Source organism: Actinomycetospora soli, assembly GCF_021026295.1.
Classification (GTDB): domain Bacteria; phylum Actinomycetota; class Actinomycetes; order Mycobacteriales; family Pseudonocardiaceae; genus Actinomycetospora; species Actinomycetospora soli.
In genome coordinates, this window is sequence record NZ_JAJNDA010000018.1 from 1 (window position 1) to 112,939 (window position 112,939).

A 112,939-nucleotide genomic window follows, 5' to 3' on the forward strand; every position below is an offset into this window, starting at 1 on the left:
CCGGCGCGGGGGCCGACCCCGTCTGCGGCGGAATCTCGGTCGTCCGGTCCGGCGCGGGCGCCGACCCCGTCTGCGGCGGAATCTCGGTCGTCCGGTCCGGCGCGGGCGCCGACCCCGTCTGCGGCGGGATCTCGGTCGTCCGGTCCGGGGTGATCTCGGTCGTCCGGTCGGCCGGCGGCGCGACCTCCGTCGTCCGCTCCGGCGCGGCCGGCGTGACCTCGGTGGTCCGGTCCGGGACGGCGGGCGCGACGTCGGTCGTGCCCTCCGGTGCGGCCGGGGGCGCCTCGGTGACCCGCGAGGACGAGGGCGGCGCCTGCGTGCTCGACGGCTCGGCCGGGGCCGGCTCGGCCGAGGGCGTCTCGATGGTGGGCGGGGTCGGGCCGACCGCGGGCCGGTCCTTCGTCGCCGCGCCACCAGCCGCCCCACCAGCGGCCCCGCCACCGGCCGAGAACGAGAACCCGCCCCCGGCCGAGTAGCTGCCCTTCGTGGGCTTCGGCGGCTCGGCCTGCTCCTCGGCCTCGTCGCGCAGGGAGATGCGGCGGCGGCGGGCGAGCACCAGCCCGACGATCAGCACCAGGAGGAGCACCACCACGACGACCGCGACGATGATCCCGGTCAGCACGCCCGGCGAGAGCCCGGCGGCGGGGGCCTGCGCGAGCAGGTCCCGGGTCGAGGAGTCGAGGGTGGTCAGCGGCGAACTCACGACCCCCATCCTGTCAGCCGTGCGGCACCGCCGACGGCCGCACGGGCCGGAACCCCGACTTCGGGGCGCCTCAGCCGAGCAGCGACAGCAGCGTCGTCACCCCGACGCCGAGGAGCGCGAGCGCCAGCAGGAGACCGGCGAGCAGCACGGCCACCCCCCGCGTCGGCTGCGGCACCGGACCGAGGGTCCCGGCGCCGGGCAGCACCGGCGCGCGGTAGAACACGTCCACGGTGTGGCCGGCCGCCACGGGCACCGCCTCGACGACGCGGCCCCAGCCGTCGCCCCGGTCGACCGCGATCTCCACGCGGTGCCGTCCCGGCGGCAGGGCGATGTCGGTGCGCCCCCACGGGATGCTGAGCGGCAGGTCGTCGACCAGGACGGTCACGGTGTGGGTCGCGAGGAACGGGGCGAGCGAGCTGTGGGAGGCGTCGACGACGAGGTGCCCGACGGCGGGCTGCGGGGCGGAGGACATCCGCCAGGACCGGCGGGCGGCCGGGGCACGCTCGGCCTGCGCGTCGCGTCTGGGCTGGAGCACCGTCATCCCGACCCACCCTCCCCCGGGGGAGCCCCCGCTCCCCTGCCCGACGAGGTCGACGGTAAGCCTGGTCAACGCCGTGCGGCATTCCCCGTGCGCGTCGTTCGTCGGTCACGGATGCGTGACGTGATGATCACGCAGCGCTATCATAGCGCGACACAGCGTCACGGCACGGGCGAGGGGTCCGCTCGGGCGAGTGGTCCCGGCGCGTCGGCGCCGCGCAGCCGCTGCGAGACCACCGCGGTGATGCCGTCGCCGCGCATGCTCACGCCGTAGAGCGCGTCGGCGATCTCCATCGTCGGCTTCTGGTGGGTGATGATCACCAGCTGGGAGGTGCGCCGCAGGTCGTCGAGCAGCGAGATCAGCCGGCGCAGGTTCGCGTCGTCGAGCGCCGCCTCGACCTCGTCCATCACGTAGAACGGCGACGGGCGGGCCCGGAAGATCGCGACGAGCATCGCCACGGCCGTCAGCGACTTCTCGCCGCCCGAGAGCAGCGAGAGCCGCTTGACCTTCTTGCCGGGTGGCCGGGCCTCCACCTCGACGCCGGTGGTCAGCAGGTCGTCGGGGTCGGTGAGCACCAGCCGGCCGTCCCCGCCCGGGAACAGCACGGGGAACACGACCTCGAACTCCCGCGCCACGTCGGCGAAGGCCTCGGCGAACACGTCGAGGATGCGCTGGTCGACGTCGGCCACCACCGAGAGGAGGTCGCGCTTCGAGGCCTTGACGTCCTCGAGCTGGGTCGACAGGAAGCGGTAGCGCTCCTCCAGCGCCGCGTACTCCTCGAGCGCCAGCGGGTTGACCTTGCCGAGCGTGCCCAGCTCCTTCTCCGCCCGGGCGGCACGCCGCTGCTGCTCCGCCCGGTCGTAGGGCATGGGCGGCGGCATCGAGACCTGTTCGCCCCGCTCGCGGGCCGCCGTGACCTCGGCGACCTCGGCCTCGCTCGGCGGGATGCCCGCCTCCGGCCCGTACTCCCGCACGAGGTCCTCGAGGCCGATCCCGAACCGCTCGACGATCGACTCCTCGAGCTGCGCGAGGCGGGTCCGCTGCTCGGCGCGCAGGACCTCGTCACGGTGCACCGCGTCGGTGAGCCGCTCGAGCGTCTGCTGCAGGCCCCGGGTCCGCTCCCGGACCCCGTCGAGCTCGGCCGTCCGCGCCTGCCGCGCCGCGGCCAGCCGGTCGCGCGCCTCGGCCGCCGCCGCGAGCGAACCCGCGATCCGGTCGACCCCGGCCCGCCCGTGCTCGAGGATCTCGTCGAGCAGGGCGGCCTGCCGCTCCCGTTCCCGACGACGGGTCGCGGCGCGTTCCCGCTGCTCGCGCTCGGCGCGGGCCCGGTGGCGCAACGCCTCGGCCCGCCCGGTCACCGCGCGCGCCCGCTCCTCGGCGGTGCGCAGCGCGAGCCGCCCCTCGACCTCGGCGGCGCGCGCGGCGTTCAGGGCCGCGGCCGCGGCGTCGCGGGCACTCACGTCGGTGCCGTCCGCGTCGTCCGAGGCGTCGGTGTCGGCCTGGTCGGTGGCCATCTCCAGCCGCTCGGTGAGGTCGTCGAGCTCGGCGCGCCGATCCTCGCGGGCGGCCTCCACCGTGGCGCGGCGCTCCGTGAGGCGGGTGAGCTCGGCCTCGGCGCCGCGCACGGTCTCGGCCAGCCCGCCCAGCCGGCGGGCCCGCTCGGCGCGCCGGGCCTCGTCCTGCGCGCGCCGGGCGTCGGCCGCGCGCCGCCGCTCGGTGTCGGCGCGCCGGGCGTCGTCCCGGACCTGCCGGGCGACCCCGACCTCCGCCCGCGCCGCCGCCTCCGCCTGCCGCGCCGCCTCCAGCGCGGCCGCCGCCGTCCTCTCGGCGCGCTCCGCGTCGGCGAGCCGGTCCCCCGCCTCGTCGGCGGCCGACTGCATCTCCAGGATCGACCGGTTGCCCGACGGGCCGCCGACCGCCCACGCCCCGCCGAGCACGTCGCCGGACCGGGTGGCCGCGGTCAGCTCCGGGTGCGCGGCCACGAGGGTGCGCGCCGCGGCGAGGTCGTCCACCACGACCACGCCGGCCAGCAGCCGGGCCACCGCGCCGGCGACGGCGTCGGGCGCGCGGACCAGGTCGGCCGCCCAGACGGCCCCGGCCGGCGCCACACCCGGCAGCGCGCCGGCCTCCGGACCGGCCACCAGCAGGCCCGCACGTCCCGCGTCGCTGGCGTGCAGGTGGGCGAGCGCGTCGGCGGCGGCGTCGACGCCCGTGACCACCACCGCGTCGGCCACCGGGCCCAGCGCCGCCGTCACCGCCGTCTCGTCACCCGGCCCGACCCGCAGCAGGGCCGCGACGGACCCGAGCACCCCGTCCCGGCCGCCGGCGAGCAGCTCCCCCGCGCCGTCGCGCCGGGTGAGGGTCAGCTCGAGGGCCTCGACCCGCGCCTTCCAGTGCGCCCGGTCCCGCTCGGCGTCGCGGTGCGCCGCGCCCGCCCGGTCGACCTCCGCCCGCCCCTGTTCGTGCCGCTCGGTGGCGGCGTCGAAGGCCGCCTCGGGATCGGGCGCGTCCTCGGCCACCGCGGACGCCGCCTCGGGCTCCCCCGGCCCGCCGCCGTCGGCCTCGTCCGACGCGGCCTCCGCCTCGGCGAGCTCCGCCCGGGCGGTCGCGGCGCGGGCCGTGGTCTCGCCGATCGACGCGGCCAGCGTCTCGAGCTCCTCGACGGCCGCCGCGACCCGGCCGCGCTGCGTCTCCACCTGCCCCGCGAGCCGGGCGAGGCCCTCCCGGCGGTCGGCCGCCGCCCGGGTGGCGGCCGCGACGCGGCGGTCGGCCGCCTCCAGCGTCTCCTCCGCGTCCTCCCGGCGGGCGGCGGCGTCCTCGAGGGACTCCCGGGCGAGGGCGACCTCCTCGGCGAGCGTGGCCTCGTTCTCGGCGGCCGACGCCGCCTGCCGCTCGAGCTCGTCCGGGTCGGGTCCCGAGGCGGGCTCCTCCGCCCCGGTCAGGTGCCGGTGCCGTTCGGCCGCGAGCGCGACCGTGCCGCGCAGGCGCTCGGCGAGCGAGGAGAGCCGGTGGTGCGCCTCCCGCGCCCGCTCGTAGGCCGGGGCGTCGACCTCGAGGGCGGCCTCCAGCTCCTCCATCGCCGCCGACTCGACCGCGAGCGCCCGCTCGGTCTCGTCGCGGCGCCGCCGGGCCTCGTCCTCGTCCGCCGCGTCGCGGGCGATCGTGCCCCGCAGCGTCACGAGGTCGTCGGCGGCGAGGCGCAGCCGCGCGTCGCGCAGGTCGGCCTGGATGGTCTGCGCCCGCCGCGCGATCTCGGCCTGCCGCCCCAGGGGCTTGAGCTGGCGGCGCAGCTCGGTGGTGAGGTCGCCGAGGCGGGCGAGGTTGGACTCCATCGCCTCGAGCTTGCGGAGCGCCTTCTCCTTGCGCTTGCGGTGCTTGAGGACGCCCGCCGCCTCCTCGATGAAGGCCCGGCGCTCCTCCGGCCGCGACTGCAGGATCGCGTCGAGCTGGCCCTGGCCGACGAGCACGTGCAGCTCGCGCCCGATGCCGGAGTCGCTCAGCAGCTCCTGCACGTCGAGCAGGCGGCAGGAGCTCCCGTTGATCTCGTACTCGCCGGCGCCCGAGCGGAACACGCGCCGGGTGATCGACACCTCGCTGTACTCGATGGGCAGCGCGCCGTCGCTGTTGTCGATCGTCAGCGTCACCTCGGCCCGGCCCAGCGGGGCGCGCCCGGACGTGCCGGCGAAGATGACGTCCTCCATCTTCCCGCCGCGCAGCGCCTTCGCGCCCTGCTCGCCGAGCACCCAGCTGATGGCGTCGACGACGTTGGACTTGCCGGAGCCGTTCGGGCCCACCACACAGGTGATGCCGGGCTCGAAGCGCAGGGTGGTCGAGGACGCGAAGGACTTGAAGCCCTTGAGCGTCAGGCTCTTCAGATGCACCGCCGACCCCCGTTCCCGACCTCACGGGCAAGCTACGCGACCGGTCCGACAGCCTCCCGCAGCACCGCCGCCGCCCCGTCGGCGCCGTCCCCGAGCGCCCCCGAGCGGTCGATCGCCGACACCGCCGCCACCACCCGCCCCTCCGACCACACCGGCACCGCCACCGCGACGGCGCCCGGCACGAGCCGACCGCTGCTCCCGGTCTCGCAGCCCGTCTCCCGGATCCGCTCGAAGTCGGCCAGGAGCGCGAGCGCCGCCGCCAGATCGTCCGGCCGGGCCGCCCGCACCACCGCCTGCCGGGCCGCCGCCGACAGGTGCGCCCCGAGCACGCGGCCCGCCGCCGTGTCGACGAGCGGGCGGCGGATCTGCGAGGACAGCGCGTAGTCGAAGGCCTCGTCGGCGCCCGCCCAGTCGACCCACACCGCGTCGTCTCCCACCCGCACCGCGAGCTGCACGGGCAGGCCGAGCCGCCCGGACACCCCGGCCAGCGTCGCGTGCCGCACCGGCACCGCCGGCCGCCCGGCGCGCACCGAGAGCACCGAGGGCGCCGGACCGAGCGTGTAGCGCCGCCGGTCCTCGTCGAGGTAGCCCACGGCGACGAGCCCGTCGACGAGCTTCTGCACCGACGACACCGGCGCGTCGACCGCCCGCGCGAGCTCGGTCAGCGACGCCCCGGGCCGGGCGACGGCCGCCTCGAGCAGCTCGGCCACCCGGTCGACGGTCCGGTGGTGCCTGTTACCCATATGCGTAACCGTATCTCACATTGCGGAGAATTACTTAGCACGCCTAACGTCGAGGCCATGACGACCACAGCGCTCGACGGAGTCCGGGTCATCGACCTCGCGACCGTGGTGATGGGTCCCTACGCGGCCCAGATCCTCGGTGACCTCGGGGCCGACGTCATCAAGGTCGAGGCGCCGGGCGGCGACAGCGCCCGCCTCGCCCCGCCCGCCCGGCACCCCGGGATGGGCCACCTCGCCCTCAACGTCAACCGGAACAAGCGCTCGGTCACGCTCGACCTCAAGTCCGCGGACGGGAAGGCGGCCTTCCGCGACCTCGTCGCGAGCGCCGACATCCTCATCACCAACATGCGGCCCGGCGCGCTCGACCGCCTCGGCATCTCGCACGCTGAGCTCGCGGAGATCAACCCGCGGCTCATCACCTGCCGCGCCCAGGGCTTCCGCGCCGACTCCGAGCTCGCCGACCGCGCCGCCTACGACGAGATCGTCCAGGCCGCGTCGGGCATGACCGACATCGTCCGCCGCGCCACGGGCACCCCCAGCTACGTGCCGACGGTGCTGGCCGACAAGGTCTGCGCGCTCACCATCGCCTACTCGGTGCTCGCCGCGCTGGTCCACCAGCGCGCCACCGGGCAGGGCCAGGAGGTCGAGGTGCCGATGGCGGACACGATGCTCGCCTTCACCCTCGTCGAGCACCTCTCGGGCCACACCTTCCTTCCCGACGCCGGGTCGACCGGCTTCAACCGGTCCCTCGCGGCCGGGCACGCGGCGGTCGCGACGAAGGACGGGTGGGCGTGCATCCTGCCCTACAGCCCGCGCAACATCGCCGACTTCTTCGCCGCCGCGGGCCGCGACGACCTCGCGACCGACGAGCGCTTCGTCGACCGCACGCAGCTCTCCCGTCACCAGGAGGAGCTCTACGGCGAGATCGCCGCGATCGCCCCGACCCGCACCACCGACGACTGGGCGGCGCTCTGCGCGGAGCACTCGATCCCGTTCGCCCCGGTGCTCGACCTGGAGACCGCCCACGAGGACCCCTACGTCGTCGACGGCGGCCTGCTCACCGAGCAGGAGCACCCCACCGAGGGCCCGTACCGGTCGATCGGCTTCCCGGTCCGGTTCTCGCAGACCCCCGCAGGCATGCGCACCCCGACCCCGCCACAGGGCGCCGACACCGCCGACGTCCTGCGTGAGCTGGGCCGTACCGAGGAGCAGATCGCGGAGATGACGGCGGGAGACGCAGCGCAGCGGAGCTCGACCGGAGGTGCGCGGTGAACACCGAGCAGATCCTCCGCGCCGGCACGACGCCGCTGACCGCGCCCGCCTTCCCGCCCGGGTCGCACCGCTTCACCGACCGCGAGTACCTCAACGTCGTCTACCGGACCGACCCCGACGCGTTCCGTGCCGCGCTCCCCGAACCGCTCGAGGTCGTCGAGCCGCTGGTGCGCTTCGAGGTGATGCGCAGGGCGACGTCGACGGCTTCGGCCCCTACACCGAGTGCGGCCAGGCCCTGACCTGCGCGTTCGACGGCGAGCAGGGCGAGTACCTGCACGCGATGTACCTCGACAACGCGCCCGCGACCTTCGCCGGCCGCGAGCAGAGCGCCTACCCCAAGGCGTTCGGCTCGCCGCGGCTGTGGGTCGAGCAGGGCACGCTGGTCGGGCAGCTGCACGTCGGCTCCCTGCCGGTCGCCACCGCGACGACGGCCTACGAGCACGCGCCCCTGGACCCCGACGAGGCCCGCGCGCAGGTCGGCGTCCCGACCTTCGCCGTGAAGCTCGCCCCCGGCCGCGGCGGCCCGACCTCCGCCGTCCTGCAGCGCACCCGCATCACCGACCTGACGGTGAAGGAGGCGTGGCGCGGCCCGGCCCGCCTCGAGCTGCACGCCCACGTCATGGCCCCGCTGGCCGACCTGCCCGTGCTCGAGGTCCTCGGGGCCTCGCACGTGCTCACCGACCTCACGCTCGCGCCCTTCACCACCGTGCACGACTACCTGGAGGCACGATGAGGATCACCGAGATCGGCGCCGGCACGATCGGCGTCAGCTGGACCGTGCTGCACGCCGCGCACGGGCACGAGGTCACGGTCACCGACCCGCGCCCCGACCTCGACGAGGTCGTCCGCGACGGCGTGCGGCAGTTCGCCCCCGCGCTCGGCGCGGACGCCGACGAGCTGCTCGGCCGCATCCGCACCGAGCCCGGGCTCGCACCCGCCGTCGGGAACGCGGAGGTGGTCCAGGAGCAGGGACCGGAGCGGCTCGGCGTCAAGCAGGAGATCTTCACGACGGCGGGTGCGGCGGCTCCCGTCGACGCGCTCCTGCTCACGTCGACCTCGGGCATCGTCGCGAGCGACATCGCGGCGGACCTCGACGCCGGCGTCGCCGCGCGCCTCGTCGTCGCGCACCCGTTCAACCCGCCGCACCTGCTGCCGCTCGTCGAGGTGGTCGCCGGGGCGAGGACCGCGCCGGAGACCGTCGAGCGGGCCGCGGCGTTCCTGCGCTCGGTCGGCCGCGACCCGGTGGTGGAGCACCGGGAGGTGTCCGGCTTCGTCGCGAACCGCCTGCAGTCGGCCCTCTTCCGCGAGGCGGTGAGCCTCGTGCGCGGCGGCGTCGTGTCGCCGGCGGAGCTCGATCGCGTGGTCACCGGGTCCCTCGGCCCGCGCTGGGCCACCGGCGGCCCGTTCCTGTCCTTCCACCTCGGCGGCGGGGCGGGCGGACTGCGCCACATGCTGACCCACCTCGGGCCCGGTATGAGTCGGCGCTGGGCCGACCTGGGGAACCCCACCCTCGACGACGAGACGGTCGAGGCCCTGGTGACGGGCACCGAGGCCGCCTACGGCGACGACTACCGGGCCCTGACCGACGCGCGCGACCGCGCGCAGGTCGCCGTCCTGCGGACCCGTGAGACCACCGAGAGCACGGAGGAGTCCCGATGAGCACCACCACCGACATCACCACCGGCGCCCCGACCCCGTCGACCGACGAGGCCGTCCTGCCGCCCCTGCCCGGGGACTTCTACGGCTACGCCGACCTCCTGGGCGACGAGGACCGGGCGATCCTGGCGCGGGTCCGACGCTTCGCCGAGGAGCGCATCGCGCCGATCGCCGACCGGCAGTGGGCCACCACGGAGTTCCCGTTCGACCTCCTGCCCGCCTTCGCCGAGCTCGACGTCGTCGGGCTGGGCCGGGCGTGGCCGGACCGCCCCGCGCACTCCAAGCTCCTGACCTCGATGGTCAGCATGGAGCTCTCGCGCGTCGACCCGTCGATGGCCACCTTCTTCGGCGTGCACGGCGGGCTCGCGCTCTCCTCGATCGACCTGTGCGGATCCGAGGAGCAGAAGGAGCGCTGGCTGCCCGCCCTGCGCCGGATGGAGAAGATCGGCGCCTTCGCCCTGTCCGAGCCGCACGGCGGGTCGGACGTCGCGGGCGGGCTCGAGACGACCGCGCGGCGCGAGGGCGACGAGTGGGTCCTCGACGGCGCCAAGCGCTGGATCGGCAACGGCACCTTCGCCGACCTGGTGATCGTCTGGGCCCGGGACACCGACGACGGCGAGGTGAAGGGCTTCGTCGTCGAGAAGGGCACGCCCGGCTTCACCGCGACCAAGATGGAGGGCAAGCTCGCGCTGCGCACGGTGCAGAACGCCGACCTCACCTTCGAGGGCGCGCGCGTCCCCGAGGCGAACCGGCTGCAGCACGCGAACTCGTTCAAGGACACGAACCGGGTCCTGCGCGTGACCCGCGGCGGCGTCGCCTGGAACGCGGTCGGCGTGATGATGGGCGTCTACGAGCTCGCCCGGGCCTACGCCCTCGAGCGGGTCCAGTTCGGGCAGCCCATCGCGGGCTTCCAGCTGATCCAGGACCACCTCGTGACGATCCTCGGGCGCCTGTCGACCTCGCTGGCCCTCGCGGTGCGCGTGGCGCAGCTCCAGGACGCCGACCACTTCCGCGACGACCAGGCGGCGCTGGCGAAGCGCGAGTGCACCGTCGCGCTGCGGGAGGCGGTGGCGCGCGCCCGCGAGGTCCTCGGCGGCAACGGCGTGCTGCTGGAGAACAAGGTCACGCGGTTCTTCAACGACGCCGAGGCGCTCTACTCCTACGAGGGCACGAAGGAGATCAACACCCTCGTCGTCGGCCGGTCGATCACCGGCATCGGCGCGTTCGTGGGCCACGCCCCCCGGCGCTGAATGGGCCGTTTGCGCCGCCCGGGCGAGCGGCCATCACCCCGTATGGCAACCGCAACGCACTACCTCGAGGTCAACGCGCCGGCCGCCGAGTGCTACCGCTGGTGGCGGCCGCTCACCCACCTGCCCCAGATCATGGACGACGTCGAGTCGGTGGAGCCGAAGGGCGGCAGCGCCGACGTGACGCACTGGGTCGTCGACGGCCCGCTCGGCAAGAAGATCGAGTGGGACGCGAAGATCATCGACGAGGAGCAGGACCGCAAGATCGCGTGGAAGTCGCTCGAGGAGAGCAACAACCACGTCGAGACCGGTGGCGCCGTGCGCTTCGACGACCACGGCGGCAAGACCGGCGTCGAGGTCAGCCTCCACGTGGAGACGCCCGCCGGCGCCCTGGGCGACCTCGGTGCGAAGCTCTTCGCCGACCCGCAGAAGAAGGTCGAGAAGGCCCTCCAGGAGTTCAAGCAGCTCATGGAGTCCGGCCCCGCCCGCTGATCCCACCCGACGCCGGCCCGCGCCCCGCGCGGGCCGGCGTCGCGGCAGTTCACGGCCCCCTCGATCGAGAACCCGTGTCGACGGGCCCTCTCCACTCACCACCGGAGATCGCCATGATCGCTCTTCCCTCCCAGGCCGAACCGTCCGGCGGCGGTGGCGGCTTCAACGCTCTGCAGTCCCTGCAGAACGCGTTCACCACGCTGCTCAACTACGTGCCGAACGTCATCGGGGCCCTGCTGGTCCTGCTGATCGGCTACATCATCGCCCGGCTGCTGCGCGCCGGGATCACCAAGCTCCTGCAGCGGGTGCGCCTCGACCAGCGCCTGACCCACGGCTCCGGCGGCGAGTACGTCGCCCGGTTCAGCCCCGACGGCAGCCCGGCCAAGCTGGTCGGCCTCGTCGTGCAGTGGGTCCTGCTCGTCTTCGTCATCGTCTCCGCGGTCGGGACGCTGAACATCCCCGCGGTCACCGGGTTCGTGAACCTGGTGCTGTCCTACCTGCCCAACGTGCTCGCCGCGCTGCTGATCTTCCTGGTCGCCGCCGCGATCGCCGCCGCCGTCGGCGGGCTCGTGCACCGCACGATGGGCGACACCCCGACCGGTCGCGTCGCGCGCTCCGCCGCGCCGACGCTGGTCATGATCATCGCCGTGTTCATGATCCTCAACCAGCTCGGCATCGCCGAGGTGATCGTGAACGCGACGTTCATCGCCCTGATCGGCGCCGTCGCGCTCGGTGCCGCCCTGGCGTTCGGGCTCGGCGGCCGCGACGCCGCCGCCGACCTGATCAACTCGGGCTACCGCAAGGCCCAGGAGAACCGTGAGCAGGTCCGTGCGGACCTGCAGACCGGCTACCAGCGCGGCCAGGCCGACGCCGCCCGCGTGGCGGACCGGGCCGACACCGGCGAGTCCGGCGCGGTGCGCGCGGACGACCCGGCCGCCCCCACCGTGGCCATCACGCCGCAGAACGGCCGCTCCTGAGCCGTCCCGCACGACCCGGGCCCGCCGGGGACCACACGGTCCCCGGCGGGCCTACGTGCGTCGGGGCACCTTCTGGCAGGTCGGGCACCAGAACGAGGACCGGTTCATGAACGCCGACCGGCGGATCGCCGTCCCGCACCGGGGGCACGGCCGGCCCTCGCGGCCGTAGACGGCCAGGGCACGGGCGAAGTACCCCGAGTCGCCGTGCACGTCGACGTAGAGCGCGTCGAACGACGTGCCGCCCTGCTCGAGCGACTCGGACATCACCTCGTGCGCCGCGGTCAGCACCGTCCGGACGTCGGGTCGGTTGAGCCGGGCGGTCGGGCGCAGCGAGTGCAGGCGGGCCCGCCACAGGGCCTCGTCGGCGTAGATGTTGCCGATCCCCGAGACGAGCGTCTGGTCGAGCAGCGCCCGCTTGAGCTCGGTGCGCCGCCGCCGGTAGGCGCCGACGGCGGCCTCGAGGTCGAAGTGCGGGTCGAGGGGGTCGCGGCCGATGTGCCCGACGGGCAGCGGCACCCGCTCGCCGTCCGAGGACACCGTGTCGACGGCCGTGAGGCCCCCGAACGTGCGCTGGTCGACGAACCGCAGCTCGGCCCCGCCGTCGGCGAAGCGCAGGCGGACCCGCAGGTGCTTCTCGTCGGGCCGGTCGGCGGGCTGGACCAGCAGCTGGCCGCTCATGCCGAGGTGGGCGAGCAGCGCGGTGTCGTCGTCGAGGTCGACCCACAGGAACTTGCCCCGCCGCCGTGCGGCGACGAGCGTGCGCCCCTCCAGCCGGTCGGCGAGCTCCATCGCCCCGCCCGCCTGACGGCGCACGGCGCGCGGGTGCAGCACCTCGACCGACGCGACGGTCCGGCCGACCGCGTGGTCGGCGACCCCGCGCCGGACGACCTCGACCTCGGGCAGCTCCGGCACCTAGCGGACCACTACGTGACGGGCCCGTTCAGCGCCTCGTAGGCGGCCTGGGCGGCCTTCTGCTCGGCGTCCTTCTTCGTGCGCCCGATCCCGGTGCCGAGGCCCTCGCCGGCCACCACGGCCGTCGCGGTGAACTCCTTGGCGTGGTCGGGGCCCTCCTCGGTGATCCGGTACTCCGGCACACCGCGGCCGGAGGCGGCCGTCAGCTCCTGCAGGCTGGTCTTCCAGTCGAGCCCGGCGCCGAGGCGCGGCGCCTGGTGCAGCAGGTCGCCGAAGAGCCGTCCGACGAGCTCGCGGGCCACGTCGATGCCGTGCTCGAGGTGGACCGCGCCGAGGACGGCCTCGACGGCGTCGCCGAGGATCGAGTCCTTGTCGCGGCCGCCGGTCATCTCCTCGCCGCGACCGAGGTACATCAGCTCGCCCAGCCCGAGGGTGCGCGCGACGCTCGCGAGGGCGTGCATGTTCACCACGCTCGCCCGCAGCTTCGCGAGCTGGCCCTCGGGCAGTTCCGGGTGCTCCCGGTAGAGCCGCTCGGTGACCGCGATGCCGAGCACGGAGTCCCCGAGGAACTCCAGCCGCTCGTTGGTCGGCAGGCCGCCCTTCTCGTAGGCGTACGACCGGTGCGTCAGGGCGAGCCGGAGCAGCTCGGGATCGACCTCGATCCCGAGCACCCGGCTGAGCCGCTCGGCCGGCGACCCGTCCTGGTCAGTGGCGCCGGCCGCCGTGGCGGCCACGGCGATCAGGCCGGGGTGACGGCCCGGCGGCCGGCGTACTGGCCGCAGGTGGGGCAGGCGACGTGCGGCGGCTTGGGCTGGCCGCAGGCCTTGTTCTGGCACGCCACGAGGGTCGGCACGGACGCCTTCCACTGCGAGCGGCGGGCGTGGGTGTTGGCGCGCGACATCCGGCGCTTGGGGACGGCCACGGTGCTTCGATCTCCTCAGTTCTCTGTGCTGCCGCCGGCGAAACGCTCCTGCAGGGCGGCCCAGCGAGGGTCAATCCTCTCACGAGTGGTCCCCGCGGGTACGAAGGCCCATGCCTCGTCGTCCGGCGAGGCCACGCCGGGGCAGTCGTCGCTGCACAGCGGGGCGTTCGGGAGCTCGAGGAGGACGGCGTCACGCACGGCGGGCTCGAGGTCGATCTTCTCGTCCACGATCCGCGCCACGTCCTCCTCCTCGGTCGTCTCCTCGGTGACCGAGTGCGGGTAGGCGTAGAGCTCGGTGAGGTCGACCTCGACGTGGTCGGTGACCTCGCCGAGGCACCGCGAGCACTCGCCGACGACGTCGGCGCTGACCGTGCCGCTGGCGAGGACGCCCTCCATCACCGACTCGAGGCGGAGGTCGAGGTGGATCGGGTCGCCCGCGGGCACACCGATCACCTCCAGGCCGAAGTCGGCCGGGGCGGGCACGTCGCGCACCCAGGGCTTCATGGTGCCGGGACGGCGCGAGAGCTCGCGCAGGACGTCGACGACCCACGGGCTGGTCGCGTCGGGGCTGGAGGTGTGCTTCTCAGTCATCTCGATGGGGGCCAACGCACAGCGCGTCGGAACCTGTTCCCGACGACGGGTCTGGCCCGGCTCCCCAGGGTACGCGGGCCCCCGCGGCGCCGGAGGAGCCCTACGCGCTCGCCCGCTCCGGCGCGTGCTCCTGCGCGGCGGCACCGACCTGACCGGTGCGCAGCTGGTGGCGGTGGCGCCCGACGGTGTCGAGCACCGACTCGAGCGTGTCGGTGAACTCGGCGAGCGAGGTCTCGACGTAGTGGTCGCAGTCGGTGCGCGCCTGGTGGGCGTCGTCGGCGGCGCGGTCGAGGATGCGGCCGGCCTCGTCGCGGGCGGCGAGCGTGACCTCGTGCTCGGAGACCAGGCGCTGCTGCTCGGCGCGCCCGTCGGCGACCGCGCGCTCGTAGCTCTGCCGCCCCGCCTCGGTCATCCGGTCGGCCTCGGCGGCGGCCCGGTCGGTGAGGTCGGCGTACTCCCGACGACCGCGGGCCACGACCCGCTCCGCCTCGTGCTCGGCCTCGGCGATCATCTGCTGGGCCTGCTCGCGGGCCTCGGCGAGCAGCCGGTCGGCCTCGGTGCGCGCCTCCTCGGTGGTGCGCGCGGCCTCCTCGGTCGCGTCGTCCACGAGCTTGTCGCGGTGGTCGAGCACGTCCTGGGCGTCGTCGAGCTCGCCCGGGATGGCCTCACGGATGTCGTCGAGCAGCTCCAGGACGTCCCCGCGCGGGACGACGCAGCTCGTCGTCATCGGGACGCCGCGCGCCTCCTCGCAGATGGTCACCAGCTCGTCGAGCGCCTCGAACACCCGGTACACGTCGGCCACCTCCCGCGTCGAAGACCGACCGCCAGTGTGCGGCGCGCACTCGCCCGCCCGGCGCATTGCCGCGTGTCGGGCGTGTCGGTCTCAGCGGGAGCCGAGGCGCTCGGTCAGCGCCGCGTGCACACCCGCCGTCAGGAAGGCCGAGACGTCCCCGCCGCCGCGGGCGACCTCCTTGACCAGCGAGCTGGAGACGAACGTGTGCTCCGGGGAGGCGGACAGGAAGACCGTGTCGACCCCGGTCAGGTGCCGGTTCATGTGCGCCATCGGCAGCTCGTAGGCGTAGTCGGTGTCCGAGCGCAGGCCCTTGGCGATGACGCCGACGCCCTGCTCGCGGCACCAGTCGACGAGCAGGCCGGAGAACGCCGCCGTCGAGACGTTCGGCAGGTCGGCGAACGTCTCCCCCAGCAGGTCCCGCCGCTCGTCGACGGAGAACAGGCCCTGCTTGTTCGGGTTGATCGCCACCGCGACCACCACCTCGTCGAACATCGCCGCCGCGCGGCGCACCACGTCGACGTGCCCGAGGGTCACGGGGTCGAACGAACCGGGGCACACGGCTTTCATGGTCGAGCTCCGCTCGGCTTCGTCTCCCGCCTCATGATCGGCCGTTATAGCAGGATCCGGGCGTGGACTACGTCCGGGACGACCTGGCCGCGCTCTACCCCTGGTTCGGCCTCCGGGTCGCGCACGCGGGGCTCGTCCTCGCCCCGCCGACGGACGTCGAGCTGCTGGAGATCGCCGCGTTCGTCGCCGAACCGGCGGGCGTCCTCGCCCCCGGCGAGGAGCACTTCCTCACGCGCCCGATGGGCGACGACGCCGCGGCCCGCGTCTTCCTCGAGCACTCCTGGTCCCTGCGGCGCTTCCCGACGGCGGGCGGGGCGTGGCGGGTGCCCTTCGCCGTCCTCGACGGCGGGCGGGTCGTCGGGCACGCGACGCTCGACGCGGGCGAGCGACCGGACGAGGTGGAGACGACGTCCTTCCTCGCGCGCGCCGAGCACGGCCGCGGCCTCGGCCGGCGGGTCCGGCTGATGCTCCTGGACCTGGCGTTCGGCTCGCTGGGCATGACCCGCGCCGTGACCTCCGCGGCCGACGACAACCGCGCCTCGCTGCGGGTGTCGCAGCGTTGCGGCTACCGCGAGACCGACCGGCGCCGCCACACCGACGGCACGCCCGAGGTCCACCTGGCCGTCACGCCGGGCGCGTGGCGCCGGAAGCGGCTCGACGGCGTGGTCGTCGAGGGCGCGGAGCCGTTCCTCGCGGCGATCAGGCCGTGACGGTCCCGCTGATCGACGGCGGCGCTCCGGACACGCCGGCGGCGACGCCCCCGTCGTCGGTGCGGTCGGCGACGATCCGCGTGCCGGCGAAGGCGGGCCGGGAGAGGCGGTAGTCGAAGGCCCGGACCTCCTGCCCCCGCCGCCGCGGTATCTCGAGGCACAGGAGGGCGAGCAGCGGCCCGTGCACGACGAGCCCCGGGTAGCCCTCGACACCGGTGACGTACGGCTGGTCGTAGTGGATGCGGTGCGTGTTGTAGGTCAGCGCGGAGAACCGGAACAGCAGCCGCTCGTCGGGGGTCAGCGCCACCGCGTCGGCGGACGGCTCCGGTGCGGGGCCGGGTTCGTCGAGGGCGATCCCGCGCGCCTGCCCCGGCGGCTGGGACCGGTAGACGACGTCGGACTCCTCGGTGACCAGGACGTCGTCCCCGTCGAGGAACTCGGAGCGCACCGTCACCAGCAGCATGTCCCCGGAGCGCCCGTGCTTGACCTGCGAGCTCACCAGCGACGAGCGCCGCGTGTAGGTCTCCCCCACCCGCATCGGCGCCCCGATCCGCAGTCGGCCGCCCGCGATCATCCGGCGCCGGTCCGGGATCGGCGGGAGGAAGTGGCCGTGCAGGGGGTGGCCGTCGTCGCCGAGCTCGTCGGTGCGCGGGTGCTCCAGGAACCCGAACCAGTGCCACATCGGCGGGAGCGGGTCGCCCGCGCCCGCCACCGGGTCGAGGTCGAACAGGCCGCTGACCGCCCCGACCGTCCAGGCGGAGGTGCCGCCCGTCGTCGTGACCGGCTCCGGGGCCCAGCCCTGCGTCGCGTCCGCGAGGTCCACGGAGCCGATCATGCCGTGCCCGCCGGCCCCTCGTGGCAGGAAAGCGTCGTTGCTGTCGTCCAGTGGCAGAGAAGCCACGTCGTCGACGTCCCTGGTCGGCGTCAGCGCTTCGGTGCCTTCCCGCGCCAGGCCAACGACTGCGCGTCCAGCGCCCGCACCGTCTCCGCCCCCTCGCGCAGCATGCGCTCCCCCTGCTCGACGGCGTGCGCGAGCTGGTCGGCGTCCAGCCGCCGGAACGCCGCCCCACGACCCCGGCCCAGCACGTCGTACCAGCACCCGCCCACCGCGTCGTCGAGCAGCACGCGCCCGAAGCAGTGGTCGTTCCGGATTACCCAGCCCTCACGACGGGCCGCCGCCGGCAGCTCGTCGCGCACCAGCTCCAGGTAGCGGTCCTCGAGGTCGCTCACGGGCGCCGGGTACCCGTCGAGCGTGTCCCGCTGCTGCCGCTGGACGTCAGCCGTGTGCCACCGCTGACGTCAGGCGGGGGCCGGCCCGCCCAGGTGCAGCGTCGTCTCCCCGTACACCCGCGGCGCCTCGGCCTCGAGCCCCTCCGGCCACACCGGCGTCCGGGTCCGCGAGTCCCGCTCCAGCACCACCAGCGCGTCGGCCGACAGCCACGGCACGAGCAGCCCCAGCACCGTGTCGACCTCGTCCTCGGTCCCGGCGTAGGGCGGGTCGACGAACACGAGGTCGACGGTGTCGGTGGGCCGCTTCAGGAACGTCGGCACCGACGCCCGCCGCACGAGCGCCCCCGTGAGCCCGGTCGTCCGCACGTTGGTCTGGATGAAGCCGCAGGCCCGCGGGTCACGCTCCACCAGCGTCGCGCCCAGCGCGCCCCGCGACAGCGCCTCCAGACCCAGCGCGCCCGACCCGGCGTACAGGTCGAGCACCACCGCGTCCTCCAGCACCCCCCGCGCCGCGAGCAGCGAGAACAACGCCTCCCGCACCCGGTCCGACGTCGGGCGCACCCCGGTCGGCGGCACCTGGATGCGCTGCCCGCCCGCCGTGCCCGCCACGATGCGACTCACCGCTGCACCACCCTCACGTCTCGAAGCACCGCACCTCCACCGCCCCCGGCGCGAGCACCGCGGAGCGGTACACGATCCCGCCCCCGGGTCGCCCCGCGCGGTGCTGCGCCACGACCGGCGTTCCCGACGGCAGGTCGGGGCCGAACTCGACCTCCGCGGCGGTCGGCGAGGGGGTCGGCCCGGGCATGCCGCCGGCCGCGAGCCAGGCGCGCGCCGCGGCGTCGTCGAGCGCGACCCGGAACACCACCAGCCCGTCGATGCCCTGCTCGCGGCGCAGCGGCCCCGCGGCCGCCGACGGTGCGGGCAGCGCGCAGAACGCGGCCGCCGACGCGACCTCGGCGGGCGTGGGCGTCGCCGTCATCCCGCGGTCGAGCTCCCCGTCCCGCGCCACCCACGGGGCGACGCCCAGCCCGACGGCGACGGCGGCCGCGCCGACGAGCACCAGGGCGACCACACCCGCCGTCAGGACGAGGACCCGTCTAGCCAAGCACCACGACCAGGTCGCCGCCCTCCACCTGCTGCACCCGCCCGAGCGCGAGGCGCGTCACCGTGCCCGACGACGGGGCGGTGATCGCCGCCTCCATCTTCATCGCCTCGATGGTGGCCACGGTGTCGCCGGCGGACACCGTGTCGCCCTCGGCGACCTGCAGCGTCACGACCCCCGCGAACGGCGCCGCGACGTGCGAGGGATCGGAGCGGTCGGCCTTCTCGGCGACCTTGACGTCGGTGTCGACCGACCGGTCGCGGACCTGCAGCGGCCGCAGCTGCCCGTTGAGCGACATCAGCACGGTCCGCATGGCGCGCTCGTCGGGCTCGGAGATCGCCTCGAGCTCGATGAGCAGCTGCACGCCCGGCTCGAGGTCGACGGCGTACTCGCGCTCGCTGCGCAGGCCGTAGAAGAACTCCTGGCTGCGCAGCACCGAGGTGTCGCCGTAGGAGGTCCGGTGGTCGCGGAACTCCTTCGTCGGGCCGGGGAAGAGCAGCTCGTTGAGCGTGCCGGCGCGGTCGGCCTCGAGGCCCTTGCGCTGGTCGTCGGTCAGCTCGGCCACACCGGGACGCTCGGTGCGACCCTCCAGCGCGCGGGTGCGCAGCGGCTCGGGCCAGCCACCGGGCGGGTCGCCGAGCTCGCCGCGCAGGAAGCCGATCACCGAGTCGGGGATGTCGAAGCGCGACGGGTCGGCCTCGAAGTCCTTCGGGTCCACGCCCGCGCCGACGAAGTGCAGCGCGAGGTCGCCGACCACCTTCGACGACGGCGTGACCTTCACCAGGTGCCCGAGCATCCGGTCGGCGGCCGCGTAGGCGTCCTCGACCTGCTCGAACCGGTCGCCCAGACCGAGCGCGACCGCCTGGGTGCGCAGGTTCGACAGCTGCCCGCCGGGGATCTCGTGGGTGTAGACGCGGCCCGTCGGCGACGCGAGGCCGGACTCGAACGGCGCGTAGACCTTGCGGACCAGCTCCCAGTACGGCTCGAGCGCGTTGACCGCGTCCAGCGAGAGCCCGGTCTCCCGCTCGCTGTGGTCGGTCGCCGCGACGAGCGCGGAGAGCGAGGGCTGCGAGGTGGTGCCGGCCATCGAGGCGACGGCGGCGTCCACGGCGTCCACGCCCGCGTCGATCGCGGCGAGGAGGGTCGCGAGCTGGCCGCCCGCGGTGTCGTGGGTGTGGAGGTGGACCGGGAGGTCGAAGCGGTCGCGGAGCGCGGTGACGAGCTTCCGCGCCGCGGGCGGGCGCAGCAGCCCGGCCATGTCCTTGATCGCCAGGACGTGGGCGCCCGCGTCGACGATCTGCTCGGCGAGACGCAGGTAGTAGTCGAGGGTGTAGAGCTCCTCGGCCGGGTTCATGAGGTCGCTCGTGTAGCAGAGCGCGACCTCGGCGAGCGCCCCGCCGGAGGCCCGCACCGCGTCGATCGCGGGTCGCATCTGGGACACGTCGTTGAGCGCGTCGAAGATGCGGAAGACGTCGATCCCGACGCGGGCCGCCTCGGCGACGAAGGCGTCGGTCACCTCGGTCGGGTAGGGCGTGTAGCCGACGGTGTTCCGCCCGCGCAGCAGCATCTGGAGGCACAGGTTGGGCACCGCCTCGCGCAACCGCGCGAGCCGCTCCCACGGGTCCTCGGCGAGGAAGCGCAGGGCCACGTCGTAGGTGGCGCCGCCCCAGCACTCCAGCGACAGCAGTTCCGGCGCGGTCCGGGCGACGTGCGGCGCGATCTCCAGCAGGTCCCGCGTGCGGACCCGGGTGGCCAGCAGCGACTGGTGGGCGTCGCGGAACGTGGTGTCGGTGACCGGCACGCCCGTCTGCGCCCGCAGCCACGCCGCGAACCCCTCGGGCCCGAGCTCGCCGAGGCGCTGGCGGGACCCGGCGGGCGGCTCCTGCGCCAGGTCGACCGCCGGCAGCTTGTCCCGCGGGTCGACGAGGTCGGGCGCCGGGCCGTGCGGCTTGTTGACCGTGACGTCGGCGAGGTAGGTCATCAGCCGGGTGCCGCGGTCGGCGGGCGCCCGTGCGGCGAGCAGTTCCGGGTGCTCGGCGATGAAGCTCGTCGTCACCCGGCCCTCGCGGAAGTCCGGCTCGTCGAGCAGGGCCATGAGGAACGGGATGTTCGTCGAGACCCCGCGGACCCGGAACTCGGCGAGCGCGCGGCGCGCCCGCCGGACCGCCGTCGTGAAGTCCCGGCCGCGACAGGTGACCTTGACCAGCAGCGAGTCGAAGTGCGGGCTGATCCGCGCGCCGGCGAAGGCGGTCCCGCCGTCGAGCCGGACGCCCGAGCCCGAGGCCGAGCGGTACGCCGAGATCATCCCGACGTCGGGCCGGAACTCGTTGGCCGGGTCCTCGGTGGTGATGCGGCACTGCAGCGCGAACCCGTGCAGCGCCACCGTGTCCTGCGACAGGCCCAGGTCGGCGAGCGTCTCCCCGGAGGCGATGCGCATCTGGGCGCCGACGAGGTCGACGTCAGCGACCTCCTCGGTGACCGTGTGCTCCACCTGGATGCGCGGGTTCATCTCGATGAAGTGGTGCCGGCCGTCGCGGTCGAGCAGGAACTCGACGGTGCCCGCGTTGACGTAGCCGATCGCCGTCGCGAACTTCACGGCGTCGGCGCAGATCCGCTCGCGCAGCTCGGGCGACAGGTGCGGCGCGGGCGCGATCTCGACGACCTTCTGGTGGCGCCGCTGCACCGAGCAGTCGCGCTCGAACAGGTGCATCACGTGGCCCTCGGCGTCGGCGAGGATCTGCACCTCGATGTGCCGCGGGTCGATCACCGCCTGCTCGAGGATCACCGTCGCGTCGCCGAACGCCGAGGACGCCTCGTTCATCGCAGCCTGGAGCGCGTCGCGGAGCGCCCGCTCCTCCTTGACGAGCCGCATGCCGCGGCCGCCGCCGCCCGCGACCGCCTTCACGAACAGCGGGAACGTCATCTCCGCGGCCGCCGCGAGCAGGACGTCGATGTCGTCGGAGGGGTCGGAGGAGTCGAGGACCGGCACCCCCGCCTCCCGCGCCGCCGCGACCGCCCGGTGCTTGTTGCCCGCCATCGCGAGCACCCGCGCGGGCGGGCCGATGAAGGTGATGCCGGCCTCGGCGCACGCCGTCGCGAGCTTCGGGTTCTCGGAGAGGAAGCCGTAGCCGGGGTAGATCGCGTCGGCGCCGGCCTTCTGCGCCGCGCGGATCATCTCCTTGATCGAGAGGTACGCCCGGACCGGGTGGCCCTCCTCGCCGATCTGGTACGCCTCGTCGGCCTTGAGCCGGTGCTCCGACTGGCGGTCCTCGACCGGGAAGACGGCGACGGTCGCCGCCCCGAGCTCGTAGGCGGCGCGGAACCCCCGGATGGCGATCTCGCCCCGGTTGGCCACGAGAACCTTGCGGAACATCTGGGTCGTCCTCCGGGGTCGGGCTGATCGTCGGCGGCGCACGGTACCGCGATCGTGGTCCGTCGACGGCTCTTCCGGTACCAAAGAAGGGGGACACGAGGAGGGCCGGACATGCCGGGTAGGTCGACCACGCCGATGCGCCGCTCCGCCGTGCCGTGGCTCTACGGCATCGCCGTGCTGCTCACCGTCATCTCCCCGCTGGTGTTCCTCGGCGTGTGGGTCGCCGACGGCACGCTCGAGGGGGTCGGCACGGCCCTGCTCGCGGCGGTGGCCGACCTGGTGGCCGCGGCGCTCGCCGCGATCGTCGCCACGGTGCTCGCCGCGCAGCGCGGGGTCCGCCGGGTGCGCACGGTCGTCCTCGGTCATCCCGACGGCAGGTCGGGTCGGCTCTCCGAGCACCGCGCGGCCCGGTGGGCGCTCGCCCGGGACCGGTTTGCCGCCCTGCAGCGCGACTACGCCGCCTTCGAGTCCGACCCCCGGGCGGTCGCCGCCCGCCCGGCGCTCGTGGACGTGTCGGTGCCCGCCACCGAGGCGTTCGTCGAGGCGCTGGCCGACGCGCAGGTCCTCGCGACCCCGACCGAGCCCGGCGACCCCCGCCGCGAGGAGTTCGTCGCCGCCGTCGACCGGGCCGTCGCGGCGTGGGACGAGGCCCGGCGGCACGCGGACGCGCTGGCGGCCGAGCGCGCCCCGGTGCCGCCCCGCCCGCTGGAGACGCGCGCGCCCGGACCGGCCGCGCCCGCCGACGAGTACGCCGCCGTCGCCGACGCCGTGAAGCAGGCGGCCGCCCGGGGCATGCGCGACCTGAAGAGCCGGCTGCGCGCCTGAGGCGGGCGGCCCCGGATGTCAGCGGTGGCACACGGCTGCCACCCGACGTCAGCAGCGCGCCACGCTCATGGGCGGGCGGCTCCGGGATGTCAGCGGTGGCACACGGCTGCCACCCGACGTCAGCAGCGCGCCACGCTCATGGGCGGGCGGCCCCGGGATGTCAGCGGTGGCACACGGCTGCCACCCGACGTCAGCGGTGGGCCACGGCTGACGCCCGCCCCGCGATCGCCCGGATCGCCGCCGCCGTCCCGTACGGCCGGTCCTCCTGCAGGTAGTGCCCCGCGCCGGGGACCACGACGACGTCCGCGCCCGGCAGGGTCGCCGCGCTGATGCCGGGGGCGCCGCCCTCCAGCGCGGTGGCGGGGACGGGCAGTGGCCCCGGGTCGAGGCGGTTGCGGGCGGCGTCGCGGGGCAGGGCCCGGTACCGGCCCATCGCGGCGTCGTACCGACCGGGCGCCGCGTGGGCGCGGACCGCGTCGTCGAGCGAGCCCGAGGCGGTCACGGCCGGACTGCCGACGAAGGCCTCGAGCACCTCCCGCTCGCGACCGGCCACCTCGGCGGCGAGCCGCCCGGGCGGGGCGGCGGCGAAGGCGGCGACGTGCGGCGGGGCGAGTTCCTCGAGTCCGCGCCCGGGGACCCCGCCGCCGGAGAGCACCAGGTGCCGCACCTGGTCGGGGCGCGACCGCGCCCAGGCGTACGCGGGCATCGCGCCCATGTCGTGACCGACCACGACGGCGGGTCCGAGCCGGAGCGCCGTCGCGAGTGCGGCGAGGTCACCGGCGAGGGTCCGCGCGTCGGGGTCCGCGACGGGGCCGAACCCGGAGCAGCCCGCGCCCCGCAGGTCGGGGACCAGGACCCGGTGGTCGGCGGCGAGGTCGAGCGCCACCGTCCGCCACGTCCGCCACGTCTCCGGGAAGCCGTGCAGGAGGACGACGGCCGGCGCATCCGGCGGGCCCCCGACCACGGCGTGCAGCCGCACCGGCCCGACGTCGACCGCCACCGGCGCGAGCCCCGGCACGGCGGCGCCGCAGCGCGTGCTCCCGGACGCCGTCACCGGCACCACCAGCGCGAGGAGCACCACGACGACGAGGACGCGTCGGAGGGCCACCGAACGGGGGTGACCGCTCACGGACCGACCGATGACGCGGCGGCGCGATCAGATCCGCCGTCGCACCGGAACGACACTCGTCTGTCACCGGAGCGCTGCGGTGGGTGACGGTGTGAGCTACGCGATATCACACGATCAGACCCGAGTGGGATCTCGATGGACCGGACACCCTGTCATCGACGGCAACGACCGTCACGCGAGTCCTTCGGTGCCCGGAGCTGGGGAGCGTCCGTTCACCGAACAAGGCCCGGGGTCCCCATCGGGGTGGGGCCCCGGGCCACTCTCGTCCGGGGGGTCGGTCAGACGACCCGGCGGGCGCCCACCGCGTTCTTCTCGATCTTCGACAGCGGCGTGTACTTCACGTCCTGGCCGCTGGTCGGCGCCTCGATCACCCTGCCGTCGCCGACGTACATCACGACGTGGCTGACCGGGCTGTAGAGGAAGATCAGGTCGCCCGGCTGCAGGTCGTCCATCGAGACCTTCTGGCCGACCTTGGACTGCGCGGCCGAGGTGCGGGGCAGGTCCTTGCCCGCCTTCTCGAACGCGTACTGCATGAGGCCCGAGCAGTCGAAGGAGTTCGGGCCCGTGGCGCCCCAGACGTAGGGCTTGCCGAGGCGGGACTCGGCCGCGTCGATGGCGTCCGCGGCCATCTGCTGGCCGGCCGAGAGCTGCGGCTTCGCGGCGGGCGCGGGCGCCGCGGCGGGCGCCTGCCGCGCGGTCGCCGCGACGGTCTTGTACTGCGGGGTCGCCTGCGCGACCGCGGGGGCGACGACCGGCATGACGGCCGTGATCGCCGCGGGGGCCTGCTGGGCCGCGGCGGGCAGCGTCATGCTGCTGGCGGCGAGGTTCGTCGGGAGGGCGAACTCCCCCGTCGCCGCGGGCTCGTCGACGGTCGGGACGAGGCCGTGCGCCGCAGCGCCACCGGCGCCGGCGAGGGCCCCGAGCGCGGCCAGCGAGAGGCCGGCGGTGCGGGCGGCCCGGTCGAGGGGACGCTCCGGTGCCGCGGGACGACGGGTGCGGTGCTGCTCCTGGACCCGGGGGTCGCCGGCGGGCGCGCCGTGGGCGCCGCGACCGGTCAGGGCGGCCGGGATCGGACCGAGGGAGCCGGTGGTGGCCGCGTCCGGAGCCGCGTGTCGGCCGTTCGGCCGCACGGGCGGCAGCACTGCGGTCATACGTCGTCTCCACGCCCGGCGGCGACCGGTCCGGGACGCGGTGCGACCCGATCCGTGCCGGTCACTGCTGGGGAGTGCAGCGGACCGACGATCTCCGTCCCGTCCTGGACGTCGTGCGCTCCGGGGAGGCCGCCGGACGAGAACCGGGCGAAGCGGCCGAGCGCATCGGCGCGCTGTTGCGAACCGACGGCCAGACCGTAACCGAACCGTGACCCCGCGCGGCCACCCGGGCGCTGCGTGTCGCGCCCGGAGGTCGGTCGCGCGCGCCGATCGGCTACCGCCGGGTATCCGCGCGGTCACCCCGCGTGGGCCGCGACGAGCGGTGCCCGGGCCCGGCTCAGAGCTTGTCGAGGAACGTGGCGCCCTCGTCGCCCACCACGCCGCGGACGAGCCCGGCCAGGCGCGGGTGGTGGGCCAGCGTCGGGTCGTCGGCGAGCAGGGTGCGGGCGACCTCCCGCGCCTCGGTGATCTCCTCGAGGTGGCGGCGCACCGACAGGAACCGCAGCGTCTTCCGGCGGCCGGCCTGCTCGGTGCCCAGCACGTCGCCCTCGCTGCGCAGCTCCAGGTCGAGGTCGGCCATCGCGAACCCGTCGTGGATCTCCGCGATCCGCTGCAGTCGCTCCATCGAGGGTCCCTCGACCTCGGAGACCAGGAAGCACGACGACGCCGTGTCGCCCCGGCCGACGCGGCCGCGCAACTGGTGCAGCTGGGAGACCCCGAACCGCTCGGCGTCGAGGACCACGATGACCGTCGCGTTCGGGACGTCCACGCCGACCTCGATCACCGTGGTCGACACCAGCACGTCGACGTCGCCCGCCGAGAAGCGCCGCATGACGTCGTCCTTCTGCTCCGCCGGCAACCGCCCGTGGAGCACCTCGAGGCGCAGCCCGGCGAGCGGTCCCGTGGCGAGCAGCTCCGCGACCTCCAGCGTCGCGAGCGGCGGGCGCCGCTCGTCGCCGTCGGCACCGCCGCCCTCCTCCTCCTCGCTCGCCGGTCCGTCGTCGCCGATCCGGGGGCACACCACGTAGGCCTGGTGCCCCGCGTCCACCTCCTCGCGGACCCGCTCCCAGACGCGCGCGAGCCACTTCGGCCGCCCGCCGGGGACCGCGTGGGTGTCGATCGGCTTGCGGCCGGCCGGAAGCTCGTCGAGCACCGAGTTCTCGAGATCGCCGTACACCGTGAGCGCGACGGTGCGAGGGATGGGCGTGGCGGTCATGACGAGCAGGTGCGGCGCGGTCTCGCCGGGGCGGGAGCGGAGCTCGTCGCGCTGCCGGACCCCGAAGCGGTGCTGCTCGTCGACGACGAGGAGCCCGAGGTCGGCGAACCCGACCTTCTCCTGGATCACCGCGTGCGTACCGACGACGATGCCGGCCACCCCGGACTGGACGTCCAGCAGCGCCTGCTTGCGCTCCTTCGCCGCGAGCGAGCCGGTGAGCAGGACGACCCGCGTGGCCCGCTCGTCGGGGTCGAGCTCGACCGGCTCGTCGGCGTCCGCCCCGAACAGCCCCGCGGGCTCCCCGCCCCGGCCGAGCGGCCCGAGCATCGCCCGCAGCGAGCGCGCGTGCTGGGCGGCGAGCACCTCGGTGGGGGCGAGCAGCACCGCCTGGCGGCCCGCGTCGACGACCTGCAGCATCGCCCGCAGCGCGACGACGGTCTTGCCGGACCCGACGTCGCCCTGGAGGAGCCGGTTGAGCGGCGTGGTGCCGGCCAGCGCGGTGGCGAGCTCCTCCCCGACCCGGCGCTGGCCGCCGGTGAGCTCGAAGGGCAGCCGGGCGTCGAAGGCCGCGGCCAGTCCGTCGTCGGTGCGGGGGCACGCGGGCGCGGGCCGGGTGGCGGCGTTGAGCCGCTCGCCCTGCAGCGCCAGCTGCAGCCCGAGGGCCTCGTCCCAGGTGAGCCGCCGCATCGCCGGACGGGCCGCCTCGAGCGTGGCCGGCAGGTGGATGTCGCGCAGCGCCCGCCCGAGGTCGATGAGCCCGTGCCGCTCGCGGACCTCCGCGGGCACCGGGTCGATCGGGTCGTCGAACACGTCGAGCGTCTGGCGGACCGCGGCGAGCAGCTCCCAGGTCTGCACGTCCTTGGTGGCCGGGTAGATCGGCGTGACCGGCGGCAGCTTGATGGACTCGTCGTCGGGCTCGGTCGGGTCGTCGCCCGTGCTGATCCGCATCGCGCGCGGGGAACCGAGCTGCCAGCGGTCGCGGAACTTCTCCAGCTTCCCGGCGAAGAAGGCGCGGCTGCCCACCGGCATCGTGCGCACGCGCCACGGCTGGTTGAAAAACGTGACCGAGAGCTCGAGGGCGCCCGCGGCCACCGTCATCGTCGTGATGTGGAGCTGCTTGCCGCCGCCCCGGCGGAACTTGCGCTCGCCCCGGGCGCTGCGGACCTCGGCGATGACGTTGACGTGGTCGCCCACCGCGAGGTCCCGGGGGTCGACCTTGTCGAGGTCGTTCGTGGTCTCGTAGCGGCGCGGCAGGTGCCGCAGCAGATCGCCGACCGTGTGCATGTCGAGGTGCTTGCGCAGCACCGAGGCCGAGCGCCCTCCGATCGCCTCGGCGAGGGGGGAGTCCATGTGCACCACGGACGCCAGCGTGCCACCCGGGTCCGACAGCGCCCGGCGGGCTCGGTTACCCTGGTGACCTGCCACGCGGTGGAGACTCCCGCGTGCTCTGATGTCCGTTGAGGTCGAGAGGTGTTCGAAGTGGCTGCGGTGTGCGACGTGTGCGCGAAGGGCCCCGGTTTCGGGAAGTCGGTCTCGCACTCCCACCGCCGGACCAACCGCCGGTGGAACCCGAACGTGCAGACCGTGCACGCTCGCATCGGCAACGGCAACCGGCAGCGCCTGAACGTGTGCACCTCGTGCCTGAAGGCGGGCAAGGTCAGCCGCGCCTGACGCCCCCGCGCCTGCATCCGGGCCCGGTACGCCTCGGCGTGCCGGGCCCGACTGCTGTCCGGAGCCGGACGGTCAGCCCGGCTGGGTGAGGTCGTCGAACTCCCCGTCGCGCACCCCGAGCACGAAGGCCTCGACCTCCGCACGCGTGTAGTGCAGCACCGGACCCGCGGCGTCGCCGGCGGCCCGGACGAGCAACCCACCGTCGGGATGACGGGCCGTCTCCAGCCCCGACCCGCTCGGGGTCCACGTGGCGGTGGGACAGGTCATGGGGAGCCCCTCGGGGTGGACGTGCGGGCACGCGATCCGCCTCACGCACATGCGTTCCGTTCTTGCGCCTGCACCGTACGTACGTGAGGATCGAGCGGCCGTCGCGCCCGCGACGCAGCGACGAGCGGAGGGCACGGTGAGCCGACCGGAGCAGCCCGGCGACGAACCGCGTCTCCCACGCGACCGACGCACGGTGCACCGGCGGTCGGCCCCGGTCCCGATCCGCGTGGTGTCGCAGCGCCTGCCCGCCGACGCGACGGTCGGGCCGCCCGCGGCCCCGGTCCCCACCGCCGTCGCGGGGGTGCCCGCGACCGGCGCGGTTGCCGCGCTGCAGCAGGCGCCGCTGCCCTCGCCGGAGGTCGTCGGCCTGCCGGTGCGCGCCGATCGGGCCCCCGTCCTCGACGGCCGCCGGCCCCTCTCCCGGTTGCTGGCCCTGGTCCGTTCCCGACGTCGGGTCGGCGCCGGTCGGCACCGCCCGGACACCATCCCGAGCCGGGGCTGGAGCATGTTCGCCCCGCCGCGCCGCAGCCGTCGCCGGTTCGGCGTGCGCCGGTAGGTCAGGGCAGGCGCCAGTCCACCGGCTCGTCGCCCAGTTCCTCCAGGAACTCGTTCACCCGGCTGAACGGCCGTGAGCCGAAGAAGCCGCCCGAGGCGGACATCGGGCTCGGGTGCGCCGACTCCACCGTCGGGACGTCCTCGCCGAGCAGCGGGACCAGCGACCGCGCGTCGCGGCCCCAGAGGATCGCGACGAGCGGCTGGTCGATCCGCTCGACGAGCGCGGTGATGGCCTGCTCGGTGACCTTCTCCCACCCCTTGTCGCGGTGGGACCCGGGCGCGCCCGGCGCGACGGTGAGGACCCGGTTGAGCAGCAGCACGCCCTGGTCGGCCCACGGCGTGAGGTCGCCGCTGGTGGGCGCCGGGTGCCCGAGGTCCTCGGTGTACTCCCGGAAGATGTTCTGCAGGCTCCTCGGCACCGGCCGGACGTCCGGGGCGACCGAGAAGGAGAGGCCGACCGCGTGCCCCGGCGTCGGGTAGGGGTCCTGCCCGACGACGAGCACCCGCACCTGCTCGAAGGGCTGCTGGAAGGCCCGCAGCACGTTCTTCCCGGCGGGCAGGTAGGTGCGGCCGGCGGCCACCTCGGCGCGCAGGAAGTCGCCCATCGTGGCGATGGTGTCGGCCACCGGCTCGAGGGCGTTCGCCCACCCGGCCTCGACGGTCTCGGACAGCGGGCGGGCCATCAGGCGGTCCGGCGCGCGGCGGGGATCGGCACGTCGAGCACGCTATCCGCGCGGGGCGTCCCGGTCCCCGAGGGGGTCGGCGGCCAGGTCCCGGGTGAAGCAGGTGCTGTCGGGCTCGTCGCGGTGCACGCCGAAGTTGGGCAGGGGGCGGTACCCGCGCCGCCGGTAGAGCGCCTCGGCCTCGGGCTGGCGGGTCCCGGTCTCGAGCACCGCCCGGCGGCAGCCCGCCGCGGCCGCCGTGCGCTCGAGCTCGTCGAGCAGGGCGAGCGCGAGGCCACGGCGCCGGTGGGCCGGGTCGACCCACATCCGCTTGATCTCGGCGTCGCGCGGCCGCAGGACCCCGCGGTCGGCGACCGGGATCGCCGTGGCGGTCAACCGCCGCCACCCGCCGCAGCACACCGGCCCGACGTCGGGCAGGACCCCGAGCAGGAACAGCCCGCGCGGCGGGGCGAACTCGGCCGGGTCGACGGGCGTGCGGTCGACGCCGCCGTAGCGCTCCCGGTAGAAGGCCTGCACGGCGTCGATGAAGCGGACGCTGGCCGGGTCGTCGTAGGCGGCCACCGCGAACGAGAGTCCCGCGTTCCCCACCCGGCCGATGATCCCGGTTGCGGGCAGCATGCGGGGCGTGGGACGACCGGTCGGGGTCTGCTGGGACATCGACGGCACGCTGCTGCGCGGCGGCCGGGTCGGCGGGGACGTGCTGCGCGACGCGTTCCTGGCCGTGGCCGGGCGCGAGCCGCCGCACGTACCGATGGGTGGGATGACCGACCACCTGGTCGCCGAGGCGTTCCGCGACGGGCTGCCCCCGGACGAGGCCGAGGCGCTGCTCGCCCGGGGCACCGACTACACGGACGCGATGATCGCGGCGATCGGGGCGCAGTGGCACGGTCGCGACGCCGCGCTGGCCGGGACGCTGACGGTCCTGCCCGGGGTGCGGGAGGCGGTCCGGCTGCTGGCCGCCGAGCCCGGGGTGGACCAGATCGTGCTCACCGGCAACGTGCGGGCCGGGGCCGAGCTCAAGCTCACGGTGGCGGGGCTGCACCCGGGCGCGTTCGACCTCGACGACGGCGTCTACGGGCACGTCCCCGGGCCGCGGGCGGCGCTCGTCCACGAGGCCCGGGCCGCCCTCGAGCGTCGGCACGGCCGCGCCGTCGGGCTGGTCGTCGTCGGGGACACGCCGCGCGACGTCGAGGCCGCGCACGCGGCCGGCGCGGTCGCCGTCGGGGTGGCGACCGGGGCCGCCACGCTCGACGACCTCGTCGCGGCCGGGGCCGACCACGTCACGGCGGACCTGTCCGACCCGGCTGCTCTGGTGGCGGTCGTGCGCGCGGCGGGTGAGGATCCGGGAGCAACCCGAGGGGATGGGTGACGTCCATGAGCACCACCACCACCGCTGCGAGCGGCACCGCCACCGCGCTCGCCCGCGAGTTCGCCGCCGTCCTGCCCGAGACCTGCGTGATCACCGACGAGGTGGGCCTGCGCAGCTACGAGTGCGACGGGTTGACCGGCTTCCGCCAGGTCCCCGCCGTCGTCGTGCTGCCGCGGGACACCGAGGAGGTGGCCGCCTGCGTGCGGATCTGCGCCCGGCACCGGGTGCCGTTCGTCGCGCGCGGCGCGGGCACGGGGCTCTCCGGGGGCGCGCTCCCGGTCGTGGACGGCGTCGTGATCTCGCTGCAGAAGCTGCGACGGATCCTGGAGATCGACGTCGAGAACCGGCGCGCCGTCCTCGAGCCCGGGGTGTTCAACCTCGACATCTCGCGCGCCGCCGGTCCGCACGGGCTGTACTACGCGCCCGACCCGTCGAGCCAGCAGGTCTGCACCATCGGCGGCAACGTCGCCGAGAACTCCGGGGGCGCGCACTGCCTCAAGTACGGGTTCACCACGAACCACGTGCTCGAGATGGAGGTGGTCCTCGCCGACGGCAGCGTGGTCACCCTCGGCGGCCCCACCGCGGAGCAGGCCGGGCCCGACCTGCGCGGGGTCTTCCTCGGCTCCGAGGGCACCCTCGGCATCTGCACCAAGGTGACGGTCCGGCTGCTGCGCAAGCCCGAGGCGGTCCGCACCGTGCTGGCCGACTTCCCGTCGGTCGAGGCCGCGGGCGAGACGGTCGGGGCGATCGTCGACGCCGCGATCGTGCCCGCCGCCGTCGAGATGATGGACTCGCTCGCGATGGAGGCCGCCGAGGCCGCCGTCGGGGCCGGGTACACCGTCGAGTCGCCCTCCGCGCTGATCATCGAGCTGGACGGGCCCGCCGAGGAGTGCGACGAGCAGTTCGCCGAGATCACGCGGATCTGCGAGGAGCACGGGTCGACCCGCATCCACGTCGCGGACAGCGCCGACGAGCGCGCCCGGGTGTGGAAGGGCCGCAAGGCCGCCTTCGCCGCCGTCGGGCGGATCAGCCCCGACTACATCGTCCAGGACGGCGTCGTCCCGCGGACCCGGCTCGCCGAGGTCCTCGCCCAGATCGCGACGATGGGCTCCGAGGTCGGTCTGCGGGTGGCCAACGTGTTCCACGCGGGCGACGGCAACCTGCACCCGTTGGTGCTCTACTCGGAGTCCGCGGGTGAGCACGACAAGGCCGAGGACCTCTCCAGCCGGATCGCCGAGCTCTGCGTCGAGCTCGGCGGCTCGCTCTCCGGCGAGCACGGCATCGGCGCCGACAAGGCCTGCTCGATGGGCCGCATGTTCACCGACGACGACCTCGCGGTGATGCAGCGCGTGCGCACCGGCTTCGACGCGGCCGGCCTCTGCAACCCGGGCAAGATCTTCCCGACGCCGCGGCTGTGCGGCGAGCGTCCGGGCCCGTTCCGTCCCCACCCCCTGGAAGAGGCCGGAGTGATCAGCCGACTGTGAGCACCACATCGCTCTCCCCGGGCTCCCTGGTCGAGCTGCGCGACGCGGTCCGCGACACCCCGGGTCCGGTGGTGGCCACCGGGGCGGGGACCGCCGCGGACTGGGGCGGCGCCGTCGCCGCGGACGCCACCGCCGTGTCCGTCGCCGGGCTGTCCGGCGTGATCGCCCACAACCCGGGGGACATGACCGTGTCCGTCGGCGCGGGCACACCGCTCTCCGACCTGCAGGCGACGCTCGCGGAGTCCGGCCAGCGGGTCGCCTTCGACGCCGCGCGCGTGCGGCGGGGCGCCACCGTCGGGGGTCTCTTCGCGACGGCGGACGCGGGGCCCCTGGCCCTCGGGTTCGGCTCGCTGCGCGACCTCGTCATCGGGGTCACCGTCGTGCTGGCGGACGGCACCGTGGCCCGGTCCGGCGGGCACGTCATCAAGAACGTGGCCGGGTACGACCTCGCCAAGCTGCTCCACGGGGCGTACGGCACCTTCGGGATCGTCGCCGAGGTCGTGCTGCGCCTGCACCCGGTGTCCGCCGCCACGCGCACCGTCGCCCTCCCGGTCGCCGACCTCGCCGCCCTGCCCGCGGCGGGCCGGGCGGTCACCGACACCCCCGTCGAGGCCGGTGCACTGGAGGTCGTCGACGGGCGGCTGCTCGCCCTGCTCGAGGGCACCGAGGCGGGCGTCGACGGCCGCGCCACGCGGCTCGTCGAGCTGCTCGGCGGTGCCGCCGAGGTCCTCTCCCCCGCCGACGCCGACGCCGCGTGGGACGCCCACCGCGCCACGGTCGACCGGCGGCCCGACGACGCCGCGGTGCTCCGGGTCGGCGTGGCGCCGACCCGGCTCGGCGACCTGCTCACCGGGCTCGTCGACCTCGGTGGCTCGCACGTGACCGCCGCGCCCGCCACCGGCGTGGCCACCCTGTCGGTCCCGGCCGACCCGGGCGTCGTGGAGACCGTGCACGCGCGCGTCGCGGCGCTCGGCGGCACGTCGACGCTGCGGGCCCACCCGGCCGGTGCCGACGTGCCGGCGTGGGGCCCGACCCCGACGAGCGCCGTGGTGCTGCGGTCCGTCGCCGCCGCGTTCGACCCCGACCAGCGCCTCGGCCGCGGCCGACTCGCCCCCTGGCTGCCCGTCCCGACAGGAGCGTCCGCGTGACCAGCACGCCCACCACCGGCCCCGCCGGCCCCGGTCCCGACTTCACCTCGCAGCGGGGCGAGAACGCCCCGGCGCCGGAGCGCACCGACGCGCTGGCCGCCGCGTCGCACGGCAGCTTCGACGACCACCACCCGCCCGCGCGGGAACTGCTCGACGACTGCGTGCACTGCGGGTTCTGCCTGCCCACCTGCCCCACCTACGCGCTGTGGGGCGAGGAGATGGACTCGCCGCGCGGGCGCATCTACCTCATGGAGATGGCGGAGAAGGGCGAGATCCCGCTCGAGGGCGCCTTCACCACCCACATCGACCGGTGCCTCGGCTGCATGGCCTGCGTGACGGCCTGCCCCTCGGGCGTGCAGTACGACCGGCTGCTCGAGGCCACCCGCCCGCAGATCGAGCGGCACGTCCCGCGCAGCCGGGCCGACCGGCTCTTCCGCGAGGCGATCTTCACGCTGTTCCCCTACCGGCGCCGGCTCCGGGCGGCCTCGCTCGGCGGCGCGCTCTACCAGAAGCTGCGCCCGAAGCGGATGGACGCGCTGCTCGCGAAGCTGCCGAAGCGGTTCGAGCGGCTCGTCGCGATGGAGTCGCTGCTCCCGCCGGTGAGCGTGCGCGACGCGTTCGCGCGCACCCCCGCCGTCACGCCGGCACGCACCACCTCCGAGCACCCGGCCCGCCGCGGCCGCGTCGGGATGCTGACCGGCTGCGTGCAGGACGTGTTCTTCCACCAGGTCAACCTGGCGACCACGCGGGTGCTCGCGGCCGAGGGCTACGACGTCGTCGCCCCGCGCGAGCAGGCGTGCTGCGGCGCGCTCGGGCTGCACGCGGGCCGCGAGGAGGAGTCGATCCGGCGGGCGAAGGAGCTCATCGCCGTCTTCGAGCAGGCCGACGTCGACGTCATCGCCGTCAACGTGGCGGGCTGCGGGTCCTCGATGAAGGAGTACGGCGAGCTGCTCGCCGACGACCCGGCGTGGAAGGACCGCGCGGAGGAGTTCTCGGCCAAGGTCCGTGACGTCTCCGAGGTGCTCGCGGACGCCCTCGCCGAGTCCCGCGCCCCGCGGCACCGGGTCGACGCGACCGTCGTCTACCACGACGCCTGCCACCTCGGGCACGCCCAGAAGATCCGGCAGCAGCCGCGCGACGTGCTCCGGTCCGTCCCGGGCGTGGAGCTCGTCGAGCTGCCCGAGGCCGAGATCTGCTGCGGGTCGGCCGGCATCTACAACATGCTCCAGCCGGAGGCGGCCGGGGACCTGGGCCGGCGCAAGGCCGACAACATCCGGGGCACCGGCGCGGACCTGCTCGTCACCGCCAACCCGGGGTGCCTGCTGCAGATCCGCAAGTACCTCGAGGGCGACCTGCCGATGCTGCACCCGATCCAGCTGGTCGACGCCTCGATCCGGGGGGTGCGCCCGCCCGGGATGTAGGCACCTACCGCCAGTGCCGCCAGCCCGGGTCGCCCGCGCCGCCCCAGCGGTCGGCGTCGACGGTGACGCCGATGCCGAGGCGGCAGTCGGCGAACACGGTCCAGCCCTCGGGGACCGCGTCCTCGTCGGGGAAGCAGGCCACCAGGGAGTGGTCCTCGCCCCCGGTGAGGGCCCACCGCAGCGCGTCCCCGCCGAGCGCGGACGCCACGTCCCGCAGCTTGTCCGCGACCGGCACGAGCTCCGAACGGATGTCGATCCGCACCCGCGACGCCTCGGCGACGTGCGTGAGGTCGGCGAGCAACCCGTCCGACGTGTCGATCATCGCGCTCGCCCCGGCCCGCGCGGCCACCGGGCCCGCGGCGATCGGGGGGCGGGGCGTGCGGTGCGCGGCCACCATCGCGAGCGGCGACCGGAACCCGCGCCGCAGCACCTCCATGCCGGCGGCCGACCAGCCCAGCACCCCGCAGACGGCGACGACGTGGCCCACCTTCGCGCCCGAGCGACGGACCGGCGCGCGCCCCTCGAGGTCGCCCAGCGCCGTGATCGTCACCACGATCTGGTCCGCGGAGACCGTGTCCCCGCCCACCACCCCGACACCGGCCTCGGCGGCCGCGTCCCAAATCCCGGCGGCCAGGCCCTCGACGACGTCGGTCGGGGTGGACGCCGGGCACGCCAGCGACAGCAGCAGCCCGGTCGGGACCGCGCCCATCGCGGCGACGTCGGCCAGGTTCGCGGCCACCGCCTTGCGCCCCACCTGCTCGGGTCCCGACCAGTCCAGACGGAAGTGCACGCCCTGGACCAGCGTGTCCACCGTCGCGACCACCCGCCCGTCCGGGGCCGCCACGACCGCGGCGTCGTCGCCCGGCCCGAGCAGCGTCCCCTCGGGCTGGGGGCGCCCGGCGGTGATCCGGTCGATCACCCCGAACTCCCCCAGGTCGGACACGTGTCCGCCCGCCGGTGCCCGCGCGGGGCTCCGTTGTGGCGCATCTCCCGACCGGCTCACCCGTCTGCTCCCTGCGGTACGTTCCGACGCGTCGTGACACCCGTGTGCACCCGCCCGCCCTCCGGAGCGGGTGCGCCCGCTCCCCGAGGAGGCCCGTTCGTGGTCCAGGCCTACATCCTGATCCAGACCGAGGTGGGCCGCGCCGCCGCGGTCGCGTCGGACGTGGCCGGGATCGACGGCGTCTCCCGGTCGGAGGACGTGACCGGTCCCTACGACGTGATCGTGCACGTGGACTCCAACGACGACGCGGCCCTCTCGGACACCATCACGGCCGTGCAGAAGGTGCCGGGCATCACCCGCACGTTGACCTGCTCGGTCGTCGGCTCGCCCGCCTGACCCCGCCGGTGGCGCGTACCCGGGCCCCGGAGCTCGACCGCCGTCTCCCCCGCATCCTGCTGGGCGTGGCCCTGGCGCTGCCGGTGCTGCTGGTCGTCGGGGTGCTGATCGCCTCGCAGGTCCTCGGTCGGCAGACCGACCCCGACCCGGACACCGGCCCGCTGGCCCTCGCGGCCGTGCCGGTCCCCGCGGCGGCCTCGGCGGACTGCTCCCGGCTGCTCTCGGGGCTCCCGCAGGAGATCAACACCGGCGACGGGCTGCTGCCGCGCCGGGTCCTGGCCGACCCGGTCCCGGCGGGCACGGTCGCGTGGGGCGGGGAGAAGCAGGCCTCGGGCCGCCCCGAGGACCAGCCGGTCGTCCTGCGCTGCGGGCTGCCCACCCCGCCCGAGCTGGGCCCGACGAGCCCGCTGCTCGACGTCGACGGCGTGGACTGGCTGCGGATCCCCGGCGCCGGGACCACCACCTGGGTCACGGCCGACCGCGCGATCTCCGTCGGGCTCACCCTCCCCGACGGCATCGGGAGCGGCGCCATCCAGGACGTCTCGCGCGGCATCAAGATCACGCTGGTCAGCCGGGACACCGAGCCGCCGGACCCGACGTCGGCGCCGGCGACGCCCACCCGCTGATCAGCGCACCCCGGTGCCGCCGGCGAGGGCGGAGTCGACGAGCGTGGTGAGCAGCGTCGGGTAGTCGACGCCGGTGGTCGCCCACATCCGCGGGTAGAGCGACGTCGCGGTGAAGCCGGGCATGGTGTTCAGCTCGTTGACCAGCACCCGGCCGTCGTCGGTGACGAAGAAGTCGACGCGCGCGAGGCCCGCGCAGTCCATCGTCCGGAAGACCCGGACCGCCTGCTCGCGGACCAGGTCGGCCAGGGCGTCGTCGAGCTTCGCGGGGACGTCGAGCTCGCAGGCGTCGTCGAGGTACTTGGTGTCGAAGTCGTACCAGTCGGCCTCGCCGGTGAGCCGGATCTCGGCGGGGACGCTCGCCTCCACGCGGCCGTCGGGGAACTGGAGCACCCCGCACTCGATCTCGCGGCCCGCGATCCCGGCCTCGATCAGCACCTTCGGGTCGCTCTCGCGGGCGAACGCCACCGCGGCGGGCACGTCCTCCCACGCCGTGACCCGCGAGATTCCCACCGAGGACCCGGCCCGGGACGGCTTGACGAACACCGGCAGCCCGAGGCGGTCGCGGTCGGCGGGCGCGAGGTCGGACGCGGTCCGGTCGAGCGCGACGGCGTCGCCGGTGGCGAGCCCGGCGTCACGCAGGATGCGCTTCGTGACGACCTTGTCCATCGACGCCGCGCTCGCGCAGACCCCGGCCCCGACGTAGGGGATGCCGGCGGTCTCGAGGAGGCCCTGGATCTCGCCGTCCTCCCCGGCGGGTCCGTGCAGCACCGGGAAGACGACGTCGATCGTCGCCACCGTCTCGCCCCGACGACCCTCGGCGAGGCTGATCAGCTCACGGCGGGTGGGGTCGGGCAGCAGCGCCACCGGCTCGCCCGATGCGAGGGTCACGCCCGGCAGCTCGCGTCCGTGCAGGCGCCACGGGGAGGTGTCGTCGCCGACGGCCAGCCAGACGCCCTCCGGGGTGATCCCGACGGGCACGACGTCGAACCGGTCCCGGTCGAGGTTGTCGAGGATGCCGCCCGCGGAGACGCAGGAGACGGCGTGCTCCCCCGACCGCCCGCCGAACAGGACCAGCAACGTCGGGCGTTCCGTCCCCATGGCGCCGCACCCTACGCGGGGCCCGCCGCCGCCCCGGCCAGCACGCCCCGCACCCGCTCCAGGGCCGCCCCGAGCTCGGTCCGCGACGGGGCCGCCCAGCCCACGAGCACCCCGGACCGCCGCTCCCGGGTGTCGTCCAGGTGGTGCGCGGCCAGCCCGTCGAGCAGCACCCCCGCCCCGCCCGCCGCGTCGACGACCCCCCGCTCGAGGGCGGCCGAGGGCAACGGCACCACCAGGTGCGCCCCGGCCCGGTCGCCGAGCACCCCGTGTCCCGCCGCCCGGACCGCGTCGACCACCAGCCCGCGGCGGACCCTGAGCTCGCGCCGCAGCCGCGTGAGGTGCCGGCCCAGCCCGCCGTCGTGCACCCACGCCGCGAGGACCTGCTGCCCCGCCGGGGCGGGCCTCGTCCCCGTCGTGCGGCGCTGCGCGAGCAGCTCCGCGGCGAGCGCCGGCGGCGCGACGAGCCAGCCGACCCCGAGGTCCGGCGTCGCGATCTTGCCCGCGGTCCCGAGGTGCACGACGACGTCCGGACCGAGCGCCGCGAGGACCGGCAGCGGGGCGACGTCGTAGCGCAGCTCGCCGTCGTAGTCGTCCTCGACCAGCACGAACCCCTCCGCCCGGGCCCGTTCGACCAGCGCCGCCCGCCGGGCGACCGGCAGGCGCCCGCCCAGCGGGTACTGGTGCGCCGGGGTCACGTAGACGAGGTCGAGTCCGGCCGGGAGATTCCCGACGACCACGCCCTCGGCGTCGACCGCGAGGGCGATCACCTCCGCCCCGGCGGCGCGCAGCACGCCCGCCGCGCGGCGGTAGCCGGGGTCCTCGAACCCGGCGCGGACCGGCCGCCCGAGCCGCCGGGTGAGCAGCGCGACGAGCTCGGTGAGGCCCGCCGTCGTGCCCGCCGTGGCGAGGACGTCGGCCCCGACGAGCCCCCGGTGGCGCAGCAGGTGCTCGGACACCGCCGCCCGGAAGGCGGGCACGCCCGCGTACTCGGGCCGGGCCGCCGGGTCGAGGTCGCCCGCGCGGCGCCACGCCCGCCGCCAGGACGCGGTGTCGAGCACCTCGAGGCAGGGCGAGCCGGGCCGCAGGTCGGTGGCCGCACCACCTCCCGGTGGCAGGAGAGCGTCGTTGCTGTCACCGGGCGGCAGCGACGACGCGTCGCTGCCACGGGGGGCGGCACCCGAGGGCGCCGCCAGCACGAACGTCCCCGACCCGTGGCGGGCGCCGAGCCACCCCTCGGCGACCAGCTGGTCGTACGCGGCGGCGGTCACGGTCCGGCTCACGCCGAGCTCGCGGGCGAGCACCCGCGTCGCCGGGACGCGCTCGCCGACCCGGAGCCGCCCGTCGAGGGCCGCGCCCCGCAGCCCGTCCGCGACCTGCACCGCCAGGGGCGTCGGCGCGGACCGGTCGAGCGCGACGAGCACGAGTGGCCTCCCGGAAGGGCGGGGAAGTGGCCCTCGCAGGATGCCACCCTCCGGGTCGACGATCACCGCATGCTCTCCCCCACCCCGCGCACGCAGCTCCGCCGCAAGCGCGACCGGCAGCAGGACGACCCCACGACGCTGCACGCGATCCTCGACGAGGCGCTCGTCTGCCACCTGGGTCTGGTCGACCCGGACGGCGCCCCGCTCGTGCTGCCGACCATGCACGCGCGGGTCGGCGACGTGGTCTACGCGCACGGGTCGAGCGGCGCCGCGAGCCTCGCGCGCGACGGACAGGTGTGCCTCACGGTCACGCTGCTCGACGGGCTGGTGCTCGCGCGGTCGGTGTTCGCACACTCCGCGAACTACCGCAGCGCCGTCGTCCGGGGACGCGCCCGTCGGGTCACCGACCCGGACGAGCACCTGCGGGCCCTCGAGGCGATCGTCGAGCACCTCACGCCCGGGCAGTGGTCCCACGCGCGGCGGCCCGACCGGAAGGAGACCGCCGCGACCGCCGTGCTCGCGCTGGACCTGCACGAGGCGAGCGTCAAGGTGCGGCAGGGCCCGCCGGGCGACCCCGAGCTCGTGGCCGCGGGCGACACGCGCTGGGCCGGCGTGGTGCCGGTGCACACCGTGCTCGGCGTCCCCCAGACCTGCCCGGCGCTCCCGGCCGACGCCCCGGTGCCCGCGCACGTGGCGGACCGGGCCTGACCTACGGGTGGACGCGGGCCCGGAGCTGGACGGTGGTGCCGTGGCGACCGGACAGGACGGTGGCGCGGGCCAGCGTGTGCATCAGCGGCAGCCCCCGGCCCCGCCAGCCGCACCCGGTCGACCGGCGCCAGGCGCCGTCGTCGGAGATGGTGACGACCAGGTCCCGCCCGCCGGCGAGCGGCGGGGAGACCGCGGCCCAGAGCCGCATGTCGCCCGGCTGCGGCGCCGCGGAGTAGGCGTGGTCGACGACGTTGGCGAGCGCCTCGTAGACCGCGAGCGCGAGGTCGTCCGCGGTGTCCGGGTCGGCCCACTCACGCAGCCACGTCCGGAAGGTGCGACGCAGGGTCGAGGCGTTCGACCGGTCCGCCGGAGCCGTCCGCTCGAGGGTGACCACCGGGCGGTCGGCGGTCACGCGGGGCGGCGGCCCCATGCGCTGCAGCACGTCCACGAAGTCCGGAGTTCCTCGGACGGCCCCACACGAAACGCACCCGGCCGGGCGGAGCCGGTCACTCCGGTTTGCGTTCACGGTTGATCAGTTCGTCCCCCACGTCACGCGCCGAGACCGTCCCCGCGCAGACCCGGCGGACGGCGTCCACGATCGGGGTGTCGACGCCGTGCGTGCGGGCCAGCTCGCCGATCGCCTCGCAGGACTTGACGCCCTCGGCGACCTGGCCGTGGTTGGCCTCCTCGGCCTCGGCGACCGTCATGCCGCGGCCCAGCGACTCGCCGAACCGGCGGTTGCGCGAGAGCGGGGACGAGCAGGTGGCCACCAGGTCGCCCATGCCCGCCAGGCCGGCCAGCGTCAGCGCCTGGCCCCCGAGCGCCACCGTGAGCCGCGAGATCTCGGCGAGGCCCCGGGTGATCAGCGAGGCCGTCGTGTTGTCGCCGTACCCCTGCCCGGAGGCCATGCCGCACGCGAGGGCGATGACGTTCTTGCACGCGCCGCCCAGCTCGCAGCCGATGACGTCGACGTTCGTGTACGGCTTGAAGTAGCCGGTGGAGCAGTCGTGCTGCACCGCGACCGCCCGGTCGTGGTCCGAGCAGGCGACCACGGTGGCCGTCGGCTGCTCGGCGGCGATCTCCCCGGCGAGGTTCGGCCCGGAGAGCACCGCGATGCGGTCCGGCGTGACCCGGCCCGCGTCCGCGATGACCTCGCTCATCCGCTTGAGCGTGCCCATCTCGACGCCCTTGGCGAGGCTCACCACCGTCGCGCCGCGCGGCAGGTGGTCGGCCCAGTCCTCCAGGTGCCCGCGCAGCCGCTGGGCGGGGATCGCCAGCACCACCGCGGTCACGCCGTCGAGGGCGGCCTCGGCGTCGTGGGTGGCCCGCAGCGCCGACGGCAGCTTGATGTCGGGCAGGTACTCCGGGTTGACGTGGTCGGCGGCGATCGCGTCCGCCACCTCCTGGCGCCGCGCCCACAGCGTGACGTCGGTGCCCGCGTCGGCGAGGACCTTGGCGAACGTCGTCCCCCACGACCCCGCCCCGAGGACCGCGTAGCGGCTCATGCCGCGTCCCCCGCCGGCCGGACCTCGCCGCGGACGTCCTCGAGCAGCGCCCCGACCGCGGTCATCATCCGCTCCGTCGTCTCCTTCATCAGCTTCGCGCCGGGCGGGCGGTCGCCGACCCGGGCCCGCAGGTCGTCCATCGGCAGCGGCTCGCCCGCGTGCACCGTGATCGTGGCGCCGAACGGGGAGGGCCGGAAGCGTCGGCGGTAGTGGTCGTAGACCGAGAGCGTGCCCCAGTGCACCACCGGGATCACCGGCACGTCGTGCAGCAGCGCCAGCCGCGCGGCGCCCGAGCGCGCCTCCATCGGCCAGCCCGCCGGGTCCCGCGTGATGGTGCCCTCGGGGTAGATCACGACGATGCCGTCGTCGGCCAGGGCCGTCTCCGCGGCCGCGAGGCTCGCCCCGGCGTCGCGCGACCCGCGGGCGACCGGGATCTGCCGCGAGCCCGCCATGATCCGGCCGAACACCGGCACCCGCCAGAGCGAGTCCTTGGCCAGGAACCGCGGCACGCGGCGCGCGCGGTGGACGAAGACCGCGGTGTAGACCGGGTCGAGGTAGGAGACGTGGTTGCTCACCAGCAGCGCGGGCCCCTCGGCCGGCACGTGCTCGAGCCCGACCATCCGCCGCCGCGCCAGGAACCAGGTCAGCGGGTAGAAGACCACCGCGGCCAGGAACACCCACGGGCCACCCGGCTCCCGACGACGCCAGGCCACGTCCCGCGGCACCGGCGCCGGGGTCGTGGGAGAACCGTCTGCGATCGCCACCCGGGCCCGCCTCCTCGTCACCGTCGCGTGGATGCCGGGAGCGGCCCCAGCACGCTGCGGCGTGAGTCTCCCGTGACCGGTGATCGCCGTCCAGACGACCTCCGGCGCCGGGCGGCCCGGGCGGGGCGTTCGGTGGCCCCCGACCGGTCGGCGGGTCCAGGATGGGACGCATGGCGGAACGTGGGGTCGCGACGGACCTCGTCGTGCCGGTGAAGGAGCTGCGGCACGCCAAGACCCGGCTGGCCGCCGCGAGCGCGGCCGTGCCGACGGCGGACCCGCGCACCACCCACGCCGACCTCGCGCTCGCCCTCGCCGCGGACACCCTGGCCGCGGTCCTCGCCTCCTCGGTCCGGCGGCTGGCGGTCGTCACCTCCGAGCCGCGCCTGACCGCCGGGGACCCGGCACCCGTCGTCGGGGAGGACCCGCGGGTGGAGCTGGTCGTCGATCCCGGCCGGGGGCTCGACGCCGCCATCCGGGCCGGGATCGAGCACCTCGGGCCGGTCCCGGTGGGGGTGCTGCTGGCCGACCTGCCGGCGCTGCGGCCCGAGGAGCTGGACGCGGCCCTCGCGGCGGCCCGGGCGGCGCTGCGCCACGCCCCGGCGGCGTTCGTGACGGACCACACCGGCGACGGGACCTCGCTGCTGGTCGCCACGCCCGGGTTCGTCCCCCGGTTCGGACCGTTCTCCGCGGCCGCGCACGCAGCGGCCGGCGCGGTCGCGCTCACCGGCGACTGGCCCGGGCTGCGCCACGACGTCGACGTGCCGGCCGACCTCGACGAGGTCCGGGCGCTCGGGGTCGGGCCCGCCACGCGGGCGTGGCCGGGCCTGCCGAGCCTCACCGCGTCCCACCGATGACCCGGTCGCGCGGGTGGCGTGTCCCGCAGTGGTCGCGGTGTGCCGTCGTGCGCCGTCAGAATGGGCCGGGTGAGCGACTCGACGGACACCACGATCGAGGAGGCCGGCCCGATCTCGGAGCCCGGCCCGCCCCCACCCGCCCCGGCGCCGCCGACGCGGTCGCCCGACGGACGCGGCCGGCTGCCCACCGCGCCGGCCGCGGCGACCCCGGCCACGGACGACGTGCCCGCGGACCTCCCCGACGACCGCTACGACAACCGCGAGCTGTCCTGGCTCGAGTTCAACGCCCGCGTCCTCGCACTCGCCGAGGACACCAGCCAGCCGTTGCTCGAGCGCGCCAAGTTCCTGGCGATCTTCGCCTCGAACCTCGACGAGTTCTACATGGTCCGCGTGGCCGGGCTGAAGCGCCGCGAGGAGACCGGGCTCTCGGTGCGCAGCGCCGACGGCCTCACCCCGCGCGAGCAGCTCGCCCGCATCGCGGCCCGCAACCAGGAGCTCGCGGAGAAGCACGCCCGGGTGTGGCGGACCGACGTCGGGCCGGCGCTCGAGGACGCGGGCGTCCACGTCATCGGGTGGGACCAGGTCACCGGCGAGGCCCGCGAACGGCTCTCCGCGTGGTTCGACGCCCAGGTCTTCCCCGTGCTCACCCCGCTCGCGGTGGACCCCGCCCACCCGTTCCCCTACATCTCCAACCAGTCGCTCAACCTCGCCGTCGCCGTCCGCGACCCGCAGACCGGCACCGAGCACTTCGCGCGCGTGAAGGTGCCGAACAACGTGCCGCGCCTGGTGCGGGTCGGCCCGGAGCCCGGCGAGGACGACGACGAGGCCGACTCGACCAACCTCGACCGCCGCTGCTGGTTCCTCCCCATCGAGGACCTCATCGCCGAGCACCTCGACCACCTCTTCGAGGGCATGGAGGTCGCCGAGCACCACGTGTTCCGGGTGACCCGCAACGCCGACCTCGACGTCGAGGAGGACCGCGACGAGGACCTGCTGCAGGCCCTCGAGCGCGAGCTCGCCCGGCGCCGCTTCGGCCCGCCGGTGCGCCTCGAGATCACCGACCGGATGAGCGAGCACATGCTCGAGCTGCTGCTGCGCGAGCTCGACGTGGACCCGCACGACGTGGTCCAGGTGCCCGGGCTGCTCGACCTCTCGTGCCTGATGGAGCTGCTCTCGCTCAACCGCCCCGAGCTGAAGGACCCGGTGTTCGTCCCGGCGACGCACCCGGCGTTCAGCGAGGGCGAGACGCCCAAGAGCGTCTTCGCCACCCTGCGCGAGGGCGACGTGATGGTGCACCACCCCTACGACTCGTTCTCCACGAGCGTGCACCGCTTCATCGAGCAGGCGGCGAACGACCCGAAGGTCCTCGCGATCAAGCAGACGCTCTACCGCACCTCGGGCGACTCCCCGATCGTCGAGGCCCTGATCGACGCGGCGGAGGCGGGCAAGCAGGTCGTCGCCGTCGTCGAGATCAAGGCCCGGTTCGACGAGCGGGCCAACATCAACTGGGCCCGCGCGCTGGAGCGCGCCGGGGTGCACGTGGTGTACGGGCTGGTCGGGCTCAAGACCCACTGCAAGGCCGCGCTGGTGGTGCGCCAGGAGGGCTCGGCCATCAAGCGCTACTGCCACCTCGGCACCGGCAACTACAACCCCAAGACCGCCCGGCTCTACGAGGACATGGGCGTCTTCACCGCCGACGAGACGATCGGCGCCGACCTCACCGACCTGTTCAACGTGCTCACCGGCTACGCCCGGCGGCGCAAGTACCGTCGGCTGCTCGTCGCCCCGTACGGCGTGCGGCGGGGTCTGATCGAGCGGATCGACGCCGAGCGCAAGCGCGCCGCGAAGGGCAAGCGGTCGGGGATCCGGATCAAGGTCAACGGCCTGGTCGACGAGCAGGTGATCGACGCGCTCTACCGCGCGTCGCTCGCGGGCGTGCCGATCGACCTGGTGGTCCGCGGCATCTGCGCGCTGCGCGCCGGCGTCCCCGGCCTGTCCGAGAACATCCGTGTCCGGTCCATCCTCGGCCGGTTCCTCGAGCACTCGCGGATCTTCCACTTCGTGGGGGCCGGCGAGCACTGGATCGGCAGTGCCGACATCATGCACCGCAACCTCGACCGCCGGGTCGAGGTCCTCGCGCCGGTCACCGACCCACGGCTGACCGCGCAGCTCGACGACATCCTCGACTCGGCCACGGCGCCGTCCACCCGGTGCTGGAGCCTCGACCCGGACGGCTCCTGGACGCCGTGGCCGGTCGCGGCCGGGGAGGGGACCGAGGGGATGCAGGTGTGCGACCACCAGACCCAGCTGCTGCTGCGCCGGGACGGGAAGGCGTGAGCCTGCCCGGGGGGACGGAGCGGGACGGGGCCCGTCCGGGGCCGGGTCCCGTTCCCGACGACGGGTCGGTGCCGGTCGCGGTGCACGCCGCCGGGGCCGTGCTCTGGCGACCCGCGGATCGTGGCAGCGGGGCAGGCGGTGCCGGGGCCGTGGAGGTCGCGGTGGTGCACCGCCCGCATCACGGCGACTGGAGCCTGCCCAAGGGCAAGGTCGACCCGGGCGAGTCCCGGGCGCGCACCGCGGTGCGCGAGATCGCCGAGGAGACCGGGTTCGCCGCCGTGCTCGGGCGGCACGTGGCGACGGTGCGCTACATGGTCGGCGCGGACCGGAAGGTCGTCGACTACTGGGACGCCCGGGCGGGCTCCGGGAGCTTCACCCCGAACGGCGAGACCGACGAGCTGCGCTGGCTCGCCCCCGCCGAGGCGACCCCGCTGCTCAGCTACGACTCCGACCGCGACGTGCTCGCCGACTTCGCCGCGGCCCCGTTCCCGCTGCGGACCCTGCTGCTCGTGCGCCACGCGAAGGCGGGCCGGCGCGGCAGCCACGCCGACGACGACGCCCGCCCGTTGGTCGACGAGGGCCGCGAGCAGGCCCGGCGGCTCGCCGACCTGCTCGCCGCCCACGGCGTCGAGCGCCTGCACGCCGTCGGGCGCACCCGCTGCGTGCAGACCCTCGAGCCCGCCTCGCACCGGCTCGGCGTCGGGATCGTCACCGAGGACGCCCTGGCCGACGAGGCCGTCGCGGCCGATCCCGCGCGGGCGCGGGATCGGCTGCTCGAGCTGGCAGGCGAGGACGGCGTGGCCGCGGTGTGCGCCCAGGGGTACGGCATCCCGACCCTCGTGCGGGACCTCGCGGCCGGGCCGGACCCCGACCTCGGACCCCGGCCCGAGGTGCGGAGCAACCGGCGGCTGTCCGACCCGCCGTCGCGCAAGGGCAGCGCCTGGGTGCTCTCGTTCGACGGGCGGACGCTGGTCGGCGCCGACTACGTGCGGGACCCCGCGGTCTGACCGGGGGCGGAGCACCGTCCGCCGACCACGGCGATCCGGTCGCCGACGGTGCCGCCCCGTGGTCATGTCACGAAACGGACTCGGTTAGCGTGGCGCACGGCCGTCCGCCGGGTCGGCCCCCGGCCTGCGCTCCCCCGTCGTCAGGCCCGGCCCGGCATGACCTGGAGGGTGGGCTTGCGCGCGAAGACACGCCGCTACCGGCAGATCGCTCTGGTGGTCGTCGCGGCTGCCGTGCTGCTCGGTGTCAACGTGCCACCGGCGTTCTCCTACGTCCAGGAGTGGCGGCACGAGCGCCTGATCAACAGCCCGGAGTACAAGGCGCAGTACGGGCACTGGGACACGATCGAGGTCCCGCCCGACAACCGCGTCAACGCGATCCACGCCGTGCTGCTGAACACCGGCAAGGTCCTGCTCATCGCCGGGTCCGGCAACAAGGAGGACATGTTCGCGACGCGGGCGCTGAAGAGCCTCGTGTACGACCCGACCACCGGTCAGTCGCGGATGATCCCCGTGCCCGACGACATGTTCTGCGGTGGACAGACCGTGCTCCCCGACGGCCGGGTGCTCTTCGCCGGCGGCACGCAGCGCTACGAGAAGCTCGACGGCGCCGTCACCAACGCCGCGGGCGCGATGCGCGTCAAGAACGAGAACCCGAACGGCCCGCGCTTCCTGCCGGCCGGCACCGAGTTCGTCGCGCCGTCCGGGCAGAAGTACAAGTCCGCGTTCGACGTCACCCTCCCGCCCGCGGCGAAGGCCGGGGTCGGGCGGCGCACCCAGGTGACCGCCTCCGAGGAGAAGGTCTTCGTCGAGTCGGAGGTCCCCGGGCCCCAGGCGGTCAACGGCAACCGGGACAAGTACACCGTCACGGGCCTCTCGGCGGCGGACTCGAAGAACATCTACGGCATCGGTGAGCCGATGACCCTGGACAAGCAGGACTACCAGGGCACCAACAAGGCCTACACGTTCGACCCGAAGACCGAGGCCTGGACCGAGCTGCCGGACATGAACCAGCCCCGCTGGTACCCGACGCTCACCCCGCTCTCCGACGGCAACGTCCTCACCGTCGCCGGCCTCGACGGCGTCGGGCAGGTGCTCAACGGGCTCTCCGAGGAGTTCAACCCGCGCACCAACACGTGGATCGACCGTCGCGAGGTGCTCAAGCAGTACTTCCCGACCTATCCCGCGCTCTTCGAGACCGAGCGGCCGCGCCAGATCGTCTACACCGGCTCGAACGCGGGCTACGGCCCGGCCACCGAGGGCCGCGTGCCGGGCTTCTGGGACCTCGACACCGGCGCGTACACCCCGATCCCCGGGCTGCGCGAGCCGGAGCTGATGGAGACCTCGGGGTCGTCGTGGATCGGCCCGGTGCAGGACCAGCGCCTCGCGGTGGTCGGCGGCGGCGGCGTCGGCGAGAGCCCGATCTCGTCCGCCCGGATCGACTTCCTCGACCTCAAGGACCCGGCCCCGCACTTCACGCCGGGGCCCAACCTGGCGCAGCCGACCCGGTACCCGAACCTGGTCAACCTGCCCGACGACACCACGCTGATCACCAACGGCTCGCTGGACTACCGCGGCAAGGGTGCGACGAACAACCACCTCGCCTACACCCTCGACCCGGCGACCAACCAGCTGAAGCCGATGGCCGACCCGCGGATCGGGCGCGACTACCACACCGAGGCGCTGCTCCTGCCCGACGGCCGGGTGCTCGTCGCGGGTTCCGACCCGCTGTTCGACGACGAGAAGAACACGATCCCCGGCACCTTCGAGCAGCGCATCGAGATCTTCACCCCGCCGTACCTGGAGTCCGGGGCGCCGCGGCCGACGATCTCGTCCGCCCCGCCGGTGCTGACCCGCGGGCAGACGGTGACCATCCCGACGCCGGACGCGTCCCGCATCGCGAAGGCCCGCCTGATCCGCACGTCGTCGGCCACGCACGTGACGACGACGGACATGCGCGACGTCGCCCTCGACATGCAGAAGACGCCGGACGGGGTGTCGATCACGGTGCCGAACGAGGCGACCATCGTGCCGCCCGGGCCGTACATGCTGTTCCTCGTGGACGACAAGGGCGTGCCGAGCGAGGCGAAGATCGTCGACGTGCCCTGACGGGCATGGGAGCACTGTCCGTGGCCAGGGCCACGGACAGTGCTCACAGGCGCGCAGCGCAGCGGACGAGGTCGGCCACCGCCCGCGAGCGGCTGTGCGGCGGCCAGGCGATCACCGTGGTCACGCGGGGAGCGTCGACGACCGGCACGGCGACCACGTCGTCGGCCAGGCCGTGGCGGGCGGAGTCCGGCAGCACCGCCGCGGCGCGCCCCAGCGAGACGAGCTGGCGCAGCTGCGCGGTGTCCCGGACCTGCGGGCCCGCGCCGTTCGGGTACGTGCCGTCGGGACCGGGCCAGCGCGGCAGCGGGACGTCGGCGACGTCGGCCAGCCGCAGCTGCGCGTGCGTCGAGAGCGGGTGCCCGGCGGGCAGGAAGAGCGACTGCCCCTCGGAGGCGAGGTCCTCCGTGTCGAAGCCGGCGGTCGAGTCGAACGGGCGGTGCAGCAGGGCGACGTCGGCGCGGCCGTCGCGCAGCAGCCGCTCCTGCTGCCCCGGCCCGCACAGCTGCACGTCGACCTCGACCGCCCCGGGCTCGGCGGCGTAGGCGTCGAGGACCTTCGCGAGCAGTTCCTCCGAGGCCCCCGCCTTCGCGACGAGCACGAGGTCGGGGCCGCTCCCGGCCGCGCGGCGGGTCCGGCGCTCCGCGGCGTCGACGGCGTCCAGCGCCGCGCGCCCCTCGGCGAGCAGGACCGCGCCCGGCCCGGTCAGCCGGACCTCGCGGCTGGTCCGCTCGAGCAGTCGGGCGCCCACCCGCCGCTCGAGCTGCTGGATCGCCCGGGACAGCGGGGGCTGGGCGATGCCGAGCCGTTCGGCCGCCCGCCCGAAGTGCCGCTCCTCGGCGACCGCGACGAAGTACCGCAGCTCCCGTGTCTCCACCCCTCCAGTGATACCCCTGCGGTATCGATCGGCACCGAGGCGGTCGTGGACGGGTCCGGCGACCCGGGCCGAGCATGGTCGTCATGAGCGAGGAGAGCACCACCGCCCTGGTCACCGGGGCGAACAAGGGCATCGGCTACGCGATCGCGGCGGGCCTGGGCGCGCAGGGCATGCGGGTCGGCGTCGGCGCGCGGGACGACGCCCGGCGCGAGGAGGCCGTCGAGAAGCTCCGGGCCGCGGGCGTGGACGCGTTCGGGGTCCCGCTCGACGTCACCGACGACGCGAGCGTGGCCGCCGCCGCGGCCTCGCTGGACCGGCTCGACGTGCTGGTGAACAACGCCGGCGTCACCGGCGGCGCCGAGCAGCTGCCGACGCAGGTCGCCATCGACACGATGCGCGCGGCGGTGGAGGTCAACGTCTACGGCGTCGTCCGCGTCACCAACGCGATGCTGCCGCTGCTGCGCCGCTCGGCGCACCCGCGGATCGTGAACGTGTCGTCCGGCGTCGGCTCGCTCGCCCGCCAGACCTCGGGGGGCGACACCGGGCCGATCGCCGCGGCCTACTCCCCCTCCAAGACGTTCCTGAACGCCGTCACGGTCCAGTACGTCAAGGAGCTCGCGGACACGAACATCAAGATCAACCTGGCGTGCCCGGGCTTCGTCGCGACCGACCTCAACGGCTTCCGCGGCCACCGCACCACCGAGCAGGGCGCGGCCACGGCCATCCGGCTGGCGACCCTGCCCGACGACGGGCCCACCGGTGGCTACGTCGAGGACGCGGGGACCATCCCCTGGTGAGACCTTTCGCCAGATGGCAGGAAAGCGTCGTTGCTGTCGCTGGATGACAGCAACGACGCTTTCCTGCCAGGTGGGGTGGGGTCGGGCTACACCGTCGTCGGCTTGTGCGACGGCCGCGCCTTCTCGTAGGCGTCGATGTCGGCCTCGTGGCGCAGCGTGAGCCCGATGTCGTCGAGCCCCTCGAGCAGGCGCCAGCGGGTGTAGTCGTCGACGGTGAACGGCACGACGAGGTCCTCGGCCGTGACCGTCCTCGCCGTCAGGTCGACGGTCAGCTCCAGGCCCGGCCGCGACTCGATCTTCTTCCACAGCAGCTCGACGTCGGACTGCTCGACGGTGGCCGCGAGCAGCCCGGCCTTCGACGAGTTGCCCTTGAAGATCTCGCCGAAGCGCGACGAGATCACGACGCGGAAGCCGTAGTCCATCAGTGCCCAGACGGCGTGCTCGCGGGAGGACCCGGTGCCGAAGTCGGAGCCGGCGACGAGCACCGACCCGCGGTCGTAGGGCTCCTGGTTCAGCACGAACGAGGGGTCGTTGCGCCACGAGGCGAACAGCCCGTCGTCGAAGCCCGTCCGCGTGACGCGCTTGAGGTACACCGCCGGGATGATCTGGTCGGTGTCGACGTTCGACACCCGCAGCGGGGTGCCGATGCCGGTGTGGGTCGTGAACTTCTCCACGGTCAGCTCCCTCAGGCCGTCGTGAGCACGGTGGGCGACAGATCCTCGGGGGAACTCAGCGTCCCCCGCACGGCGGTGGCCGCGGCGACCAGCGGCGACACCAGGTGGGTGCGCCCGCCCTTGCCCTGCCGGCCCTCGAAGTTGCGGTTCGACGTCGAGGCGCAGCGCTGCCCCGGCGCGAGCTGGTCGGGGTTCATGCCGAGGCACATCGAGCAGCCCGCGTTGCGCCACTCGGCGCCGGCGTCGCGGAACACCTGGTCGAGGCCCTCCTCCTCGGCCTGCGCCTTGACGGCCATCGAGCCGGGGACCACGAGCATCTGCACCGAGTCGGCGATCCGGTGCCCACGGAGCACGTCGGCCGCCGCGCGGAAGTCCTCGATGCGCGCGTTGGTGCAGGAGCCGAGGAACACCACGTCCACCGCGACGTCGCGCAGCTTCGTGCCCGGCTCCAGGTCCATGTAGGCGAGCGCCTTGCGGGTGGCGGCGGCCTCGTCGTCGTCCATCGTCGCGGGGTCGGGCACCGACTCGCCGAGCGGGAGGCCCTGGCCCGGGTTGGTGCCCCAGGTGACGAACGGGGTCAGCGCGTCGGCGTCGATGTGCACGACGGCGTCGAACTCCGCGTCGTCGTCGGTGCGCAGCTCGCGCCACGCCTCCACCGCCGCGTCCCACTCGGCGCCCTGCGGCGCGTGCGGGCGCCCCTTCAGGTACGCGAAGGTCGTCTCGTCGGGGGCGACCATCCCGGCGCGCCCGCCGGCCTCGATGGACATGTTGCACATCGTCATGCGCGCTTCCATCGACATCGCCCGGACGGCCTCGCCCCGGTACTCCAGGACGTAGCCCGCGCCACCGCCGGTGCCGATCTGCGAGATGACCTTGAGGATGACGTCCTTGCTGGTCACGCCCGGACGCAGTTCGCCGTCGATCTCGATCGCCATGGTCCGGAACGGCTTCAGCGGCAGCGTCTGGGTGGCCATCACGTGCTCCACCTCGGACGTGCCGATGCCGAACGCGAGCGCGCCGAACGCGCCGTGCGTGGAGGTGTGCGAGTCCCCGCACACGACGGTCGTGCCCGGCTGCGTCAGCCCCAGCTCCGGGCCGATCATGTGCACGATGCCCTGGTTGGCGTCGCCCATGGGGAACAGGCGCACGCCGAACTCCTCGACGTTACGCCGCAGCGTCGCGACCTGCGTCGCCGAGACCTCGTCCGCGATCGGCTTCAGGATGTCGAGCGTCGGGACGTTGTGGTCCTCGGTGGCGATCGTGAGGTCCGGGCGGCGGAGCCCGCGGCCGTGCAGCCGGAGTCCGTCGAAGGCCTGCGGGCTCGTCACCTCGTGGATGAGGTGGAGGTCGATGTAGAGCAGGTCGGGCTCGTCACCCTCCCCCTGCCTCACGACGTGCTGGTCCCAGACCTTCTCGGCGAGTGTGCGTCCCATCGATCCCTGCCTGCGTGGTGGTGAATCCCAGATGATGGGATTACTGTGTCGCTCTGTGGGACAGAGTAGCGGAATCGGCGTGCTCGACAAGGCGGTGGGTGTGCTCCGCGCGGCCGCGGGGGCACCGTGTGGGCTCTCCGAGCTCGTCGAGCGCACCGGTCTGCCCCGGGCCACCGCGCACCGGCTCGCCGTCGGGCTGGAGGTGCACCGGCTGCTCGAGCGCGATCCGGACGGCCGGTGGCGGCCGGGCCCCGCCCTCGCGGAGATGGCCCACGGCCACCACGACCCGCTGCTCACCGCCGCCGAGGACGTCCTGCCGACGCTGCGCGACCTCACGGGCGAGTCGGTCCAGCTCTACCGCCGCGAGGGCGACTCCCGGGTGTGCGTCGCGGTGGCGGAGCCGGCGTCCGGGCTGCGCGACACGGTGCCGGTCGGCGTGCGCCTGCCCCTCACGGCCGGCTCGGGCGCCAAGGTGCTGATCGCCTGGTCGCCGGAGGCCCCCGGCGCGTTCGACGCCGACCTGCTCGCCGAGATCCGCCGCCGCGGGTGGGCCCAGAGCGTCGCGGAACGGGAGCAGGGGGTCGCGAGCGTCTCGGCCCCGGTCCGCGGACCGGACGGTGCGGTCGTCGCCGCCGTGTCGGTCTCCGGTCCGGTGGAACGCATCGGTCGCAAGCCCGGTTCCCGGTGGGCGAACGACCTGCTCGCGGCGGCCCGGGCGCTGGAGAAGGCCCTGGCGTGAGCGCTCCCCGCCGTCGGGCGTCGGCCGTGTGCCACCGCCGGCGCTCGGCGTCAGCCGTGTGCCACCGCTGACGCCCGACGTCAGCAGGCCGCCACGCCAGGCCCGGCGTGAGTCACCCGCCGTCGGGGAATGCCGATCATGTCGACCCGACGGCGAGGAGGCCCCATGACGGCACTGCAGGACAAGGTCGCGATCGTGACGGGCGGTGCCTCCGGGATCGGCCGGGCCACGGCGGTGGCGTTCGCGGCCGCGGGCGCGTCCGTGGTGGTGACCGACCTCGACGGCGAGGGCGCGGCCGCCGTCGCGCAGGAGCTCGGGGCGAACGCGCGGTCGGCGCAGGTCGACGTGACCGACGCCGAGGCCTCCGCCGCGGCCGTGGCGCTCGCCGAGCAGGAGTTCGGCCGCCTCGACGTGCTGTCCTGCAACGCCGGGTTCACCGGGTACCCGGTGCCGACGATGGAGCAGGAGGAGGACGAGTTCGACCGCATCTTCCGCATCAACGTCAAGGGCGTCTGGCTCGGCGTCCGGGCCGCCGTCCCCGCCCTGCGGCGCAGCGGCGGCGGGGCGATCACCATCGTCGGCTCGATCATGGGTGAGCGGACCCGGCCCGGCTTCGGCGGGTACGCGTCGAGCAAGGCGGCCGTGAACCACCTGTCCCGCACGCTCGCCCTGGAGCTGGCCCCGGACATCCGCGTGAACTGCCTCGCCCCGGTGGCCACCGACACCGCGATGCTCCCGCAGTTCCTCGGCCCGGAGGACCCCGAGGGCGCCCGCGAGCGGTTCATCGGCAGCATCCCGCTCGGCCGGCTCGGGCAGCCCGAGGACATCGCGAACGCGGCGGTGTACCTGTCGTCGGACGCGGCGGCGTTCCTCACCGGCGTCGTGCTGCCGGTCGACGGCGGGCGCAGCGTCTAGATTCCCGGTGCGGAGCTGCTTACCGTGGGACGGTGAGCGAGCAGATCACGAGTCTCGAGCAGCTCCGCGAGGTCGTCGGCGAGCCGGTGCGCCGCGCCGTGACCAAGCAGCGCGACCGGCTGGACGACGTCGACCGGGCCTTCATCGCCCGCAGCCCGTTCCAGATGATCGCGACGTCGGACGCCCGGGGTCGCGTGGACGTCTCCCCGAAGGGCGACCCGGCCGGCTCGGTCCTGGTCCTCGACGACCACACGCTCGTGCTGCCCGACCGTCCCGGCAACCGGCGCGTCGACGGGTTCGCCAACATCATCGAGAACCCGCACGTCGGGCTCATCTTCCTGGTGCCGCGCCGCCACGACACGCTGCGCGTGAACGGCACCGCCCGGCTGCTGCTCGACCCGCCGTACGCCGAGCGGCTGCGCCACCGCAACCACGTGCCGCGGCTGGTGCTGGAGGTCGCGGTCGAGGAGGTCTTCACGCACTGCGCGAAGGCGTTCCTGCGCTCGGACCTGTGGTCGCCCGAGTCGTGGCCGGCCGACGACCTCCCGTCGATCGCCGAGATGGCGGCGCGCACCACCGACGACATGTCGGTCGCGCAGATGGAGGCGTACTACACCGAGGAGAACACGCGGGCGATCATGTACGGGACGACGCCACCCTGACCCGGCCCCGCTCGACGTCGGGCAGGAAGCGCGCGAGCGCCCGCCCCTCCTCGGTCACCGCCGACCGGTCGGCCCGGGTGAACCGACGCAGCGGCTCGACGGCGAGGACGCCGTCGACGACTCCCCACGTCGCCGCCACCCGCCCGTCGACGAGCACGAAGCGCTTGCCCGCGACCGACAGCAGGCGGTGGGCGTCGTCGATGATCCGGCTGCGGTCGTGGTAGCCGAGGACGACGTTGTCGAAGGCCGGCAGGAAGCGCACCGGCGCAGGGGTGTCCGGGTCCGGGCGGGGCGCGTCGGGCAGGTCGAGCAGCTCGCGCCCCCGCTCGTCGCGGAACGACACCAGCTCCTCCCGCACCGCGGCGACGGCCGCCGGGAGCCCCGCGAGGCCGCACCAGGCGCGGAGGTCGGCCGACGCGGCCGGGCCGAACGCGGCGAGGTAGCGGCGCACCAGGTCCGCGTCGATCGTTCCCGACGGCCGGTCGGGCTCGGTCCCGAGCCACGTCGCCAGCGGGGCGTAACGCGCGCCCGTCGTCGTGCCCCACAGTCCGCGGGGCGGGACCTGGACGACCGGGACCACCGTCATCGCCGCCTCGCCCAGCGCGCGGTGCCCCGGTCCCGGCCGGCGCTCCGCGAGGGCCCGGCCGACCTCGGGCATCGACGGCTCGCCCGCGGCGAACAGCGCGGCGGCCTCGACGGCGAGCTCGTCGAGGTCGACGCCCGCGAGCTCCGTCCGGTACACGCCGAGCAGGCGCTGACGCAGCATCGGGTCGTGACGCCGACGCCAGGCCAGCGCGTCACCGGCCGTCACGAGATGGACCGTGCGCCGCATCAGGTGCAGGCGCACGACCCGCCGGTCGGTCAGGAGCGCGTCGAGGGCGGCCGGGTCGAACGGATCCAACCGCGACCACAGCCCGACGAACGGTTCCTGCGGCTCCTGGGCCTGCAGGCCGCCGAGGTGCGCGATCGCGTCGACGGGGTCCAGCGGCGCCCGCGTGAGCAGGTGCTGCCGCGCGAGCGTCGCCCGGTTCAGCGCGCGGGTGTCGAGGACGGTCACGGCCGAAAGCATGGCGCAGGAGGCGGTCGGGTCCTGTCCGAGACCTGCTCAAGGGCCAGAGGCGGCTTCCTCGGGCACGGGACCCGCGTGTCGGTCGACACGAATTGTGCCCTCCTCCTCACCTCTGGTGAGGACATCACCGACGGCGAGCGGTCGGGTACAGCGTGAATGCGGAAATGGCGGGTACGCGACGCATCCCCCCGATTCGGACGAATCGCAGGAGAATTGGGGGACCTATCGTCCTCGCGTGGCGACGAAAAGGGCTCTGGCGATCGACCAGGAACAGCGCGACCTCGCGGTCGAACTGACCGCTCTCGCTCTTGAACGCGCGGCGCCCGACGAGATCGTCGTCCTCAACGACTCGGCCGCCGAGTACTTCGACGACCCGGAGTCGGCGCTGCACCCGCCCGATCGCGACGAGCCCCTTGGCGCCGGGATCGACGTGGTGATGACGACGCCATACCTGCTATCCGCCGCCGGCGTCGTCCTTCCGGTCCTGGGGGCCTTCGCGGGCGATATCGCCAAGGACATCGCGAAGGACGTCGTGAAGGAGCCTTTGGTCCGCCGCATCCGTGCGCTGTTCCGGCGCGGGCCCGGCGAGCCGGCCGCCAACGTCCCGGCCCTCACTCAGGACCAGGCGCTTCACGTGCGGGGCGTCGTTCTCGAGCACGCTCGGGCGCTCGGGCTGCCGCCCGGCCAGGCAACGGTCATCGCCGACGCGACCGTCGGGTCGTTGCGTGTGCGGTCGTGACCACCCCGCCGCGGCCGGACGTCCTCGCGCTGCCGCCCTCCACCGCCCTGCGGATGGTCGTGCTGTCGGTGGCCCTGGTCATCGCGGCGCTCTTCGTCGGGACCGCGATGCACAACGCCGTGCTCGGGGAGTCGTGGCAGACCGCCGTGCAGGGGTGTCTCCAGCCGGGTCAGATCCTCCCCGACACCGCGGCGCAGACCGCCTGCCAATCCCCGGCAGAACGGCGGCGGGCCGTCGTCGCGCTGCTGACCGCCTCGGGCAGCGTCGTCCTCGCCGTCGTCGTAGTGGTCGCCGCGCCGGTGGTCATCCGGCGCCGCCGACGTCTCGAGCCGGCCGACGGCCGGTTCGCCCGGGCGATCGCGGCCGTCGCCGCGCTCTCCGCCGAGATGGGCGTGCGCCCGCCGGGTCTGCTCGTCGGTCCGGGCAGCGTGCGGTCGCCGTTCTGCGTGGGACGGCCCGGAGACCACCGGATCGCGCTCCCCCGCAAGCTCGCCCTCCGCGGCAACCCGGCTCTGTTCGACGCCCTCGTCGGTCACGAACTGGCCCACCTGGCCCACCGCGACGTCGGTATCTCCTGGCTGGCCCGGTCGCTGGCCTACGTCCTCGGTCCGCTGCTCGCCATCCCCGTCGTGGTGGCCGCGGTGGGGCGTGAGCCGGGACTCGCCCTGGACATCGGTTGGCGGGCAGCCCTCCTGCTGGGGGTGGTCCTCCTGTTGGTGCGGGGACTGATGCGGGCCCGCGAGTTCGACGCGGACCTACGGGCGGCCCGACGCCCCGGCGTCGGCCGGGTGCTCGACGTCGAGCTAGCGCGGCGCCCCGAGGAGTCGGGACGACGCGCCGCCGTGGCCTGGCATCCCGGGCCCGCCCAGCGACGGGCCGTCCTCGCCGAGCCCGTCGGGGCGGCGACCCTCGGGCTGCTGGACGGCCTCCCCCTCGGCTTCCTCGCCCTGTTCGCGGTTCCTGTCGTGGGCAACACAGCCGCGGCCCTGCTCCTCGGTGACCCGTCGATCAACCTCGTGGCACTGATCAGCGCCCTGGTCCTCGGGCCCCTCCTAGGAGTCACGCTTGGTATCGGGCTCTGGCGCGATGCCCTGGCCGCCCGCTCGGGTGGTCGTCGCGCCGGGACGGGTCGGGTCGCACTCGGGGTGCTCGGCGGCGGTCTGGTCGGCCAGGTCTCGGGGCTGGCGCTCGTCGGCCTCGACCAGGCCGCCTCTGCCGTGATCGCTCCGGTGGCCCTGGCCGGTGCCACGGTCCTGCTCGGAGGTCTTGGTGAGCAGTGGGTGACTGGGGTCGGGCGCACGCGGCGCCCCGCCTCGGTGTGGGCGCCGGCGGCACTGGCCGGCGCCCTGCTCGTGACCACGGTGCTGTGGGCTACCGGACAGCTCGAGGTGGCGTTCTCTGGCGGCTGGGGCCTCGTCGCGGCGTGGTTGACCGCCCCGGGAGCGCTCGCGCTGCCCGGGGTCGCAGCGCTCGTCCTCGCCCTCGCCGCAGCCTGGGCGTTGCGACGTGGTCGGGACGGCTCGACCCCGCCCTGGTGGGGCGGGTCCTCGTCGTGGACCGCCCTCCCGGGTCGCGGGACGATTCTCGTCGGTCTGGTCGCCGGCGTGGCCGGTGGCGCCGGTCTCGCCTTACACCGGGCTGTCGCAGGCGCATCGGAGACCGACGCGGACGCCATCGCGCGCTTCGACGCCGCGGTGCTCGCCGCCGCAGCCGTGGGCGCGGTCGTCGTCGCCGTCCTCACGCTCCTGCGGGGTACCGCCGGCGCGGGTGCGGGTCTCCTGGCCGGGCCGGTGGCCACCACAACGACGGCCATTCTCTTCCTGGTGATCGTCGCGATCGTCGGCGGCAACCCCCTGGCGTTCGCCGTCCCGCTCGTCAGCGGGGCCCTCGGCGCGGGCTGGCTCCTGTCCGTGGCGGTCGCGTCGCTCGGGCTGACCCCCGTGCCGGGGCTCCGGTCCACGGCGGTGGCCGCACTGCTCGCCCTCCTGCTCGCAGGTGGCTCGGCGACCGGGCTCATGGCGGCCAGGTCCGTCGTCGCCCCGGGACTGCCGAGCGACCTCTCTCATGACGTCGGTGGCGATACCGTTACGCCGGCCGGGCGCGATGGGTCGCAGCAGGCGGTCGCACCCACCGCCGACGTCCCCCGGAGCCTCTACGCCGACGTGGTCGCCCGGCCCCTCCTCGAGGGCCGCAGGAGCACCGCAGCCTGGTTCCGCGAGCTCCAGACGGAGAGCCCACCGGCGGACGAGTCGGCCCGGCGCATCCGAGCCGAGCAGCTTCCCGTGCTCCGGTCGATGCTCGAGGGCGCCGAGTCGGTGCGTCCTTCGGACCCCATGGTGTCGAGCGTCCACGGACACGCCGTCACTGGAGCGCGCCTGCAGCTCGCCGGCTTCGAGACCCTCGCCGCCGCCCTGGAGACGCAGGACCGGGACCAGCTGGCCACAGCGGACGCCCTGCTCCGGCAGGGCAACGCCGAGTGGCGGCAGTGGGCGGCGGGCGTCGGGGCCCTTTGACCGGGCGCGCCTTGGGGGACTCAGGTCCGGCGTCGGACCGACTCCGCGTAGACGTGGTGGCGGAAGTGCAGGATCGGGTCGTCGGACATCTCGACGCCGTCGGTGACGCGGGTCGGGTCGTTGACCAGCACGTCGCCGTCCCGCTCGCGCTCGGTGTCCGGGCCCGTGCACTCGACGAGGCCGAGGTCGACCCACGGGCGGTCCTCCGGCCAGGCCCGGCTCGGGTCGACGGTCTGGTCGCCGTCCTGCGCGAGCTGGGCGAGCAGGCGGTGGCGGACCGGGACCTGCTCGAGCACGCCGTTCATGAGGTGGTCGGGGTCGGCCGTGTCCCACTGGTCCCGCGGCAGGAACGCGACGCCGTCCACCGGCTCGAAGCGGAAGCGCACGTACTGCTCGTCGCCGTCGGCGTTGACGAGCTTGTAGGCGTTCATCGAGTTGAACGCCGTGCGGCCCCACGCCAGCGGCGGGTCGCCGAGGTCCTCGATCGCCTGCAGGGCCGCCGCGATGTGCGGGTGCGCCTCCAGGAAGGTCGCGGTCGCCGCCTCGCCGGTGTTCTGCGCCGTCATCAACCCGTGGAACTCCTCGGGCGTCGCCGCCGGGAACACGGGCCACGTCTGCAGGGCGAGGTCGGTCTCGCCGCCGTCCGGGAGGGAGAACTTCACCGCCATGCCGCGCGGGTCGTTGACCGCCGCGTCCGAGCAGCGCGGGTTGCCCGCGCCGTTGGAGAACCGGACCGTGATGCGCACCGGGTCGCCCTGCATGTGGGCGGCGCGCGTGAGCGTCCTCGCCTCCGGCGTCGCGGTGAACGTGCCGGTGAGCAGGACGCCCTTGGTGTGCGTGACCCGGTGCCCGGGCACCGAGCCCATCACCCCCGACGTCTCGTCGAGCGTCGCCTTCGCCAGCGCCGTGTCGTCGCGAACGGTGGTCATGGGTCCCCCCGGTGGGCTCCAGTGGTGGTGGCCCGACGCTAGTTCGTGGTGGCCGTCACATCCACCGGACGACCCGCCCGCCCTGGCCGTTCGGAGGGGGTCGGCAGGAACGCGTCGTCGCCGGCGGCCGACGGCAGGGAGGCGCTCCTGTCGTCCCGCCGCGGACGCTGCCAGGATCGGCTCCGTGACCGCCGCGGGACCCGCCGTCGACGCCCTGACCGCCCGGTTCGTGGCCGCCCTCGGACGCACCGGCGCGATGGCGGAGCTCATGGCCGTCGCGAGCCTCGGCGGGCCACCGCAGCTCGCGTCCGACCCGCCGGACCTCCCCGTCCTCGCCCACCTCGACGACGCGATCGCGCGGGTCGCCGACGAGGTCGACGACCAGCTCGCCGAGGCGGTCGGGCTGCTCGCGCACCGCGCCGCCTGGACCCGGACCGCCTCGTACGCCTCCGACGAGGCCCTGTTCGCCGGGTACGCCCACGCCACGCTGCGCGGGGACGAGGACCTGGTGCTGGGGCTCGTCGTCCTGGGCCCCGACGTGCACTACCGCGCCCACCACCACCCCGCCGAGGAGTACTACCTGCCGCTCGGCGCGATCCGCTGGGACCACGGCGACGGCTGGGTCGACGAGCCCGCCGGCGAACTGATCCACCACGCGCCCTGGCAGCCGCACGCGATGCGGACCGGCGAGCGGGCCGTGCTGCTCGCCTACCTCTGGTTCGACGAGATCGCCACGCCGTCGGCGTTCGTCGAGCCGTGAGCGTCGGCACGACGAGCGTGGCGCGGCACTGACGTCAGGCGTCAGCCGTGGGCCACCGCTGACACCCGGGAACGACGAAGCGCCCCGACCCGGGTGGGTCGAGGCGCTCCGTGATGTAGCCCCGAGGGGATTCGAACCCCCGCTACCGCCTTGAGAGGGCGGCGTCCTAGGCCGCTAGACGACGGGGCCCTAGGAGGAACAGCGGCTGGAACTCTACAAGATCGCCCGGTCGCTGCTCGCAGCTGGGGTACCAGGACTCGAACCTAGAACAACTGAACCAGAATCAGCCGTGTTGCCAATTACACCATACCCCATGGGTGTCACCCACCGTGACCGTCAGGCCGCGGCGGCGACGGGGACAACTGTACCGACCCCGTCGACGCGCCTCGAGCACCCCCCACCCGTCACGGTGTCCCCGCAGGTCACGCACCCGTCCGGGCCGACGGGGACGCTGAGTACGCTGGACCGGTGAGTCCGAGCTTCGCCCCCCTGCCCGCCAGCGTCGACCTGCCGGCGATCGAGCAGGAGATTCTCGAGCGCTGGGACAAGCGCGACGTGTTCCGCCGGTCGCTCGAGCAGACCGCCCAGGGCGAGCCCTGGATCTTCTACGAGGGGCCGCCCACGGCGAACGGCACGCCCGGCACCCACCACGTCGAGGCCCGCGCCTTCAAGGACCTCTTCCCCCGCTTCCGCACGATGCGCGGCTACCACGTGCCACGGCGCGCGGGCTGGGACTGCCACGGCCTGCCGGTGGAGCTCGCCGTCGAGAAGGAGCTCGGCTTCACGAGCAAGGGTGACATCGAGCGGTACGGGATCGCGGAGTTCAACGCGGCCTGCCGCGAGTCGGCGCTGAAGAACGTCTCCGCCTTCGCGGCGATGACCGAGCGCATGGGCTACTGGGTCGATCTCGACGAGGCCTACATGACGATGGCCCCGCGCTACGTCGAGAGCGTCTGGTGGTCGCTCAAGACGATCTTCGACAAGGGCCTGCTCGTCGAGGACCACCGCGTCACGCCGTACTGCCCGCGCGACGAGACGCCGCTGTCCGACCACGAGGTCGCGCAGGGCTACGAGGACGACGTCGACCCCAGCGTCTACGTGCGCTTCCCGCTCACCGACGGCCCCTGGGCCGGCGCGGACATGCTCGTCTGGACGACGACGCCGTGGACGCTGCCGTCGAACACGGCGGTCGCGGTGGAGCGCTCGGTCGTCTACGTCCGGGTGCGCCACGGCGACGACGACCTCGTGCTGGCCGAGGACCTCCTCGCGCACGTGCTCGGGTCCGACGACGTCGAGGTGACGGCCCGCCTCACCGGCGCCGACCTCATCGGCTCGCACTACACGCGCCCGTTCGAACTGCTGGCGGGCGACCGCTTCGGCGACGCGTTCCGGATCGTCCACGGCGACCACGTCACCACCGACGCCGGCACCGGCCTCGTGCACATGGCCCCCGCGTTCGGCGCCGAGGACCACCTCGTCGCGAAGAACGAGGGCCTCGAGATGGTCAACCCGATCGGCTCGAACGGCCACTTCCTCGAGGACGTCCCCCTGGTCGGCGGGATGTTCTTCAAGGCGGCCGACCCGACGCTGATCGCCGACCTCGAGGCCCGCGGCGTCATGTTCCGCGCCGAGTCCTACGAGCACTCGTATCCGCACTGCTGGCGCTGCCACACGCCGCTGATCTACTACGCGCTGCCGTCGTGGTTCATCCGGACGACCGCGATCCGCGAGGAGCTGCTCGCGGAGAACGAGGCGACGACCTGGTACCCGCCGCACATCAAGCACGGCCGGTACGGCGCCTGGCTGGAGAACAACGTCGACTGGGCGCTCTCCCGCAAGCGCTACTGGGGCACGCCGCTGCCGATCTGGCGCAACGACGCGGACCCGTCCGAGGTCGTCGTCGTGGGGTCGCTCGCCGAGCTCGGGCAGCACGCCGGCCGGGACCTCACCGCGCTCGACCCGCACCGCCCGTACGTCGACGACGTCACCTTCCCGGCGCCGTCGGGCACCGGGACGATGCGCCGCGTCCCCGACGTCATCGACGTCTGGTACGACTCCGGCGCGATGCCGTTCGCCCAGTGGGGCGCGCCGCACCACCACGAGGCCGACTTCGAGCAGGCCTACCCCGCGCAGTACATCTGCGAGGCGATCGACCAGACGCGCGGGTGGTTCTACTCGCTGATGGCGGTCGGGACGCTGGTGTTCGACCGGTCGTCGTACGAGAACGTCGTCTGCCTGGGCCTCCTGCTCGACGAGCACGGCCGCAAGATGTCGAAGCACCTGGGCAACATCCTCGACCCGTTCGAGCTGTTCTCCACCCACGGCGCCGACGCCGTCCGCTGGCTGATGCTCGCCCAGGGCTCACCCTGGGTGGACCGGCGGGTCGGGCACGAGACGCTGCGCGAGATCGTCCGGAAGGTCCTGCTGACCTACTGGAACACGGCGTCGTTCCTGGTCACGTACGCGAACGCGGCGGGCTGGACGCCGTCCCCCGACGCCCCGGCCGCCACGCACGTGATGGACCGCTGGGCCCTCGGCGAGCTGCGGAGCTGCGTCACCGAGGTGACCGCGGCGCTCGACGACTTCGACTCCTCGCGTGCCGGGCGCGCCATCGTCGCGTTCATCGACGACCTGTCGAACTGGTACGTCCGCCGCTCGCGCCGCCGCTTCTGGGACGGCGACCCGGCCGCCCTCGCGACGCTGCACGAGTGCGTCGAGACGGTCAGCCGCCTCATGGCGCCGTTCACGCCGTTCGCCACCGACTACCTGTGGACGCTGCTGCAGGGCGAGGGCGGCTCCGGGCTGCCCGAGGGCACGCCGGACTCGGTGCACCTCGCGTCCTGGCCGGTCACCGAGGGCCTTCCCGACGACGGGTCGCTGCGCTCGGACATGGGCCTCGTGCGTCGCGTGGTGGAGCTCGGCCGGTCCACCCGCGCCGCCTCGGGGGTGCGGACGCGCCAGCCGCTGTCGCGCGCCGTCGTCTCCGCGCCCGGCTTCGCGTCGCTGGACGCCGAGCTGCTCGCCGAGATCGCCGAGGAGCTCAACGTGGCGGCCGTCGAGCCCGCCGGGTCGGAGCTCGTGCAGCTCGACGTGAAGCCGAACTACCGCGCGCTGGGCAAGCGGTTCGGCAAGCGGACGCCGACCGTGGCCGACGCCGTGAAGGCGTCGACCGACGCCCCGGTGGACGGCGTGCTGACGGTGCAGCTCGACGACGGGCCGGTCGAGCTCTCGGGCGACGAGATCGTGATCTCGGAGACCCCGCGGGAGGGCTGGGCGGTGCGCTCCGAGGGCGGCCTGTCGGTCGGGCTCGACACCGAGCTCACCGACGAGCTGCGCGAGGCGGGCCTGCTGCGCGACGTGCTGCGCTTCGTCCAGGACGCCCGCAAGCGCCTGGGCTTCGAGGTGTCCGACCGGATCGAGCTGTGGTGGTCGGCCTCGCGCGCCGACACGACCGCCGCGATCCGCAACGGCGCCGACACGCTGGCCACCGAGTGCCTCGTGTCGTCGCTGGTCGAGGGCGAGGGTCCGGGCGAGCTGTCGGCCCAGACGTCGGAGGACCTCGGCGTCACGGTGTGGGCTACGCCCAGGTGAGCACTAACGGTGGCTATAGCCACCGTTAGTGCTCACCTGCGGAGCACCTACCGGCCGCTCGGTGGCCGCTACCGCTGCCACGCTCCCGGCATGAGCAGCTTCGAGGGTTCGCGGATCGACCACCTCAACCTCCCGGTGACCGACCTGGACCGGGCCGTCGCCTTCCACACCGCCGCCCTGGCACCGCTCGGGATCGAGCCGTTGATCACGGTGCGGGCGACGGCCACCCAGAAGGCGATGCAGGCGTTCGGCGTCCACCCGAAGCCGTTCTTCTGGGTCGTCGCCGCCGACCGCCCGCTCCCCTACGACGACGACACCCACCTGGCCTTCACCGCCCCCGACCACGGCACGGTCGACGCCTTCCACGCCGCCGCCCTCGCCGCCGGCGCCGAGAGCCTGCGCGGGCCCGGCCTGTGGCCCGAGTACCACGCCGACTACTACGGCGCGTTCGTCCGCACCCCGGACGGCGTCAACCTCGAGGCGGTCTGCCACCGGGCGCCGTGATCCCGGCGACGACGAGCCGGACGTAGGCCGCCGCGTCGGCCGCGTCCGGCGGGTCCGGCAGGTGCAGCAGGTGGTGGTAGAGCGGTCCGAGCGCCGCGACGAGCACCCGCCGGGGCTCGACCGACGCGTCGACCTCCCCCCGCGCCACCGCCCGCTCCACGACCACCGCGCTGCGGCGGTACCGGTCGTCGAGGAAGCGGTGCACGCCCGCCTGCGCGCGGGGGAAGCGCTCCGCCGCCCCCATCAGCGCCCGCACCGTCGACCCCGCCGGCCCGACGTACCGGAGCACCTCCTGCGCCAGGTCCTCGAGGTCGGCCGCGAGCGACCCGTGGTCGGGCGGGGTCCAGGCGTCGTCCGCGGCGGCGTCGAGGACGTCGGCGAGCAACCCGCCGACGTCGCCCCACCGCCGGAACACCGTCGCCCGGTGCACGCCCGAGCGGGCGGCGACGCCGTCGACGCCGAGCCCCTCGAGGCCGTGCTCCTCGAGGTCGGCCACGACGGCGGCGAGGACCGCGGCCCGGACCCGTGCCGTGCGACCCCCGGGTCTTGACGTCGGCCCGTCCATGTCAGCACTCTATCGCGACAGTTGTCGTCTTAGGAGGTCGCGTGGCACGACGCATCACCGTCGGCGTTCCCGACGACGGGCCCTACGCCCTCGGGCTCGACGCGGCCGGGGACGTGTGGGCCTCGCTCGTGTACTCCGGGCGCCTCGCCCGGGTCCGTGGGGCGGAGGTCGCCGTCCACGACCTCGACGCGCCCGGCTCCCGACCCTCCCGCTTCGCGACCACCCCCGACGGCAGCCTGTGGTGCACGCGCACCGGCGACCACCGCGTCGACCGGCTCGTCGACGGCACCTGGCACGGCGTCGACGTCGGCGCGGGGACCGGCCCCTACGACGTCACCGCCGGCCCCGACGGCGCCGCCTGGTTCACCGCGATCGAGGCCGAGGCCGTCGGGCGGATCGACCCGACGACCGAGGAGGTCACCCTGCACCCCCTCCCGGTCGCCGGGATGCCCGCGATGATCACGACGGGGCCGGACGGCGCCCTCTGGTGCACGCTCAACCGCGTCGGCGCGCTCGCGCGCCTCGACCCGGCCTCGGGCGGGATCGCCCTGACCCCCCTTCCCGACGACGGGTGTGGTCCGGTCGGCATCGCCGCCGACGCCGACGGGCTGTGGTTCGTCGAGATCCTCGCCGGGCGGGTGGGACGGCTCGACCTCGACGGCCGGCTCACCGAGCACGACCTGCCCGACCGGGCCGCGAAGCCGCACGACGTCATCGCGACCGCGGGCGGCTGCGTGGTCTCACTGTGGGGCGCGAGCGGGCTGGTGCGCCTCGACGACGACGGCACCGTCACCGCCCTGGCCGGGCTCGGCCCGGACGACCACCCGCACGGCCTGCTGCTGCGCCACGGCGAGCTGTGGGTCGCGTGCGGCAGCGCCGCGGTGGTGGTCCTGAATCCGAACCGACCCATTGCAGAAGCGGAGTCTGATCTGTCACGGTGGTCACCATGAGCCTCCCGCAGATCACCGACCGTGAGACCTGGCTGAAGGCACGCCGCGAACTCCTCGAGGAGGAGAAGGCGCACACGCGGGCGCGCGACGCGCTCAACACCCGTCGTCGGGAACTGCCGATGGTGGAGGTGACCGAGGACTACCGGTTCACCGGGCCCGACGGCGAGGTCTCGCTCGCCGGGCTGTTCGGCGGGTACCGCCAGCTCGTGGTCAACCACGTCATGTTCGACCCGGCCTGGGACGAGATGTGCCCGAGCTGCTCGGCCGGCATCCGCGAGTGGTCGCCGGGGACCCGCGAGCACCTGCGCAGCCGCGACACCGAGCAGGTCTTCGTCTCCCGCGCGCCCTACGCGAAGCTCGCCGACTGGAAGGAGCGCCAGGGCTGGACGATCCCCTGGTACTCCTCGTCCGGGTCCGACTTCAACGCCGACCTCGGCGTCACCGTCGACGTGTCCGGCGCGACGATGCACTACAACTACCGCGACGCCCCGACGTGGGAGGGCGCGGAGGGCACCCAGGAGCTGCCGGGCTTCTCGGCCTTCCTGCGCGTGGACGACCGCGTGTTCCACACCTACTCGTCCTACGCGCGCGCCGCGGAGTGGTTCGGCGGGTCGTTCGCCTACCTCGACCTCACCGCGCTGGGCCGCCAGGAGGACTGGGAGCAGCCGCAGGGCCGCGCCGACGCGGTCCGCGCCGGCATCCCGGTCTTCGACTAGCGACGGCTACGCGCTCCCCCGCACGACGAGCCGCGGCGCCAGCACCCGGTGCTCGGCGGGGTGCCCGTCGAGCCGGTGGGCCAGCACCTCGACCAGCGTGCGGCCGAGTTCGTACTTGTCGGTGTGCACCGTGGTCAGCGGCGGGTCGAGCAGGGCGGCCATGGTGATGTCGTCGTACCCGACCACCCCGATCTGCTCGCCGGCCCGACGCCCGGCCGCCCGCAGCGCCTGGACCGCCCCGATGGCGAGCAGGTCGTTGAAGGCGAAGACCCCGGTGATCCCGGGGTGCCGGGCGAGCAGGCTGCGCAGGGCGGCGGCCCCGCCGGCCACGGTGGGCGGGGCGGCGACCACGTGGTCGTCGGGGTTCGTCTCGAGGAACGCCCGTCGTCGTTCGGGCTTGTTCTCCACGGCCCCGTCGAGCATCCCGAGCCGGGCGTGCCCGCGCGAGGTCAGGTGCTCGCACGCCAGGCGCGTCCCGGTGCGGAAGTCGGCGCGCACGGTGGCCACGGCCCCGTCGGGCGCGGGGCGGTCGGCGACCACCAGCGGCACCCGGCGCCCCAGGGCCGCGAGCGCGGGATCGTCGAGCGCCTCGAAGAAGCCGATGGCCCCGGCGGCGCCGGCGTCGACGATCGCGCGCCCGGCCTCGGCCTCCGCGCCCGCGTCCGCGTCGGTGTTGTGCACGACGACGGCGAGTCCGCGCGCGGCCGCCGCGTCGAACACCCCGCGTGCGACCGCGGGGAAGAACGGGTTCGCGATGTCGGGCAGGACGAGCGCGACCGTCCCGGCCCGCTGCGTGCGCATCCCGCGCGCGAACGCCGAGGGCCGGTAGTCCAGCTCCTCGATCGTCGCGAGCACCCGGCGGCGGGTGGCCTCGCTGATGTCGCCCTTGTCGTTCATCGCCCGGGAGACGGTCTGGCGGGAGACGCCGGCGGCCCGGGCGACGTCGTCGATCGTCACCCGCACCGACCGGCCGGAATCCATGATCGCCGACCTTAGAGGTCGCGCCGCGCGCCCGGGGCCGGCGCGACCTCCCGCACCGTCGGCTCCGGGTCGAGCGCCCGGCAGGCCCCGCCCACGGCCGCGACGCGGTCCGCCGGCACCAGCGCGATGACCGACCCGCCGAACCCGCCGCCCATGATGCGGGCGCCCAGCGCGCCCGCACCGACGGCCGCCGCGACGATCGCGTCGACCTCCGGCACCGACACCTCGTAGTCGTCGCGCAGCGAGGCGTGCGAGGCGGAGAGCACCGGGCCGACCTCGCGCGGACGCCCCGCCCGCACCAGCGCCACGGTCTCGTGGACCCGTGCCTCCTCGGTGACGACGTGCCGCGCGCGCCGCCGCGGGGCACCGTCGGGGAGGTTCTCGACGGCGGGCAGGGTCGCGTCGCGCAGGGCGGGCACCCCGAGCGCCTCGGCGGCCGCGACGCACGCGGCGCGGCGGTCGGCGTACCCGCCGTCGGCGAGGTCGTGGCGCACCCGCGAGTCGATCACCAGCACCGACAGCCCCGCCGCCTCGAAGCCGAGCGCGACGTCCTCGGTGGCCATCGACCGGCAGTCCAGCAGCAGCGCCGAGCCCTCGCGGCACAGCAGCGACGCCGCCTGGTCCATGATCCCGACCGGCGCGCCCACCACCTCGTTCTCGGCCCGCCGCCCGGCCGCGGCGAGCGCGACGCGGTCGAGCCCCGACCCGCTCAGCTCGTTCACCGCGAGCGCCACCGCGCTCTCCAGGGCCGCCGAGCTCGACAGGCCGGCGCCCAGCGGGACCTCGCCGTGCACCACGAGGTCCCAGCCGCCGTCGACCCCGAGCGCCCACAGGGTGCCGAGCGGGTAGGCGCTCCACCCGGTCGCGCTCGCGAGGGTCCCGACGGCGAGCTCGGTCGGCTCGGCGCCCGGGTCGTCCGACTGCACGGTCACCCGGTCGTCGTCACGACGGGCGGCCGCGACGAAGGTGCGGCGGTCGATCGCGAAGGGCAGCACGTGGCCCTCGTTGTGATCGGTGTGCTCGCCGATGAGGTTGACCCGGCCCGGCGCGGAGAAGACCCCCTCGGGGTCGCGGCCGTGCACGTCCCGGAAGGCCCGGGCCACCTGCTCGGCGCTCACGCCGGCACCGTCGCCCGCTCGGCGGCGTCGCGCAGGCGCGGGCCGGCGACCTCGGGTGCCACGTCGGTGAGGAAGGCGCCCCCGAACGTCTCCGAACCCGCGAGGTACTTGAGCTTCCCGCCGCCGCGGTGGGGCGGGCAGATCTCCAGGTGCAGGTGGCCGAGCCCGCGCTCGTCGTCGGGGACGTTCACCGGCGCCGAGTGGACGCCGAGCAGGTAGGACGTCCGGAAGCCGAAGTACTCGTCGTAGCCGGCGAGGACGCGGGCGAGGACGCGGGCGAGGTCGTCGCGCGCCGCGGTGTCGAGCTCGGGCATCGTGCCGACGTGGTCGCGGGCCCAGACGTCGACCTCGTACGGGAACCGCGCCCACGGCGGCACCCCCGCGAGGAAGTGCGTCCCCTCGACCACCACGCGTGGACCGCCCTGCTCCTGCGCCACGACGTCGCAGAACACGCACCGGCCCGTGCGGTCGCGGTGGTGGCGGGCCGCGCGCTGCTCACGCGCCGGACGCGGCGGGACGTCGGGGTAGGCGTAGATCTGGCCGTGCGGGTGGTGCAGCGTCACCCCGACCGCCTCGCCCTTGTTCTCGAACGGCAGCACGTATCCGATCCTCGGGTCCGCGGCGAGCGCGCGGAAGCGGTGGGCCCACGCGTCGACGAGCAGCCGGACGCGTCGCTCCCCCACGGAGGCCAGGGTCGCCTCGTGGTCGTCGGTGAACACGACCACCTCGCAGTGGCCGTACGCGGGTTCGACCGGCACGAGGTCGGTGCCGGCGACGTCGGGCGTCGGCGGGGTCGGCGAGAGCGAGGGGAAGCGGTTGTCGAACACCGCGATCTCGAAGTGCGCGCGCGGGATCTCGGTGGCCGGGCCGCCCGGGTGCGTCGGGCAGAGCGGGCAGTCCGCGGTGGCCGGCTTGTAGGTGCGGTCCTGACGGTGGGTGGCGAAGGTGACCCACTCGTCGTGCGTCGGGTCGTAGCGGCGCTCGCTCACTCCGGGCCCGCCGTGAAGTAGGTGATCGACCGGCCGTCGGGCAGGGTCTCCGGCTCGACGACGAGCCCGGGCATCGCGCCCTCCCCGGTGTCAGCGGTGGCACACGGCTGACGTCCAGCATCAGCGGTGGGCCACGGCTGACCCTCCTCGCCCCTCATCCGCCCGTCCCTTCATGCCCTCTTGACGCCCGGCGACTCCGGACGCACAGTGTGCGCCAGCTAACGATAACGTTCACGGGAACCTTCACGGAACCCCCGGACCGCCGAGAGGTCGCGCATGCTGCGCCTGAACCCGGGATGGTTGGACTACACCCTCCTGGCCCTGTACTTCGTCGTCGTGCTGGGCATCGGCGTGGTCGCACGCCGCGCCGTCGGTACCAGCGCCGACTTCCTGCTCGCCGGCCGCTCGCTGCCCGCCTGGGTCACCGGCCTGGCCTTCGTCGCCGCCAACCTGGGCGCCACCGAGATCATCGGCATGGCCGCCAACGGCGCCGAGTACGGCGTCGCGACCGTGCACTACTACTGGATCGGCGCCGTCCCGGCGATGGTCTTCCTGGGCATCGTGATGATGCCCTTCTACTACCGCTCCAAGGTCCGGTCGGTGCCGGAGTTCCTCAAGCTGCGGTTCGGCAACTACACCCACGTCCTCAACGCGATCGTCTTCGCGGTCGCCTCGGTGCTGATCGCGGGCGTCAACCTCTACGCCCTCGCGATCGTGCTGAACGCGCTGCTCGGGTGGCCGGAGTTCCTCGGCATCGTCGTCTCGGCCGCCGTGGTGCTCGTCTACATCGGCTTCGGCGGTCTCGGCTCGGCGATCTACGGCGAGGTGCTGCAGTTCTTCGTCATCCTCGCCGGCCTGATCCCGCTCGCGATCGTCGCCGTCCGCCACGTCGGCGGCTTCTCCGCGCTGGCCGACAAGGTGACCGCGTCCGCTCTCGGTGAGGGCGGCCTGCACGCCTGGCAGGGCACGGGGATCGGCGACGTCACGAACCCGATCGGCGCGAACTGGATCTCGATCGTCCTCGGCCTGGGCTTCGTCCTGTCGTTCGGCTACTGGACGACGAACTTCGCCGAGATCCAGCGTGCGCTCTCGGCGAAGGACCGGAGCGCCTCCCAGCGCACGCCCCTCATCGCGGCGTTCCCGAAGATCCTGATCCCGGCCGTCACGATCATCCCGGGCCTCGTCGCGCTCGTCGCGATCCCGAACTTCGGCAACGACGCCGCCGGCGGCCTCGAGTACAACGACGCGATCCCGGCGCTCATCGGCCAGCTGCTCCCCGAGGGTGTCCTCGGCATCGCGCTCACCGGCCTGTTCGCCTCGTTCATGGCGGGCGTGGCGGCGAACGTGTCCTCGTTGAACACGGTGGTCACCTACGACCTGCTCCAGCCGTACCTCGCGAAGGGTCGCAGCGACCGGTACTACCTCAACGCCGGCCGGGTGGTCACGGCCGTCGGCGTCGTCATCGCGATCTTCACCGCGCTGCTCGCGGCCGACTTCAACAACATCATGACCTACCTGCAGTCGCTGTTCGGAATCTTCAACGCCCCGATCTTCGCGACCTTCATCCTCGGCATGTTCTGGAAGCGCACCAGCGGCTGGGGTGGGTTCACCGGCCTGCTCACCGGGGTCCTCGCCGGCACGGCCGTCTTCGTCCTCGCCGAGGCGGGCGTGGTCGACTTCGGGTCCGGCATCGCGACGAGCTTCTACCAGGCCGGCGCCGCGTTCGTCGTCGACGTCGTGGTCACCGTGGTGGTCTCGCTGGCCACCGCGAAGCCCGAGCCGGAGCGTCTCGCGGGCATCGTCTACGGCGTGCCCGGCGCCGACGGCGTGGTCCCGACGCTGCGCCAGCCCAAGGAGCGCGTCTGGTACCGCAAGCCGGTGCTGCTGGGCGGCCTCGCGCTCGCCCTGACCGTCGTCCTCAACATCGTCTTCGCCTGAGCCGGGAGTCATCATGAGCGAACCGGTGCAGCCCGGTCGGCCCCAGACCACGGTCGAGACCGGCAGCCGCATGCAGCGACTGTTCGACCTGCGCTATGTCATCGGCGCCCTGATGGGCGCCTACGGGATCGTCCTGGTGATCCGCGGCCTGCTCGACGGGCCCGAGCAGCTCGCCCGGGCCGCGGGCCTCTCGATCAACCTCTGGACCGGGATCGGCCTGCTCGTCGTGGCCGCGATCTTCCTGGTGTGGGGCCTCACCCGGCCCCTGGGCATCGACGTCGAGGAGAACGTCGACTGACCCTTCGCCGACGTCGGGGTCCTCCCGCGGTCGCGGCGCGGCGGCCGCGGCAGGACCCGTCGTCGGGAACGAGCGGTCAGACCTGCGGCCCGACGTCGGGCACCGGGTCCATGCGCGGCTGCCGACCGTCGAGGAACGTGATGGGCGGGAGCAGCGTGCGGATGGGGCCGGTGGGGGTGCCGACCTCGACGAACCGGCCGCGCTCCTCGTGCTGCGGGTGGGTCAGCACCTGGTCGAGCGTGCGGCGCCGGGCGTTGGCGATCCCGGCCTCCTCCAGGCGCGCGACCAGCTGGTCGCCGGTGAGGTCGCGCAGGACCGCGTCGATCGCCTCGTGCAGGGCCGGGCGGTTCTCGATCCGGTCGGAGTTCGTGACGAAGCGCGGGTCGTCCGCGACGGCGGCGTCGCCGAGCACGACCTCGCAGAAGCGCCGCCACTCCCGGTCGTTCTGGATCGACAGCACCACCTCCTGCCCGTCACCGGCGGCGAACGAGCCGTACGGCGCGATCGCGGCGTGGCTCGTCCCCGCCCGGACGGGGGCCTTCCCGCTGCCGTAGGCGTAGTGCAGGGGGAAGCCCATCCACTCGCTCAGCGCGTCGAACAGGCTGACCTCGAAGGTGGTGCCCTCACCCGTGCGCTCGCGGTCGTAGAGCGCGCTGAGGATGCCGGAGAACGCGTACATCCCGGCGCCGATGTCGGCGGCCGGGATGCCCGCCTTGGCCGGGAACTCCTCGGTGCCGGTGACGGAGACGAGCCCCGTCTCGGCCTGGATCAGCGCGTCGTAGGCCTTGGCGTCGCGGTAGGGCCCCGACGAGCCGTAGCCCGAGATGCTGCAGTGGATCAGCTCCGGGTGGTCGCGCCGCAGGTCCTCGGCGCCGAGGCCGAGCCGCTCCGCGGCACCCGGCGCGAAGTTCTGCACGAACACGTCGGCCTGTGCGATCAGCTCCTGCACGCGGGCGAGCTGGTCGGCGTCCTTGAGGTCGGCGGTGACCGACTCCTTGGACCGGTTGAGCCACACGAAGTGACTGGAGAGGCCGTTCACCGTCGTGTCGTAGTCGCGCGCGAAGTCGCCGCGTCCGGGACGTTCGACCTTGATCACGCGGGCCCCGAGGTCCGCGAGGTGGCGCGTCGCCAGGGGGGCCGCCACGGCCTGTTCGCAGGACACGACGAGGATGCCGTCCAACGGGAGGGCCCGGGTCTCGACCATGACCGTGATCGTGCCCGCCCCGACCGTCCGGCGCGCGACGTCGCCCGCGTCACCCGTCCGATCGGCGTCACGCGAACCGATCGAGGTCGTTTCCCCGAATGAGTGACACCTGTTCGGACCAGTGACCTCGGGAGTGACGGATGAAGGCGGCGAGCACGGCGACCGCACTGGCGGTGGTGTCCACCCTCGGCATCGGCGTGGCCGTGTGCTCGCAGGCGCCGCCGCCCACCGTGCTCGCCTCGGGTCCGGTGCTGACCGTCGCCGACGAGGACTCCTCGGGCTCCGGCGACGGCGGGTCGGGCGGCTCCGGTGGGTTGTCCGGGCTCGTGCGGGAGCTGACCGGGAGCTCGTCGTCGTCGGAGTCGTCGTCGGAGTCGTCCGACTCCGACGAGTCCTCGTCCTCGGAGCGGTCGTCGTCGTCGGAGCGGTCGTCGTCGTCGTCGGAGCGGTCCTCCTCGTCGGAGCGGTCGTCGTCGTCGGAGCGGTCGTCGTCGTCGGAGCGGTCGTCGTCGGAGCGGTCCTCGTCGTCGGAGCAGTCCTCCTCGACCGGTCGCGTGCTGCGCCCGCTGACGGTCACGCCTCCGGCCTCGCAGAGCCCGACCCTGCAGCTCCCCGCGGTCACCGTGCCCTCGACCTCGGTCGGCCCCCTCTCCACCCCGTCGCTCGGCGTCGGCGGCACCGAGGCGTCGTCCTCCGGGGTGGCGCTGCCGTCGGTGTCGGCGAGTTCCACGCAGGCCGGTCCGGTCTCGCTGCCGTCGGTCGGTGTCGGGTCGACGTCGGTCTCGTCCTCCGGCGCCCGACTGCCCGCGGTGGCGGTGGGCTCCACCCAGGCCGGTCCGGTGTCGCTGCCGTCGGTCGGTGTCGGGTCGACATCGGTCTCGTCCTCCGGCGCCCAGCTGCCCGCGGTCTCGGTCGGCGCCGCGTCCGTCGGCCCGGTCGCGGTCCCGCCGGCCGCCCTCGCCGCGCCGACCCTGCCGATCCGGACCGTCTCCCCGCTCGTCGCGGCGCTCAACCCGCCGCCGCCGTCGTCGTGGGTCCCGCTCACGGTCGTGCCCGCGGCGTTCACCACCCCGCTCCTGCCCGCGCAGCTCACGGCGCCGCCGACCGGGAACGAGGGCGTGCTGCGCGTCGCCCACCTCTCCCCCTCGACGGGCGCGGTCGACATGTACGTCAGCGGGCCGGGGCTGCCCGAGACGAAGGTGGCCTCGGACGTCACCTACCGGACGCTGTCGAACTACCTCACCGCCGGCCCCGGCACCTACACGCTGTCGGCCCGCCCCGCCGGTGCCGCCCCGACGTCCGCGCCCGCGCTGACCGCCAACGTCGAGGTCGGGGCGCGGACCGCCCAGACCGCGGCGTTCGTCGACGTCGGGCCCGACGGCACCCCGCAGGCCGAGGTCCTCTCCGACGGCACCCAGCTCGCCGCGCCCGGCAAGGCGTACGTCCGAGTCGTCTCCGCCGCGGCCGGCGTCGGCCCGCTGAGCGTCACCGCCCAGGGCGGCGGGCCGATCGCGAGCAACGTCTTCTACGGCGCGAGCTCGCCCTACGCCGAGGTCGACTCGCGGACCTGGACGATGGACGTCACGACGACGTCGGGTCGCACGGCCACCGCGACCCTCCCGGTCTCGAGCACGTCGGTGAACACCGTCGTCGTCTCGCGCGACGCGCAGGGTGCCCTGACCGTCACCGCCGTCCCCGACGCCGCGGACCTCTTCGCCCCGGCTGCCGCAGCACAGCCCGCCGCTCCGCAGGCCCCGGCCGCCCCGGCTCCGGCCGCACCGCAGGCGCCCGCCCCGGCACCGGCTGCACCGCAGGCTCCGGCTGCGCCGCAGGCTCCGGCTGCGCCGCAGGCTCCGGCTGCACCACAAACCCCCGCGCCGGCACCGGCCGCGCCCCAGGCACCCGCCGCCCCCGCGCAGCCCAGCACCCCGACCAGCACCACCCCGGCACCGACCACCACCCCGGCTCCGACGACCACGACCCCCGCCCCGACGACCACCCCGGCCCCGCCCGCCGGCACCGCCCCGTCGTCGGGAACGCCCGCGCGGCCGACGCCGAAGGGCGGCGTGCCGGCCGGCTTCGGCGGGATGGCGACCTCGTTCGCCGACGGCGCCGCCCTCACGGCCCCGGCCGCTCCGGACCTTCCGGTGTGGGGAGCCCCGACCAGCCCGGTGCGGCCGTCGGGCCTCGTGGTGCCGGGCGCGAACATCGACGCGCCCGAGATCGGGGCGCTCGGTCTCGACCGGGACGGCGAACTGCAGGCGCCGGCCACCCCGCACGACGTCGGCTGGTTCGGCTCGACACCCGGGGACACGGGCCCGGCCGTGCTGGTCGGCCACGTCGACTCGTGGCGCGGGCCGGGGGTGTTCTGGAACCTGAAGGACCTGAAGCCGGGCGACCCGATCGACGTCCCGCGCAGCGACGGCACCGTGGCGCGGTTCGCGGTGGATCGGGTGGAGACGGTCGACAAGGACACCTTCCCCACCCAGGCGGTCTACGGCCCGACGGCGGGTCCGTCGCTGCGGCTGATCACCTGCGGCGGCCCGTTCGACCGCACCGTGCGCTCCTACGAGGACAACGTCATCGTCTACGCCTCGCCGCGCTGAGGGGCCGGGTCCCTCGGCGCCGCCCCGCGGACCGTGATCACGACTTCGGGTGCGACACGCGCAAGCTCTGACGCGACACGCTCCCGAAGTCCTGATCACGGACGCGTTCCTCGGGCTGTCCCCGGGGGGCGACCCCGAGACGTGCGCGAGGGGTTGCCCGGGGAACTCTGGGGGTTGTCCCCCTCGTTGACCGTGCGTGTCCGCCGCGAGGATGATCTCGCCCGGACACCGGGCAGCACCTCACCCCGAGTGACCAGGAGACGGCCGTGCGCAGCAACCTCTTCGCCCCCGAGAACCAGGAGCAGGAGTCGGCCCAGCCGGGGCTGCGCCTGCAGAACTCGAAGATGCTCAAGATCGAGCTCAACGGGGAGGCCATGGCCCGGCAGGGCTCGATGGTGGCCTACCAGGGCGACGTGCGGTTCGAGGCCAAGGGCTCCGGCGGGATCGGCAACTTCCTCAAGCAGAAGCTCACCGGCGAGGGCGTGCCGTTGATGAAGGTGAGCGGGCGCGGCGACGTGTTCCTCGCCAACGCCGCCTCGGACGTGCACCTCATCGACCTCGAGGGCCCGAACGACGCCCTCACGATCAACGGCAAGAACGTCCTCGCGTTCGACTCGTCCCTGTCCTATGACATCCAGATGGTCTCGGGTGCCGGGTCGATGGGCGGCGCGGGCCTGTTCAACTGCGTCTTCCGTGGTCAGGGCCGTCTCGCCATCACGTGCAAGGGCACGCCCGTGGTCCTCGACGTCGACGCCCCGACCTACGCGGACCCGCAGGCGGCGATCGCCTGGTCCGCGGGACTGCAGGTCGGCGTGCACCGCGCCGAGCAGTTCGGGTTGCGCACGCTCATGGGCCGCACCACCGGCGAGGCGTACACGATGGCCTTCGGCGGCCGCGGCTTCGTCATCGTGCAGCCGTGCGAGGAGGTGCCGCTCGACATGATGGCCGGCCAGGGCAGCGGCCAGGAGGCCGGCGTCGGCGGGGCGCTCGGGGGCCTGTTCCGGTAGGTGGGCAGAGCCCGGGAGAGCACTTTCCGTCGCCCTGGCGACGGAACGTGCTCACACGGCGGAGCCACACCTTGACCTCAACCGTCGTCGAGGTCGCAGGGTCGTCGCCATGACCACCGTGCGACCTCCCACCGACCCGGCCGAGCTGCACCGGCTGATGTCGCTCATGACCGGCGACGAGAAGCACTCGGCCGCGGCGACCTCGACCCTCGACGTCCTGCAGGTGCTCTACGACCGCGTGCTGCACGTCGACCCGGCCCACCCCGACGACCCGGTGCGCGATCGGTTCCTGCTGTCCAAGGGCCACGGCCCCATGGCCTACTACGCCGTGCTCGCCGCCCACGGCTTCCTCGACGAGGCCGAGCTCGCGACGTGGGCCGGGCCCGGCTCGCGCCTCGGGTTGCACCCCGACCGCGTCCTGGTGCCCGGCGTCGAGATCGGCTCCGGGTCGCTCGGGCACGGCCTCCCGCTCGCCGTCGGGACCGCGCTCGGCCTGCGGCTGCGGAACCTGACGACGCCGCGGGTGTTCGTCCTGGTCGGCGACGCCGAGCTCGACGAGGGCTCCAACCACGAGGCCATCGCCTACGCCGGCCGTTCCGGGATGGCGACCCTGACGGCGGTGGTCGTCGACAACGCGTCGGCCACCCACCGCGGCGAGCTGGCCGAGCTGTTCCTCGTCGAGGGCTGGCGCGCGATCACCGTCGACGGTCGTGACCAGGACGTCCTCGAGACCGCCCTGACCGCCGCGCACGACGACCGGCCGCTCGCCGTGATCGCCGTTGTCGAGGAGAAGGAGTGAACGCGATGACGACGAGCCTGGCCCCGGCCACCATGCGCGAGGCGTTCCTCCGCGCCACCGCCGACGCGATCGACACCGACGACCGCACCGTCCTCGTCCTCGCCGACATCTCCGCCGGCGCCGACCCGGTCCCGGACCTGGCCCGCCGCCACCCCGGGCACGTCGTCAACGTCGGCATCCGCGAGCAGCTGATGCTGGGCGTGGCGGGCGGGCTCGCCCTCACGGGGCTGCGTCCGGTGGTGCACTCGTACGCCCCGTTCCTCGTCGAACGCCCCTACGAGTCGCTGAAGCTCGACCTCGGCCACCAGGACGTCGGGGCGGTGCTGGTCTCGATCGGCGCGTCCTACGACCAGCCGGGGATCGGCCGGACCCACGAGGCACCCGAGGACGTCGCGGTCGTCGACACCCTCCCGGGCTGGACGATCCACGTGCCCGGGCACCCGGAGGAGGCCTACCGCCTCGTGCACGGCTCCATCTGCGGCACCGATCGGGTCTATGTCCGACTGTCGAGCGAGGCCAACGCCGCCCCGCACCACGGTGACGGCCTGCAGACGATCCGGGAGGGCTCGCGGGACGACGTCGTCGTCGCCGTCGGTCCGACCCTCGACCGCGTGCTCGCCGCCGACCGCTTCCGCGGCGCGACCGTCCTCTACACCTCGACGGTGCGCCCCTTCGACGCCGACGGGCTGCGCGCGGCGGTCGGACCGGTCCCCACGGTCACGATGGTCGAGCCCTACCTCGAGGGCACGTCCGCCCGTGTGATCGCCGAGGCGCTGTCCGACCGGCCCCACCGGACCGTGATGATCGGCCACCCGCGCGAGGAGTCCCACCGGTACGGCGAGCACGAACTCACGCTGTGAGCAGGGAGCGGACCTTCTCCGGGCCGGCCGCGAGCAGCAGCGTCGGCAGCCGCGGCCCGGTCTCCGACCCGACGAGCGCCCGGTAGAGCAGCACGAAGAAGCGCCGCTGCGCGGCCTTCAGCTCGTCGGCCATGTCCGAGTCGGCAGGCTTCGTGTCCAGCGGCAGGCCGGCCTGCTGCTTGGGCACGCCGTAGACCAGCGTCGTGAGGCCCTCGAGCGACCAGTCCTGCTCCAGGCCGTCGAGCAGCAGGCGCAGCGACTCCCGGTCGGTCCCGTCCAGCGACGACAGCAGCTCGGCGTCCGGGGCCGCGAGCAGCCGCGTGTGCGACTCCTCGGGCATGTAGTGCTCGACCCACGCCTCCGCGCGGTCGAGCCGCGGCCGCAGGTCGTCGAGGGTGACCGGCTCCTCCGGGTCGCTCGACACCAGTCCGGTGAGGATGCGGCTCAGCTGCTGCGGGTCGCCGGTGGTCACGTCGACGACCGAGGTGAGGGTGCGGAACGAGACCGGCTGCGGGGTCTGCGGCAGCGACCGCTCCGCCGTCGCCACCGACCGCGCGTGCCCCAGCGCCTCGATCGGCGGGGCCGTGCCGCCCGCGACCTTGCGCGCGAGCGCGTCCCACTCGTCGTAGAGCCGGGAGAGCTCGGCGTCGAACGCGACCTTGATCGCCTGGTTGGGCCGCCGACGGGCGTAGAGCCAGCGCAGCAGCGGCGCCTCGAAGACCTCGAGCGCCGACGACGGCGTCGGCACGCCGCCCTTCGACGACGACATCTTCGCCTGCCCCGAGATGCCGACGAAGGCGTACATCGGGCCGATCGGCTGCCGCCCGCCGAAGATCTCGGAGACGAGCAGGCCGCCGACCTCGTACGACGAGCCGGGAGACGAGTGGTCCACCCCGCTCGGCTCGAAGTCGACGCCCTCGAAGGCCCAGCGCATGGGCCAGTCGACCTTCCACACGAGCTTGCCACGGGTGAACTCGGAGAGCAGCACCGTCTCCGACGACCCGCAGGCGCAGGTGAAGGTCATCTCGGTGGAGTCGTCGTCGTAGGCGACGATCGTCGTGTCGTCCTTGCCGCACGCCGAGCAGAACGGCTTGTAGGGGAAGTACTCGCCCGTGGCCGAGCCGACCGCCTCGTCGTCGGGACCCTCGTCCTCGTCCGCGATGACCGTCTTCTTCGTCCGGAACCGGCCGAGGACCGCGTCGATCCGCGAGCGCTCGCGCATCGCGAGCAGCGTCTGCGTCACGTACGCGCCGGAGGTGTACATCTGCGTCTGCGAGATGCCGCGGAACGGCACCCCGAGCTCCTCGAGCGCCGCGATCATCGGCGCCTTGAAGTGCTCGGCCCAGTTCGGGTGCTCGCTGCCGCGCGGGGCGGGGACGGCGGTCAGCGGCTTGCCGATGTGCTCGGCCCAGGAGTCGTCGATGCCCTCGACGCCCTTCGGCACGCGGCGGTAGCGGTCGAAGTCGTCCCACGAGATGACGTGCTCGCAGGGGATGCCGCGGCGGCGGATCTCGTCGGCGACCAGGTGCGGGGTGAGGACCTCGCGCAGGTTGCCGAGGTGGATCGGGCCGGACGGGCTCAGGCCGGAGGCACAGATGATCGTGCGACCCGGCTCGGCCCCCTCGATCTCCTTCTGCGCTGCGACGACCTCGTCGGCGAGCGTCGCCACCCAGTCCTGCGAGGTGGACTCGGCGCTCGCACCACCGCGCTTGCGCGCCATCAGCGATCCCGGACCGGGTTCGTCAGCGTGCCGATGCCCTCGACGGTGACCGACACCGTCTGCCCGTCGACCATCGGGCCGACGCCCGCGGGGGTGCCGGTGAGGATCGTGTCGCCGGGCAGCAGGGTCATGACCCGCGAGATGTAGGCGATCTGCTTCTCGATGCCGTGGATGAGCATGCTCGTCCGCGAGGACTGCACCGTGGCGCCGTCGAGCGTCGTCGAGATCGCGAGGTCGGACGGGTCGAGCTGCGTCTCGATCCACGGGCCGAGCGGGCAGAAGGTGTCATAGCCCTTGGCTCGGGTCCACTGCCCGTCGGCGGACTGCAGGTCGCGGGCCGTGACGTCGTTCGCGACGGTGTAGCCCAGCACCACGTCCATCGCCCGCGCCTCGGGCACGTCGCGGCACGGCTGCCCGATCACGACGGCGAGCTCGCCCTCGTAGTCCACGCGCTCGGAGTCCGCGGGCCGCAGGATCGGCAGGCCCGGCCCGATCACGCTCGTCGAGGGCTTCATGAAGATCAGCGGGTTCGCGGGCGCGTCACCTCCGCCCATCTCCGCGACGTGCTCGGCGTAGTTCTTGCCGATGCAGACGACCTTCGACGGCAGGATCGGCGCGAGCAGCCGGACGTCCGCGAGCGGCCAGGTGCGGCCGGTGAAGGTCGGGTCGCCGAACGGGTGCTCCGCGATCTCCGCGCAGACGTCCCCGCCCTCCGGGCTGCCACCGGCGGCGGTGGGCGACTGGAGGGCGGCGAAGGAGACACCGTCGGCGTGGGCGATCCGGGCGAGACGCACGGCGACCACCCTAGTCGCCGCGCGGGACCACCTCTCCGGCCGCCACCGGCTCCTCGTCGGCCACGAGCGTCCACTCCCCGGCGCGCCCGAGCTCGGCGTTCAGGGCCCGCAGGTCGGTCCGCGGCACGGCCAGCCACGCGCCCTGGTCCGACCACGTCCACGCCAGCCGGACCTCGGGCAACGCCCGTGCCACGGCGACGTGCAGCACCGTCGAGAGGTACTTCGGGTGGCTCGCCCAGCTCAGAGGGAGGTCCTTCCCGACGAGGGCCAGGGTCAGCTCGGTCCGCCGCCCGGAGACCGCGAGGTGCTCGACCCTGATCGGGGTGCCGGTGAGCCGGGCGAGGTCGGCGACCTGCTCGCGGAGGTCGTCCTCGAGCTGCTCGACGTGGGACTCGTGGAAGGCGAGGGCCGCGAGGTGGGCGTCCGGCTCGAAGTCCGGGTGGTAGTACCCGCCCTCCCACGACGCCGAGAGCACGCTGGACGCCGTCACCGGCTCCCCCGCGTCGGCGACGGCCTCCATCAGGTCGACCGGACGCGGGGTGCGGGGCCGGAACAGCCCGGCGCGGTCGAGGATGCCGACGACGCGGGCGAGCTCCGCGCGTCCCTCGGGCGAGAGGTCGGGCGGGGCCGGGCGCTCCGCCGGGACCGGCACCGACCCGACGTCGGGAACGACCGGGGCGGGCCGCCAGCCGCCGACCGGACCGGACTCCCGCGCCGCGCGGGCCGCGTTCGCGGCGCGCCGGTGGCGGACGGCGACGATCGAGAACCCGACGAGGGCGACGACGGCCAGGCCGAGCAGCGGCCACGGCTCGCCGAGGCTCCCCGGCCCGAACGCGAGATGGAGGAAGTACCCGGAGACGACGAGACCTCCTGCGCCCCAGAGCAGGGCGAGGAGGTCGTCGAGGGACCAGCGTCCCATGGGCTCAGGCGAGGCTGCGGGTACCGGCGGCGCTGGAGACGAGGGCGGCGAGCCGGTCGCCGACCGCGCTCGTGCCGCCCGGGTTCTGGTGGTCGCGGGTCGCGAGGTCGAACGCGACCGCGGCCTCGACGCGGCGGGCCAGCTCGGGCTCGCCGAGGTGGTCGAGCAGCAGCGCGACGGAGAGGACGGCGGCCGTCGGGTCGGCGATGCCCTTCCCGGCGATGTCGGGCGCGCTGCCGTGCACCGGCTCGAACATGCTCGGGTTGGCGCGCGAGACGTCCAGGTTGCCGGACGCCGCGAGGCCGATGCCGCCGGTGACCGCGGCCGCAAGGTCGGTGAGGATGTCGCCGAAGAGGTTGTCGGTGACGATCACGTCGTAGCGCGACGGGTCGGTGACCAGGTGGATCGTCGTGGAGTCGACGTGCTGGTAGTCGACCGACACGTCCGGGTGCTCGAGCGAGACCTCCTCGACCACGCGCGACCACAGCGACCCGGCGTGGGTGAGGACGTTGGTCTTGTGCACCAGCGTCAGCTTGCGCCGCGGGCGGTTCGCGGCGCGGGCGAAGGCGTCGCGGACCACGCGCTCCACGCCGAAGGCCGTGTTGATGCTGACCTCGGTCGCGATCTCCTGCGGGGTGTCCTTGCGGAGCAGGCCGCCGGTGCCCGCGTACGGGCCCTCGGTGCCCTCGCGGACGACGACGAGGTCGATCTCCGGCTGGGCCGACAGCGGCCCGCGGACGCCCGGGTAGAGCCGGGCCGGGCGCAGGTTGACGTGGTGGTCGAGCTCGAAGCGCAGACGCAGCAGCAGCCCGCGCTCGAGGATGCCGCTCGGCACCGACGGGTCGCCGACGGCGCCGAGAAGGATCGCGTCGTGCTCGCGCAGCTCCGTGAGCACCGACTCGGGCAGCAGCTCGCCGGTGGAGTGCCAGCGGGCGGCGCCGAGGTCGTAGTGCGTGGACTCGATCTGCGGGGCCAGCTCGGAGAGGACCTTGAGGGCCTCGTTGGTGACCTCGGGTCCGATCCCGTCTCCGGGCACCACCGCGAGTCGCATGTCCAGCCTTCCTCCCCCGACGGGCCGACCTCGATGGTGCGACCGGGCTCACCTGCGGTGGAGGCTACCGCGCGTGTCGGTGGGACTCCTCACCGGATCACTCCATGGGATGTGTCGGTCCCCGCGGTGCCCGATCGACGCCTCAGCCGAACGGGATCAAACGGGTGGTTCGCGCGTCGAGCGCGCTCCCGATCGGGGCCAGCACCTCGTCGGGGACCGCGCGGTCGACGCGCAGCAGCATGACCGACGAACCGCGATCGCGCGTCTGCGAGAGCTGGGCGGCCTCGATGTTGATGTCGGACTCCCCCAGCCGGGTGCCGACGAGGCCCATCGCGCCGGGCCGGTCGGTGTACTCGACGAGCAGGACGTGGCCCTCGGCCCGCAGGTCGAACGACCGCCCGTTGATCTCCACCAGCTTCTCCGCCTGGTCGGTCCCCGTGAGCGTCCCCGAGACCGTGGTGTGGCCCGCGCGCAGCGTGACGACGCTGCGGTGGTTCGGGCTCTCCGTCGCGGTCTCCACCGTGACGGTCACCCCGCGCTCGGCGGCCAGGGCCGGCGCGTTGACGAACGTGACCGGCTCGTCGACGACCTCGCCGAACACCCCGCGCAGCGCCGCGAGCTCCAGCACCCCGACGTCCTCGTGCGCGAGCTCGCCGCGGACCTCGACGGTGATGGCGTCGGGCTGCCCGACGAGGGTCGACAGCAGCGTGCCGAGCTTCTGCGTGACGCCGAGCCACGGCCGGACCTCCTCGCCGACCGCGCCGCCCTGCACGTTGACCGCGTCGGGCACGAAGTCGCCGCGCAGGGCCTTCAGCACGGAGTGCGCGACGTCGGTGCCCGCCCGGTCCTGCGCCTCCGCCGTGCTCGCGCCGAGGTGCGGCGTGGCCGTGACCTGCTCCAGCTCGAAGAGCGGGCTCTGCGTGGTCGGCTCGGTGACGTAGACGTCCACGCCCGCGCCCGCGACGTGCCCGGAGCGGATCGCCTCGGCGAGCGCCTCCTCGTCGACCAGCCCGCCGCGCGCCGCGTTGATCACGATGACGCCGGGCTTCGTCCGCGCCAGCGCCTCCTTGCCGATGAGCCCCTGCGTCTCCGGGGTCTTCGGCAGGTGGATCGTCATCATGTCGGCGCGGCCGAGCAGCTCGTCCAGCTCGACGAGCTCGATCCCGAGCTGGGCGGCGCGGCTCGCGGGCAGGTACGGGTCGTAGGCGATGACGTGGGTGTCGAACGCCTTGATGCGGCTCGCGAACAGCTGCCCGATCTTGCCGAGCCCGATGACGCCGACCGTCTTGCCCTGGATCTCCACCCCGCCGTAGCGCGAGCGCGCCCACTCGCCGCGGCGCAGGGCGGCGTCGGCGGCGGGGATGTGCCGGGCGGTCGCGAGCAGCAGGGCGAGGGCGTGCTCGGCGGCCGAGACGATGTTGCTGATGGGGGCGTTCACCACCATCACGCCGGCCGCCGTCGCGGCGGGCACGTCGACGTTGTCCAGCCCGACCCCGGCCCGCCCGACGACCGTGAGGCGGCGCTGCGCGGCGAACACCTCGGCGTCGACCTGTGTCGCACTGCGGACGAGCAGCGCGTCCGCGTCGGCCACGGCCTCGAGCAGGGCCGCCCGGTCCGTGCCGTCGACCTGGCGGACCTCCACCTCGTCGCCGAACACCTCCAGCGTCGACGCGGCGAGCTTCTCGGCCATCAGGACGACGGGCTTCGGCATGCTTCTCCCCGGGGTCGGCGACGGTGCGCGGCGCTCATCGTGCCGTACGCCACACCGACCGGGAGGGCAGGGTGTGACCCGGACCTCACCCCGGTCTCACGTGGTTCCCGTGCGGTCCCCTGGGTGTCAGCGGTGGCACACGGCGGACGTCCAGGGTCAGCAGATCGCCACGTCCATGGAGCGCGAACCCTGGCCCAGTGTCAGCGGTGGCACACGGCGGACGTCCAGCGTCAGCAGCTCGCCACAGTGCATCTCGACGCACCGGGATCAGGCCGGTCGGGGCAGGTCGGGGGTCCACAGCACGGAGGGCGTCGGCAACTGCTCCGCGACCGCGATGGCGTCCAGCACGTCGCGCAGCAGTCCACCCGGGTCACCACGCATCCGCATCGGCCGCACGCCGTACACGTGCAACCCGGCAGATCGGTAGGCCCGGTGCTGCCGTTCCGTCTCGGTGACCTGCTCCGGGGTCATGAAGTGGTGCTCGGTCGAGTCGATGGGCAGGACCAGCCCCAGGTCGGGGAGCAGGCCGTCCGCGATCCCCAGGAACTCGCTGCCCGCGCTGACCCGGACGTTGAGCACGATGGCGTGGGCACGCAGCTGCGGTTGCGCGTTCCACCAGCGGAGGAAGTCGAACTCTGCAGCCGACCGCGCACCCGTGGTCACGGCGCGGAGGACGCGTCGCGGCGTCGAACTCCCCTTCCGGCACCCCGCCTCCAGCTCGGCGACGAGGGACTCCGGGAGGACCAGACGCCGCTGCACCGGCTCGCTGAGCAGCGCAGCGATGTCGGATTCGTCGGTCATCGTGCGCGCGACGTCGAGCACACTCCGCTCGATCGACGCGACCGGGAACCCGTCCCGGATCCGTGGCGGCGTCGGCAGTCGTCGCGTCCGCTCGACGCGCACGATCGGTGTCGCGTGCAGGCGCACCCCGAACGGGATGAGCAGATGGACCGCGGCCGGGAGCTCGCCACGGCGCAGTCCGTGGGCTCGCGCGGCGTCCAACCCCGTGAGGACGGCCTGCGGTCCGGCGTAGACGAGCGCGGCGCGGACGAGTTCCCGCCGGGTCGGTGTCCCGGTACCGAGCCGCACGGTCGCCGGTGCCATCAACGTCCACGGCCCACCCGTGCGGCAGCGCCGATAGATGGTGCCCTCCGGGATGCCGAGTCCCATCAACTCGTGCACGTGGGCGATGTTGTCGACGGCCACGCTCCGGACGTACTCCGGATCGGCCGCCCAGGTTCCTCGTCGCATGGCGCGACTGTCCGACGGCCGGCGCTCCCGGTGGGGATCTCGCCGTGCCCCCTGGGGACAACCGGCTCTCCCCGTACCGGTGGGGACGGCCCATTGGTCCCCGTGCCGGGAACGACGACGACGGGCGTACCAGTGAGGTACACCCGTCGTCAGGAACACCAACCGGAGTCGACCGTGGCGGGCTGCTGACGCTGGACGTCAGCCGTGTGCCACCGCTGACACTCCGGCGCCCCACCACGACCGTGGCGGGCTGCTGACGCTGGATGTCAGCCGTGTGCCACCGCTGACATCCAGCGGTGGCCACCCCGGCAGGGACTAGAGCGCCTGCTTCGGGATGAACGGCATCAGGTCGCGCAGCTTGGCGCCGACCTGCTCGATCTGGTGGGCCTTGCCCTCGTCCTCGAGCTTCGTGAAGTTCGGGCGGCCGTTGTCGTCCTCGGCGATCCACTCGCGGGCGAAGGACCCGTCCTGGATCTCGGTGAGCACGCGACGCATCTCGTCCTTGACGGCCGAGTTGATGATGCGCGGGCCCCGGGTGAGGTCGCCGTACTCGGCGGTGTCCGAGCAGGAGTAGCGCTGGCCGTAGATGCCCTTCTCCCACATGAGGTCCACGATCAGCTTGAGCTCGTGGAGGCACTCGAAGTAGGCGATCTCCGGGGCGTAGCCGGCCTCGACGAGGGTCTCGAACCCGGCCTGGACCAGGGCGGACGTGCCGCCGCAGAGCACGGCCTGCTCGCCGAAGAGGTCGGTCTCGGTCTCCTCGGTGAACGTCGTCTTGATGACGCCCGCGCGACCACCGCCGATGGCCGACGCGTAGGAGAGCGCCAGCGCCTGGGCCTGGCCCGAGGCGTCCTGCTCCACCGCGATCAGGCAGGGCACGCCCTTGCCGTCGACGAACTGACGCCGGACGAGGTGGCCCGGGCCCTTCGGCGCGACCATGGCGACGTCGACGTCCGACGGCGGCTTGATCAGGTCGTAGCGGATGTTGAAGCCGTGCCCGAAGAAGATCGCGTCACCGGACTTCAGGTTCGGCGCGATGTCGTCGGCGTAGATCGTGCGCTGCTTGGTGTCCGGCGCCAGGATCATGATGAGGTCGGCCTCGGCGGCGGCCTCGGCCGGCGTGACCACCCGCAGCCCCTCCTCCTCGGCCTTGGCGCGCGACTTCGAGGACTCGGGGAGCCCGATGCGCACGTCGACGCCCGAGTCGCGCAGCGACAGCGAGTGGGCGTGGCCCTGGCTGCCGTACCCGATCACGGCGACCTTGCGGCCCTGGATGATCGAGAGATCGGCATCGGCGTCGTAGAAGATCTCGACACTCATGGGAACTGCGGTTCCTTCCTGACTGACGTACTGAAGACGTACTAACGATTCGCGGCGATCGCGCGCGGCCCACGGGCCAGCGCGACCATCCCCGACTGGACGATCTCGCGGATGCCGTAGGGCTCGAGCATCCGCCGCAACGCCGACAGCTTGTCAGCCGTGCCGGTCGCCTCGACGGTCACGGCGTCGGGGGCGACGTCGACGACCTTGGCCCGGAACATCTGCGTCACCTCGAGCACCTGCGAGCGCACGGTGGCGTCGGCCCGCACCTTGAGCATGACCAGTTCGCGCTGGACCGAGGTCGCCGGCTCCAGCTCCACGATCTTGATGACGTTGACCAGCTTGTTGAGCTGCTTCGTCACCTGCTCGAGCGGGAACTCGTCGACGCTGACGCAGATGGTCATCCGCGAGATCCCCTGCTCCTCGGTCGGGCCGACCGCGAGCGACTGGATGTTGTAGCCGCGCCGGGAGAACAGGCCCGAGATCCGGGCCAGCACGCCGGGCTTGTCCTCGACGAGGACCGACAGGGTGTGGGTGCTCATCGGGCCTCGTTCTCCCGCTCGATGTTCGTCACGACCTCGTCCGCGCCCCCGGACTCGGGGTCGTCGAACAGGGGCCGGATGTCGCGGGCGGCCATGATCTGGTCGTTGCCGGTGCCGGCGGCGACCATCGGCCACACCTGGGCGTCGGCGCCGACGGTGAAGTCGATGACGACGGGCCGGTCGTTGATCGCCATGGCCTGGTTGATGACGCGGTCGACGTCGTCGCGCGACTCGCACCGCAGGCCCTCGCAGCCCAGCGCCTCGGCGAGCATCACGAAGTCCGGCACACGGTGCTTGTGCGTGCCGAGCTCGGTGTTCGAGTACCGCTCCCCGTAGAACAGGGTCTGCCACTGCCGGACCATGCCGAGGTTGCCGTTGTTGATGACGGCGACCTTGATCGGGATGCCCTCGATCGCGCAGGTCGCGAGCTCCTGGTTGGTCATCTGGAAGCAGCCGTCGCCGTCGATGCACCACACCGTGGTGTCCGGCAGGCCGACCTTCGCGCCCATCGCCGCGGGCACGCCGTAGCCCATCGTCCCGGCGCCGCCGGAGTTGAGCCAGGTGCGCGGGTGCTCGTAGCCGATGAACTGGGCGGCCCACATCTGGTGCTGGCCGACGCCGGCCGCGTAGATGGCCTCCGGGCCGGCGATCTTCCCGATGCGCTCGATGACGTACTCCGGCGAGAGCGTGCCGTCGGCCGGCTCGTCGTACCCGAGCGGGAACGTCTCCCGCCAGGAGTTGAGCTGGTTCCACCAGGTCGTGAGGTCCGGGCTCGAGGCCTCGGACCCGCGCAGGGCCGCCGTCAGCTCGCCGATCACCTCACGGGCGTCGCCGACGATCGGCACGTCGGCCACCCGGTTCTTGCCGATCTCGGCCGGGTCGATGTCGGCGTGCACGATGCGCGCCTCGGGCGCGAACGTCGACAGGTCGCCGGTGACGCGGTCGTCGAACCGCGCGCCGAGCGCGATGAGCAGGTCGGAGCGCTGCATCGCCGCGACGGCCGCGACGGTGCCGTGCATGCCGGGCATGCCGAGGTTCTGCGGGTGCGAGTCCGGGAACGCGCCGCGCGCCATCAGGGTCGTGACGACGGGTGCGCCGGTCTCACGGGCGAGCTCCATGAGCTCCGCGGAGGCACCGGCCTTGATGACCCCGCCGCCGACGTAGAGGACGGGACGCTGCGCCTCGCCGATCAGCCGGGCGGCCTCACGGATCTGCTTGCCGTGCGGCTTGGTGGTGGGCCGGTAGCCGGGCAGCGCCATGTCGACCGGCCACGAGAACGTGGTCTGCACCTGTAGCACGTCCTTGGGCAGGTCGACCAGCACCGGGCCGGGACGACCGGTGGCCGCGATGTGGAACGCCTCGGTGATCGCCCGCGGGATGTCCGCCGGGTCGGTGACCAGCATGTTGTGCTTGGTGATCGGCAGCGTGATGCCGCAGATGTCGGCTTCCTGGAACGCGTCCGTGCCGATCATCTTGCGGCCGACCTGGCCGGTGATCGCGACGATCGGCACCGAGTCCAGCATGGCGTCGGCGAGCGGGGTGACCAGGTTGGTGGCGCCCGGACCCGACGTCGCGATGCAGACCCCGACGCGCCCGGTGGCCTGCGCGTAGCCGGTGGCGGCGTGCCCCGCGCCCTGCTCGTGGCGCACGAGGATGTGCCGCACGATCGTCGAGTCGTACAGCGGGTCGTAGGCCGGGAGGATGGCGCCGCCCGGGATGCCGAAGACGACGTCGCAGCCCACGGCCTCGAGCGACCGCACGAGGGACTGCGCCCCGGTCGCGGGCGTGGGGTCGACGCGGGCGGAGCGGGCCGCCGCGCGGGACGACGGCGACGCCTGGGTCGCCGAGTCCTGCTGCTCGCTCGGCGCGCCGGTGCGCGGCGCCGGCCGCGGTCTGGCTGTGGTCATCGGTGATCAGCCTCTGTGGATGGTGAGTCAGGCCCAGGACACGAAAAAGCCCTCGCCGCCGGGGGCGGAGAGGGCAGGCGCGTCAGGTTCTTCAGGCGGCGAGCACGATGCTCGTCAGACGCTGACGCGCCCGGCGAGTACGAGAATTCGCTGCATGGGCCAGACGTTAGCACGGGCCCGACGACCGCCGGGACCCTCGTCCGCGTCACACCCGCCGGGCCTTCACGACGCCGGGTCGTGCCCCGGCTGGCACCATCGCGGACGTGGCCGACGAGCAGCAGACCTCCGCCGGGACGGTGACGTCCGCGGACACCACCCCGGCCGCACCGGCGACCTTCCGGGCGGTGCCGACCGTGGCCCTGGTGGCCGTCGGCTTCCTCGCGCTGTGCATGTCGCCGATCGCCTTCCAGGGCGGCCCGTGGTTCCTGGTGTTCCTCCTCCCCGTCGCCGTCGGGGTGTGGGTGGTGCGCTCGCGGACGCGCGTCGACGCCGAGGGGCTGCACGTGCACCGCGTCCTCGGGTCGCGCTCGGTGGCGTGGTCGGACCTGAGCGGGCTGCGGCTGCCGGAGAAGGGCTGGGTGCGCGCCGTCCCCGTCGAGGCCTCCGAGGTCGAGCTGCGCGGGGTGCGCATCCGCGATCTCGGGCGGGTCGCCGAGGCGTCGGGGCACCGGATCAGTGCGCCCACCCCGGCCGAGGCGGAGGCCGCGGCCGAGCACGCCCGCGAGCTGGAGGCGGCGCGGATGCGGGTCGCGAAGCTGCGGGAGCGCCAGGCGGAGCAGGCGGAGCAGGTCGAGCAGGCCGAAGACACCACCGCGGACACCACCCAGGGCACCCCTGGGGACACCCCCGACGAGGCCGACGGGACCCGGCGCCGGGAGGCCTGACCGACGGACCCGCGCCGACCCGACGTCGGGAATGCGCGGCGTAACCTCCGGACGGAACCGCACCCGTCTCTGGAGGACCCCCCGTGCCGCCGCTCCGTTCCCGCGTCACCACCCAGGGCCGCAACGCCGCCGGCGCCCGCGCCCTGTGGCGGGCCACCGGCATGACCGACGACGACTTCGGCAAGCCGCTCGTCGCGATCGCGAACTCGTACACGCAGTTCGTGCCGGGGCACGTGCACCTCAAGGAGATGGGCGAGCTCGTCGCCGGCGCGGTGCGCGAGGCGGGCGGGATCGCGCGGGAGTTCCACACCATCGCGGTCGACGACGGCATCGCGATGGGCCACGGCGGGATGCTGCACTCGCTGCCGAGCCGTGAGGTCATCGCCGACGCGGTCGAGCACATGGTGCAGGGGCACGCGGTCGACGCCCTGGTGTGCATCTCGAACTGCGACAAGATCACGCCGGGCATGCTCAACGCCGCGATGCGGCTGAACATCCCGACCGTCTTCGTCTCCGGCGGACCGATGGAGGCCGGGAAGGCGGTCGTCGTCGGGGGTGTCGCGCAGGCGCCGACCGACCTCATCACCGCGATCTCGGCGTCCGCGAGCAGCGAGGTCACCGACGACGGGCTCACCGAGGTCGAGCGCTCGGCCTGCCCGACGTGCGGGTCCTGCTCCGGCATGTTCACCGCGAACTCGATGAACTGTCTGACCGAGGCCCTCGGCCTCTCCCTGCCCGGCAACGGCTCCACGCTCGCCACGCACGCCGCCCGCCGGGACCTCTTCCTGACGGCGGGTCGCACGGTCGTCGAGCTCGCCCGCCGGTTCTACGAGGGCGACGACGAGTCGGTGCTGCCGCGCAACGTCGCGAACAAGCACGCGTTCGAGAACGCGATGGCGCTCGACGTCGCGATGGGCGGCTCGACCAACACGGTGCTGCACATCCTGGCCGCCGCCCACGAGGCCGGCCTGGACTTCACGCTCGCCGACATCGACGCCGTCAGCCGCCGGGTGCCGTGCGTGTCGAAGGTCAGCCCGAACTCGACCTTCCACATGGAGGACGTCCACCGCGCCGGCGGCATCCCCGCCATCCTCGGCGAGCTCGACCGCGCGGGGCTCCTGCACCGCGACGTCCGCACCGTGCACGCGGACTCGCTGGACGACTGGCTCGGACGCTGGGACATCCGCGGCGCGAACCCCTCGGCCGAGGCGGTCGAGCTGTTCCACGCGGCGCCCGGCGGCGTCCGCACGGTCGAGCCGTTCTCGACGACGAACCGGTGGTCCTCGCTCGACACCGACGCGAGCGAGGGCTGCATCCACGACGTCGAGCACGCCTTCTCCGCCGACGGCGGCCTCGCCGTGCTCACCGGCAACCTCTCCATCGACGGCGCCGTGATCAAGAGCGCCGGGCTGCCCGAGAACGGCCGTCGCTTCCAGGGGCCGGCCCGCGTGGTCGACTCCCAGGAGGAGGCCGTCTCGATCATCCTCAACCGCGAGGTGCAGCCGGGCGACGTCGTCGTCGTGCGCTACGAGGGCCCCGCCGGCGGGCCCGGCATGCAGGAGATGCTGCACCCGACGGCGTTCCTCAAGGGCGCGGGCCTCGGCGCGGTGTGCGCGCTCGTCACGGACGGCCGCTTCTCCGGCGGCTCCTCGGGGATCAGCGTCGGCCACGTCTCGCCCGAGGCGGCGCACGGCGGCGTGATCGCGCTCGTCGAGCCGGGCGACCAGATCCTCATCGACGTCGACGAGCGCCGGATCGAGCTGCTCGTCGACGACGAGGTGCTCGCCGAGCGCCGCGCGAAGATGGAGGCCTCGGAGCGTCCGTGGCAGCCGCGGACCGACCGCGGCCGCAACCTCACCGCCGCGCTGCGGGCCTACGCGAAGCTCGTGACGTCAGGTGCCACCGGCGCGGTGCGCGACCTCTAGGACCCCGTTCCCGACGGCGGGTGCCCCGGCGCCCGCCGTCAGGAACGCAGGGCCAGCAGGACCGTGAGCGCGGTGCCGACCGCGAGGACGACCCCGGTGATCCCGACCGCGGTCTGCCCGCGGTGCCACGGCCGGTCGGCGTCGCCGCTGATGCGTCCGGGCCCGGCGAGGACGACCACGGCGGCGAGCGCGACGGCGAACAGCGAGGTCTCGGCGGGGCCGACGGTGCCGGACGCCCACGCGGCGGGCAGGGTCACGACGAGGGCGACGAGCGCGACCGCGAGCAGCGCCGAGCCCGCGAGCGAGGCGAACACGCCGACCGCGACGAGGACGCCCGCGACCAGCTGCACCCAGCCCAGCGCGGTGGTCAGCCCCGCGACCGGGGCGAAGCCGTAGCCGGAGAGCAGGGCCTGGGTGTGCGCGGTGCCGTCACCGTGGCCGCGGGGCAGGTCGAACAGGGTGCGCGCGCCGCCGAGGACGGCGGTGACACCGAGGACCACCCGCGCCACGAGCAGCCCGACCTCGATGCTCCACGGGCGGACGGCCAGCACCGTCGTGGTGGGCACCGGCTCGTCGATCGTCGACGCCTCCCGCTCCTCGCGCCACGGGAAGACGGCGGTGTCGCTCGGCGCGCCCTCGAACCCGAGGAACGCGACGTCGCCGCCCTCGACCCGGTCCCGACGCCAGAGGCTCACGATCGAGGAGCGTAGGTCGACTCGATCGGGTGAGCGTGGCGACGCGCGGGAGATCCCGGCGGATCAGTACTGGCCGACCACCAGGTTCGGTGGGTCCTCGCCCGCGACGACCGCCTCGATCTGCGGCACCACGATCCGGTACGCGCGCTCGAGGTGGCCGGGGACGCTGCCGCCCACGTGCGGGGTGATCAGGAGGTTCGGCGCACGCCAGAGCGGGTGGTCGGCCGGGAGGGGCTCCGGGTCCGTCACGTCGACGGCCGCGCGCAGGCGCCCGGAGGTGAGTTCGGCGAGCAGCGCGTCGGTGTCGACCACGGGCCCCCGGGCGGCGTTGACCAGCAACGCGCCGTCGGGCATCGCGGCGAGGAAGGCGGCGTCGACCATCCCGCGGGTCGTGTCGGTCAGCGGCACGAGCAGGACGGTGATGTCGTGCGAGGGCAGCAGGTCGGGCAGCTCGTCGACGCCGTGGACCCCCTCGCGGGCCCGCGTCCCCACCAGGGTCACCGGCCCGACGTCGAACGGCTCGAGCCGGCGCGCGGTCTGCTCGGCGAGGTCGCCCGCGCCGACGAGCAACACGCTCCTGCCGGTCAGGGTGTCGGTGAGGTGCTGGTCCCAGTGCGCGGCCACCTGGTGGCGGACGAACTCCGGGATCTCCCGCAGCACCGCGAGGATCGCCGCGAGCACCCACTCCGCGGTGACGCCGCCGTGGGCGCCCTTGCAGTCGGAGAGCGCGACCCCGTCGGGCAGCACCCCGACGAACTTCTCCGCACCCGCCGTCAGGAGCTGGACGAGCCGGACCTGCGGGCAGGCGTCGAGGAGGTCGCGGGCCGCGTCGGCGCCGAGGAAGCCGGGGACGAACACCTGGGCCTCGGCCGCCTCCGCGGGGAGCCCGTCGACGCCCGCGTCCTCGTCGTAGCGCACCACCCGGACGCCGTCGACGCGGGCGAGCTCGCGCTCGCCGACCTCGTCGGGGACCAGCACGGTCAGCGTGTCGTCGCTCATCGGGACCGGAGGCTAGACCACCCCGGGGCTCACGACGGGTTCAGTCGCCGGCGCCTAGGGTGACCACCGATGTCTCCGGGTCCCGTTGCACGCGCCGTCGGGCTCGCCGTCGTCCTCGTCGCCCTGGTCGCGGGCTGCGCGCGGTTCCCGGACGCGTCGAGCGAGCCGTGGCGCGACAAGCCCGAGATCGGCGCCGAGCGCGCTCCGCAGCCGCAGTCGCCACCGCCGTCCAAGCCGCAGGCGCCGTCCGCCCCCGGGGGCGGCACCCCGCCGTCGGGACCGTGCGTGGACCCGGACCCGCAGGTGGTCGCCACGTGCCTCGCCCCCGTGTCGGCGGTGGTCACGCTCCCGGGCGGGCAGGCCGCGCTGGTCGCGGAACGCACCACCGGCCGCATCCTGCGGGTCGCGCCGCAGACCGCGCCGGAGGTCGTGGCCACGGTGCCGGTCGACGCCGTGGGCGACGGCGGGCTGACCGGCCTCGTGCTCTCCCCCAGCTACGCCGAGGACCAGCTCCTCTACGTCTACGCGACGACGTCGTCGGGCAACGCCGTGCTGCGCGTCGCCCCCGGCGACACCCCGAAGCCGGTCCTCGCCGGCATCCCGCGCGGCACGACGGACAACCGCGGGACGGTGGGGGTCGAGCCGAACGGGACGTTGCTGGTCGCCACGGGCGACGCCGGCACGTCCGAGCCCGGCCCCACCTCGCTCGCGGGCAAGCTGCTGCGCATCGATCCCTTCGGCCGCCCCGCTCCGGGCAACCCCGACCCGGCGTCCCCGATCGTCGGCTCCGGTCTGCACGCCCCCGGCGACGCCTGCGCCGACCCGACGTCGAACACCACCTGGGTCACCGACCGCACCGGCGCCCGCGACGTGCTCCTCGGGATCCGGCCCGGCGCGCCCGTCGGCACCGCGGCCGCCGCCGCCCCGGCGTGGACCTGGCCCGACCGCCCCGGCGTCTCCGGATGCGCCGCAGGCGGCGGCACGCTGCTCGTCGGGCTCAGCGACGCCCGCGGCCTGTTCGTGCTCCGGCCGACGGCCGAGGGGCGCTTCATCGGCACCCCCGAGACCCTCCTGCCCGGCGTCTACGGCCGGATCTCGGGCGCCGACCTCGCCTCCGACGGCTTCGTCTGGTTCGGCACCACCAACAAGGACGGCGGCGCCCCCGGCGCCACCGACGACCGCGTGGTGCGCATCAAGCCGCCGTCCGGCGGCGGCTCGGGCCCCGAGTAGCGCCTCACTCCGGCTTCGCCGTCGCCTGCGTGACGTAGCGCTCGACGGCGTCGCGCGCCTCGTACACCGTGCGCGCGTGACCCCACCGCTCGGAGTCGAGCGTCGAGTGGGTCCAGCCGCCCGGCGGCACCCGCGTCCCGAGGGTCAGGTAGCCGATCTGGCGGTCCCACAGGATTTCCGACTCGAAACCGCGCGGATCGTCCCAGCGCCACGAGTACCCGTGGTCCTCGGGCGATTCCAGGACCTCGATCCCGTCGATCTCCATGAATTCTTCCTCCTCACCGCGGGAAATCGTAGGATCGGTCCGTGACCGTCTACGTCTCCCTTCCTCAGATTCCGCTGACGCTCAAGTTCGAGGAGTCGATGGACGAGGTCGCCTCCCATCTCCACGGCCTCGTCGAGAACGCCAAGGTGCTCCGCTACCGGACCGACAGTGGCGCGATGGTGCTGATCAACTGGGGGGTCATCGAGTCGCTGACCCTCAACGAGGGCCCGCGCACCCTGGAGTTGGACGAGGTCAACCGGGGTCTCAAGGCCTCGATCGAGACGGTCTCCGACTGAGCGCGCCGCGACCTCACCGGTCGCGGGGCAGCAGCGGGCCGAGGGGACCCAGATCGAGATTGAGGTCCGCGGGCGTGAGCCCGAACTGCTCGGTCAATTCGTCCATGGCGTCCGAGAGCAGCATGAGCGCCGTTCCCAGGTCCTCCTCCTGCTGCTCGGTGAGTTCGGAGTTCTCCACCCGCCGGATCGCCTGGCGCTCCATCAGCTGACGCAGTAGTTCGACGATCGTCAGGACGAGTTTCATCAGATCGCGCCGCACCGCGTCCTTGTCGATCTCGATGCGGTTCTCGGAGGGGTCAGCCATCGGGCCGTCCCTTCACGAGACGGTCCGACCCGACCCGTTCGGACACGACCCGTTCGGAGCGCACCGCCTCGATGGGCCCGGACTCCGCCGGGGCGATCGAGGTGATCAGCGCGCGCAGGGAGATGCGCACCAGGTCGACCCCGGCGAGCGAGATCGTCAGGTCCCCGGTGAGCACCACCCCGCCGGCGAGGAGACGGTCGAGGAGGTCGACCAGCGCCACCTCGCGGTCGCCGAAGAGCGACGTCTCGCGGTGCTCCACGGTCATGAGGCCCGCCCCGCGAACGAGTACGGCACCCACGGGCCGGTGAGCTCGAGGTCGACCGACCCGTCGCGGGCGAGCTCCTCCACCAGCCTCCGCAGCTCGTCGGTCGCCGAGCGTTCCACGAGGTAGGCGCCGTTGAGCACCATCTGCTCCGAACGCCCGGTCAGCGAGCGGTCCTGCGGCGGGTGCCGCCGCGCCTCGACCGCCAGCGCTGCGACCGCGGCGTCCACCGCATCGGCCTCCCGCTCGGCGGCCGCGATCGCGGCGTCGCCCTCCCGCAGGGCCTCCCGACGGGCCCGTAGGTACGCGGCCCCCGAGCTCGGCCTGCCGGCCGCCGCCGAGCGCGCCGCCGCCGGCCGGACATAGGCCTTGACACCCCACTCGTCGCGCCCGTCGACCCGGTCGAGCACCGCGGCGAACTCCGCGCGGCTCTCGCGCAGCACGGCCCGCACCCGGTCGTCGTCGAGGTACACCGTCGCGAGGGCCAGGGGCGCGACCGCGTGCTCGCGCCCCACGGCCTCGACCACGCCGTGGTGCGCCCGCGCGACCTCGGCCAGCCAGGCCAGGTCCTCGCGGTGGGCCTCCAGGTCCTCGAACGCCTCCCGGTCCACGTCGGAGACCACCGCCTGCAGACCCGCCTCGTCGACCAACCGCAGCGCACCCCCGGCGATCCCGCCCGACCCGACGTCGGGAACCCGCTCGAGGTCCCGGCCGACCGCGTACAGGTAGGTGATCACTGCTCCTCCTCCGGCTCGGGCGCCCGCTCGACCTTCTTCCGGCGTCGCGCCGGCCGGGCCTGCGCCTGCTCCAGGGCGGCGATCCGGTCCTTCAGCCGCTCGTTCTCCTCCTCCAGCTCGTGGCGCCCGCCCGAGAGGGTCGGGTCGCGCTCCCACCAGTCGATCCCCATCTCCTTGGCCTTATCGACGGAGGCGACGACGAGGCGGAGCTTGATGGTCAGCAGCTCGATGTCGAGCAGGTTGATCTGGATGTCCCCGGCGATCACGATGCCCTTGTCGAGCACCCGCTCCAGGATGTCCGCGAGATCGGTGCCTCCCGGCGCCCGAGCGGCCTGGCCGCCCTGGCGACCCTGCGTCGGAGGCATCGAGCCCGTCCACCGGACCGGCTCGTTCATCGGTCCTCCTAGTCGTCGTCGCCCCGGCCGCGGGTGTAGCGGGAGACCCGCTTGTAACCGACGAGCTCGCCGTCGGCGTCCATCTCGACCTCGTAGATGGCGAGCAGGTCGGTCGAGTCCGGGATGCGCCGGCTCTCCACCACCTCGAGCGAGACGGTCCAGCCGTCGTCGTCCCGCCGCACGGAGGTGACGCTCTCGGACTCCTTGCCCGTCATCTCCATGACCTGCTCCGCCGCCCAGCGCGCCACCACGCGCGCGGGGACCTTGCGGGGCCGCTGCGGCTCGGGTTCGGGTTCCGGTTCGGGCTCCTCGTCGACGTCGTCCTCGACGTCGTCCAGGTCGTCCTCGGCGTCGTCCCGGTCGTCCGGCTCGTCGTCCAGGTCGTCGACCTCGTCGGGCTCCGGCTCCTCCTCCGGCTCCTCCGCCGCCTCCCGACGACGCCGCCGGGGCCGCTCCTGGTCGGTCGGCGCGGCGCCGTCGCCGTTGCGGGACCGACGGCGGGGTCGCTCCTGATCGGTCGGGGCCTCGTCCCCCTCGTCGCGACGACGGGTCGGCGCCGGCTCGTCGTCCGGGTCGCGCCGCCGACGCCGGGCCGTGCCCGAGGACGCGCTGCCCGAGGACGCCGACCGACCGCCACTGCGGCGACGGTCGGCCTCCTCGAGCGGATTGCGACGGGTGCGGCGGTCCGCCCCGCTCACGACCCGCCGCCCGACGGCTCGCGACCCGTCAACCGGGCGAGGAGCACGTCCTGCTGGGCGTCCCGCTCGGCCTCGCTGATCTCGCCGCGCTCGTGCGCGGCGTCGAGATCGTCGATCTGGGCGCGGATGACCGCCGGGTCGTTCAGTCGGTGGTCGACCTGCTCCTCGATCCGTTCGGCCACCCACACCACGCCCCGCACGGGCGCGAGCGGCAGCAGGAGCAGTTCGGTGAACAGCCCCACGGCTCACTCACCGTCCTGATCCGGCACGTCGTACTCCGGCAGGAAGTCGAAGCACGCCGTCGGCCCGAACAGCCGCAGCTCGACCCGGCCCGACCACTCGTCACCCAGGTCGTCCACCGCCCGCTCGAAGTCGGTGCGGTGGTCGCGACGCACGAGGAACGCGACGTGCACCGCGCCGGTCTCGCCACTGACCTCCTTGACGACCGTCGCCACCGCGTAGCGCCCGAGCGCGTCCAGCGTGGCGTCGGCGTCCGCGGCGCGGATGGCGTCCATGGCCTGCGAGACGGCCTCGCCGAGCTTGACCCGGTCGTAGTACGAGCTGTCCTCGTCCATGCCCGAGATGCGTTCCCGCAGGTCGCGGATGGACGGGTTCTCCTCGACGATCCGGGTGAGGATCACGCTCTGGTCGTAGTCCCCGCGCAACGAGAACTGCACGAGGTCCGCCATGTCCTCGAGCGCCCGGGCGAAGTAGTCCCGGTGCGGCTCGAGCAGTTCCTCGCGGACCGCGTCGTCGTCGGTGAGCACCCCGCCGAACCGCATCGGCAGGACGGCCGTCTCGACGGCGATCGCGTTCAGCACCCGCTCGTGGGCGAGCAGGTGCTGGCGCGTCCCCAGCGGGCGGTCCACCGCGACGTCGCTGACGACCGCGGCGAGCGGCCCGGCGCTGACCAGCCCGAGCCCGGACTCACCGGACTCGCTCCCGGTGTCGATCCCCTCCAGCCCGTCGGGGATGCGCTGCCCGGACCGCAGGATGCCGTACACGTAGGACCCGATCCGCTCGTTCCCGGAGTCCTGCTCCGGCGCCTCGCTCACGACTCCTGCTTCCGGCTCGCACGGCGCTCGTCGCGGAGCTCGTCCCACTTCTCCTTGCCGGCGTCCAGGACGCCCTTCGTCTTCCCCTTGGCCCCGCCCTGGGTGACGTTCTCGGTCATGCCACCCATGAACTCGCCGAGGTCCTTGCCCCCCTTGGCGTGCAGGTCGAGCCGGTTCGTCGCCTCGGCGAACCGCAGGTAGGTGTCGACGCTCGCGACGACGATGCGCGCGTCGATCGTCAGGATCTCGATACCGACCAGTGAGACCTTGACGAACGCGTCGATCACCAGACCCTTGTCCAGGATCAGATCCAGGACCTCGGCCAGGCCGCCCTGCGGGGCCTTCTGCACCCCACCGCCCTGACGTTGGCTGACGGTCACGTCTCCTCCTCGCACCGATGTTCACGTGACCGGGCGCGCTGCTGGACCCGGGAGGGGTGTGCTGGATCAGGCGGGAGCCGGCTGCCGCCGCCCGCGGCGTCGACCCGAGCGGGAGCGGCGGCCGCCCCCGTCCGCCTCGTCGTCGGCGTCGGTGTCGTCGGCGACGTCGTCGTCGGCGACGTCGTCGTCCACGTCGTCGGTGTCCTCCACGTCGTCCGTGTCGTCCACGTCGTCCGTGTCGTCCGTGTCCTCGTCGAGCTCGTCGTCGGCCAGGTCGGCCTCGTCCAGCTCGTCGTCCGCGAGGTCCTCGTCGTCGAGCTCGTCGTCGGCGAGTTCGTCCTCGTCGAGCTCCTCGTCCGAGGGCTCGTCCGCGAGCTCGTCGTCGGCGACGTCGTCGTCCGACTCCTCCGCGGCGCGCTCCTCCTCGAGGGCCTCCTCATGGGTCTTGACGACCTCGCTGTCGCGAATCTCGCCGCGCCAGCCCTCGATCTGGTCACGATTGACCAACGAATCCATCATGACATGGCGACAGAAATGCTTGAACTCGAGACGCGCCCGCCGACCGACCGCCCGCCACAGGTTCCCGGTCTTCTCGAAGAATCCCTGCGGGTAGTACTCCATGATCAGCACGATGCGCGTCAGGTTCGGCGCCAGTTCACTGAAGGTGACGATTCCGTCGGCGCGACCCTTCTGCCCCGACGAGACCCAGAGGATGTGCGAGTCGGGAATCTGCTCGACGATCGTGGTGTCCCAGGACCGCTTCGACCAGAACACCTTCGCGTGCCAGGTGATCTTCTCGTCGGCGGACTGGTCGACGTTCTCGACCTTCTTCATGAAGCTCGGGAAGTCGGCGAACTGCGTCCACTGGTCGTAGGCCAGCCGCAGCGGGACGCCGACGTCCTGGACCTCGAAGATGTTCATGAACTTGAACTTGCCGCGGGCGCCCGCGTTGCCCCCGCCGCCTCCGCCGCCCTCGCCGTCGGCGTCGTCCTCGTCGTCGTCACCGCCCCCGAGGCCGGGCACGACGTTGCCGAGCGCACCCGTGACCTTGTCCTTGAGCGAGCCCGCGCCCCCCTTGAGGGCACCCATGATCGGGCTTCCCCCCTCCGCGTCGGACCCGCCGCCGGAGAGGGCGCTCGTCAGGCCGACGCCGCCGTTCTGCGCGACGTCGGTGAGGCGGTCGGTCAGTCCCTCGACCTGCTGGAGGGCGGCGTCGCCGAGCTTGGTGACCAGCGCCTGGACGAGGCGCTGGCCGGCCTCCTTCAGTGCGTCGGTGGGCAGCGCCCCGGCCACCGAGCCGGCGCCGTTCGCGGTGTTCGTCGCGGTCTCAGTCATCGCTTCCCCTCGTCCTGCGGCCCGACGAGGCGGCGGCGCCCGAACGCGAGCGGCCACCCCCCGACGACGTGCGGGAGGAACGGCCCGACGAGGCCGACCGCCCGTTGTTCGACGAGCTCTTGCCCGAGGCCGCGGTCCGCGTCCGGCCGGACTTCGTCGACGACCCGGAGGTGGAGCCGCTCGACGAGCTCGTGCGACGGGTCCGACGGGGGCGCTCCTGGTCGGTGACCGGCGCGTCGTCCTCGTCGTCCGGTGCGGCGTCGTCGTCCTCGGGCGCGTCGTCCGTCGCCTCGGCCGCGGCCGCCTCGTCGTCGGCCGGCTCGCCGTCGGCGGTGGCCTCGTCCGCTGCGTCCTGCTCGGCGACGTCCTCGTCGAGGTCCTCGTCGGCGTCCCGGTCCTCGGCCTCGCCGCGCGGGTCGTCCTCGACGACGTCCTCGTCGGTCGCGTCCTCGTCGACGGGCCCGGTCGAGGTCTCCTCCGCCGGCTCCTCGCTCTGCTCGCCACGCTTCCGGCGCCGCCCGAGCCCCTTGCGCACCGCGCCGCCCGCGGACCCGGCCGCGCCCCCGACCGCCTTGCCGGTCCGGCCGACCGTCTCGCCGACGGCACCCCCGGCCTGCGTCGCGGTGTCACCGACCGCGCCACCCGCCTGGGTGGCCGCCTGGCCGGCGGCCTGCGTGGCCCCCGCCGCGGGCTTGCCGAGGTTCTCGACCCGGTCGACGAGGCTGTCGGTCAGGGCCTCCATGCGTGAGGTCGCCGCGGCCAGCGCCGCCTCCTTGCCGACCTCGAGGAGACGCCCGCGGACCGCGCTGTCCAGCCGCTGGAGCTCCGGGGAGGCGTCGACGAGCTTCGACGCGGCCGCGAGCAGCTGGGTCGGATCGGTCGGGATCTTCTTCCCGACGAGGGCCCCGCCGAGCATGATCGCCAGTTTCATCTTCTTCGTCCGCCCGAGGAGGTAGCCCCCCACCACGGCGAGAAGCAGTTTCGCGCCACCCATCAGCAGTTACCCCGCAATTCGATCGGGCGCGCTGGTTCGATCCCTCGCGCGTGGTCGCCGTCTTTCCCGAACACTCGGCGTCTCCAAACCTCGTCGGCCAACCGTGTCGACATTTCCGCCGAGCTCCGGTGGCCGCGGACCCTACAAGTCGTGATCGCCACCCGCGACGCCGCGCGAGGAGATCCGGAAAGGTTCGGCCGAACGGCTGCGAACGCGGCCCTGCAGGGGACGGATGAATGCGAGAACGGACCTCGCGGATGCTTCCGCAAATAGGGTCGTTCGGTCGGACGACAATTCGCGATCGCATTCCGACGGTGGACCGGACAGCGCTGTGATCGTTCGTCCGAACACGGATGAAGATCGTTCGCGGGGGACCGATCCTGCTCTCACCCAGCGAGAGGGAGACGCACGTCACTCGGCCCTTCGGTCGCCGGGGCAGTGCCCGACAGCCGTGTCCGGGGTGCACCGTCCGGTCCTGCGCGACACGTCCGTCCGGCCCTCCTCCGCGGGACCGTCGCGGCGCGGACGCCCGGCCCTCCCGCGGAGCGTCGGGCGATGCTCCCGGGCCGGACGGTCACGGCCGTCGACGCGACCGGCCGCGAGCGGGACACCGCGCCGGCCCGCAGATCGGTACGGACCCCACGGCACTCGCGTGGACGGGGACGTCGCCACGGCCGACCGGCCCCCGGACGCACCACGGCCCCGCCTCCACCCCGGGGCAGCGGGGTGGGGACGGGGCCGTGGGTTCGGGGAGCGGACGAGGAGGACGAGCGGGCTGCCGACCGGGTCGGAGTCGGTCGGTGGGGCCTGCCGTCCGCGTCGTCGCGTGCCGGGCGGGGAGTCCCGGCACCCGACCCCGCGTCCGTGGCCGATCGGGGAGGGCCGGACGACGCGGGGTGGTCGGTGGTGGATCAGCCGAAGGAGAGCACCGAGAGCTGCTCCGGAGCGGACGAGGACAGCTTCGACGTCCAGTGCTGGACGTCGTTGCGGCCGTTGTCCAGGGCGTGCTGCACGTCGTCGCCCATGAGACCGATCTGCTCGGACGCCTCGTCGGCGGTGAGCCCGTCGTGCGCGGCGGTCGTCCAGTTGTACCGCGCGTGCTCGAGGTCGTTCTTCGTGTTGCTCAGCGCGTGGCCGCCGTCGGTGGCCATGTCGGCGAGGACCGACGACGACGCCGAGTCCTTCAGCGAGGACGCGACGTCGGACGCCCGGTGCTGCAGGTCGGAGCCCGAGCGGACCTCGTGCGAGGCCTTGCCGAGCTGGTGGGCACCGTCGGCGAGCCGGCCCTGCAGCTCGTGGCCCGCGGAGTGGCCCGCGGACTGCAGCTGGTGGGCGGTGGGCGCCTCGTGCGCGAACGCCATCGAGGCGGTGCCGCCGGCGACGACGGCGACGGCGGCGGCCGTGAAGGCGCCACGGCCGGCGAGGCGGGCAGCCTGGGACGCCACGTGGGGAGCGTGGGGAGCGTGATGAGCGCCCATGCGAAGGCCTCCTCCTATCGGGGTGTGCGGATACGACCGGACGGCGGATCAAGCGATGACCCACCCGGAGTCCGGCTACGAGCCGTTCTCCGCCCACTCCAACGGACGACCTGCGATCGGGTTACGGATCGGTCACAACGGGCGTTGGAAAAGGTGGTTGGCGTCACGCACCGTGCTCTCCGGGCACCGTCGGTGATCATCCCGGACGCACGAACGGCACCCCCGCGATGCGGGGGTGCCGTTCGGTCGAGGTGGTGGCGGTCAGGACCCGGCGGCGACCCGCTCCAGCACCAGCGACTGCACGCGGGCGGCGTCCGCCTGGCCCCGCGTGGCCTTCATGACCGCGCCGACGATCGCGCCGGCCGCCTTCGTCTTGCCCGCCCGGATCTTCTCCGCGATGGCCGGCTGCGCCGCGAGCGCCTCGTCGACGGCGGCCGTGAGCGCCGAGTCGTCGCTGACCACCGCCAGCCCGCGGCCCGCGACCACGTCGTCGGGGGTGCCCTCCCCGGCCAGGACGCCGTCGACCACCTGCCGGGCGAGCTTGTTGGTCAGCGTCCCCTCGGCCACCAGGGCGATCACGCGGGCCACGTCGGCCGGGGTGATCGCCAGGTCCGCCGGCTCGACGCCCGCCGTGTTGGCCTGCTGGGTCAGGTACGACACCCACCAGGAGCGGGCCGACTCGGCCGGCGCCCCCGCCTCGACGGTGTCGGCCACGAGGTCGAGCACCCCGGCGTTGACCAGGTCGCGCAGCTCCTCGTCGGACAGACCCCACTCGGTCTGGATCCGCGCCCGGCGTTCCCACGGCCGCTCCGGCAGGCCCGCCCGCAGCTCCTCCACCCAGGCGGCCGACGGCTCGATCGGCACCAGGTCGGGCTCGGGGAAGAACCGGTAGTCGGCGAAGGTCTCCTTCGGCCGCCCCGCGGAGGTGGTCCCGGACTGCTCGTCGAAGTGCCGCGTCTCCTGGGTGATCGAGCCGCCGGAGAGCAGGACCCCCGCGTGCCGGCCCATCTCGTAGCGCACGGCCCGCTCGACCGACCGCAGCGAGTTCACGTTCTTGGTCTCGGTGCGGGTGCCGAACTCGGTGGTGCCCGTCGGCATCAGCGAGACGTTCGCGTCGCAGCGCATCGAGCCCTGGTCCATGCGGACGTCGGAGACGCCGAGGCCCTGGATGACGTCGCGCAGGGCCGACACGTACGCGCGGGCGATCTCCGGCGCCCGCACCCCGGCCCCGAGGATCGGCTTCGTGACGATCTCGATGAGCGGCACGCCGGCGCGGTTGTAGTCGAGCAGGGAGTACGAGGCGCCGTGGATGCGGCCCGTCGCGCCGCCCATGTGCAGCGACTTGCCGGTGTCCTCCTCCATGTGCGCGCGCTCGATCTCCACGCGCCAGGTGGACCCGTCGTCGAGGGGGACGTCGAGGTACCCGTCGAAGACGATCGGGTCGTCGTACTGCGAGATCTGGAAGTTCTTCGGCATGTCCGGGTAGAAGTAGTTCTTCCGGGCGAAGCCGCTGCGCTCCCGCACCTGGCAGTTCAGCGCCAGGCCGATCTTGACCGCACCCTCGACCGCGCGGGCGTTGACCCGCGGCAGCGACCCGGGCAGGCCGAGGCACACCGGGCAGACGTTCGTGTTCGGCTCGGCGCCGAACTCGTTGCGGCAGCCGCAGAACATCTTCGTGGCCGTGTTGAGCTCCACGTGCACCTCGAGCCCCATGACGGGGTCGAAGCGCTCGCAGACCTCCTCGACGGTGTAGGGCGCCGCGTCGACGGTGCTGGTCATGAGCTGGTCTCCAGGACGGCGGGCTCCGGGATGGTGGCGGCGAAGGGCGTTCCCGACGACGTGTCCCGGGCCAGTTCGTAGGCGGCCGCGACCCGGTAGGCGCGGTCGTCGGCGAGGGCCGGGGCCATGACCTGCAGGCCCACGGGGAGCCCGTCGTCGGAGGAGACCCCGCACGGCACCGACAGCGCGGCGTTGCCCGCGAGGTTGGTCGGGATCGTGCAGAGGTCGGCGAGGTACATCGCGACCGGGTCGTCCACGCGCTCGCCGAGCGGGAACGCGGTGGTGGGCACGGTCGGCGAGACCAGCACGTCGCAGTGCTCGAACGCGGCGGCGAAATCGCGGACGATCAGCGTGCGGGCCTTCTGGGCGCGCCCGTAGAGCGCGTCGTACGAGCCCGCCGAGAGGGCGTGCGTGCCGATCATGATGCGGCGCTTGACCTCCGGGCCGAAGCCCGCCTCGCGGGTCAGCGACATGACCTCGTCGGTCGAGTGCGACCCGTCGTCGCCCACCCGCAGGCCGTAGCGCATCGCGTCGAAGCGGGCGAGGTTCGACGACGCCTCGCTCGGCGCGATGAGGTAGTAGGCCGGGACGGCGTAGGTGAACGAGGGGCAGTCCACCTCGACCACGTCCGCGCCGAGGTCGGTCAGCACCCGCACCGCGTCGGTGAACGCCGTGAGCACCCCCGGCTGGTTGCCCTCGCCGGAGAGTTCCCGGACGACGCCGACCCGGACCCCCGCGAGGTCGCCCCGGGCTCCGGCCATCGTCGCCTCGACCACGGGCGGCAGCGGCGCGTCGATCGAGGTCTGGTCGGCCGGGTCGTGCCCGCCGATCACCTCGTGGAGCAGCGCCGCGTCCAGCACGCTGCGCCCGAAGGTGCCGATCTGGTCCAGGGACGAGGAGAAGGCGACCAGCCCGTAGCGCGAGACCGTGCCGTAGGTCGGCTTGACGCCGACGATGCCGGTGAACGCGCCGGGCTGGCGGATCGAGCCGCCGGTGTCGGACCCGAGGGCCAGCGGCGCCTCGCCCGCCGCGGTGGCGGCGGCGGACCCGCCGCTCGACCCGCCGGGGACCCGCGACGGGTCCCACGGGTTGCGGACGGCGCCGAACGCCGAGTTCTCGTTCGAGCCGCCCATCGCGAACTCGTCGAGGTTGGTCTTGCCCAGCGGCACGAGCCCGCCGTCGCGCAGGCGGCGCACCACGGTCGCGTCGTAGGGCGGGCGCCAGCCCTCGAGGATGCGCGAGGCGCAGCTCGTGGGCAGGTCCTTCGTCGCGATGTTGTCCTTGACGGCGACCGGGACGCCGGCCAGCGGGCCGCGGACGGTGCCGGACGCGATCTCGGCGTCCACCGCCTCGGCGGCGGCGAGCGCGGTGTCGCGGTCGACGTGCAGGAAGGCGTTGAGCCCGCCGTCGACGGCCTCGATGCGGTCCAGGTGGGCCCGGGTCACCTCGACGGAGGAGACCTCGCGGGCCTGCACCCGGCGGGCGATCTCCTCGGCGGACAGACGGGTCAGCTCGCTCACTGCGACTCCCCCAGGATGCGCGGCACGCGGAAGCGGCCCTCCTCGGCCTCGGGGGCGCCCGCGAGGGCGGCCTCCCGGGTCAGGCTGGGCGCCGGCTCGTCGGGCCGCAGGACGTTGGTCAACGGGGCGACGTGGCTGGTGGGCGGCACGTCGTCGGGGATCTCGGAGACGCGATCCACGGTGTCGAGGATCGCGTCGAGCTGCCCGGAGAACACGTCGAGCTCGTCGTCGGTGACGGCCAGGCGGGCCAGTCGGGCCAGGTGCGCGACGTCGGAGCGCGTGATGTCGGACATGATCCTCCGTGTGGGGAGACGGAGCGCAGCGGAGCTCGACCCCTCGATGTCGGGGCCCCTCGCGCGGTGGCGCGGGAGGTACCGATCCAGTCTAGGCGGCCCCGGCGGGGACGAGGTTTGCCGGGACCGCCTCCGGGCCACCTCCCGCCGGGCGGTCGGCGACGGCGACTCCAGCCCGCCCTCCTCGCCCACGGGCCGCTCGACTGGCACACTCGCCGCGCCCGACGACGGGTGGCCGCTGCCCCGTCCGGAGGTCCCGGGCGCGCGGTCGGTGCGGGTCGGACCGCACCGCCAGGACGGGACGAGACGGACGGAGGCGACGTGACCTACCTGCTGCGCGTGGTGCTCCCGGACCGACCGGGCACCCTCGGCGCGGTGGCCTCGGCCCTGGGGGTCGAGGGCGCGGACATCCTCAGCGTCGACGTGGTGGAACGTCACCAGGGCCAGGCGGTGGACGACCTCGTGGTCGACCTGCCCTCGGCCCGCCCACCCGACGTCCTGATCACCGCCGCGGAGTCGGTGCGCGACGTGGTCGTCGAGTCGGTCCGGCCGTTCTTCGGCCCGCTCGACACGGCCCGCGAGCTCGAGCTGGTGGAGAGCGTCGCCGCGGCGCCCGAGGAGGGCATCGGCCTGCTGGTCGACGCCGTCCCGCGCATCTTCCGGTCGGCCTGGGCGCTCGTCGTCGAGGCGTCGACCGGCGACGTCTGGAGCGACGGCGGGACCCGCGTGCGGCGGGTGGCGGCCAGCTCCGCCGCTCCGGAGACCGAGGCCGAGACCCTGCCGTGGCTGCCCCTGGTGAAGGCGACCGTGCTCGACCCGGCCGCCGGGCAGTCGGTGCCCTCGGCGTGGACCGACCTCGACACCGAGCTCGCCGCCGCGCCGCTGGGGCGCTCGGACCGGGCGCTCGTGGTCGGCCGACCCGGCGGCCCGGGATTCCGGCCGTCGGAGCTGGCGCGGCTCTCGCACCTGGCGGGCATCATCGCCACGATGACGGGCTGATCCGCCCCCGCGCGGCCGGGGCCGGCCGGTGCTCAGCGTCGGTGGTCGGGGCGGCCGCGCAGCCCGAACCCGCCGAAGGTGGAGCCCCACCCGGGGCGCCGGCGCTCGGCGAGGCGCGGCGTCACGGCCTGCCCCAGCGCGTAGCGGACGAGCTCCTCGTTGCCGGTGGCGAGCCACGTGCCGTCCGGCCCCTTGAGGGTGTCCTCGAAGCCGATCCGGGTGTCGAGGTTGTTGCGGCGGGCGTAGTCGAGCACCGGCCAGGCGCCGTCCTCCTCGCCGTGCAGCAGGATCGGCACCTGCATCGGGCCGAGGGCCTTGAGGATGCGGACCGCCTCGGCCACGGCGGTCTCCGGGTCGGTGACCGTGACCTCGGCGAGGACGCGGACCGTGCCGTCGGGCACCCCGGCCTGCTTGAGCTGCACCGCGTCGCCGGTGGTCCACACCCCGAGCTCGATGCCGATGCCCACCGAGTCGAGCGCCTCGCAGACGATCTCCCAGCCGCGCTCGTGCACGTTCACCGAGGCGACGTCGGGCCGGGCGTGCTGGGGCAGCCGCGCCCACTGCTGCACGAGCTCGGTGCGCTTGAAGGGGTTCGGCTCGACCCAGCGCGCGGTGGTGACGCCGATCTCCATCGACGGGGCGGCCTGCCGGATCGCCGAGACCACGGCGCCGATGGGGCCCGGGTCGAGGCTCTCCTGGCCGTCGACGTCACGTGGGTGCACGTGGAAGCTCGTGACGCCGAGCGCGGCGACCGCCCGGGCGTCCCGCGCCAGGTGCCGGGGCGTCATGGGGACGGCGGGATAGACGTCAGCGGGGCGGGCGCCGTTGGGGCAGCACTGCAACACCTGACGTCACCTCCCTCGTGCACCGTCCCGGGGACGACAGCGTGGCCCGGATGCGTACAGTCTTCAACCTCCCGGGTGTCGACGGCAACGTCTGCACGTGCGTCTGCACGCTTTTCCCGCAACGCCACCCGTCCGCCACAGCGCGGTCACTCTGCGGCGTCCTGCCCGTCCGCGGCCTCCGTCGTGCCCTCCGCCCCGATCTGTGCCACCTCGCGCGCCGCGTCCGGACCCTGCTCGAGCAGCACCCGGAAACCGGCCTCGTCGAGGATCGGGACCTTGGCCGCCACCGCCTTGTCGTACTTCGAGCCCGGTTCGTCGCCGACCACCACGAAGGCGGTCTTCTTCGACACCGACCCCGCGGCACGCCCGCCGCGGGCGAGGATGGCCTCCTTGGCCTCGTCGCGGGAGAAGTCCGGCAGCGACCCGGTCACCACCACCGAGAGGCCCTCGAGGGTGCGGGGCGTGGACTCGTCGACCTCCTCGGCCAGGACGACCCCCGCGGCCCGCCACTTCTCGACCACCTCGCGGTGCCAGTCCACCGCGAACCACTCGCGGACGGCCGTGGCGATCGTGGGCCCGACCCCGTCGACGTCGGCGAGCTCCTCCTCGGTGGCCGCGTCGATCGCCTCGACCGACCGGAAGTGCCGCGCGAGCGCCTGCGCCGCCGTGGGCCCGACGTGGCGGATCGACAGCCCGACGAGGACCTTCCACAGCGGCCGGTGCTTCGCGGTCTCGAGGTTGGCCAGCAGCTTGCGGCCGTTGGCCGACACGTTCCCGGCCTTCGTCCGGAACAGCGGGACCTGCTCGAGCTGCTCCTCGGTGAGCGCGAAGACGTCGCCCTCGTCGTGCAGCACGCCCGACTGCAGCAGCGCGGTCGCCGCCTCGTAGCCCAGCACCTCGATGTCGAACGCGCCGCGGCCGGCGACGTGGAACAGCCGCTCCCGCAGCTGGGCGGGGCAGGACCGGGAGTTCGGGCAGCGCAGGTCCTTGTCGCCCTCGCGCATCTGCCGCAGCTCGGTGCCGCACTCCGGGCAGTGGGTCGGCATGACGAAGGCGTGCTCGCTGCCGTCGCGGGCCTCGACCACGGGGCCCAGCACCTCGGGGATCACGTCACCGGCCTTGCGGATGATGACCCGGTCGCCGATGAGGACGCCCTTGCGCTCCACCTCGCCCGCGTTGTGCAGCGTGGCCATGGAGACCGTGGAGCCCGCCACGAGCACCGGGTCCATCTCCGCGAACGGCGTGACCCGCCCGGTGCGGCCGACGTTGACGCTGATGTTCCGCAACGTCGTCGTCGCCTGTTCCGGCGGGTACTTGTAGGCGATCGCCCAGCGCGGTGCGCGGGCCGTCGAGCCGAGGCGCCGCTGCAGGGTGACGTCGTCGACCTTGACCACCACGCCGTCGATCTCGTGCTCGGCGTCGTGCCGGTGCTCCCCCCACCAGCGGGTGTGCTCGATGACCGCGTCGACGCCGTGCAGCACCCGCGTGTGCGTCGAGACCGGCAGGCCCCACGCGGCGAGCGCGTCGTAGGCCTGGGACTGGCGCTCGGGGGTGAAGCCGCGCCGCTTGCCCAGGCCGTGGCAGATCAGGCGCAGCGGGCGCGTGGCGGTGACCCGCGGGTCCTTCTGCCGCAGGCTGCCGGCGGCGGAGTTGCGCGGGTTGGCGAACGGCTGCTTCCCCGCCGCGACGAGGCCGGCGTTCAGCTCCTCGAAGTCCTCCACCCGGAAGAAGACCTCGCCGCGGACCTCCATGAGCTCCGGCACCGGGAACGCGTCGGTGCCGGTGAGCTCGGTGGGCACGTCGGCCAGCGTGCGCATGTTGAGCGTGATGTCCTCGCCGGTGCGCCCGTCGCCCCGGGTGAGCGCCCGCGTGAGGTGGCCGTTCTCGTAGAGCAGGTTGACCGCGAGCCCGTCGATCTTGAGCTCGCACAGGTACTGCAGCTCGTCGGACGGGAAGTCGAGCTCCCGCTGCACGCGCAGCACCCACTCGCGCAGTTCCCCGGGCTCGAACGCGTTGTCGAGCGAGAGCATCCGCTCCAGGTGGTCCACCGCCACGAAGTCGGTGGAGAACCCGCCGCCGACGCGCTGCGTGGGGCTCGCGGGCGTGACGAGCGACGGGTGTTCCTCCTCGAGCCGCGTCAGCTCGCCGAACAGCTCGTCGAACTCCCCGTCGGTGACGATCGGGGCGTCGAGCACGTAGTAGCGGAACTGGTGGTCGGCCACGAGCTCGGCGAGCTCGGAGTGCCGCGCCTGCACGTCGGCCGGCACGTCCGGGGTGGTCACGACGGGGCTCTCGCTGGTCACGGGGCCGAGGGTAGCCAAGGGGTCCGACGACGAAGCCCGTTCCGGACGGGTGCCGCCGGGTCGTGGCACCCCGCCCGGTGACAGCGGTGTGCCACCGCTGACGTCCGACGTCGGCCGTGGGCCACCGCTGACGCCGGGGAGACGCTCACCAGGACGACGGCGGGTCCGCGAACGCCTCCGCCAGCTCCACCGTCCGCGCCATCGCGGTCCGCGCCCACGCCGGCGTGGCGCCCGCGAGCCCGCACGTCGGGGTGACCACCGCGCGGTCGGCCAGCCGGGCCCGGTCGAACCCGAGCCGGTCGGCCAGGTCGAGCGCCGGCCGGGCCAGCCCGGCGAGCTCCGGGGCGGGGCCCTCCCCCGTCGAGGGCACCAGGCCCAGCCACATCTCCCGCCCGGCGTCCCACTGCTCCCCCACGGCGTCCAGCACGGGCGCCGACCGGTCGAGGGCGGCCAGATCCAGCGCGAGGCCGTCCACCCCGGTGGCGCCGAGCAGCGCGATCGGCGGCGTCGGGTGGCAGCAGTGCGCCACGACGGCCACCGCACCCGCGTCGCGGGCCGCGTCGACCAGCACCGAGAGGCCGGCCCGCGCGTCCGCGCCGGACACCGACCGGACCGTGCCGTACCCGCTCGGCGTCGGCAGCGTGCCCGCCAGCACCGCCGGCAGCGTCGGTTCGTCGATCTGCACGACGACGCCCGCCCCGGTCCGCCGGGCCAGCTCGGCGACGTGCCCGCGCAGCCCCTCGGCGAGGCTCTCGGTGAACTCCGCGATGGCGCCGCGGTCGGTGAGCACCCGGTTGCCGGAGCGCAGCTCCACGCCCGCGCACAGCGTCCACGGCCCGGCGACCTGGGCCTTCACCCGGCGCGGCGCGGTGCCGGTCTCCCCGAGCGTCGAGTCCAGGGCGTCCACGTCGCGCGCGAGCAGGTCGACCCCACGCCGGTGCTGGGCGCCCGGCCGGGCACTCACCCGGTAGCCGGACGGCCACACCTCCACGGCCAGGTCGACGAGCAGCGCCGCCGCCCGCCCGAGCATGTCCGCCCCGACCCCGCGGTCGGGCAGCTCGGCGACGTGCGGGAGGCCGGGCAGTTCCCCGACCACCGTCCGCGCGGCCTCGTGGTGATCGACACCCGGCAGCGACCCGATCCCGGTGGCACGCTCCTCGGGGCGCAGGGGCTCGGCCGGGTCCGGCACCGACCCGTCGTCGGGAAGACCGGGAAGATCGCTCACCGCACCAGGTCTACCAGGGAGGACCGTGACCGAGCGCAACGGACGGCTGCTGGCCATCGGCGCGGCGAGCGGCGTCGTCGGCGGACTGCTCGGCGGCGGGAACGGGGTGCTCACGGTGCCCGCCCTCGACCACTACACGACGCTGCCGCGGCCGGCCGTGCACGGCACCTCCACCCTCGCCGCGACCTGGGTGTGCGCGGCC

109 protein-coding genes, 2 tRNA genes and 2 pseudogenes (1 of these 113 cut by a window edge) are annotated in these 112,939 nt (G+C 74.2%); 44 read left to right on the top strand and 69 right to left on the bottom strand.

Annotation, left to right across the window (positions count from 1 at the left end; translation table 11 throughout):
- The 4 genes and pseudogenes from LN037_RS24220 to LN037_RS24235 all read right to left on the bottom strand — a co-directional run.
- Nucleotides 1–703, bottom strand: a pseudogene (locus LN037_RS24220) (signal recognition particle-docking protein FtsY); the annotation flags it as partial.
- A gap of 70 nt (nt 704–773) precedes the next feature.
- Complete coding sequence (locus LN037_RS24225) at nt 774–1,244, bottom strand: hypothetical protein (protein WP_230758239.1); 471 nt, start codon at nt 1,242–1,244, stop codon at nt 774–776.
- 158 nt (nt 1,245–1,402) lie between these two features.
- Complete coding sequence (gene smc / locus LN037_RS24230; protein WP_230758241.1) at nt 1,403–5,122, bottom strand: chromosome segregation protein SMC; 3,720 nt, start codon at nt 5,120–5,122, stop codon at nt 1,403–1,405.
- Between the two features lie 32 nt (nt 5,123–5,154).
- Nucleotides 5,155–5,865: an IclR family transcriptional regulator domain-containing protein gene (locus LN037_RS24235; protein ID WP_230758243.1), complete on the bottom strand. Its 711-nt coding sequence runs from the start codon at nt 5,863–5,865 to the stop codon at nt 5,155–5,157.
- A gap of 57 nt (nt 5,866–5,922) precedes the next feature.
- Here LN037_RS24235 and LN037_RS24240 point away from each other — a divergent pair, with 57 nt between their 5' ends.
- The 6 genes and pseudogenes from LN037_RS24240 (at nt 5,923) to LN037_RS24265 (ending at nt 11,509) form a co-directional block, all read left to right on the top strand.
- On the top strand, nt 5,923–7,137 hold the full coding sequence (locus tag LN037_RS24240) for a CaiB/BaiF CoA transferase family protein (protein ID WP_230758245.1): 1,215 nt from the start codon (nt 5,923–5,925) through the stop codon (nt 7,135–7,137).
- Nucleotides 7,134–7,870 (top strand): annotated as a pseudogene (locus tag LN037_RS24245) (acetoacetate decarboxylase). The gene LN037_RS24240 and the pseudogene LN037_RS24245 overlap by 4 nt, the downstream one beginning before the upstream one ends.
- Nucleotides 7,867–8,796, top strand: a complete 930-nt coding sequence (locus LN037_RS24250; RefSeq protein ID WP_230758248.1) for a 3-hydroxyacyl-CoA dehydrogenase NAD-binding domain-containing protein — start codon at nt 7,867–7,869, stop codon at nt 8,794–8,796. Before LN037_RS24245 ends, LN037_RS24250 begins: the two are co-directional and overlap by 4 nt.
- 65 nt (nt 8,797–8,861) lie before the next feature.
- Nucleotides 8,862–10,043: an acyl-CoA dehydrogenase family protein gene (locus LN037_RS24255; RefSeq protein ID WP_443611901.1), complete on the top strand. Its 1,182-nt coding sequence runs from the start codon at nt 8,862–8,864 to the stop codon at nt 10,041–10,043.
- A 42-nt stretch (nt 10,044–10,085) separates the two neighbouring features.
- Complete coding sequence (locus LN037_RS24260; RefSeq protein WP_230758252.1) at nt 10,086–10,532, top strand: SRPBCC family protein; 447 nt, start codon at nt 10,086–10,088, stop codon at nt 10,530–10,532.
- A 113-nt stretch (nt 10,533–10,645) separates the two neighbouring features.
- Nucleotides 10,646–11,509, top strand: coding sequence for a mechanosensitive ion channel family protein (locus LN037_RS24265; RefSeq protein ID WP_230758254.1), 864 nt, complete (start codon nt 10,646–10,648; stop codon nt 11,507–11,509).
- Between the two features lie 51 nt (nt 11,510–11,560).
- Here the strand turns inward: LN037_RS24265 and mutM are convergent, their stop codons facing one another.
- The 6 genes from mutM to coaD all read right to left on the bottom strand — a co-directional run bounded on the left by mutM (nt 11,561) and on the right by coaD (nt 15,294).
- Nucleotides 11,561–12,421 carry a bifunctional DNA-formamidopyrimidine glycosylase/DNA-(apurinic or apyrimidinic site) lyase gene (gene mutM, locus LN037_RS24270; protein ID WP_230758257.1) on the bottom strand — a complete coding sequence of 287 codons (861 nt, stop codon included), beginning with the start codon at nt 12,419–12,421 and terminating at the stop codon, nt 11,561–11,563.
- Nucleotides 12,422–12,432: 11 nt separating this feature from the next.
- Nucleotides 12,433–13,155 (bottom strand): ribonuclease III, encoded by a 723-nt coding sequence (rnc, locus tag LN037_RS24275; protein ID WP_372460521.1) that lies wholly within the window; start codon nt 13,153–13,155, stop codon nt 12,433–12,435.
- Between the two features lie 5 nt (nt 13,156–13,160).
- The gene (gene rpmF / locus LN037_RS24280; RefSeq protein WP_179794247.1) at nt 13,161–13,343 is read right to left on the bottom strand and encodes a 50S ribosomal protein L32; all 183 of its coding nucleotides are present in this window, start codon (nt 13,341–13,343) and stop codon (nt 13,161–13,163) included.
- A gap of 15 nt (nt 13,344–13,358) precedes the next feature.
- Nucleotides 13,359–13,934 carry a YceD family protein gene (locus tag LN037_RS24285; protein ID WP_230758259.1) on the bottom strand — a complete coding sequence of 192 codons (576 nt, stop codon included), beginning with the start codon at nt 13,932–13,934 and terminating at the stop codon, nt 13,359–13,361.
- Between the two features lie 100 nt (nt 13,935–14,034).
- A complete protein-coding gene (locus tag LN037_RS24290) occupies nt 14,035–14,727 on the bottom strand; it encodes a F0F1 ATP synthase subunit B (protein WP_230758261.1) in 693 nt (230 codons plus the stop codon).
- Between the two features lie 90 nt (nt 14,728–14,817).
- Nucleotides 14,818–15,294 (bottom strand): pantetheine-phosphate adenylyltransferase, encoded by a 477-nt coding sequence (gene coaD, locus LN037_RS24295; RefSeq protein ID WP_230758263.1) that lies wholly within the window; start codon nt 15,292–15,294, stop codon nt 14,818–14,820.
- A 62-nt stretch (nt 15,295–15,356) separates the two neighbouring features.
- Between coaD and LN037_RS24300 the strand changes: the two genes are divergently transcribed.
- Nucleotides 15,357–16,004, top strand: a complete 648-nt coding sequence (locus tag LN037_RS24300; protein ID WP_230758265.1) for a GNAT family N-acetyltransferase — start codon at nt 15,357–15,359, stop codon at nt 16,002–16,004.
- On the opposite strand, the gene LN037_RS24305 is transcribed toward LN037_RS24300, so the two are convergent.
- The 5 genes from LN037_RS24305 to LN037_RS24325 form a co-directional block, all read right to left on the bottom strand.
- Nucleotides 15,994–16,905 (bottom strand): HTD2 family dehydratase, encoded by a 912-nt coding sequence (locus LN037_RS24305; protein WP_230758269.1) that lies wholly within the window; start codon nt 16,903–16,905, stop codon nt 15,994–15,996. The genes LN037_RS24300 and LN037_RS24305 overlap by 11 nt on opposite strands.
- Nucleotides 16,906–16,928: 23 nt before the next feature.
- Complete coding sequence (locus LN037_RS24310; RefSeq protein ID WP_230758272.1) at nt 16,929–17,234, bottom strand: hypothetical protein; 306 nt, start codon at nt 17,232–17,234, stop codon at nt 16,929–16,931.
- Nucleotides 17,235–17,303: 69 nt separating this feature from the next.
- Nucleotides 17,304–17,855, bottom strand: a complete 552-nt coding sequence (rsmD, locus tag LN037_RS24315; RefSeq protein WP_230758274.1) for a 16S rRNA (guanine(966)-N(2))-methyltransferase RsmD — start codon at nt 17,853–17,855, stop codon at nt 17,304–17,306.
- A 13-nt stretch (nt 17,856–17,868) separates the two neighbouring features.
- A complete protein-coding gene (locus tag LN037_RS24320; RefSeq protein WP_230758276.1) occupies nt 17,869–18,342 on the bottom strand; it encodes a hypothetical protein in 474 nt (157 codons plus the stop codon).
- The gene (locus tag LN037_RS24325; RefSeq protein WP_230758277.1) at nt 18,335–21,712 is read right to left on the bottom strand and encodes a pyruvate carboxylase; all 3,378 of its coding nucleotides are present in this window, start codon (nt 21,710–21,712) and stop codon (nt 18,335–18,337) included. The genes LN037_RS24320 and LN037_RS24325 overlap by 8 nt, the downstream gene beginning before the upstream one ends.
- A 111-nt stretch (nt 21,713–21,823) precedes the next feature.
- Here LN037_RS24325 and LN037_RS24330 point away from each other — a divergent pair, with 111 nt between their 5' ends.
- Nucleotides 21,824–22,537: a hypothetical protein gene (locus LN037_RS24330; RefSeq protein ID WP_230758278.1), complete on the top strand. Its 714-nt coding sequence runs from the start codon at nt 21,824–21,826 to the stop codon at nt 22,535–22,537.
- Nucleotides 22,538–22,727: 190 nt separating this feature from the next.
- On the opposite strand, the gene LN037_RS24335 is transcribed toward LN037_RS24330, so the two are convergent.
- From LN037_RS24335 to LN037_RS24345, 3 genes are all read right to left on the bottom strand, one after another.
- Nucleotides 22,728–23,645 carry an alpha/beta fold hydrolase gene (locus tag LN037_RS24335; RefSeq protein WP_230758280.1) on the bottom strand — a complete coding sequence of 306 codons (918 nt, stop codon included), beginning with the start codon at nt 23,643–23,645 and terminating at the stop codon, nt 22,728–22,730.
- Between the two features lie 299 nt (nt 23,646–23,944).
- Complete coding sequence (locus LN037_RS24340) at nt 23,945–24,817, bottom strand: C40 family peptidase (RefSeq protein ID WP_230758283.1); 873 nt, start codon at nt 24,815–24,817, stop codon at nt 23,945–23,947.
- Between the two features lie 337 nt (nt 24,818–25,154).
- A complete protein-coding gene (locus LN037_RS24345) occupies nt 25,155–27,383 on the bottom strand; it encodes an ATP-dependent DNA helicase RecG (protein WP_230758495.1) in 2,229 nt (742 codons plus the stop codon).
- 129 nt (nt 27,384–27,512) lie between these two features.
- Here LN037_RS24345 and rpmB point away from each other — a divergent pair, with 129 nt between their 5' ends.
- Complete coding sequence (gene rpmB / locus LN037_RS24350; RefSeq protein ID WP_026204958.1) at nt 27,513–27,704, top strand: 50S ribosomal protein L28; 192 nt, start codon at nt 27,513–27,515, stop codon at nt 27,702–27,704.
- A gap of 72 nt (nt 27,705–27,776) precedes the next feature.
- On the opposite strand, the gene LN037_RS24355 is transcribed toward rpmB, so the two are convergent.
- Nucleotides 27,777–27,971, bottom strand: coding sequence for a DUF397 domain-containing protein (locus LN037_RS24355; protein ID WP_230758286.1), 195 nt, complete (start codon nt 27,969–27,971; stop codon nt 27,777–27,779).
- A 136-nt stretch (nt 27,972–28,107) separates the two neighbouring features.
- Here LN037_RS24355 and LN037_RS24360 point away from each other — a divergent pair, with 136 nt between their 5' ends.
- Nucleotides 28,108–28,527, top strand: a complete 420-nt coding sequence (locus LN037_RS24360; RefSeq protein ID WP_230758288.1) for a hypothetical protein — start codon at nt 28,108–28,110, stop codon at nt 28,525–28,527.
- Nucleotide 28,528: 1 nt separating this feature from the next.
- Here LN037_RS24360 and LN037_RS24365 read toward each other — a convergent pair whose 3' ends face one another.
- Together LN037_RS24365 and LN037_RS24370 are read right to left on the bottom strand one after the other, a co-directional pair.
- Complete coding sequence (locus LN037_RS24365) at nt 28,529–29,212, bottom strand: uracil-DNA glycosylase (protein WP_230758497.1); 684 nt, start codon at nt 29,210–29,212, stop codon at nt 28,529–28,531.
- Nucleotides 29,213–29,251: 39 nt separating this feature from the next.
- The gene (locus LN037_RS24370) at nt 29,252–29,866 is read right to left on the bottom strand and encodes a GNAT family N-acetyltransferase (protein WP_230758289.1); all 615 of its coding nucleotides are present in this window, start codon (nt 29,864–29,866) and stop codon (nt 29,252–29,254) included.
- On the opposite strand from LN037_RS24370, the gene LN037_RS24375 reads away from it, so the two are divergent.
- The 4 genes from LN037_RS24375 (at nt 29,835) to LN037_RS24390 (ending at nt 34,631) form a co-directional block, all read left to right on the top strand.
- On the top strand, nt 29,835–30,578 hold the full coding sequence (locus LN037_RS24375; protein WP_230758290.1) for an HAD family hydrolase: 744 nt from the start codon (nt 29,835–29,837) through the stop codon (nt 30,576–30,578). The two genes, LN037_RS24370 and LN037_RS24375, sit on opposite strands and share 32 nt — an antisense overlap.
- A gap of 5 nt (nt 30,579–30,583) precedes the next feature.
- On the top strand, nt 30,584–32,062 hold the full coding sequence (locus LN037_RS24380) for an FAD-binding oxidoreductase (protein WP_230758291.1): 1,479 nt from the start codon (nt 30,584–30,586) through the stop codon (nt 32,060–32,062).
- Nucleotides 32,059–33,210: an FAD-binding oxidoreductase gene (locus tag LN037_RS24385; RefSeq protein ID WP_230758292.1), complete on the top strand. Its 1,152-nt coding sequence runs from the start codon at nt 32,059–32,061 to the stop codon at nt 33,208–33,210. Before LN037_RS24380 ends, LN037_RS24385 begins: the two co-directional genes overlap by 4 nt.
- A 92-nt stretch (nt 33,211–33,302) precedes the next feature.
- On the top strand, nt 33,303–34,631 hold the full coding sequence (locus LN037_RS24390; protein WP_230758498.1) for a (Fe-S)-binding protein: 1,329 nt from the start codon (nt 33,303–33,305) through the stop codon (nt 34,629–34,631).
- A 4-nt stretch (nt 34,632–34,635) separates the two neighbouring features.
- Here LN037_RS24390 and LN037_RS24395 read toward each other — a convergent pair whose 3' ends face one another.
- Nucleotides 34,636–35,574 carry a thiamine-phosphate kinase gene (locus tag LN037_RS24395; RefSeq protein ID WP_230758294.1) on the bottom strand — a complete coding sequence of 313 codons (939 nt, stop codon included), beginning with the start codon at nt 35,572–35,574 and terminating at the stop codon, nt 34,636–34,638.
- 159 nt (nt 35,575–35,733) lie between these two features.
- Here LN037_RS24395 and LN037_RS24400 point away from each other — a divergent pair, with 159 nt between their 5' ends.
- Complete coding sequence (locus LN037_RS24400; protein WP_230758296.1) at nt 35,734–35,970, top strand: Lrp/AsnC ligand binding domain-containing protein; 237 nt, start codon at nt 35,734–35,736, stop codon at nt 35,968–35,970.
- An 8-nt stretch (nt 35,971–35,978) separates the two neighbouring features.
- Nucleotides 35,979–36,596 (top strand): DUF3515 domain-containing protein, encoded by a 618-nt coding sequence (locus LN037_RS24405; RefSeq protein WP_230758299.1) that lies wholly within the window; start codon nt 35,979–35,981, stop codon nt 36,594–36,596.
- On the opposite strand, the gene LN037_RS24410 is transcribed toward LN037_RS24405, so the two are convergent.
- Together LN037_RS24410 and LN037_RS24415 are read right to left on the bottom strand one after the other, a co-directional pair.
- Nucleotides 36,597–37,694 carry a D-alanine--D-alanine ligase family protein gene (locus LN037_RS24410; RefSeq protein WP_230758302.1) on the bottom strand — a complete coding sequence of 366 codons (1,098 nt, stop codon included), beginning with the start codon at nt 37,692–37,694 and terminating at the stop codon, nt 36,597–36,599.
- Between the two features lie 11 nt (nt 37,695–37,705).
- Nucleotides 37,706–39,115, bottom strand: coding sequence for an aminotransferase-like domain-containing protein (locus LN037_RS24415; RefSeq protein WP_230758305.1), 1,410 nt, complete (start codon nt 39,113–39,115; stop codon nt 37,706–37,708).
- A gap of 69 nt (nt 39,116–39,184) precedes the next feature.
- Here LN037_RS24415 and LN037_RS24420 point away from each other — a divergent pair, with 69 nt between their 5' ends.
- Complete coding sequence (locus tag LN037_RS24420; protein ID WP_230758308.1) at nt 39,185–39,823, top strand: pyridoxamine 5'-phosphate oxidase family protein; 639 nt, start codon at nt 39,185–39,187, stop codon at nt 39,821–39,823.
- 1 nt (nt 39,824) lies between these two features.
- On the opposite strand, the gene LN037_RS24425 is transcribed toward LN037_RS24420, so the two are convergent.
- The 3 genes from LN037_RS24425 to LN037_RS24435 are packed head-to-tail and all read right to left on the bottom strand — an operon-like array spanning nt 39,825 to nt 42,086.
- Entirely contained in the window at nt 39,825–40,271 is a 447-nt protein-coding gene (locus LN037_RS24425; protein WP_230758311.1) for an ATP-binding protein, read from the bottom strand.
- Between the two features lie 58 nt (nt 40,272–40,329).
- Nucleotides 40,330–41,328, bottom strand: coding sequence for an NAD(P)H-dependent glycerol-3-phosphate dehydrogenase (locus LN037_RS24430; RefSeq protein ID WP_230758314.1), 999 nt, complete (start codon nt 41,326–41,328; stop codon nt 40,330–40,332).
- Nucleotides 41,325–42,086: a lysophospholipid acyltransferase family protein gene (locus LN037_RS24435; protein ID WP_230758499.1), complete on the bottom strand. Its 762-nt coding sequence runs from the start codon at nt 42,084–42,086 to the stop codon at nt 41,325–41,327. The genes LN037_RS24430 and LN037_RS24435 overlap by 4 nt, the downstream gene beginning before the upstream one ends.
- A gap of 176 nt (nt 42,087–42,262) precedes the next feature.
- Between LN037_RS24435 and cofC the strand changes: the two genes are divergently transcribed.
- The 4 genes from cofC to glxA all read left to right on the top strand — a co-directional run bounded on the left by cofC (nt 42,263) and on the right by glxA (nt 48,396).
- Nucleotides 42,263–42,946, top strand: coding sequence for a 2-phospho-L-lactate guanylyltransferase (cofC, locus tag LN037_RS24440; RefSeq protein WP_230758315.1), 684 nt, complete (start codon nt 42,263–42,265; stop codon nt 42,944–42,946).
- Between the two features lie 60 nt (nt 42,947–43,006).
- Nucleotides 43,007–45,283: an RNA degradosome polyphosphate kinase gene (locus tag LN037_RS24445; RefSeq protein ID WP_230758317.1), complete on the top strand. Its 2,277-nt coding sequence runs from the start codon at nt 43,007–43,009 to the stop codon at nt 45,281–45,283.
- Nucleotides 45,280–46,290 carry an NUDIX hydrolase gene (locus LN037_RS24450; protein WP_230758320.1) on the top strand — a complete coding sequence of 337 codons (1,011 nt, stop codon included), beginning with the start codon at nt 45,280–45,282 and terminating at the stop codon, nt 46,288–46,290. Before LN037_RS24445 ends, LN037_RS24450 begins: the two co-directional genes overlap by 4 nt.
- A gap of 174 nt (nt 46,291–46,464) precedes the next feature.
- Nucleotides 46,465–48,396: a radical copper oxidase GlxA gene (gene glxA, locus LN037_RS24455; RefSeq protein ID WP_230758322.1), complete on the top strand. Its 1,932-nt coding sequence runs from the start codon at nt 46,465–46,467 to the stop codon at nt 48,394–48,396.
- Between the two features lie 43 nt (nt 48,397–48,439).
- Here glxA and LN037_RS24460 read toward each other — a convergent pair whose 3' ends face one another.
- Complete coding sequence (locus tag LN037_RS24460) at nt 48,440–49,270, bottom strand: LysR family transcriptional regulator (RefSeq protein ID WP_230758324.1); 831 nt, start codon at nt 49,268–49,270, stop codon at nt 48,440–48,442.
- A gap of 83 nt (nt 49,271–49,353) precedes the next feature.
- Between LN037_RS24460 and LN037_RS24465 the strand changes: the two genes are divergently transcribed.
- Nucleotides 49,354–50,067, top strand: coding sequence for an SDR family NAD(P)-dependent oxidoreductase (locus LN037_RS24465; protein WP_230758326.1), 714 nt, complete (start codon nt 49,354–49,356; stop codon nt 50,065–50,067).
- A gap of 86 nt (nt 50,068–50,153) precedes the next feature.
- On the opposite strand, the gene leuD is transcribed toward LN037_RS24465, so the two are convergent.
- Together leuD and leuC are read right to left on the bottom strand one after the other, a co-directional pair.
- The gene (gene leuD, locus LN037_RS24470; RefSeq protein WP_230758330.1) at nt 50,154–50,741 is read right to left on the bottom strand and encodes a 3-isopropylmalate dehydratase small subunit; all 588 of its coding nucleotides are present in this window, start codon (nt 50,739–50,741) and stop codon (nt 50,154–50,156) included.
- Between the two features lie 11 nt (nt 50,742–50,752).
- On the bottom strand, nt 50,753–52,174 hold the full coding sequence (gene leuC, locus LN037_RS24475; RefSeq protein ID WP_230758332.1) for a 3-isopropylmalate dehydratase large subunit: 1,422 nt from the start codon (nt 52,172–52,174) through the stop codon (nt 50,753–50,755).
- 55 nt (nt 52,175–52,229) lie between these two features.
- On the opposite strand from leuC, the gene LN037_RS24480 reads away from it, so the two are divergent.
- From LN037_RS24480 to LN037_RS24490, 3 genes are all read left to right on the top strand, one after another.
- Nucleotides 52,230–52,913 carry an IclR family transcriptional regulator gene (locus tag LN037_RS24480; protein WP_230758334.1) on the top strand — a complete coding sequence of 228 codons (684 nt, stop codon included), beginning with the start codon at nt 52,230–52,232 and terminating at the stop codon, nt 52,911–52,913.
- 165 nt (nt 52,914–53,078) lie between these two features.
- The gene (locus LN037_RS24485; RefSeq protein WP_230758336.1) at nt 53,079–53,828 is read left to right on the top strand and encodes an SDR family oxidoreductase; all 750 of its coding nucleotides are present in this window, start codon (nt 53,079–53,081) and stop codon (nt 53,826–53,828) included.
- 32 nt (nt 53,829–53,860) lie between these two features.
- Nucleotides 53,861–54,490 carry an MSMEG_1061 family FMN-dependent PPOX-type flavoprotein gene (locus LN037_RS24490; protein ID WP_230758339.1) on the top strand — a complete coding sequence of 210 codons (630 nt, stop codon included), beginning with the start codon at nt 53,861–53,863 and terminating at the stop codon, nt 54,488–54,490.
- Here the strand turns inward: LN037_RS24490 and LN037_RS24495 are convergent.
- On the bottom strand, nt 54,465–55,547 hold the full coding sequence (locus tag LN037_RS24495; RefSeq protein WP_230758342.1) for a winged helix DNA-binding domain-containing protein: 1,083 nt from the start codon (nt 55,545–55,547) through the stop codon (nt 54,465–54,467). The two genes, LN037_RS24490 and LN037_RS24495, sit on opposite strands and share 26 nt — an antisense overlap.
- Before the next feature lie 247 nt (nt 55,548–55,794).
- Here LN037_RS24495 and LN037_RS24500 point away from each other — a divergent pair, with 247 nt between their 5' ends.
- Together LN037_RS24500 and LN037_RS24505 are read left to right on the top strand one after the other, a co-directional pair.
- Nucleotides 55,795–56,298, top strand: coding sequence for a hypothetical protein (locus LN037_RS24500; protein WP_230758344.1), 504 nt, complete (start codon nt 55,795–55,797; stop codon nt 56,296–56,298).
- The gene (locus tag LN037_RS24505; protein ID WP_230758345.1) at nt 56,295–58,811 is read left to right on the top strand and encodes a M48 family metalloprotease; all 2,517 of its coding nucleotides are present in this window, start codon (nt 56,295–56,297) and stop codon (nt 58,809–58,811) included. Before LN037_RS24500 ends, LN037_RS24505 begins: the two co-directional genes overlap by 4 nt.
- A 20-nt stretch (nt 58,812–58,831) precedes the next feature.
- Here LN037_RS24505 and LN037_RS24510 read toward each other — a convergent pair whose 3' ends face one another.
- Nucleotides 58,832–59,740 (bottom strand): catalase family peroxidase, encoded by a 909-nt coding sequence (locus LN037_RS24510; protein ID WP_230758348.1) that lies wholly within the window; start codon nt 59,738–59,740, stop codon nt 58,832–58,834.
- A 184-nt stretch (nt 59,741–59,924) separates the two neighbouring features.
- Between LN037_RS24510 and LN037_RS24515 the strand changes: the two genes are divergently transcribed.
- Nucleotides 59,925–60,500, top strand: a complete 576-nt coding sequence (locus tag LN037_RS24515; protein ID WP_230758350.1) for a dimethylsulfonioproprionate lyase family protein — start codon at nt 59,925–59,927, stop codon at nt 60,498–60,500.
- 116 nt (nt 60,501–60,616) lie between these two features.
- On the opposite strand, the gene LN037_RS24520 is transcribed toward LN037_RS24515, so the two are convergent.
- Both LN037_RS24520 and LN037_RS24525 read right to left on the bottom strand, forming a co-directional pair.
- Nucleotides 60,617–60,689 (bottom strand) — tRNA-Glu (locus tag LN037_RS24520).
- 53 nt (nt 60,690–60,742) lie between these two features.
- Nucleotides 60,743–60,814, bottom strand: a tRNA-Gln gene (locus LN037_RS24525).
- Between the two features lie 154 nt (nt 60,815–60,968).
- Between LN037_RS24525 and ileS the strand changes: the two genes are divergently transcribed.
- Nucleotides 60,969–64,091, top strand: a complete 3,123-nt coding sequence (gene ileS, locus LN037_RS24530; protein ID WP_230758353.1) for an isoleucine--tRNA ligase — start codon at nt 60,969–60,971, stop codon at nt 64,089–64,091.
- A gap of 90 nt (nt 64,092–64,181) precedes the next feature.
- Complete coding sequence (locus tag LN037_RS24535) at nt 64,182–64,595, top strand: VOC family protein (protein ID WP_230758355.1); 414 nt, start codon at nt 64,182–64,184, stop codon at nt 64,593–64,595.
- On the opposite strand, the gene LN037_RS24540 is transcribed toward LN037_RS24535, so the two are convergent.
- On the bottom strand, nt 64,561–65,160 hold the full coding sequence (locus LN037_RS24540; RefSeq protein WP_230758358.1) for a TetR-like C-terminal domain-containing protein: 600 nt from the start codon (nt 65,158–65,160) through the stop codon (nt 64,561–64,563). The genes LN037_RS24535 and LN037_RS24540 overlap by 35 nt on opposite strands.
- 41 nt (nt 65,161–65,201) lie before the next feature.
- On the opposite strand from LN037_RS24540, the gene LN037_RS24545 reads away from it, so the two are divergent.
- Both LN037_RS24545 and LN037_RS24550 read left to right on the top strand, forming a co-directional pair.
- On the top strand, nt 65,202–66,110 hold the full coding sequence (locus LN037_RS24545; RefSeq protein ID WP_230758361.1) for a Vgb family protein: 909 nt from the start codon (nt 65,202–65,204) through the stop codon (nt 66,108–66,110).
- Complete coding sequence (locus tag LN037_RS24550; RefSeq protein WP_230758364.1) at nt 66,107–66,826, top strand: DUF899 domain-containing protein; 720 nt, start codon at nt 66,107–66,109, stop codon at nt 66,824–66,826. The genes LN037_RS24545 and LN037_RS24550 overlap by 4 nt, the downstream gene beginning before the upstream one ends.
- A 6-nt stretch (nt 66,827–66,832) precedes the next feature.
- Here the strand turns inward: LN037_RS24550 and LN037_RS24555 are convergent, their stop codons facing one another.
- The 4 genes from LN037_RS24555 to LN037_RS24570 are packed head-to-tail and all read right to left on the bottom strand — an operon-like array spanning nt 66,833 to nt 70,072.
- Nucleotides 66,833–67,807: a LacI family DNA-binding transcriptional regulator gene (locus tag LN037_RS24555; RefSeq protein WP_230758367.1), complete on the bottom strand. Its 975-nt coding sequence runs from the start codon at nt 67,805–67,807 to the stop codon at nt 66,833–66,835.
- An 11-nt stretch (nt 67,808–67,818) separates the two neighbouring features.
- Complete coding sequence (galK, locus tag LN037_RS24560; RefSeq protein ID WP_230758369.1) at nt 67,819–68,925, bottom strand: galactokinase; 1,107 nt, start codon at nt 68,923–68,925, stop codon at nt 67,819–67,821.
- Nucleotides 68,922–69,914, bottom strand: coding sequence for a galactose-1-phosphate uridylyltransferase (galT, locus tag LN037_RS24565; protein ID WP_230758371.1), 993 nt, complete (start codon nt 69,912–69,914; stop codon nt 68,922–68,924). Before galT ends, galK begins: the two co-directional genes overlap by 4 nt.
- Nucleotides 69,911–70,072, bottom strand: coding sequence for a hypothetical protein (locus LN037_RS24570; protein WP_230758373.1), 162 nt, complete (start codon nt 70,070–70,072; stop codon nt 69,911–69,913). Before LN037_RS24570 ends, galT begins: the two co-directional genes overlap by 4 nt.
- 118 nt (nt 70,073–70,190) lie before the next feature.
- Between LN037_RS24570 and LN037_RS24575 the strand changes: the two genes are divergently transcribed.
- Entirely contained in the window at nt 70,191–71,852 is a 1,662-nt protein-coding gene (locus LN037_RS24575; RefSeq protein ID WP_230758375.1) for a sodium:solute symporter family protein, read from the top strand.
- Nucleotides 71,853–71,865: 13 nt separating this feature from the next.
- Nucleotides 71,866–72,150 (top strand): hypothetical protein, encoded by a 285-nt coding sequence (locus LN037_RS24580; protein WP_230758376.1) that lies wholly within the window; start codon nt 71,866–71,868, stop codon nt 72,148–72,150.
- Between the two features lie 76 nt (nt 72,151–72,226).
- On the opposite strand, the gene LN037_RS24585 is transcribed toward LN037_RS24580, so the two are convergent.
- The gene (locus LN037_RS24585) at nt 72,227–73,354 is read right to left on the bottom strand and encodes a CaiB/BaiF CoA transferase family protein (RefSeq protein ID WP_230758377.1); all 1,128 of its coding nucleotides are present in this window, start codon (nt 73,352–73,354) and stop codon (nt 72,227–72,229) included.
- A 140-nt stretch (nt 73,355–73,494) separates the two neighbouring features.
- Between LN037_RS24585 and LN037_RS33860 the strand changes: the two genes are divergently transcribed.
- The 4 genes from LN037_RS33860 (at nt 73,495) to LN037_RS24610 (ending at nt 78,626) form a co-directional block, all read left to right on the top strand.
- Nucleotides 73,495–75,960 (top strand): class F sortase, encoded by a 2,466-nt coding sequence (locus LN037_RS33860; protein WP_308286185.1) that lies wholly within the window; start codon nt 73,495–73,497, stop codon nt 75,958–75,960.
- A 266-nt stretch (nt 75,961–76,226) separates the two neighbouring features.
- Nucleotides 76,227–76,967: an AIM24 family protein gene (locus tag LN037_RS24600; RefSeq protein WP_230758382.1), complete on the top strand. Its 741-nt coding sequence runs from the start codon at nt 76,227–76,229 to the stop codon at nt 76,965–76,967.
- Between the two features lie 109 nt (nt 76,968–77,076).
- Nucleotides 77,077–77,766, top strand: a complete 690-nt coding sequence (locus tag LN037_RS24605) for a thiamine pyrophosphate-binding protein (protein WP_230758385.1) — start codon at nt 77,077–77,079, stop codon at nt 77,764–77,766.
- A 5-nt stretch (nt 77,767–77,771) separates the two neighbouring features.
- Nucleotides 77,772–78,626, top strand: a complete 855-nt coding sequence (locus tag LN037_RS24610; RefSeq protein ID WP_230758388.1) for a transketolase family protein — start codon at nt 77,772–77,774, stop codon at nt 78,624–78,626.
- On the opposite strand, the gene lysS is transcribed toward LN037_RS24610, so the two are convergent.
- From lysS to LN037_RS24655, 9 genes are all read right to left on the bottom strand, one after another.
- Nucleotides 78,616–80,346, bottom strand: a complete 1,731-nt coding sequence (lysS, locus tag LN037_RS24615; RefSeq protein ID WP_230758390.1) for a lysine--tRNA ligase — start codon at nt 80,344–80,346, stop codon at nt 78,616–78,618. The genes LN037_RS24610 and lysS overlap by 11 nt on opposite strands.
- Complete coding sequence (locus LN037_RS24620) at nt 80,346–81,140, bottom strand: fumarylacetoacetate hydrolase family protein (protein ID WP_230758392.1); 795 nt, start codon at nt 81,138–81,140, stop codon at nt 80,346–80,348. The genes lysS and LN037_RS24620 overlap by 1 nt, the downstream gene beginning before the upstream one ends.
- Before the next feature lie 10 nt (nt 81,141–81,150).
- Nucleotides 81,151–82,059, bottom strand: a complete 909-nt coding sequence (locus tag LN037_RS24625; protein WP_230758394.1) for a hypothetical protein — start codon at nt 82,057–82,059, stop codon at nt 81,151–81,153.
- Between the two features lie 4 nt (nt 82,060–82,063).
- Nucleotides 82,064–83,110, bottom strand: a complete 1,047-nt coding sequence (locus tag LN037_RS24630) for a 3-isopropylmalate dehydrogenase (RefSeq protein ID WP_230758396.1) — start codon at nt 83,108–83,110, stop codon at nt 82,064–82,066.
- Between the two features lie 142 nt (nt 83,111–83,252).
- Entirely contained in the window at nt 83,253–84,821 is a 1,569-nt protein-coding gene (serA, locus tag LN037_RS24635) for a phosphoglycerate dehydrogenase (RefSeq protein WP_230758399.1), read from the bottom strand.
- Between the two features lie 267 nt (nt 84,822–85,088).
- Nucleotides 85,089–86,072: a hypothetical protein gene (locus LN037_RS24640; protein ID WP_230758403.1), complete on the bottom strand. Its 984-nt coding sequence runs from the start codon at nt 86,070–86,072 to the stop codon at nt 85,089–85,091.
- Between the two features lie 315 nt (nt 86,073–86,387).
- On the bottom strand, nt 86,388–87,392 hold the full coding sequence (gene ilvC / locus LN037_RS24645) for a ketol-acid reductoisomerase (protein WP_230758405.1): 1,005 nt from the start codon (nt 87,390–87,392) through the stop codon (nt 86,388–86,390).
- A gap of 41 nt (nt 87,393–87,433) precedes the next feature.
- A complete protein-coding gene (gene ilvN, locus LN037_RS24650) occupies nt 87,434–87,934 on the bottom strand; it encodes an acetolactate synthase small subunit (protein WP_018334921.1) in 501 nt (166 codons plus the stop codon).
- On the bottom strand, nt 87,931–89,841 hold the full coding sequence (locus tag LN037_RS24655; protein ID WP_230758406.1) for an acetolactate synthase large subunit: 1,911 nt from the start codon (nt 89,839–89,841) through the stop codon (nt 87,931–87,933). The genes ilvN and LN037_RS24655 overlap by 4 nt, the downstream gene beginning before the upstream one ends.
- Before the next feature lie 263 nt (nt 89,842–90,104).
- Between LN037_RS24655 and LN037_RS24660 the strand changes: the two genes are divergently transcribed.
- Both LN037_RS24660 and ilvD read left to right on the top strand, forming a co-directional pair.
- Nucleotides 90,105–90,725 (top strand): PH domain-containing protein, encoded by a 621-nt coding sequence (locus LN037_RS24660; RefSeq protein ID WP_230758407.1) that lies wholly within the window; start codon nt 90,105–90,107, stop codon nt 90,723–90,725.
- Nucleotides 90,726–90,808: 83 nt separating this feature from the next.
- Entirely contained in the window at nt 90,809–92,650 is a 1,842-nt protein-coding gene (gene ilvD, locus LN037_RS24665; protein WP_230758408.1) for a dihydroxy-acid dehydratase, read from the top strand.
- 38 nt (nt 92,651–92,688) lie between these two features.
- On the opposite strand, the gene LN037_RS24670 is transcribed toward ilvD, so the two are convergent.
- Both LN037_RS24670 and LN037_RS24675 read right to left on the bottom strand, forming a co-directional pair.
- The gene (locus LN037_RS24670; protein WP_230758409.1) at nt 92,689–93,345 is read right to left on the bottom strand and encodes a DoxX family membrane protein; all 657 of its coding nucleotides are present in this window, start codon (nt 93,343–93,345) and stop codon (nt 92,689–92,691) included.
- Between the two features lie 63 nt (nt 93,346–93,408).
- Nucleotides 93,409–94,344, bottom strand: a complete 936-nt coding sequence (locus tag LN037_RS24675) for a 2-hydroxyacid dehydrogenase (RefSeq protein WP_230758410.1) — start codon at nt 94,342–94,344, stop codon at nt 93,409–93,411.
- A gap of 69 nt (nt 94,345–94,413) precedes the next feature.
- Between LN037_RS24675 and LN037_RS24680 the strand changes: the two genes are divergently transcribed.
- Nucleotides 94,414–95,574, top strand: coding sequence for a PQQ-dependent sugar dehydrogenase (locus tag LN037_RS24680; protein WP_230758412.1), 1,161 nt, complete (start codon nt 94,414–94,416; stop codon nt 95,572–95,574).
- A gap of 4 nt (nt 95,575–95,578) precedes the next feature.
- Here the strand turns inward: LN037_RS24680 and LN037_RS24685 are convergent, their stop codons facing one another.
- Complete coding sequence (locus tag LN037_RS24685) at nt 95,579–95,839, bottom strand: hypothetical protein (RefSeq protein ID WP_230758413.1); 261 nt, start codon at nt 95,837–95,839, stop codon at nt 95,579–95,581.
- A gap of 41 nt (nt 95,840–95,880) precedes the next feature.
- Here LN037_RS24685 and LN037_RS24690 point away from each other — a divergent pair, with 41 nt between their 5' ends.
- Nucleotides 95,881–96,135, top strand: a complete 255-nt coding sequence (locus tag LN037_RS24690) for a hypothetical protein (protein ID WP_230758415.1) — start codon at nt 95,881–95,883, stop codon at nt 96,133–96,135.
- Between the two features lie 13 nt (nt 96,136–96,148).
- Here the strand turns inward: LN037_RS24690 and LN037_RS24695 are convergent, their stop codons facing one another.
- The 14 genes from LN037_RS24695 to gatC all read right to left on the bottom strand — a co-directional run bounded on the left by LN037_RS24695 (nt 96,149) and on the right by gatC (nt 107,365).
- Nucleotides 96,149–96,439 (bottom strand): gas vesicle protein K, encoded by a 291-nt coding sequence (locus tag LN037_RS24695; RefSeq protein ID WP_230758417.1) that lies wholly within the window; start codon nt 96,437–96,439, stop codon nt 96,149–96,151.
- Nucleotides 96,432–96,704: a gas vesicle protein gene (locus LN037_RS24700; protein ID WP_230758419.1), complete on the bottom strand. Its 273-nt coding sequence runs from the start codon at nt 96,702–96,704 to the stop codon at nt 96,432–96,434. Before LN037_RS24700 ends, LN037_RS24695 begins: the two co-directional genes overlap by 8 nt.
- Nucleotides 96,701–97,438 (bottom strand): GvpL/GvpF family gas vesicle protein, encoded by a 738-nt coding sequence (locus LN037_RS24705; RefSeq protein ID WP_230758421.1) that lies wholly within the window; start codon nt 97,436–97,438, stop codon nt 96,701–96,703. Before LN037_RS24705 ends, LN037_RS24700 begins: the two co-directional genes overlap by 4 nt.
- On the bottom strand, nt 97,435–97,833 hold the full coding sequence (locus tag LN037_RS24710) for a gas vesicle protein (protein WP_443611900.1): 399 nt from the start codon (nt 97,831–97,833) through the stop codon (nt 97,435–97,437). The genes LN037_RS24705 and LN037_RS24710 overlap by 4 nt, the downstream gene beginning before the upstream one ends.
- 8 nt (nt 97,834–97,841) lie before the next feature.
- Nucleotides 97,842–98,531, bottom strand: a complete 690-nt coding sequence (locus LN037_RS33865; protein ID WP_230758425.1) for a gas vesicle protein GvpO — start codon at nt 98,529–98,531, stop codon at nt 97,842–97,844.
- Complete coding sequence (locus LN037_RS24720; RefSeq protein WP_230758427.1) at nt 98,528–98,773, bottom strand: gas vesicle protein GvpG; 246 nt, start codon at nt 98,771–98,773, stop codon at nt 98,528–98,530. Before LN037_RS24720 ends, LN037_RS33865 begins: the two co-directional genes overlap by 4 nt.
- A gap of 3 nt (nt 98,774–98,776) precedes the next feature.
- Nucleotides 98,777–99,586, bottom strand: coding sequence for a GvpL/GvpF family gas vesicle protein (locus LN037_RS24725; protein WP_230758429.1), 810 nt, complete (start codon nt 99,584–99,586; stop codon nt 98,777–98,779).
- Nucleotides 99,583–99,966 (bottom strand): gas vesicle protein GvpJ, encoded by a 384-nt coding sequence (gene gvpJ, locus LN037_RS24730; protein WP_230758431.1) that lies wholly within the window; start codon nt 99,964–99,966, stop codon nt 99,583–99,585. The genes LN037_RS24725 and gvpJ overlap by 4 nt, the downstream gene beginning before the upstream one ends.
- 66 nt (nt 99,967–100,032) lie before the next feature.
- The gene (locus LN037_RS24735) at nt 100,033–101,301 is read right to left on the bottom strand and encodes an SRPBCC family protein (RefSeq protein WP_230758432.1); all 1,269 of its coding nucleotides are present in this window, start codon (nt 101,299–101,301) and stop codon (nt 100,033–100,035) included.
- Nucleotides 101,294–102,295, bottom strand: a complete 1,002-nt coding sequence (locus LN037_RS24740; protein WP_230758434.1) for a hypothetical protein — start codon at nt 102,293–102,295, stop codon at nt 101,294–101,296. Before LN037_RS24740 ends, LN037_RS24735 begins: the two co-directional genes overlap by 8 nt.
- Nucleotides 102,296–103,206: 911 nt before the next feature.
- Complete coding sequence (locus LN037_RS24745; protein ID WP_230758436.1) at nt 103,207–103,740, bottom strand: hypothetical protein; 534 nt, start codon at nt 103,738–103,740, stop codon at nt 103,207–103,209.
- A 294-nt stretch (nt 103,741–104,034) separates the two neighbouring features.
- Nucleotides 104,035–105,552: an Asp-tRNA(Asn)/Glu-tRNA(Gln) amidotransferase subunit GatB gene (gene gatB, locus LN037_RS24750; RefSeq protein ID WP_230758438.1), complete on the bottom strand. Its 1,518-nt coding sequence runs from the start codon at nt 105,550–105,552 to the stop codon at nt 104,035–104,037.
- Nucleotides 105,549–107,072: an Asp-tRNA(Asn)/Glu-tRNA(Gln) amidotransferase subunit GatA gene (gene gatA / locus LN037_RS24755; protein WP_230758440.1), complete on the bottom strand. Its 1,524-nt coding sequence runs from the start codon at nt 107,070–107,072 to the stop codon at nt 105,549–105,551. The genes gatB and gatA overlap by 4 nt, the downstream gene beginning before the upstream one ends.
- Entirely contained in the window at nt 107,069–107,365 is a 297-nt protein-coding gene (gene gatC / locus LN037_RS24760) for an Asp-tRNA(Asn)/Glu-tRNA(Gln) amidotransferase subunit GatC (RefSeq protein ID WP_230758443.1), read from the bottom strand. Before gatC ends, gatA begins: the two co-directional genes overlap by 4 nt.
- A gap of 321 nt (nt 107,366–107,686) precedes the next feature.
- On the opposite strand from gatC, the gene LN037_RS24765 reads away from it, so the two are divergent.
- Nucleotides 107,687–108,364: an ACT domain-containing protein gene (locus LN037_RS24765; protein WP_230758446.1), complete on the top strand. Its 678-nt coding sequence runs from the start codon at nt 107,687–107,689 to the stop codon at nt 108,362–108,364.
- 32 nt (nt 108,365–108,396) lie between these two features.
- Here the strand turns inward: LN037_RS24765 and LN037_RS24770 are convergent, their stop codons facing one another.
- The 3 genes from LN037_RS24770 to LN037_RS24780 form a co-directional block, all read right to left on the bottom strand.
- Nucleotides 108,397–109,209, bottom strand: coding sequence for a 3-keto-5-aminohexanoate cleavage protein (locus LN037_RS24770; RefSeq protein WP_308286187.1), 813 nt, complete (start codon nt 109,207–109,209; stop codon nt 108,397–108,399).
- Nucleotides 109,210–109,355: 146 nt separating this feature from the next.
- Entirely contained in the window at nt 109,356–111,512 is a 2,157-nt protein-coding gene (gene ligA / locus LN037_RS24775) for an NAD-dependent DNA ligase LigA (protein ID WP_230758452.1), read from the bottom strand.
- A gap of 145 nt (nt 111,513–111,657) precedes the next feature.
- Nucleotides 111,658–112,737: a uroporphyrinogen decarboxylase/cobalamine-independent methonine synthase family protein gene (locus tag LN037_RS24780; protein WP_372460522.1), complete on the bottom strand. Its 1,080-nt coding sequence runs from the start codon at nt 112,735–112,737 to the stop codon at nt 111,658–111,660.
- Nucleotides 112,738–112,762: 25 nt separating this feature from the next.
- Between LN037_RS24780 and LN037_RS24785 the strand changes: the two genes are divergently transcribed.
- Nucleotides 112,763–112,939, top strand: the 5' end (the start) of a protein-coding gene (locus LN037_RS24785; protein WP_230758455.1) for a TSUP family transporter. Its footprint extends 621 nt past the window's final position; the window shows 177 of its 798 coding nt (coding positions 1–177); the start codon lies at nt 112,763–112,765; its stop codon lies off the right edge, out of view.

What these genes read in the sequence shown, in the direction of transcription:
- LN037_RS24445 (WP_230758317.1), top strand. Translation starts at nt 43,007, where the DNA reads ATGGGCCGGGTGAGCGACTCGACGGACACCACGATCGAGGAGGCCGGC.
- ilvN (WP_018334921.1), bottom strand. Translation starts at nt 87,934, where the DNA reads ATGAGCACCCACACCCTGTCGGTCCTCGTCGAGGACAAGCCCGGCGTG.
- LN037_RS24610 (WP_230758388.1), top strand. Translation starts at nt 77,772, where the DNA reads ATGACGACGAGCCTGGCCCCGGCCACCATGCGCGAGGCGTTCCTCCGC.
- LN037_RS24570 (WP_230758373.1), bottom strand. Translation starts at nt 70,072, where the DNA reads ATGAGGGGCGAGGAGGGTCAGCCGTGGCCCACCGCTGATGCTGGACGT.
- LN037_RS24575 (WP_230758375.1), top strand. Translation starts at nt 70,191, where the DNA reads ATGCTGCGCCTGAACCCGGGATGGTTGGACTACACCCTCCTGGCCCTG.
- LN037_RS24625 (WP_230758394.1), bottom strand. Translation starts at nt 82,059, where the DNA reads ATGGGACGCTGGTCCCTCGACGACCTCCTCGCCCTGCTCTGGGGCGCA.
- LN037_RS24695 (WP_230758417.1), bottom strand. Translation starts at nt 96,439, where the DNA reads ATGGCTGACCCCTCCGAGAACCGCATCGAGATCGACAAGGACGCGGTG.
- LN037_RS24555 (WP_230758367.1), bottom strand. Translation starts at nt 67,807, where the DNA reads ATGGATTCCGGCCGGTCGGTGCGGGTGACGATCGACGACGTCGCCCGG.
- LN037_RS24605 (WP_230758385.1), top strand. Translation starts at nt 77,077, where the DNA reads ATGACCACCGTGCGACCTCCCACCGACCCGGCCGAGCTGCACCGGCTG.
- LN037_RS24430 (WP_230758314.1), bottom strand. Translation starts at nt 41,328, where the DNA reads ATGAGCCGCTACGCGGTCCTCGGGGCGGGGTCGTGGGGGACGACGTTC.
- LN037_RS24740 (WP_230758434.1), bottom strand. Translation starts at nt 102,295, where the DNA reads ATGGGTGGCGCGAAACTGCTTCTCGCCGTGGTGGGGGGCTACCTCCTC.
- LN037_RS24580 (WP_230758376.1), top strand. Translation starts at nt 71,866, where the DNA reads ATGAGCGAACCGGTGCAGCCCGGTCGGCCCCAGACCACGGTCGAGACC.
- LN037_RS24380 (WP_230758291.1), top strand. Translation starts at nt 30,584, where the DNA reads ATGAGCACCACCACCACCGCTGCGAGCGGCACCGCCACCGCGCTCGCC.
- LN037_RS24535 (WP_230758355.1), top strand. Translation starts at nt 64,182, where the DNA reads ATGAGCAGCTTCGAGGGTTCGCGGATCGACCACCTCAACCTCCCGGTG.
- LN037_RS24485 (WP_230758336.1), top strand. Translation starts at nt 53,079, where the DNA reads ATGACGGCACTGCAGGACAAGGTCGCGATCGTGACGGGCGGTGCCTCC.
- LN037_RS24510 (WP_230758348.1), bottom strand. Translation starts at nt 59,740, where the DNA reads ATGACCACCGTTCGCGACGACACGGCGCTGGCGAAGGCGACGCTCGAC.
- leuC (WP_230758332.1), bottom strand. Translation starts at nt 52,174, where the DNA reads ATGGGACGCACACTCGCCGAGAAGGTCTGGGACCAGCACGTCGTGAGG.
- LN037_RS24250 (WP_230758248.1), top strand. Translation starts at nt 7,867, where the DNA reads ATGAGGATCACCGAGATCGGCGCCGGCACGATCGGCGTCAGCTGGACC.
- LN037_RS33860 (WP_308286185.1), top strand. Translation starts at nt 73,495, where the DNA reads ATGAAGGCGGCGAGCACGGCGACCGCACTGGCGGTGGTGTCCACCCTC.
- LN037_RS24325 (WP_230758277.1), bottom strand. Translation starts at nt 21,712, where the DNA reads ATGTTCCGCAAGGTTCTCGTGGCCAACCGGGGCGAGATCGCCATCCGG.
- LN037_RS24225 (WP_230758239.1), bottom strand. Translation starts at nt 1,244, where the DNA reads ATGACGGTGCTCCAGCCCAGACGCGACGCGCAGGCCGAGCGTGCCCCG.
- LN037_RS24345 (WP_230758495.1), bottom strand. Translation starts at nt 27,383, where the DNA reads ATGGACTCCCCCCTCGCCGAGGCGATCGGAGGGCGCTCGGCCTCGGTG.
- cofC (WP_230758315.1), top strand. Translation starts at nt 42,263, where the DNA reads ATGGCGGAACGTGGGGTCGCGACGGACCTCGTCGTGCCGGTGAAGGAG.
- LN037_RS24285 (WP_230758259.1), bottom strand. Translation starts at nt 13,934, where the DNA reads ATGACTGAGAAGCACACCTCCAGCCCCGACGCGACCAGCCCGTGGGTC.
- LN037_RS24420 (WP_230758308.1), top strand. Translation starts at nt 39,185, where the DNA reads ATGCTCTCCCCCACCCCGCGCACGCAGCTCCGCCGCAAGCGCGACCGG.
- serA (WP_230758399.1), bottom strand. Translation starts at nt 84,821, where the DNA reads ATGCCGAAGCCCGTCGTCCTGATGGCCGAGAAGCTCGCCGCGTCGACG.
- LN037_RS24265 (WP_230758254.1), top strand. Translation starts at nt 10,646, where the DNA reads ATGATCGCTCTTCCCTCCCAGGCCGAACCGTCCGGCGGCGGTGGCGGC.
- LN037_RS24680 (WP_230758412.1), top strand. Translation starts at nt 94,414, where the DNA reads ATGTCTCCGGGTCCCGTTGCACGCGCCGTCGGGCTCGCCGTCGTCCTC.
- LN037_RS24370 (WP_230758289.1), bottom strand. Translation starts at nt 29,866, where the DNA reads ATGTCCCAGCAGACCCCGACCGGTCGTCCCACGCCCCGCATGCTGCCC.
- LN037_RS24260 (WP_230758252.1), top strand. Translation starts at nt 10,086, where the DNA reads ATGGCAACCGCAACGCACTACCTCGAGGTCAACGCGCCGGCCGCCGAG.
- LN037_RS24330 (WP_230758278.1), top strand. Translation starts at nt 21,824, where the DNA reads ATGCCGGGTAGGTCGACCACGCCGATGCGCCGCTCCGCCGTGCCGTGG.
- LN037_RS24355 (WP_230758286.1), bottom strand. Translation starts at nt 27,971, where the DNA reads ATGACCTGTCCCACCGCCACGTGGACCCCGAGCGGGTCGGGGCTGGAG.
- LN037_RS24700 (WP_230758419.1), bottom strand. Translation starts at nt 96,704, where the DNA reads ATGACCGTGGAGCACCGCGAGACGTCGCTCTTCGGCGACCGCGAGGTG.
- LN037_RS24465 (WP_230758326.1), top strand. Translation starts at nt 49,354, where the DNA reads ATGAGCGAGGAGAGCACCACCGCCCTGGTCACCGGGGCGAACAAGGGC.
- LN037_RS24655 (WP_230758406.1), bottom strand. Translation starts at nt 89,841, where the DNA reads ATGACCACAGCCAGACCGCGGCCGGCGCCGCGCACCGGCGCGCCGAGC.
- gatB (WP_230758438.1), bottom strand. Translation starts at nt 105,552, where the DNA reads ATGACCAGCACCGTCGACGCGGCGCCCTACACCGTCGAGGAGGTCTGC.
- LN037_RS24685 (WP_230758413.1), bottom strand. Translation starts at nt 95,839, where the DNA reads ATGGAGATCGACGGGATCGAGGTCCTGGAATCGCCCGAGGACCACGGG.
- LN037_RS24540 (WP_230758358.1), bottom strand. Translation starts at nt 65,160, where the DNA reads ATGGACGGGCCGACGTCAAGACCCGGGGGTCGCACGGCACGGGTCCGG.
- LN037_RS24675 (WP_230758410.1), bottom strand. Translation starts at nt 94,344, where the DNA reads ATGAGCGACGACACGCTGACCGTGCTGGTCCCCGACGAGGTCGGCGAG.
- LN037_RS24235 (WP_230758243.1), bottom strand. Translation starts at nt 5,865, where the DNA reads ATGGGTAACAGGCACCACCGGACCGTCGACCGGGTGGCCGAGCTGCTC.
- LN037_RS24735 (WP_230758432.1), bottom strand. Translation starts at nt 101,301, where the DNA reads ATGACTGAGACCGCGACGAACACCGCGAACGGCGCCGGCTCGGTGGCC.
- LN037_RS24710 (WP_443611900.1), bottom strand. Translation starts at nt 97,833, where the DNA reads ATGAACGAGCCGGTCCGGTGGACGGGCTCGATGCCTCCGACGCAGGGT.
- LN037_RS24550 (WP_230758364.1), top strand. Translation starts at nt 66,107, where the DNA reads ATGAGCCTCCCGCAGATCACCGACCGTGAGACCTGGCTGAAGGCACGC.
- LN037_RS24240 (WP_230758245.1), top strand. Translation starts at nt 5,923, where the DNA reads ATGACGACCACAGCGCTCGACGGAGTCCGGGTCATCGACCTCGCGACC.
- lysS (WP_230758390.1), bottom strand. Translation starts at nt 80,346, where the DNA reads ATGGCGCGCAAGCGCGGTGGTGCGAGCGCCGAGTCCACCTCGCAGGAC.
- LN037_RS24410 (WP_230758302.1), bottom strand. Translation starts at nt 37,694, where the DNA reads ATGGGGACGGAACGCCCGACGTTGCTGGTCCTGTTCGGCGGGCGGTCG.
- LN037_RS24585 (WP_230758377.1), bottom strand. Translation starts at nt 73,354, where the DNA reads ATGGTCGAGACCCGGGCCCTCCCGTTGGACGGCATCCTCGTCGTGTCC.
- ilvC (WP_230758405.1), bottom strand. Translation starts at nt 87,392, where the DNA reads ATGAGTGTCGAGATCTTCTACGACGCCGATGCCGATCTCTCGATCATC.
- gatC (WP_230758443.1), bottom strand. Translation starts at nt 107,365, where the DNA reads ATGTCCGACATCACGCGCTCCGACGTCGCGCACCTGGCCCGACTGGCC.
- coaD (WP_230758263.1), bottom strand. Translation starts at nt 15,294, where the DNA reads ATGAAAGCCGTGTGCCCCGGTTCGTTCGACCCCGTGACCCTCGGGCAC.
- LN037_RS24630 (WP_230758396.1), bottom strand. Translation starts at nt 83,110, where the DNA reads ATGCGACTCGCGGTGGTGCCCGGAGACGGGATCGGACCCGAGGTCACC.
- LN037_RS24340 (WP_230758283.1), bottom strand. Translation starts at nt 24,817, where the DNA reads ATGACCGCAGTGCTGCCGCCCGTGCGGCCGAACGGCCGACACGCGGCT.
- LN037_RS24640 (WP_230758403.1), bottom strand. Translation starts at nt 86,072, where the DNA reads ATGCGACGAGGAACCTGGGCGGCCGATCCGGAGTACGTCCGGAGCGTG.